The sequence below is a fragment of the Roseateles albus genome (assembly GCF_028595345.1).
GTDB classification, from domain to species: Bacteria; Pseudomonadota; Gammaproteobacteria; order Burkholderiales; family Burkholderiaceae_C; genus Paucibacter_A; species Paucibacter_A albus.
The window spans coordinates 55,863-170,417 of sequence record NZ_JAQQXT010000008.1 but is presented as its reverse complement, the minus strand read 5'-3'; the positions used below and the strand labels follow the sequence as shown (position 1 = coordinate 170,417).

110 protein-coding genes and 2 pseudogenes (2 of these 112 running past the window's edge) are annotated in these 114,555 nt (G+C 59.8%); 34 read left to right on the top strand and 78 right to left on the bottom strand.

The features are described 5' to 3' along the window. On the top strand, positions 1-699 hold the final stretch of the coding sequence (locus PRZ03_RS14420; RefSeq protein ID WP_273600943.1) for a hypothetical protein. Its footprint begins 705 nt before the window's first position; only the last 699 of its 1,404 coding nucleotides appear in the window; its start codon lies beyond the left edge, outside the window; the stop codon is at positions 697-699. A gap of 7 nt (positions 700-706) precedes the next feature. On the opposite strand, the gene PRZ03_RS14415 is transcribed toward PRZ03_RS14420, so the two are convergent. From PRZ03_RS14415 to PRZ03_RS14405, 3 genes are read right to left on the bottom strand one after another with little or no spacing between them, the layout of a single operon-like run. After that, positions 707-1,987 carry a TRAP transporter large permease gene (locus PRZ03_RS14415; protein ID WP_263531640.1) on the bottom strand — a complete coding sequence of 427 codons (1,281 nt, stop codon included), beginning with the start codon at positions 1,985-1,987 and terminating at the stop codon, positions 707-709. After that, entirely contained in the window at positions 1,984-2,547 is a 564-nt protein-coding gene (locus tag PRZ03_RS14410) for a TRAP transporter small permease (protein WP_273600942.1), read from the bottom strand. Before PRZ03_RS14410 ends, PRZ03_RS14415 begins: the two co-directional genes overlap by 4 nt. 33 nt (positions 2,548-2,580) lie before the next feature. Beyond that, positions 2,581-3,618 carry a TRAP transporter substrate-binding protein gene (locus tag PRZ03_RS14405; RefSeq protein WP_263531638.1) on the bottom strand — a complete coding sequence of 346 codons (1,038 nt, stop codon included), beginning with the start codon at positions 3,616-3,618 and terminating at the stop codon, positions 2,581-2,583. A 151-nt stretch (positions 3,619-3,769) separates the two neighbouring features. On the opposite strand from PRZ03_RS14405, the gene PRZ03_RS14400 reads away from it, so the two are divergent. Both PRZ03_RS14400 and PRZ03_RS14395 read left to right on the top strand, forming a co-directional pair. Beyond that, a complete protein-coding gene (locus PRZ03_RS14400) occupies positions 3,770-5,779 on the top strand; it encodes a two-component system sensor histidine kinase NtrB (RefSeq protein ID WP_273600941.1) in 2,010 nt (669 codons plus the stop codon). Continuing rightward, a complete protein-coding gene (locus PRZ03_RS14395) occupies positions 5,772-6,383 on the top strand; it encodes a response regulator transcription factor (protein ID WP_273600940.1) in 612 nt (203 codons plus the stop codon). Before PRZ03_RS14400 ends, PRZ03_RS14395 begins: the two co-directional genes overlap by 8 nt. An 11-nt stretch (positions 6,384-6,394) precedes the next feature. Here PRZ03_RS14395 and nagZ read toward each other — a convergent pair whose 3' ends face one another. The 20 genes from nagZ to PRZ03_RS14295 form a co-directional block, all read right to left on the bottom strand. Then, positions 6,395-7,477, bottom strand: coding sequence for a beta-N-acetylhexosaminidase (gene nagZ / locus PRZ03_RS14390; RefSeq protein WP_273600939.1), 1,083 nt, complete (start codon positions 7,475-7,477; stop codon positions 6,395-6,397). Positions 7,478-7,480: 3 nt separating this feature from the next. Continuing rightward, entirely contained in the window at positions 7,481-7,876 is a 396-nt protein-coding gene (acpS, locus tag PRZ03_RS14385) for a holo-ACP synthase (protein ID WP_273600938.1), read from the bottom strand. Beyond that, entirely contained in the window at positions 7,873-8,397 is a 525-nt protein-coding gene (locus PRZ03_RS14380) for a GNAT family N-acetyltransferase (RefSeq protein WP_273600937.1), read from the bottom strand. Before PRZ03_RS14380 ends, acpS begins: the two co-directional genes overlap by 4 nt. Before the next feature lie 40 nt (positions 8,398-8,437). Beyond that, on the bottom strand, positions 8,438-9,229 hold the full coding sequence (locus tag PRZ03_RS14375; protein ID WP_263531632.1) for a pyridoxine 5'-phosphate synthase: 792 nt from the start codon (positions 9,227-9,229) through the stop codon (positions 8,438-8,440). A gap of 16 nt (positions 9,230-9,245) precedes the next feature. Next, the gene (gene recO / locus PRZ03_RS14370) at positions 9,246-10,034 is read right to left on the bottom strand and encodes a DNA repair protein RecO (RefSeq protein WP_409993968.1); all 789 of its coding nucleotides are present in this window, start codon (positions 10,032-10,034) and stop codon (positions 9,246-9,248) included. A gap of 35 nt (positions 10,035-10,069) precedes the next feature. After that, positions 10,070-11,038, bottom strand: coding sequence for a GTPase Era (gene era, locus PRZ03_RS14365; protein WP_273600934.1), 969 nt, complete (start codon positions 11,036-11,038; stop codon positions 10,070-10,072). 28 nt (positions 11,039-11,066) lie between these two features. Beyond that, the gene (rnc, locus tag PRZ03_RS14360) at positions 11,067-11,771 is read right to left on the bottom strand and encodes a ribonuclease III (protein WP_273600933.1); all 705 of its coding nucleotides are present in this window, start codon (positions 11,769-11,771) and stop codon (positions 11,067-11,069) included. 17 nt (positions 11,772-11,788) lie between these two features. After that, the gene (locus PRZ03_RS14355) at positions 11,789-12,202 is read right to left on the bottom strand and encodes a DUF4845 domain-containing protein (RefSeq protein ID WP_338109611.1); all 414 of its coding nucleotides are present in this window, start codon (positions 12,200-12,202) and stop codon (positions 11,789-11,791) included. Positions 12,203-12,240: 38 nt separating this feature from the next. Then, positions 12,241-13,215, bottom strand: coding sequence for a signal peptidase I (gene lepB / locus PRZ03_RS14350; RefSeq protein ID WP_263531628.1), 975 nt, complete (start codon positions 13,213-13,215; stop codon positions 12,241-12,243). 25 nt (positions 13,216-13,240) lie between these two features. After that, the gene (gene lepA / locus PRZ03_RS14345) at positions 13,241-15,049 is read right to left on the bottom strand and encodes a translation elongation factor 4 (protein WP_273600931.1); all 1,809 of its coding nucleotides are present in this window, start codon (positions 15,047-15,049) and stop codon (positions 13,241-13,243) included. Positions 15,050-15,635: 586 nt separating this feature from the next. Then, a complete protein-coding gene (locus PRZ03_RS14340) occupies positions 15,636-17,123 on the bottom strand; it encodes a Do family serine endopeptidase (protein ID WP_273600930.1) in 1,488 nt (495 codons plus the stop codon). A 95-nt stretch (positions 17,124-17,218) separates the two neighbouring features. Beyond that, entirely contained in the window at positions 17,219-17,680 is a 462-nt protein-coding gene (locus tag PRZ03_RS14335; protein ID WP_273600929.1) for a hypothetical protein, read from the bottom strand. A 78-nt stretch (positions 17,681-17,758) separates the two neighbouring features. Further along, positions 17,759-19,003, bottom strand: a complete 1,245-nt coding sequence (gene fabF / locus PRZ03_RS14330) for a beta-ketoacyl-ACP synthase II (RefSeq protein WP_263531623.1) — start codon at positions 19,001-19,003, stop codon at positions 17,759-17,761. A gap of 48 nt (positions 19,004-19,051) precedes the next feature. Then, complete coding sequence (gene acpP, locus PRZ03_RS14325) at positions 19,052-19,291, bottom strand: acyl carrier protein (RefSeq protein WP_263531622.1); 240 nt, start codon at positions 19,289-19,291, stop codon at positions 19,052-19,054. Between the two features lie 154 nt (positions 19,292-19,445). Further along, positions 19,446-20,195, bottom strand: a complete 750-nt coding sequence (fabG, locus tag PRZ03_RS14320; protein WP_273600927.1) for a 3-oxoacyl-ACP reductase FabG — start codon at positions 20,193-20,195, stop codon at positions 19,446-19,448. 9 nt (positions 20,196-20,204) lie between these two features. After that, the gene (fabD, locus tag PRZ03_RS14315) at positions 20,205-21,146 is read right to left on the bottom strand and encodes an ACP S-malonyltransferase (RefSeq protein WP_273600926.1); all 942 of its coding nucleotides are present in this window, start codon (positions 21,144-21,146) and stop codon (positions 20,205-20,207) included. Between the two features lie 32 nt (positions 21,147-21,178). Next, positions 21,179-22,156: a beta-ketoacyl-ACP synthase III gene (locus PRZ03_RS14310; protein ID WP_273601034.1), complete on the bottom strand. Its 978-nt coding sequence runs from the start codon at positions 22,154-22,156 to the stop codon at positions 21,179-21,181. A gap of 50 nt (positions 22,157-22,206) precedes the next feature. Next, entirely contained in the window at positions 22,207-23,301 is a 1,095-nt protein-coding gene (gene plsX, locus PRZ03_RS14305) for a phosphate acyltransferase PlsX (RefSeq protein ID WP_409993967.1), read from the bottom strand. Between the two features lie 224 nt (positions 23,302-23,525). Then, positions 23,526-23,711 carry a 50S ribosomal protein L32 gene (gene rpmF, locus PRZ03_RS14300; RefSeq protein WP_263531618.1) on the bottom strand — a complete coding sequence of 62 codons (186 nt, stop codon included), beginning with the start codon at positions 23,709-23,711 and terminating at the stop codon, positions 23,526-23,528. 371 nt (positions 23,712-24,082) lie between these two features. After that, the gene (locus PRZ03_RS14295) at positions 24,083-24,649 is read right to left on the bottom strand and encodes a YceD family protein (RefSeq protein ID WP_273600925.1); all 567 of its coding nucleotides are present in this window, start codon (positions 24,647-24,649) and stop codon (positions 24,083-24,085) included. A gap of 68 nt (positions 24,650-24,717) precedes the next feature. On the opposite strand from PRZ03_RS14295, the gene PRZ03_RS14290 reads away from it, so the two are divergent. Then, positions 24,718-25,341, top strand: coding sequence for a Maf family nucleotide pyrophosphatase (locus PRZ03_RS14290; protein WP_273600924.1), 624 nt, complete (start codon positions 24,718-24,720; stop codon positions 25,339-25,341). Next, the gene (locus PRZ03_RS14285; RefSeq protein WP_273600923.1) at positions 25,338-26,105 is read left to right on the top strand and encodes an SAM-dependent methyltransferase; all 768 of its coding nucleotides are present in this window, start codon (positions 25,338-25,340) and stop codon (positions 26,103-26,105) included. Before PRZ03_RS14290 ends, PRZ03_RS14285 begins: the two co-directional genes overlap by 4 nt. 30 nt (positions 26,106-26,135) lie before the next feature. Here PRZ03_RS14285 and PRZ03_RS14280 read toward each other — a convergent pair whose 3' ends face one another. Both PRZ03_RS14280 and PRZ03_RS14275 read right to left on the bottom strand, forming a co-directional pair. Beyond that, complete coding sequence (locus PRZ03_RS14280) at positions 26,136-27,626, bottom strand: DEAD/DEAH box helicase (RefSeq protein ID WP_273600922.1); 1,491 nt, start codon at positions 27,624-27,626, stop codon at positions 26,136-26,138. A gap of 27 nt (positions 27,627-27,653) precedes the next feature. After that, positions 27,654-28,805, bottom strand: coding sequence for an MraY family glycosyltransferase (locus PRZ03_RS14275; protein WP_273600921.1), 1,152 nt, complete (start codon positions 28,803-28,805; stop codon positions 27,654-27,656). A gap of 235 nt (positions 28,806-29,040) precedes the next feature. On the opposite strand from PRZ03_RS14275, the gene PRZ03_RS14270 reads away from it, so the two are divergent. The 12 genes from PRZ03_RS14270 (at position 29,041) to PRZ03_RS23970 (ending at position 46,708) form a co-directional block, all read left to right on the top strand. After that, positions 29,041-30,279, top strand: coding sequence for a polysaccharide biosynthesis/export family protein (locus PRZ03_RS14270; RefSeq protein WP_273600920.1), 1,239 nt, complete (start codon positions 29,041-29,043; stop codon positions 30,277-30,279). Between the two features lie 28 nt (positions 30,280-30,307). Next, the gene (locus PRZ03_RS14265; protein ID WP_273600919.1) at positions 30,308-30,919 is read left to right on the top strand and encodes a DUF4214 domain-containing protein; all 612 of its coding nucleotides are present in this window, start codon (positions 30,308-30,310) and stop codon (positions 30,917-30,919) included. A gap of 11 nt (positions 30,920-30,930) precedes the next feature. Further along, a complete protein-coding gene (locus PRZ03_RS14260; protein WP_273600918.1) occupies positions 30,931-34,992 on the top strand; it encodes a glycosyltransferase in 4,062 nt (1,353 codons plus the stop codon). Between the two features lie 266 nt (positions 34,993-35,258). Beyond that, positions 35,259-37,661, top strand: a complete 2,403-nt coding sequence (locus PRZ03_RS14255) for a hypothetical protein (protein WP_273600917.1) — start codon at positions 35,259-35,261, stop codon at positions 37,659-37,661. A gap of 53 nt (positions 37,662-37,714) precedes the next feature. Continuing rightward, a complete protein-coding gene (locus PRZ03_RS14250) occupies positions 37,715-40,054 on the top strand; it encodes a glycosyltransferase family 32 protein (protein ID WP_273600916.1) in 2,340 nt (779 codons plus the stop codon). Between the two features lie 44 nt (positions 40,055-40,098). Beyond that, entirely contained in the window at positions 40,099-40,890 is a 792-nt protein-coding gene (gene rfbF, locus PRZ03_RS14245) for a glucose-1-phosphate cytidylyltransferase (protein WP_273600915.1), read from the top strand. A 17-nt stretch (positions 40,891-40,907) separates the two neighbouring features. Continuing rightward, a complete protein-coding gene (gene rfbG / locus PRZ03_RS14240; protein ID WP_273600914.1) occupies positions 40,908-42,014 on the top strand; it encodes a CDP-glucose 4,6-dehydratase in 1,107 nt (368 codons plus the stop codon). A gap of 10 nt (positions 42,015-42,024) precedes the next feature. After that, the gene (locus PRZ03_RS14235) at positions 42,025-42,453 is read left to right on the top strand and encodes a dTDP-4-dehydrorhamnose 3,5-epimerase (protein ID WP_273600913.1); all 429 of its coding nucleotides are present in this window, start codon (positions 42,025-42,027) and stop codon (positions 42,451-42,453) included. Further along, entirely contained in the window at positions 42,450-43,316 is an 867-nt protein-coding gene (locus tag PRZ03_RS14230; RefSeq protein ID WP_273600912.1) for an SDR family oxidoreductase, read from the top strand. Before PRZ03_RS14235 ends, PRZ03_RS14230 begins: the two co-directional genes overlap by 4 nt. 196 nt (positions 43,317-43,512) lie before the next feature. After that, the gene (gene gmd / locus PRZ03_RS14225; RefSeq protein ID WP_273600911.1) at positions 43,513-44,547 is read left to right on the top strand and encodes a GDP-mannose 4,6-dehydratase; all 1,035 of its coding nucleotides are present in this window, start codon (positions 43,513-43,515) and stop codon (positions 44,545-44,547) included. A gap of 17 nt (positions 44,548-44,564) precedes the next feature. After that, positions 44,565-45,509, top strand: a complete 945-nt coding sequence (locus PRZ03_RS14220) for a GDP-mannose 4,6-dehydratase (RefSeq protein WP_273600910.1) — start codon at positions 44,565-44,567, stop codon at positions 45,507-45,509. Continuing rightward, positions 45,506-46,708 carry a class I SAM-dependent methyltransferase gene (locus PRZ03_RS23970; protein WP_273600909.1) on the top strand — a complete coding sequence of 401 codons (1,203 nt, stop codon included), beginning with the start codon at positions 45,506-45,508 and terminating at the stop codon, positions 46,706-46,708. The genes PRZ03_RS14220 and PRZ03_RS23970 overlap by 4 nt, the downstream gene beginning before the upstream one ends. Positions 46,709-46,721: 13 nt before the next feature. Here PRZ03_RS23970 and PRZ03_RS14210 read toward each other — a convergent pair whose 3' ends face one another. The 7 genes from PRZ03_RS14210 to PRZ03_RS14180 all read right to left on the bottom strand — a co-directional run bounded on the left by PRZ03_RS14210 (position 46,722) and on the right by PRZ03_RS14180 (position 54,050). Next, the gene (locus PRZ03_RS14210; protein WP_273600908.1) at positions 46,722-47,696 is read right to left on the bottom strand and encodes a class I SAM-dependent methyltransferase; all 975 of its coding nucleotides are present in this window, start codon (positions 47,694-47,696) and stop codon (positions 46,722-46,724) included. Beyond that, a complete protein-coding gene (locus PRZ03_RS14205; protein WP_273600907.1) occupies positions 47,693-49,183 on the bottom strand; it encodes a glycosyltransferase family 4 protein in 1,491 nt (496 codons plus the stop codon). Before PRZ03_RS14205 ends, PRZ03_RS14210 begins: the two co-directional genes overlap by 4 nt. A gap of 7 nt (positions 49,184-49,190) precedes the next feature. Beyond that, positions 49,191-49,868: an ABC transporter ATP-binding protein gene (locus tag PRZ03_RS14200; protein ID WP_273600906.1), complete on the bottom strand. Its 678-nt coding sequence runs from the start codon at positions 49,866-49,868 to the stop codon at positions 49,191-49,193. Next, positions 49,865-50,650, bottom strand: coding sequence for an ABC transporter permease (locus PRZ03_RS14195; protein WP_273600905.1), 786 nt, complete (start codon positions 50,648-50,650; stop codon positions 49,865-49,867). Before PRZ03_RS14195 ends, PRZ03_RS14200 begins: the two co-directional genes overlap by 4 nt. 20 nt (positions 50,651-50,670) lie before the next feature. Further along, positions 50,671-51,774 carry a hypothetical protein gene (locus PRZ03_RS14190; protein WP_273600904.1) on the bottom strand — a complete coding sequence of 368 codons (1,104 nt, stop codon included), beginning with the start codon at positions 51,772-51,774 and terminating at the stop codon, positions 50,671-50,673. A gap of 69 nt (positions 51,775-51,843) precedes the next feature. Next, a complete protein-coding gene (locus tag PRZ03_RS14185; RefSeq protein ID WP_273600903.1) occupies positions 51,844-52,947 on the bottom strand; it encodes a glycosyltransferase in 1,104 nt (367 codons plus the stop codon). Positions 52,948-52,958: 11 nt separating this feature from the next. Then, entirely contained in the window at positions 52,959-54,050 is a 1,092-nt protein-coding gene (locus tag PRZ03_RS14180) for a glycosyltransferase family 4 protein (protein ID WP_273600902.1), read from the bottom strand. A 287-nt stretch (positions 54,051-54,337) separates the two neighbouring features. On the opposite strand from PRZ03_RS14180, the pseudogene PRZ03_RS14175 reads away from it, so the two are divergent. Further along, positions 54,338-54,649 (top strand): annotated as a pseudogene (locus PRZ03_RS14175) (integrase core domain-containing protein); the annotation flags it as partial. Positions 54,650-54,690: 41 nt separating this feature from the next. Here the strand turns inward: PRZ03_RS14175 and PRZ03_RS14170 are convergent. The 12 genes and pseudogenes from PRZ03_RS14170 to PRZ03_RS14115 form a co-directional block, all read right to left on the bottom strand. After that, a pseudogene (locus tag PRZ03_RS14170) lies at positions 54,691-54,940 on the bottom strand (IS1634 family transposase); the annotation flags it as partial. 27 nt (positions 54,941-54,967) lie between these two features. Beyond that, positions 54,968-56,848 (bottom strand): polysaccharide biosynthesis protein, encoded by a 1,881-nt coding sequence (locus tag PRZ03_RS14165; RefSeq protein ID WP_273600901.1) that lies wholly within the window; start codon positions 56,846-56,848, stop codon positions 54,968-54,970. A 40-nt stretch (positions 56,849-56,888) separates the two neighbouring features. Beyond that, the gene (locus tag PRZ03_RS14160) at positions 56,889-57,485 is read right to left on the bottom strand and encodes a sugar transferase (RefSeq protein ID WP_409993965.1); all 597 of its coding nucleotides are present in this window, start codon (positions 57,483-57,485) and stop codon (positions 56,889-56,891) included. Between the two features lie 5 nt (positions 57,486-57,490). Then, on the bottom strand, positions 57,491-58,651 hold the full coding sequence (locus PRZ03_RS14155; RefSeq protein WP_273600899.1) for a DegT/DnrJ/EryC1/StrS family aminotransferase: 1,161 nt from the start codon (positions 58,649-58,651) through the stop codon (positions 57,491-57,493). Next, a complete protein-coding gene (locus tag PRZ03_RS14150; protein ID WP_273600898.1) occupies positions 58,648-59,358 on the bottom strand; it encodes a class I SAM-dependent methyltransferase in 711 nt (236 codons plus the stop codon). Before PRZ03_RS14150 ends, PRZ03_RS14155 begins: the two co-directional genes overlap by 4 nt. 6 nt (positions 59,359-59,364) lie before the next feature. Continuing rightward, positions 59,365-60,603: a glycosyltransferase family 4 protein gene (locus tag PRZ03_RS14145; RefSeq protein WP_273600897.1), complete on the bottom strand. Its 1,239-nt coding sequence runs from the start codon at positions 60,601-60,603 to the stop codon at positions 59,365-59,367. Beyond that, positions 60,600-61,727, bottom strand: a complete 1,128-nt coding sequence (locus tag PRZ03_RS14140) for a glycosyltransferase (protein ID WP_273600896.1) — start codon at positions 61,725-61,727, stop codon at positions 60,600-60,602. Before PRZ03_RS14140 ends, PRZ03_RS14145 begins: the two co-directional genes overlap by 4 nt. Next, on the bottom strand, positions 61,724-62,311 hold the full coding sequence (locus PRZ03_RS14135) for an acyltransferase (RefSeq protein ID WP_273600895.1): 588 nt from the start codon (positions 62,309-62,311) through the stop codon (positions 61,724-61,726). The genes PRZ03_RS14140 and PRZ03_RS14135 overlap by 4 nt, the downstream gene beginning before the upstream one ends. Then, entirely contained in the window at positions 62,298-63,542 is a 1,245-nt protein-coding gene (locus PRZ03_RS14130; protein ID WP_273600894.1) for a lipopolysaccharide biosynthesis protein, read from the bottom strand. The genes PRZ03_RS14135 and PRZ03_RS14130 overlap by 14 nt, the downstream gene beginning before the upstream one ends. Before the next feature lie 15 nt (positions 63,543-63,557). Next, positions 63,558-64,652 carry a DegT/DnrJ/EryC1/StrS family aminotransferase gene (locus PRZ03_RS14125; RefSeq protein WP_273601033.1) on the bottom strand — a complete coding sequence of 365 codons (1,095 nt, stop codon included), beginning with the start codon at positions 64,650-64,652 and terminating at the stop codon, positions 63,558-63,560. A gap of 2 nt (positions 64,653-64,654) precedes the next feature. Further along, a complete protein-coding gene (locus tag PRZ03_RS14120; protein WP_273600893.1) occupies positions 64,655-65,248 on the bottom strand; it encodes an acyltransferase in 594 nt (197 codons plus the stop codon). A gap of 2 nt (positions 65,249-65,250) precedes the next feature. Continuing rightward, the gene (locus tag PRZ03_RS14115; RefSeq protein ID WP_273600892.1) at positions 65,251-66,309 is read right to left on the bottom strand and encodes a Gfo/Idh/MocA family protein; all 1,059 of its coding nucleotides are present in this window, start codon (positions 66,307-66,309) and stop codon (positions 65,251-65,253) included. 106 nt (positions 66,310-66,415) lie between these two features. On the opposite strand from PRZ03_RS14115, the gene lysS reads away from it, so the two are divergent. Beyond that, positions 66,416-67,939, top strand: coding sequence for a lysine--tRNA ligase (gene lysS / locus PRZ03_RS14110; protein ID WP_273600891.1), 1,524 nt, complete (start codon positions 66,416-66,418; stop codon positions 67,937-67,939). A 133-nt stretch (positions 67,940-68,072) separates the two neighbouring features. Here lysS and PRZ03_RS14105 read toward each other — a convergent pair whose 3' ends face one another. The 6 genes from PRZ03_RS14105 to PRZ03_RS14080 all read right to left on the bottom strand — a co-directional run bounded on the left by PRZ03_RS14105 (position 68,073) and on the right by PRZ03_RS14080 (position 74,232). Then, positions 68,073-68,867 carry an enoyl-CoA hydratase gene (locus PRZ03_RS14105; protein WP_273600890.1) on the bottom strand — a complete coding sequence of 265 codons (795 nt, stop codon included), beginning with the start codon at positions 68,865-68,867 and terminating at the stop codon, positions 68,073-68,075. Positions 68,868-68,913: 46 nt separating this feature from the next. Beyond that, positions 68,914-70,062 (bottom strand): DUF3108 domain-containing protein, encoded by a 1,149-nt coding sequence (locus PRZ03_RS14100; protein WP_273600889.1) that lies wholly within the window; start codon positions 70,060-70,062, stop codon positions 68,914-68,916. After that, on the bottom strand, positions 70,047-71,819 hold the full coding sequence (locus PRZ03_RS14095) for a M61 family metallopeptidase (RefSeq protein ID WP_273600888.1): 1,773 nt from the start codon (positions 71,817-71,819) through the stop codon (positions 70,047-70,049). Before PRZ03_RS14095 ends, PRZ03_RS14100 begins: the two co-directional genes overlap by 16 nt. A gap of 8 nt (positions 71,820-71,827) precedes the next feature. Next, positions 71,828-72,289: a DUF3429 domain-containing protein gene (locus tag PRZ03_RS14090; protein WP_263534040.1), complete on the bottom strand. Its 462-nt coding sequence runs from the start codon at positions 72,287-72,289 to the stop codon at positions 71,828-71,830. A 73-nt stretch (positions 72,290-72,362) separates the two neighbouring features. Next, positions 72,363-73,091, bottom strand: a complete 729-nt coding sequence (locus PRZ03_RS14085; RefSeq protein WP_273600887.1) for a DsbC family protein — start codon at positions 73,089-73,091, stop codon at positions 72,363-72,365. 28 nt (positions 73,092-73,119) lie between these two features. Next, positions 73,120-74,232, bottom strand: a complete 1,113-nt coding sequence (locus tag PRZ03_RS14080; protein WP_273600886.1) for an FAD-dependent monooxygenase — start codon at positions 74,230-74,232, stop codon at positions 73,120-73,122. 143 nt (positions 74,233-74,375) lie between these two features. On the opposite strand from PRZ03_RS14080, the gene ychF reads away from it, so the two are divergent. Together ychF and PRZ03_RS14070 are read left to right on the top strand one after the other, a co-directional pair. Further along, positions 74,376-75,467, top strand: coding sequence for a redox-regulated ATPase YchF (ychF, locus tag PRZ03_RS14075; RefSeq protein ID WP_263534037.1), 1,092 nt, complete (start codon positions 74,376-74,378; stop codon positions 75,465-75,467). Positions 75,468-75,651: 184 nt separating this feature from the next. Beyond that, positions 75,652-76,158 carry a chemotaxis protein CheW gene (locus tag PRZ03_RS14070; protein ID WP_263534036.1) on the top strand — a complete coding sequence of 169 codons (507 nt, stop codon included), beginning with the start codon at positions 75,652-75,654 and terminating at the stop codon, positions 76,156-76,158. Between the two features lie 14 nt (positions 76,159-76,172). On the opposite strand, the gene kdgR is transcribed toward PRZ03_RS14070, so the two are convergent. Continuing rightward, a complete protein-coding gene (gene kdgR, locus PRZ03_RS14065) occupies positions 76,173-76,991 on the bottom strand; it encodes a DNA-binding transcriptional regulator KdgR (RefSeq protein ID WP_273600885.1) in 819 nt (272 codons plus the stop codon). Positions 76,992-77,476: 485 nt separating this feature from the next. Here kdgR and rpoH point away from each other — a divergent pair, with 485 nt between their 5' ends. Further along, positions 77,477-78,409, top strand: coding sequence for an RNA polymerase sigma factor RpoH (gene rpoH / locus PRZ03_RS14060; RefSeq protein ID WP_263533992.1), 933 nt, complete (start codon positions 77,477-77,479; stop codon positions 78,407-78,409). 77 nt (positions 78,410-78,486) lie between these two features. On the opposite strand, the gene PRZ03_RS14055 is transcribed toward rpoH, so the two are convergent. The 5 genes from PRZ03_RS14055 to PRZ03_RS14035 are packed head-to-tail and all read right to left on the bottom strand — an operon-like array spanning position 78,487 to position 82,625. Beyond that, positions 78,487-79,116 carry an SCO family protein gene (locus tag PRZ03_RS14055; protein ID WP_273600884.1) on the bottom strand — a complete coding sequence of 210 codons (630 nt, stop codon included), beginning with the start codon at positions 79,114-79,116 and terminating at the stop codon, positions 78,487-78,489. Positions 79,117-79,119: 3 nt separating this feature from the next. Further along, on the bottom strand, positions 79,120-80,040 hold the full coding sequence (gene cyoE / locus PRZ03_RS14050) for a heme o synthase (protein ID WP_263533990.1): 921 nt from the start codon (positions 80,038-80,040) through the stop codon (positions 79,120-79,122). 30 nt (positions 80,041-80,070) lie between these two features. Further along, on the bottom strand, positions 80,071-81,192 hold the full coding sequence (locus PRZ03_RS14045) for a COX15/CtaA family protein (RefSeq protein ID WP_273600883.1): 1,122 nt from the start codon (positions 81,190-81,192) through the stop codon (positions 80,071-80,073). A gap of 4 nt (positions 81,193-81,196) precedes the next feature. Then, positions 81,197-81,844, bottom strand: coding sequence for an SCO family protein (locus PRZ03_RS14040; RefSeq protein ID WP_273600882.1), 648 nt, complete (start codon positions 81,842-81,844; stop codon positions 81,197-81,199). A gap of 34 nt (positions 81,845-81,878) precedes the next feature. Further along, positions 81,879-82,625, bottom strand: coding sequence for an SURF1 family protein (locus PRZ03_RS14035; protein WP_273600881.1), 747 nt, complete (start codon positions 82,623-82,625; stop codon positions 81,879-81,881). 30 nt (positions 82,626-82,655) lie between these two features. On the opposite strand from PRZ03_RS14035, the gene PRZ03_RS14030 reads away from it, so the two are divergent. Then, entirely contained in the window at positions 82,656-82,883 is a 228-nt protein-coding gene (locus tag PRZ03_RS14030) for a DUF2909 domain-containing protein (protein WP_273600880.1), read from the top strand. A gap of 75 nt (positions 82,884-82,958) precedes the next feature. Here the strand turns inward: PRZ03_RS14030 and PRZ03_RS14025 are convergent, their stop codons facing one another. From PRZ03_RS14025 to PRZ03_RS13995, 7 genes are all read right to left on the bottom strand, one after another. Beyond that, complete coding sequence (locus tag PRZ03_RS14025) at positions 82,959-83,843, bottom strand: cytochrome c oxidase subunit 3 (RefSeq protein WP_273600879.1); 885 nt, start codon at positions 83,841-83,843, stop codon at positions 82,959-82,961. 60 nt (positions 83,844-83,903) lie between these two features. Beyond that, a complete protein-coding gene (locus PRZ03_RS14020) occupies positions 83,904-84,143 on the bottom strand; it encodes a DUF2970 domain-containing protein (protein WP_263533984.1) in 240 nt (79 codons plus the stop codon). After that, the gene (locus tag PRZ03_RS14015; RefSeq protein ID WP_409993964.1) at positions 84,140-84,772 is read right to left on the bottom strand and encodes a cytochrome c oxidase assembly protein; all 633 of its coding nucleotides are present in this window, start codon (positions 84,770-84,772) and stop codon (positions 84,140-84,142) included. Before PRZ03_RS14015 ends, PRZ03_RS14020 begins: the two co-directional genes overlap by 4 nt. Before the next feature lie 18 nt (positions 84,773-84,790). After that, on the bottom strand, positions 84,791-84,907 hold the full coding sequence (locus tag PRZ03_RS14010; protein WP_263533982.1) for a cytochrome oxidase small assembly protein: 117 nt from the start codon (positions 84,905-84,907) through the stop codon (positions 84,791-84,793). A 5-nt stretch (positions 84,908-84,912) separates the two neighbouring features. Then, complete coding sequence (gene ctaD / locus PRZ03_RS14005; RefSeq protein ID WP_263533981.1) at positions 84,913-86,535, bottom strand: cytochrome c oxidase subunit I; 1,623 nt, start codon at positions 86,533-86,535, stop codon at positions 84,913-84,915. A 38-nt stretch (positions 86,536-86,573) separates the two neighbouring features. Beyond that, complete coding sequence (gene coxB / locus PRZ03_RS14000) at positions 86,574-87,767, bottom strand: cytochrome c oxidase subunit II (protein WP_409993963.1); 1,194 nt, start codon at positions 87,765-87,767, stop codon at positions 86,574-86,576. Between the two features lie 169 nt (positions 87,768-87,936). Then, a complete protein-coding gene (locus PRZ03_RS13995) occupies positions 87,937-88,857 on the bottom strand; it encodes a class I SAM-dependent methyltransferase (protein ID WP_273600877.1) in 921 nt (306 codons plus the stop codon). A 21-nt stretch (positions 88,858-88,878) separates the two neighbouring features. Between PRZ03_RS13995 and PRZ03_RS13990 the strand changes: the two genes are divergently transcribed. Both PRZ03_RS13990 and trmL read left to right on the top strand, forming a co-directional pair. Continuing rightward, positions 88,879-89,634 carry a ComF family protein gene (locus tag PRZ03_RS13990; protein WP_273600876.1) on the top strand — a complete coding sequence of 252 codons (756 nt, stop codon included), beginning with the start codon at positions 88,879-88,881 and terminating at the stop codon, positions 89,632-89,634. A 33-nt stretch (positions 89,635-89,667) separates the two neighbouring features. Beyond that, entirely contained in the window at positions 89,668-90,138 is a 471-nt protein-coding gene (trmL, locus tag PRZ03_RS13985; RefSeq protein ID WP_263533978.1) for a tRNA (uridine(34)/cytosine(34)/5-carboxymethylaminomethyluridine(34)-2'-O)-methyltransferase TrmL, read from the top strand. A gap of 23 nt (positions 90,139-90,161) precedes the next feature. Here the strand turns inward: trmL and PRZ03_RS13980 are convergent, their stop codons facing one another. From PRZ03_RS13980 to PRZ03_RS13950, 7 genes are all read right to left on the bottom strand, one after another. Continuing rightward, positions 90,162-91,184: an NAD(P)H-dependent glycerol-3-phosphate dehydrogenase gene (locus PRZ03_RS13980; RefSeq protein WP_273600875.1), complete on the bottom strand. Its 1,023-nt coding sequence runs from the start codon at positions 91,182-91,184 to the stop codon at positions 90,162-90,164. Positions 91,185-91,257: 73 nt separating this feature from the next. Beyond that, the gene (secB, locus tag PRZ03_RS13975) at positions 91,258-91,728 is read right to left on the bottom strand and encodes a protein-export chaperone SecB (protein ID WP_263533976.1); all 471 of its coding nucleotides are present in this window, start codon (positions 91,726-91,728) and stop codon (positions 91,258-91,260) included. Positions 91,729-91,836: 108 nt separating this feature from the next. Beyond that, a complete protein-coding gene (grxC, locus tag PRZ03_RS13970; protein WP_263533975.1) occupies positions 91,837-92,097 on the bottom strand; it encodes a glutaredoxin 3 in 261 nt (86 codons plus the stop codon). A 2-nt stretch (positions 92,098-92,099) separates the two neighbouring features. Continuing rightward, a complete protein-coding gene (locus PRZ03_RS13965; RefSeq protein ID WP_273600874.1) occupies positions 92,100-92,510 on the bottom strand; it encodes a rhodanese-like domain-containing protein in 411 nt (136 codons plus the stop codon). Positions 92,511-92,636: 126 nt separating this feature from the next. Continuing rightward, a complete protein-coding gene (locus tag PRZ03_RS13960) occupies positions 92,637-94,148 on the bottom strand; it encodes a methyl-accepting chemotaxis protein (protein WP_273600873.1) in 1,512 nt (503 codons plus the stop codon). 60 nt (positions 94,149-94,208) lie between these two features. Continuing rightward, on the bottom strand, positions 94,209-94,643 hold the full coding sequence (locus PRZ03_RS13955; RefSeq protein ID WP_273600872.1) for a type 2 periplasmic-binding domain-containing protein: 435 nt from the start codon (positions 94,641-94,643) through the stop codon (positions 94,209-94,211). A gap of 13 nt (positions 94,644-94,656) precedes the next feature. Next, positions 94,657-95,904, bottom strand: a complete 1,248-nt coding sequence (locus PRZ03_RS13950; protein WP_273600871.1) for a porin family protein — start codon at positions 95,902-95,904, stop codon at positions 94,657-94,659. A gap of 198 nt (positions 95,905-96,102) precedes the next feature. On the opposite strand from PRZ03_RS13950, the gene gpmA reads away from it, so the two are divergent. Beyond that, positions 96,103-96,846, top strand: coding sequence for a 2,3-diphosphoglycerate-dependent phosphoglycerate mutase (gene gpmA, locus PRZ03_RS13945; protein WP_263533971.1), 744 nt, complete (start codon positions 96,103-96,105; stop codon positions 96,844-96,846). 58 nt (positions 96,847-96,904) lie between these two features. On the opposite strand, the gene PRZ03_RS13940 is transcribed toward gpmA, so the two are convergent. After that, positions 96,905-97,792, bottom strand: a complete 888-nt coding sequence (locus PRZ03_RS13940) for a ribose-phosphate diphosphokinase (protein WP_273600870.1) — start codon at positions 97,790-97,792, stop codon at positions 96,905-96,907. 12 nt (positions 97,793-97,804) lie between these two features. Continuing rightward, a complete protein-coding gene (locus tag PRZ03_RS13935) occupies positions 97,805-99,376 on the bottom strand; it encodes a thymidine phosphorylase family protein (RefSeq protein WP_273600869.1) in 1,572 nt (523 codons plus the stop codon). A 93-nt stretch (positions 99,377-99,469) separates the two neighbouring features. Between PRZ03_RS13935 and PRZ03_RS13930 the strand changes: the two genes are divergently transcribed. The 4 genes from PRZ03_RS13930 to PRZ03_RS13915 all read left to right on the top strand — a co-directional run bounded on the left by PRZ03_RS13930 (position 99,470) and on the right by PRZ03_RS13915 (position 105,121). Continuing rightward, complete coding sequence (locus tag PRZ03_RS13930) at positions 99,470-100,765, top strand: cyclic nucleotide-binding domain-containing protein (RefSeq protein WP_273600868.1); 1,296 nt, start codon at positions 99,470-99,472, stop codon at positions 100,763-100,765. Between the two features lie 132 nt (positions 100,766-100,897). Then, entirely contained in the window at positions 100,898-101,113 is a 216-nt protein-coding gene (locus tag PRZ03_RS13925) for a hypothetical protein (RefSeq protein ID WP_273600867.1), read from the top strand. Between the two features lie 149 nt (positions 101,114-101,262). Continuing rightward, positions 101,263-103,116 carry a patatin-like phospholipase family protein gene (locus PRZ03_RS13920; RefSeq protein WP_273600866.1) on the top strand — a complete coding sequence of 618 codons (1,854 nt, stop codon included), beginning with the start codon at positions 101,263-101,265 and terminating at the stop codon, positions 103,114-103,116. 22 nt (positions 103,117-103,138) lie between these two features. Further along, positions 103,139-105,121, top strand: coding sequence for a bifunctional acetyl-CoA hydrolase/transferase family protein/GNAT family N-acetyltransferase (locus PRZ03_RS13915; protein ID WP_273600865.1), 1,983 nt, complete (start codon positions 103,139-103,141; stop codon positions 105,119-105,121). Positions 105,122-105,164: 43 nt separating this feature from the next. Here PRZ03_RS13915 and PRZ03_RS13910 read toward each other — a convergent pair whose 3' ends face one another. From PRZ03_RS13910 to PRZ03_RS13895, 4 genes are all read right to left on the bottom strand, one after another. Further along, a complete protein-coding gene (locus tag PRZ03_RS13910; RefSeq protein WP_263533964.1) occupies positions 105,165-105,572 on the bottom strand; it encodes an ATP-binding protein in 408 nt (135 codons plus the stop codon). Positions 105,573-105,586: 14 nt separating this feature from the next. After that, positions 105,587-105,928: an STAS domain-containing protein gene (locus PRZ03_RS13905; protein WP_263533963.1), complete on the bottom strand. Its 342-nt coding sequence runs from the start codon at positions 105,926-105,928 to the stop codon at positions 105,587-105,589. A 99-nt stretch (positions 105,929-106,027) separates the two neighbouring features. Next, positions 106,028-107,305, bottom strand: coding sequence for a PP2C family protein-serine/threonine phosphatase (locus tag PRZ03_RS13900; protein WP_273600864.1), 1,278 nt, complete (start codon positions 107,303-107,305; stop codon positions 106,028-106,030). A gap of 7 nt (positions 107,306-107,312) precedes the next feature. Further along, positions 107,313-107,795, bottom strand: coding sequence for a hypothetical protein (locus PRZ03_RS13895; protein ID WP_273600863.1), 483 nt, complete (start codon positions 107,793-107,795; stop codon positions 107,313-107,315). 267 nt (positions 107,796-108,062) lie between these two features. On the opposite strand from PRZ03_RS13895, the gene PRZ03_RS13890 reads away from it, so the two are divergent. From PRZ03_RS13890 to PRZ03_RS13875, 4 genes are all read left to right on the top strand, one after another. Then, positions 108,063-108,800, top strand: a complete 738-nt coding sequence (locus PRZ03_RS13890; protein WP_263533960.1) for a Crp/Fnr family transcriptional regulator — start codon at positions 108,063-108,065, stop codon at positions 108,798-108,800. 52 nt (positions 108,801-108,852) lie between these two features. Continuing rightward, complete coding sequence (locus PRZ03_RS13885) at positions 108,853-110,016, top strand: GGDEF domain-containing protein (protein WP_273600862.1); 1,164 nt, start codon at positions 108,853-108,855, stop codon at positions 110,014-110,016. Positions 110,017-110,174: 158 nt separating this feature from the next. Beyond that, positions 110,175-110,648, top strand: coding sequence for a rhodanese-like domain-containing protein (locus PRZ03_RS13880; protein ID WP_273600861.1), 474 nt, complete (start codon positions 110,175-110,177; stop codon positions 110,646-110,648). A 53-nt stretch (positions 110,649-110,701) separates the two neighbouring features. Then, positions 110,702-112,741 (top strand): putative bifunctional diguanylate cyclase/phosphodiesterase, encoded by a 2,040-nt coding sequence (locus tag PRZ03_RS13875; protein WP_273600860.1) that lies wholly within the window; start codon positions 110,702-110,704, stop codon positions 112,739-112,741. Positions 112,742-112,782: 41 nt separating this feature from the next. On the opposite strand, the gene PRZ03_RS13870 is transcribed toward PRZ03_RS13875, so the two are convergent. Both PRZ03_RS13870 and PRZ03_RS13865 read right to left on the bottom strand, forming a co-directional pair. Continuing rightward, positions 112,783-114,390: an oleate hydratase gene (locus PRZ03_RS13870; protein WP_273600859.1), complete on the bottom strand. Its 1,608-nt coding sequence runs from the start codon at positions 114,388-114,390 to the stop codon at positions 112,783-112,785. 157 nt (positions 114,391-114,547) lie between these two features. Beyond that, on the bottom strand, positions 114,548-114,555 hold the 3' end of the coding sequence (locus tag PRZ03_RS13865; protein ID WP_273600858.1) for a Crp/Fnr family transcriptional regulator. It continues 565 nt past the right edge of the window; 8 of the gene's 573 nt are visible here — the last part of the coding sequence; its start codon lies beyond the right edge, outside the window; the stop codon is at positions 114,548-114,550.

The following is a 114,555-nucleotide window of genomic DNA, read 5'->3' as shown; positions in this document are numbered from 1 at the left end:
CAGCTGGACAGGGCAAGCAGCTACTGGTTGATGCTGTTGGTGCTGATGATGACAACCATGACCCCATTGCTGGCCGGGTCCGGCGCGGGCAACTTGCTGCTGGCTGACTGGGGCCAGCCTTTGGGCTTTGCACATCTTGCCCGCTTGCTCTTCATGACCGCGTGGCTGTCTAGCTCACTGCGCTCGCGTGATCTGCATTGGCGCCGGCTGCTGGCCCCGCCGGGCCACTTCCGCAGCGGGCTGGCCCTGCGTCTGGCGGCGGACAACTGGCTGCCCATGGCCGCCTTGGTGATGCTGCTCTCACTGCTGGGCGTGGCCGGCCAGGTGCTGATCTTCAAACGCAGCCTGGACTCGGCCTTGTTCAGCAACCTGACGGTCGCGCTGCCCTGGTTGTGCGACCTCAGCCTGGCACTGATGCTGGCCTTGCTGCTGCGGGGCAGATTGACGCAGGGCTGGATCGCCGGCGGCCTGTTCGGAGTGGCCATCGGCCTGGGCGGCTTGCTGTGGGTTTTGCTGGGTGCCTCGTTTTGGCAAGGCTCGACAGGCTGGCTAAGCCGGGGCTGGCTCAGCTCGCTACTGGAACTGGCCGTCGCCGCCTTGCTGCTGCGCTGGGCCCAGGCGGTCTGGGCCCGCAAGGATCTGCATGAATTGATGAGATCCTCCCTAACCCGCCGGAAGACGGGCTGGGAAGACTACTGATGTGCCCTTACTTCATCAACAGATGCGGCAGCCACAGCGAGATGGCCGGCACATAGGTGACCACGCCGAGGAAGATCAGCATTGTCAGCAACCACGGCCACACCGCCACCGTCAACTCCGAGATACCCATCTTGGTGATGCCCGAGGCCACATACAGGTTCAGCCCCACCGGTGGGTGGCACATGCCGACCTCCATATTGACGATGATCAGGATGCCGAAGTGCACCGGGTCAATGCCTAACTTGATGGCCACCGGGAACAAGATAGGCGCCAGGATCAGGATGATAGAGCTGGGCTCCATCACATTGCCGGCCAAAAGCAGCAAGATATTGACGACCAGCAAGAAGGCAACCGGACCAAAGCCCTGGCCGATCAGCCAGTCGGCCATCGCCTGCGGGATGTTTTCGCTGGTCATCAAGAAGCTGAACAGCACCGCATTGGTGATGATGTAGAGCAGCATCGCGCTCATGCTGGCCGAGTCGAGCAAGACCTTGGCAACACGCTTGAGCGGCAAGTCCTTGTAGATGAACACGGCCACGATGAAGGCATAGACCGCTGCCATCGCCGCCGCTTCGGTCGGCGTGAAGATGCCGCTGTAGATGCCGCCCATCACGACGACGATCAGCAGCAGGCCCCAGACGCTTTCACGGAAGGCCGCCCAGCGCTCACCCCAAGTTGCTTTGTCCAAGCGCGGGTAATTGTTCTTGCGCGCGATGAACCAGGTCGTCGCACCCAAGGCCGTGGCCAGCATCAGGCCCGGCACCACACCGGCGATGAACATCGCGCCCACCGAGGTGCTGGTTGAGACCGAATACATCACCATCGCGATCGAGGGCGGAATCAAGATGCCCAGCGAACCCGAAGTGGTGATGATGCCGGCGCCAAAGCGCTTGGGGAAGCCCTGCTTGACCATGGCCGGCAGGATCACCGAGCCGATCGCCACCACCGTGGCAGGTGATGAGCCCGACACTGCCGCAAACAGCGCGCAAGCCGCCACACCAGCAAGACCAAGCCCGCCATGCCAATGGCCGATCATGGACGAGGCGAAGCGGATCATCCGCCGCGCCACGCCGCCGTGGGTGAGGAAGTTGCCGGCCAGGATGAAGAAGGGGATCGCCATGATCTCGAACTTCTCGATGCCGGTGAACAGCTTCAAGGCAACCGACTGGATCGGCACATCGGTGAGCGTGAACAAAAAGGTCAGCACCGTCAGGCCGAGCGAAATGCTGATCGGCATGCCGGTCAGCATCAGCACGATCAAGAGGACAAAGATGATGGCGGCGTTCATGCTTTTGCACCCACTTCTGTTTCTGTCTCAAGGCCTTCGACATGACCGTGGTCATGGTGCGGCAATTCACCCGTTTTGCTATAGCTCCAGGCCACTTGCAAGAAGCGATAGCACATCAGCGATGAGCCCAGAGGCACACACAGATACACCCACCACATCGGGATCTCCAGATCGGCGGAGGTCTGATCGGTCTGCGCGATATGCCAGACAAAATTGCCGCCCAGCGCCGCCACCGTGCCGGTGAACAAGGCGCCGGCCAGCAAGCCGAACAAGACCAGATATTGCTGCGGCTTGCCGCTTAACTTGCGCAGCACCACGTCCACGCCAACGTGGATGCCGGTGCGCACCCCGTAAGCGGCGCCGAACTTAGCCATCCACACAAACATGAAGATGCAGAGCTCTTGCGCCCAGCTGAGGTTGATCTGCACCGTGTAGTCCTGGATCACCGGGATACCGGAGACATAACGGTGTACGACGGCGACAAAGATGACCAAGGTGGCCGCGCCGATGAGGAAGGCAATCAGCCACTCCTCCAAATGATTGAGCAGGCGATTGATCATCGTTGCATGCCTCTGGTTCTCTTTTTTCTATGCTTACTTCGGTGCGACGAAACCTGCCGCCTTGTAAACCGCTGCAATCGTGGCCTTGCCGACGCGCGATTCCATCTCCTTGTGCACCGGCATCAAGGCCTTCTTCCACTCATTCGATTCGGCATCGGTCAGGGTGTAGATCGTGGTCTTGCCACTGGCCTTGATCTTGTCGAGCGCCACAGCGTTCTCGGTCTGGGCGATTGCATTCGCGTAGATGGAGGCGTCCTTCATCGCCACCTCAAGCATGCCGCGCACATCAGCCGGCAGACCGTCCCAGAACTTCTTGTTGACGATCACCGCATAGGCCAGATGGCCATGGTTGGATATGGAGATGTGCTTTTGCACTTCGAAAATACGCTGGGTATAGAAGTTAGACGGTACGCCTTCGGTGCCGTCCACCACGCCCGACTGCAGCGCCTGATACAGCTCGCTGAAGGCCATCACTTGCGGGATCGCGCCGAGCGCGCGCATCTGCGCGTCCAGCACCTTGCTGGACTGGATACGCATCTTCAAGCCTTTGAAATCGGCCACCGCATGCAGCGGCTTGTTGGCGCTCATGATGTGGAAGCCGTTGTCCCAATAGGCCAAGCCCTTGATGCCCTTGGGCTCCAGCTTGCTGAACAAATCAGCTCCCACGGGGCCATCGGTGACGGCGCGGAAGGCGGCCGTGTCCTTGAAGATGAAGGGCAGATCGAAGACCTCGAAGTCCTTCACGCCCAGCGGACCGAACTTGGCCAGCGAAGGTGCAAGCATCTGCACCGATCCCAGTTGCAAGGCTTCGAGCTCTTCCTTGTCCTTGTAGAGCTGGCTGTTCGGGTAAAGCTCGACCTTGACCTTGCCGGCGCTGCGCTGCTCGACCAGCTCCTTGAAGCGCTGCGCGCCCTTGCCCTTGGGGGTGTCGGGGGCCACCACATGGCTGAACTTGATCACGATGGGAGTCTGCGCCTGCGCCCAAACGGGCAGAGCCACGGTCAAGGCGGTCAGCGTGCTCAGCAGCAAGCGGCGGGCGAAGAAGGGGGTTTGAACTTGGGGCTTATTCATTTCGGTCTCCAAAGCATGGCACTGATGAAATTGGGATTGGCCACTGTGCGCAGATTGTGAAAGCTCAGGCGCCGGCCGGGTAGTTGTGGAGTTCCACATTTAAGCGCCTCGCTCAGCCCGCAGCACAGAGCTGGCACTTAGACTTTGCGTCATGCCCAGCCAACAAGCCCCTGCCGCCGCAAGCCCATCAGATATCAGCAAACGCTCGCTGATGCGCGCTTGGCTATGGGCGCTGCCCTTGCTGCTATCGCTGGGCTTTGTGCTGGGCGTGCTGGTTTGGGCGCGCAATAACGAAGCAGAAGAGCGGGCCTTGCAGCGCCAGACCATGATCTCAGATGCGCTCAGCACCGAGGCCCAGTTGCGCGCCAAGCTCGATGACGAGCTCGGCCATCTGCGCGAATTGGCCGCCAGGCTGCAGGGTCACAAGCCCAGCGCAGAGAGCCTGGCGGCCCAGCCCGAGCTGAATGCAGGTCTGCGCCGGCTCTGGCTATCGGTGACTTGGTTAGACCTGCGCAACCGCGTCCAGGCGCAGCTGCCGGCAGCTGCCGAAGGCCAGCGGCCGATTGAGGAGGATGGGCTGTCCTTGCACCTGACGGCCCCGGTGGGCAAAGATGGTGCCGAAGGCATGCTGGTAGTGCGTTATTCACCGGCCCTGCTGCTCAAGCGCGGCGTGCCATGGTGGCTGAGCCACAAATACGATATTCAGATGGTGGACAGTGCTGACCAAGTGATTGCCTCCAGTACCGAGGGCAGCGTGCGCTTGGCCCAAGGGCCGCGCCCCAGCTACCGCGTCAGCTTCCCGGGCCCCTTGCGCGCCAGCCCGCTGAGCGAGACAACGCTCAGTGACGCCGCCTTGGAGCTGACGCTGCGTGATCCGCCAAGCATCTCGACGCGGCCGCTGGCCTTGGTCTTGACCGCCGGCTTCTTGCCGCTGATTGCAGGGGCCAGCTGGCTGCTGCGCCGCCAAGTGCGGCAGATCACCAGGACCGAAGCCGCCTGGCGTACCGAAGCCGCTTGGCGCCGAGCCATGGAGGACTCGGCCCTGGTCGGCCTGCGTGCGCGTGATGCGGATGGCCGACTGCTCTATGTCAACCGGACCTTTTGCGACATGGTGGGATTCAGCGCGGAGAGCCTGTTGGGCCTGCGCCCGCCCATGCCTTATTGGCCACCCGATGCCCTAGAAGAACTGACGGCCCGCAACAGACTGAATCTGGCAGGCCATGCCCCCCGCGAAGGCTTCGAGGCGCGCTGGCGGCATGCCGATGGGCGCACGCTGGAGGTCAAGGTGTTCGAGTCGCCGCTGGTCGATGCGGCGGGCAAGCAGATCGGCTGGATGGGCTCCATCATCGACATCACCAATGCCAAGCGGCTTGAAGAAGGCGAGCGCCGCCAGGTCGAAGCCATGAGCCACAACGCCCGGCTGACCATGCTGGGTGAAGTAGCGTCCACGCTGGCGCATGAGTTGAATCAGCCCCTGACGGCGATTGCCAGCTACAACGCAGGCATCACCAACTCGCTCGCCAAGCTCGGCATCGACGACGAGGCGGTACTCGGTGCGCTGCAACGTCTCGGACAACAAGCGGCCCAGGCCGGTCGCATCGTGCAGCGGATCAGACAATTCTTGACCCGGCGCGAGCCGCAGCGCGAGGCTTGCGACCTGCAGCAGGTGATCACCGACGCGGTGGCCCTGCTGGGCCGCGAGCTCAGGCGCACCCAGGTGCAGGTGGAACTGCAGTTAGCTGAAAGCTTGCCGCCCCTGTTTGCCGACGCCGTGTTGATCGAGCAGGTCGTCATCAACCTGGTGCGCAACGCAGCCGACGCGCTGCAGGCCAAGGCGCAAGACCGGCGCATCATCGTTTGCTGCGGCCGCTCGGACGTTTCTTCTTCGGCTCCGCAGACCGAATACTTGCGTGTTGATGTGAGCGACAACGGCCCAGGGCTCGCCGGGCGCGACGCCCAGACCTTGTTCGCACCTTTTTACTCGACCAAACGCGAGGGCATGGGCATGGGCCTGGCGATTTGCCGCTCCATCATCGAGGCCCACCAAGGCCTGCTCGAGGCCGGCGAATCAAGCAGCGGAGGCGCGCGCTTCTCATTCAGCCTCCCCTTGCATGAACAGGCCCGCGACGCCCTCAACAGCGGAGAATCCAACCATGACTAAGCCCCATATCTATTTGGTTGATGACGACCCAGCGGTGCGCGACGCCTTGGCCTTCTTGCTCGCCTCACGCGGCCTGCAGGTGCTCAGCTTCGATGGCGGCCCGGCCTTGTTGGCGAGCTTGGATGCCAAGAGCCCAGCCGCACCACATGGGGTCTTTTTGCTGGACGTACGGATGGAGCCGATGTCCGGCACCAAGCTGCATGACGAATTGCTCGCGCGGGGCCTGCGCAACCCGGTGCTTTTCTTGACCGGCCATGGCGACATCCCCATGGTGGTGGAGGCGCTCAAAAAAGGTGCGTTCGACTTCCTCGAAAAGCCCTATAGCGACAACGCGCTGGCCGACCGCCTGGAGCAGGCCCTCGCAGTCGATGCGGCAATGCGCGTCGAAGGCGCGCATGCCGGCGAGCGCCATGCCCGCCTGGCCAGCCTGACCGAGCGCGAACGCGAGGTGATGGGCCGGGTCGCAGCCGGCAGACTCAACAAGGTGATCGCCGATGAGCTGAATGTCTCGGTGCGCACCATCGAGGTCCACCGCGCCCGCGTGTTTGCCAAGTTAGGCGTGCGCTCGGCGGCCGAGGTGGCGACCTTGCTGGCGCAGGGCTGAGGTTTGCGGCTTTAGCTGAGGCTCACCAAGGCCTGGTGATAGGCCGGCTCATGCATCAATTCGTCCCAGGTCAGCGGCGCAGTTTGTGGCAGCAGGCCTGCGCGCCGGGCTTCGCTCTCAGCGCTAGGCAACCAGCTTCCTGAAGCCTGTGCCTGGCCCAGGTCGGCCAGCACTTCATCCAAGGCACTGCCCTCGTCGACGCCGGATTGGTTGCACAGCAAGACCATGTCACAGCCGGCCTGCAAGGCGGCCAGCGCGGCTTGCGTGAAGCCGATGGACTGGCCGTCCAGCACACGGGCGCCGGCCATGCCGAGATCGTCGCTGAAGATCGCGCCGCCAAAACCCAATCGTTCACGCAGAATCTCCTGCAACCAGCGCTCGCTGAAACCGGCCGGCCTGGCATCGACCTTGGGGTAGATCACATGCGCCGGCATCACCGCGCCCATGCTCATGACCAGCCATTCAAACGGTTTCACATCCTCGGCCATGATGGCCTTGAGGCTACGCTTGTCGACCGGCACGTCCACATGGGAGTCGGCCTTGACGAAACCATGGCCGGGAAAATGCTTGGCGCAGGCCTGCATGCCGGCCAGCAAGAGGCCATGCATCAAGCTCTTGGCCAGCAGCGCGACCACGCGCGGGTCGCGATGGAAGCTGCGGTCGCCGATCACCGAACTGGCGCCATAGTCGAGGTCAAGCACCGGCGCAAACGAGAAATCCACGCCGCAGGCGCGCAGTTCGCTGGCCAGCACATAACCGGCTGCAGTTGCGGCAGCGGTGGCGCGCATCGCGTCTTCCATCCACAACTCGCCCAAGGAACGCATCGACGGTAGATGGGTGAAGCCGTCGGTCTGGAAACGCTGGACGCGGCCACCTTCATGGTCAACCGCAATCAAGACGTCGGGGCGGATCGCCTTGATCTGCGCCGTCAACGATGTCAGCTGGGCGCGACTTTCGAAGTTGTGCGCAAACAGGATCAGGCCGCCGACCAACGGATGCTTGAGCCGGCGCCTGTCGTCGCTGTCCAGCGCCAGCCCAGCGATATCGAGCACCAGCGGTGCGTGGATGGATGAGGCCTTGTCGGCTGTCGTCATTTTTTAGTCCTTGCTTTCAACAATTACAAAAGTGCTGGCGTAGTCGGTCTCGTCACTGACCGAAACATGGGCTTTAAGCCCCTTGCTCTCAAACCAGCGCGCTAACTCGCCATGCAAACGGATCTCGGGCTTGCCGCTGGCGGCGTTGACAATCTCGCAGTCGAGCCAAGTCATCGGCATGCGCATGCCTGTACCGATCGCCTTGGAGAAGGCCTCCTTGGCCGAGAAACGGGTGGCCAGATAGCTGACACCGCGGGCGGCCACCTTGGCACTGCGAGCGCGGAACACCACCAACTCCTGCGGGCCCAAAACCTTCTCCGCGAAGCGCTCGCCGCGCCGCGCCAAGGTGTCGCGGATGCGGCGGACGTCGCAGATGTCGGTACCAATGCCGTAAATCATTCCAAACGCTCCAGGGCAGGCCAGCCCAGCACCTCGTTGCGGTGCTGCTCGCCTCCCAACTCGAACCAGGTTTCGCCCCAATAGGCTGCACCTTCGCGGCGATAAAAACGCAGCGCATCTTCATTGCCGACCCAGGCACTCAGCCACAAGGGCTGCTCGGGCCACTCTTGCCGGCATTGACGCAGCAGGCGAGCACCCAAGCCCTGGCCCTGGCTGCGCGGCGAGACATAAAGCCGCTTCAATTCAACCGCCGGGCCACCCGCATCAACAGGGCAAGGCGAGGCATCATCGAGCTGAGCCCAGGTCAACAAGGTATCGCCCCGCTCCACCAGCCAATGGCGGCCAAGGTCCAAGGCTTGGCGCAATGCTTGCTCGTCGAATTCCCGCCTCAGATAGTCCGCCACATCGCCGTTGACGCCGTCAATGGCATAGCGGTCCAGCCAGACCCAGCGCGCCAGCGCGGCGATGCGCAAGGCATCTTCGGGCCGGGCGCGGCGCATCAAAACTTCAGCAGTCGTCACCGCTCAATGCTCCGCTCAATGTTCCGCTCAAAAGCGCCGCTCACAGCGCTGCATAGGCGCGCTGGATGCAGCGCTGATAGTCGCGCACCGTCTCCGTATAGCCAAGCTCCAAGGCATCAGCCACCAGCGCATGGCCGATCGAGACCTCTTGCACACCGGGCACGGCGCGCAGAAAAGCCGTCAGGTTGTCGCGGTTCAAATCATGTCCGGCGTTCAGTCCCAGGCCGAGTGCGAGCGCGGCTTCAGCGGTGCGCGTGAAGCCGGCCAAAACCTCGGCCTGACGCTCGCTGCCAAAAGCGCTGGCGTAGGTCTCCGTGTAGAGCTCGACCCGCTCGGCGCCAAGTTCGGCTACATAGGCCATGGCCTCGGGCAATGGGTCCATGAACAAGCTGACCCGCACACCGCAGGCACTAGCCTCCGCGACCAAGGGGCGCAGACGATCCATATCTGCCGGGAATTGCCAGCCATGGTCGGACGTGAATTGGTCCTCGCTATCGGGCACAAAGGTCACTTGATGGGGCCGCAGTTCACGGACAAAGTCCATCAGATTCTGGGTCGGGTTGCCCTCGATATTGAACTCGGCTTGAGGCCAGGCCTTCATCAGCGCCGCCAACTCATGCACGTCCTGCGTGCGGATATGGCGCGCATCGGGGCGCGGGTGCACGGTGATGCCTTGCGCACCGGCCAACAGACAAGCCTCGGCCGCACGCAGCACGCTGGGGATGCCCAGATGCCGGGTATTGCGCAGCAGCGCGACCTTGTTGACATTGACCGACAAGGCGCAGCGCGCGCTGTGCGTGCGGGAGGACTCGGGAGCGACAAGTGGGTTCATGGGGCTAATCTATCTATCAATCAAGAAGTTTTTGCAAGTCCTGCATGACCTGGCGGGTGCGCAGCGGCCGCTGCCCGAGATGATAGTGAAGCAGGCCACGCAAGGTCGTTCGCAGGGCCGGCAGCACAGGGCTACAGGCCTGCTGCAGGGCCGCCATGCTGCCATGCAAGAGGGCTGCTTGCAGCTGCACCAAGGCCAAGCCACTGAAAGCCGGCGCATCAGCCTGCGGCGGCAGCACCCCAGCTTCGGCATTCAACATATATTGCCGGTCCAAATCCAGCGGCTGCTGTGTCAGGGTCGACAAACTCAGATCAGGCAGCAGGCCAATTTCCCGCAATAGTCGCAGCTCAAACGCTCGCAGCGCCGCCTGTGACTGAGCGTCTTCATTGGCGTGCAAAGCCGGCAGCGTGGCGGCATAAGCATCAAACAAAGCGGTATGCGGATCCTGGCGCGCCAGCAGCTTGAGCAGCAACTCATTCAGGTAGTAGCCAGAAAACAGCGCCGCGCCGGCCGGCATGGTGGAGCCACCCGCCCATTCGGCGCCGCGCAGTGTGACCACCTCAGGCCCTGGCGCGTCACCGATGCCTTCTGCCGATTTGACCGGTTTGGACAGGCTGACCTGGATGCGCTGAAACGGCAGCAGCACCGCACGCATTTGCGAATAAGGCCGCTTCGCCCCCTTGGCGACCACGGCAATGCGGCCCTGCTCGCGCGTAAACAGATCGAGGATCAGGCTGGACTCGCTCCAGTCGTAATGGTGCAGCACAAAAGCCTGCTGGATCGCGGGTGCGCGCGCGCCGCGAATTGCCATAGCCTTGAATCTCGATCGAAGCTTAGAACTTACTCGTAGCCGTAGGTGCGCACGCGCTCTTCGGTGTCGGCCCAGCCCGAACGGACCTTGACCCATAACTCCAGGAACACGCGGCCCTGCATCAAATGCTCAAGCTCTTGACGCGCTTCGGAGCCGATGCGCTTGAGGCGCTCGCCGCCCGAGCCAATGATCATGCCCTTGTGCGCGTCGCGCTCGACCACGATGGAGGCCGATATGCGGCGCAGCTCGCCCTCGTCTTCCCATTTATCGATGACAACAGTGGACGTATAGGGCAGCTCATCGCCGGTCAGGCGGAACAGCTTTTCGCGGATGATTTCGCTGGCCAGGAACTTCTCCGAGCGGTCGGTCAGTGCATCTTCCTCATAGAACCAGCCCTGCTCGGGCAGATAAGGTTTGAGGATCTTGAACAGCCGTGTGACGTCGGACTCTTTCTTGGCCGACAAAGGCACGAACTCGGCAAAGTTGCGGCGCTCGGCCATGCTCTTGAGCCACGGCGCCAGCTCGGCCCGGCGCTGCACAGCGTCGAGTTTGTTGGCGATCATCACGACCGGCTTGTCTTCGGGCAAGAGCGACAACACCTTGGCGTCATCGAGGCCAAAGCGCCCTGCTTCCAGCACATACAGCACCAGATCGACGTCACCCAGCACGCTGTGCACAGTGCGGTTCAGCGTGCGATTGAGCGCTGCGTTATGTTTCATCTGGAAGCCAGGCGTGTCGACAAAGACAAACTGGGCTTCTTCGATGGTGCGCACGCCGGTGATGCGATGGCGCGTGGTTTGAGCCTTGTCAGACGTGATGCTGACTTTTTGGCCCACCAAGGCATTCAGCAGCGTCGACTTGCCGACATTGGGCCGGCCGACGATGGCGATCAGACCGCATCGCTTTGGGATAGCCGGGTCCAGCGTTGAAACATCAGGGCCGGCTGGCAGCTCAGCCACCGGGGTTTCATCGGTCGGTTGGCGGGTGTTTTCGTTCATGGTGTGGGCGGTGGTGAGACCGGCTCCTTCAGTCGCGCAAGCCAGCGTTTGGTTTGTCGCGGGCAATCAATTCGTCGAGTAAGCGACGGGCGGCGTTCTGTTCGGCAATGCGCCGCGAACGACCCTCGCCGCGCTTGGAAATCTTCAGGGCAGGCACCGCGCATTCGATCTCGAAGGTCTGCGCATGAGCTTGGCCGCGGGTTTCGGTAATGGTATAGCTCGGCACCGCCATTCGGCGCGCTTGCAACCATTCTTGCAAGGCTGTTTTTGCATCTTTGGCCCAGTTATCCATCACCGAACCATCAATCAACTCGCCCAACAGGCGGCGCACCACCTCATGCGCTGGCGCGTAGCCTGCATCCAGGAACACCGCGCCGATCAAGGCCTCGGTGGCGTCAGCCAAGATAGAGGGCCGCTGCGCGCCGCCGCCCTTGGCTTCGCCTTCACTGATGCGCAGCACCTTGGGCAACTCCAAGCTGAGTGCCAAACGGTGCAAGCTCTCCTCACGGACCAAGTGGGCGCGCACGCGGGTCAAATCGCCTTCGTCTGATGCGCCAAAGCGCTCATACAGCAAGGCGGACACCGCCAAGCTGAGCACGGCGTCACCCAAGAATTCGAGACGCTCGTTGTGATCGGCACTGAAACTGCGGTGCGTGACTGCCCGAGTCAGAAGCTCGGGCTGCTTGAAACTGTAGCCGAGCCTTTGCTGCAGGGAAGCAAGCTGCGGACTCATGAAAACAAGCCTCGCATTTAGCGCGAGCGCCCTTCGTACTTGATCAACAAGTACACCGGGCCGCCCAGCTCGATCTGCTTGTCGTAAGCAAAGCTGATTTGCAATTTGTCGTTTTCTTTGCTGATCACCAGATCTTTGGAGTTGATGCTGGTGATCGAATACTCGACTTGCTGAGCCTTATCAAAGTCGGCCCGTACCGCCGGCACCGTGGCCGGGTTGGAGGCCGCGATGCGGTCCACCGTTCTTTGAATGGTGTAGAACTCAAGCACGGTCGGAAACACGCGTGCGCCCACCACACCGACAAAGGCCAGCAGCACGCCCCAGAACAAGAGGCCCAGCAGGCTGACGCCGCGCTGTCCATGGCATTGCCCACGCATTTGCCCACTCAGCTTCAAGTTATGCCGGGCCCTGACAAATCCGGTCTGACGCATGGCTTGCTTCCTCAGATGATGGTGTTGGCAAATCAAGTTCAATTGAAGGCGCCAATGCGCTTGAGGTTACCGAAATTCATCCAAACAAAAAAGGCCTTGCCGACAATGTTTTCGTCGGGCACAAAACCCCAGAAGCGTGAATCGCCGGAATTGTCACGGTTATCACCGACCAAGTAGTAATGGCCGGCCGGGATCTTGCAGCTCACACCTTCCGGGCTGTACTTGCAATTCTCCTGGAAGGGGAAGGGGCCGCCGGCTCGGTTGGGGCTGAACAGCGGCGAGCGCTGCGGATCCACCAGCAACTGATGCTCTTTCTCGCCCAGCTTCTCGGTAAAACGCGGCCGATAGGTCATCGAACTTTCGTCATAAAAGTCGCCTTGCGCCTGCACCGGCACCAACTCGCCGTTCACATACAGGCGTTGATTCAAATAACTGACCTGATCACCGGGCAGTCCGACCACGCGCTTGATGTAGTCGATGCTGGTGTCACCGGGCCAGCGGAATACCATCACGTCACCCCGCTTGACGTCATTGTTAGCGATGATCTTTTTATTGATCACCGGCAAACGAATGCCGTAATGGAACTTGTTGACCAGAATCAAATCACCCACCAGCAGCGTAGGCACCATCGAGCCGGACGGAATCTTGAAGGGCTCAAACAAGAAGGAGCGCAGCAAAAAGACCACCAAAATCACCGGGAACAAGCCCGCCGTCCAGTCCAACCACCAGGGCTGCCGCAGAATTTCCTGACGGGCTACTTCGACGTCACCGTCAACCCGTTTGATGCCTTGGGCGGCCAGGGTCTGGCGGCGCTGAGCGTCGGCTTCCAGCAATTGCGCCGCCGCGCGGGCCCGCTTGGGCTCGAAGTGAAAACGCTCGGCCAGCCAAAAGCACAGCGTGACCATCGTCAGCACGAACAGCAAGAAGGAAAAGTTACCGCTCCAGAAGCCGGTGTACCAGCCTCCCAGATAGGCGGCGAGCAAGGCGTAAAGAATTCCGGTCAGAGCACTCATCAATGGTCTACTTGGGTTCGTTCGATTAATCGTCAACTTGCAGAATGGCCAGGAACGCTTCCTGCGGCACCTCGACGGAGCCGATTTGCTTCATGCGCTTCTTGCCGGCCTTTTGCTTCTCGAGCAGCTTGCGCTTACGCGACACGTCACCGCCATAGCATTTTGCCAGCACGTTCTTGCGCATCGCCTTGATGTTCTCGCGCGCAATGATGTTGGAGCCGATCGCCGCCTGAATGATCACGTCATACATCTGGCGTGGAATATGCTCACGCATCTTGGCCGCCACACCGCGACCACGGAACTGGCTCTGCACCCGGTGCACGATGATGGACAGCGCATCGACCCGGTCGCCGTTGATCAAGATATCCACCTTGACCACATCGGACGCGCGGTACTCTTTGAACTCATAGTCCATCGAGGCATAGCCGCGTGACACGCTCTTCAATTTATCGAAGAAATCCAGCACGATCTCAGCCAGCGGCATCTCATAGGTCAGCATCACCTGACGGCCGTGATAGGCCATATTCAGCTGATTGCCGCGCTTTTGATTGGCCAGCGTCATCACCGGGCCGACATAGTCTTGTGGCATGTAGAGATGCACGGTCACGATGGGCTCGCGGATCTCCTGGATCTGGCCCAGCTCGGGCATCTTGGATGGGTTTTCGACCGAGATCACCGTCCCGTCATTCAGCATCACTTCGTACACAACGCTAGGCGCCGTGGTGATCAGGTCTTGATCGAATTCACGCTCCAGGCGCTCCTGCACGATTTCCATGTGCAGCAGGCCCAAGAAGCCGCAGCGGAAGCCAAAGCCCAGCGCCTGCGACACCTCGGGCTCATAGCGCAGCGAGGAGTCATTGAGCTTGAGCTTCTCCAGCGCGTCGCGGAGCTGGTCGTACTCGCTCGCCTCGGTCGGGTACAGACCGGCAAACACCTGTGGCTGAATTTCCTTGAAACCCGGCAAGGCCTGCTCGGCCGGGCCCAGATTGTTCGGCAACTTCTTGTCGACCGTGATGGTGTCACCGACCTTGGCTGCCTGCAACTCTTTGATGCCGGCGATGACGAAACCCACTTCACCCGCATTCAACTGCTCACGCGGCTCGGACTTGGGCGAGAACACGCCCAGGTTGTCAGCCGGGTAGACCGCATTCGAGGCCATCATGCGGATGCGCTCGCCCTTCTTGAGCGTGCCGTCAACGACGCGCACCAACATCACCACGCCGACATAGGCGTCATACCAAGAGTCGATGATCATCGCGCGCAGCGGCGCTTCAACCACACCCTTGGGCGGCGGCATGCGGGCAATCACGGCTTCGATGATTTCATCAATGCCCATGCCTGTTTTGGCGCTGCAAGGAATCGCGTCGGTGGCGTCAATGCCGATGACGTCTTCAATTTCTTCTTTGGCGTTTTCCGGATCCGCATTGGGCAGATCCATCTTGTTGAGCACGGGCACGACCTCGACACCCAACTCCAGTGCGGTGTAGCAGTTCGCAACCGTCTGTGCCTCAACACCCTGGCTGGCATCGACCACCAAAAGCGCGCCTTCGCAGGCCGACAGCGAGCGACTCACCTCGTAGGAGAAGTCCACATGGCCGGGTGTGTCGATCAGATTCAGGTTGTAGACCTTGCCGTCCTTGGCCTTGTATTGCAGCGCAGCGGTCTGCGCCTTGATGGTGATGCCGCGCTCACGCTCGATGTCCATCGAGTCCAGCACTTGCGCCTCCATCTCACGATCGGCGAGCCCTCCGCAACGCTGAATGATGCGATCCGCCAGCGTGCTCTTGCCGTGGTCGATGTGGGCGATGATGGAGAAATTGCGGATGTGATTCATTGCTTTAATCGGAAGCAGAGCTCGCTGAGGCTACAAGGGCTTAGCCCTTGCATGGAAGGCTCATATCGCGCAGCGATGTGAAGCCGCGTCAGCGGCGTGCCGGACATAAAAAAAAGGCACGTCGAAATGGTGACGCGCCTTCCAACAAAACGTTTGGCAACTGCATGCTGGGCATCCATTGTAGCGAAAAGGCTCGAATTGGACACCCGGCTAAGGCCAGATAGGGGGTCGTTGCGGCTCACCAACAATGAGTTACCAACAAGTTATACACAGAATGATCACAAGAAAATCCTGTGATCTTGTGGATAACTTTCGCACCTCAAACACCTATCCGGCGTTGCCTAACGCCAGCAAGGCAAATAATGCCTCGCAATCGCGCATTCTATCCGACCGCGTCAACAATGACACCAGGCCAAGGCCAGTCAAACAAGCGAAGCGCCAGAATTTACTCAATTCTGGCGGCATCTGCGAGTTGATCAATGCGCTCCAGCCAAGGCAAAAGACTTCACGATGCGGAAAGACCCGCAGGGCTAGTCAGCCATAGCCGGCGCGTTGCACCAAGGCGCCTTGGCCTTTGAACTAGCGATCAGCGCGCAGGGCGCAGTAAAACAAAGCTGACCACGTCATCGCGGCGCACCAGCAGATTGATCAGCTTGGCCTTTTCCGCCTTGCTCATCAGGGTCTGGAATTGCTTGACGCTGCTCACTTCGGTGTTGTCCACGGCCAAAATCAAGTCCCCTTCTCGCAAACCGGCGCGAGCCGCAACGCCGCTGGCCGCATCAACCCGCACGCCGGCGCGCAGCTTCAAGTCCCGCCTTTGGGCCTCACTCAAGTCAGAGACCTGCAAGCCAAGCGCCGCCACCGCACCCACAGCCGGCTTGGGCTCGACCTCACCGGCGCGGGCCTTGGAGTCGTCGGGCATCTCACCCACGGTGAGGTTCAGCTCCTTCATTGCACCGCGCCTGAATACCTGCACCACCGCCTTGCTACCCGGCTTCAAGCCACCCACGATGCGACGCAGATCGCTTGCTTTTTCAACCACCTTGCCGTCGAACTTGGTGATCACGTCGCCGCCTTCAATGCCGGCCTTGTCCGCCGCGCCGCCCGCCGTAACGCTGCGAATCAAGGCACCGGAGGCCTTGCCCAGCCCAATCGACTCGGCCACTTCCTTGCTCAAATCATCGGGTGCCACGCCGATATAGCCGCGCACCACCCGGCCGCTGCCGCGCAGCTGATCGGACACTCGAACCGCCTCATCGATCGGGATGGCGAAAGAGATGCCCATGAAACCGCCGGACTGGCTGTAGATCTGCGAGTTGATCCCAACCACCTCGCCGCGCATATTCAGCAGTGGGCCGCCCGAGTTGCCCGGGTTGATGGCCACATCGGTCTGGATCAAGGGCAAAAAGTCACCGGTATCGCGCGCCTTGGCACTGACGATGCCAGCGGTGACGGTGTTATCGAAGCCAAAGGGTGAGCCGATCGCCATCACCCATTCGCCGACCTTCAAGCGGCCCACATCTCCGATCTTCACTGCCGGCAAACCGCTGGCCTCAATCTTCAAAACCGCCACATCGGAGCGGCGATCGGCGCCCACCACTTTGGCCTTGAATTCACGCTTATCAGTGAGCGTGACCCAGACTTCATCGGCGCCAGTCACCACATGGGCGTTGGTCATCACATAGCCGTCGGCACTCAGGATGAAGCCGGAGCCGACACCGCGGCGCTGAGGTGCCTGATCTTCATCGGCATTGCCGTCGCTGCCCCTGTCGCCGCGCGGCGGCGCCCGGCGCTGCCCCGGCACCGGGATGCCGAAGCGGCGCAAAAATTCCTGCATTTGTTCATCGATCTCGGACATGCCGTTAGCGGCATTCCCAGCAGCACGTGCACGCTCCGAAGTACGGATATTGACTACCGCCGGGCCCACACGTTCAACCAACTCGGTGAAGTCCGGCAAGTCCCTTGCCTGCGCATGACTCTGCCCGGGAAGCAGACTCAAACTCAGTGACAGCGCGACAGCAGACAGAATCAGACGCGAGAGGCGCAGTGGACGATAAGCAGACTGAAATTTCATGACTTGACTCAAAGTGCTAACTGTTGAATTGATGAATGCGCCAACCATGATGGCAGCGCAGACGCAGCATAGCGAAAGTCATGGGCGGCTCCAAGTTAGCCCGGGCTTTGGCGCGCGCTGTAAAGCACGGCTCGCAGCGCCCCCCATTGCGGGCCCTGGGTTGATCGCGTCAAAGGCAGATAGGTGGGCTCGGACCACCCATTGGGGCGGCGGTCGACGCGCAGAAGCAAGGCAAAGCCTAGATCGAAAACCACCGTCAGATGCACCGGTGCCGGCTCATCAGGGCTTGGGCTGAAGGATTCCGAGCCGCGCGATCGTTCGTACAAGTGCCACTGCTGCCCATCCCAGCGCAGCATCCGCGGCGCAATTGCTGTGCAGCGCCAAGCAAGCAAAGCGCCCAAGGGCGACAGCACCAGCAAAGGCCAAAACGCCGGGAAATGCGCCGCCAAAGCCAGGGTCAGCGACAAGACGGCAAGCGAACCAGTCACCGCCATCAGACTCTGCAGCGCTGGCAGCGGCTGCGTCTGCAGTTGGAAGGGCGCAGCGGAGCGTTTCAAGGCCAAGCCCTCCTGGCTTCGAGCAACCCAGACTCTCAGCGCCGGCAACAGCAGTTGCTGCAGCCCGTCAGGCAAACGTCAGATGCGCTTGAAGATCAAGGTGCCGTTGGTACCGCCAAAGCCAAAATTATTCTTGGCAGCGTATTCCATATTCATCGGCCGCGCTTCGTTCGCACAGTAATCAAGATCGCACGCGGGATCTTGATTGAAGATATTGATGGTCGGAGGTGCCACCTGGTTCTTCAAGGCCAGCACCGTGAAGACCGACTCGATGCCACCGGCACCGCCGAGCAGATGCCCAGTCATCGATTTTGTTGAGCTGATCACCAGATTGCTGGCGTCAGCACCAAATGCCAGCTTGATGGCATTGGTTTCGTTCAAGTCACCCAGCGGCGTCGAGGTGCCGTGGGCGTTCATGTATTGAATTTGATCGGTATTCAAACCGGCATTGCGCAGCGCCGCGCGCATCGAGCGCTTGGGACCGTCAACACTTGGGGCGGTCATGTGATAGGCGTCAGAGCCCATGCCGAAACCAACCAGCTCGGCGTAAATCTTGGCGCCGCGCTTTTTGGCATGCTCGTACTCTTCGAGCACCAACACGCCGGCGCCCTCACCCAGCACAAAGCCATCGCGGTCTTTGTCCCATGGGCGGGAAGCGGTCTTTGGATCCTCGTTGCGCGTCGACAGAGCGCGCGCCGAGGCAAAGCCTCCGAGGCCCAAAGGCGAAATGGTGGCCTCGGAACCACCGGCCACCATCACATCCACGTCACCGTATTCAATCATCCGGCCCGCCTCGCCAATGGCGTGCAAACCAGTGGTGCACGCTGTCACGATGGCCAAGTTGGGGCCGGTAAAGCCGTACTTGATCGAGACATGGCCCGAGATCATATTGATGATCGAGGCCGGCACAAAAAACGGTGAGACCCGACGCGGGCCGCGCGTCATCAGTTCGCCGTGGGTGGCTTCGATCATCGGCAAGCCGCCGATACCCGAACCCACCAACACGCCGATGCGCTCGGCCTGCTCTTCGGTCAACTGATCCCCGGTCGGCAAGCCGGCATCCTGCACCGCTTGGATGGACGCAGCCATACCGTAGTGGATGAAGGTATCCATCGCGCGCGCATCTTTGGCCGAAATGTATTCGGTCACATCGAAGCCCTTGACCTCGCCTGCAATATGGCAGGAGAAGCCCGAGGCATCGAAATGTGTGATGCGGTCAATACCGGACTGACCGGCCAGGATATTGCTCCAGGCCTCAGCTACCGTGTTACCCACGGGGCTGATCAGACCAAGTCCAGTAATGACAACGCGACGACGGCTCATGCGATTAGGGGATTAGTTAGTGACTGCCAGACAAGCTCAAGGGCTTGTTCAGGCCTTTTGGTGCGTGACGGCGTAATCAATCGCCAGCTGAACGCTGGTGATCTTTTCGGCTTCTTCATCGGGGATTTCGATGCCGAACTCGTCTTCGAGAGCCATCACCAATTCCACGGTGTCGAGGGAATCTGCGCCCAGATCAGCCACGAAAGCCTTCTCATTGGTCACATCGGCTTCAGGCACGCCGAGTTGCTCGGCGATGATTTTTTTGACACGTGCTTCGATATCGCTCATGACTCCTCCAGGAGGGGGTTTGTTGGGAACAGCCCGGGATTCTAAGGCCTCTAGTGTGACTCGCCTAAAACTTGGCATTTCTTCACGCTAGAGAACCCTCACCGGCCGGGCAAATCCGGTGGGCGAAAGCGGGATGCTCTCGCCTCAATTCAAATCAACTCATGTACATGCCACCGTTGACATGCAATTCGGTACCCGTAATGTAGGCTGCCTTGGGTGATGCCAGGAAGGCAACCGCCTCGGCGATTTCCCGGGGTTCACCCAAGCGGCCGACCGGGATTTGCGCCAGCAAGGCGGCTTTTTGGGCCTCAGGCAAGACTTCGGTCATATCGGTCGCGATGAAGCCAGGCGCTACGCAATTGACGGTGATGCCGCGGCTTCCCAGTTCGCGCGCCAGCGCGCGCGTCATGCCGGCCACGCCGGCCTTGGCGGCCGCGTAGTTGGCTTGGCCCGCGTTACCCGATGCACCGACCACCGAAGTGATGCTGATGATGCGGCCGAAACGCTGCTTCATCATGGTACGCATCACCGCGCGGCTCATGCGGAAAACGGCCTTCAGATTGGTATCGAGCACCGCATCCCAGTCCTCGTCCTTCATGCGCATGGACAAGGTGTCCCGCGTAATTCCGGCGTTATTGACCAAGACCTGAAGGCCGCCATGGGCTTTGACAATGCCGTCAACAGCAGCTTCCACCGCCGCCGCGTCATTGACATCCAAGACCAAGCCGCGACCACCAAGAGGCGTCAGCGCCTCGCCAATCGCTGCTGCGCCGGCTTCGCTGGTGGCCGTGCCGATGACCACAAAGCCCTGCTCGGCCAGAGTCATTGCAATCGAGCGGCCAATGCCGCGGCTCGCGCCAGTCACCAGGGCGACCTGGCCTTTTTCAGAGGTAATTTCAGTCATGTCTTTCTTTCAGCCCAGCAAGGCGCGTGCTTCGGCCAGCGTGGCCGCGTCCAGCACCGAAGCGCCGATGAGTTCACTGTCAATTCGCTTGACCATGCCGGCCAAAACCTTGCCTGGGCCGCATTCGATGATGTGCGTCAAACCCTGCGCCTTCAAGGCCTGCACCAGTTCGACCCAGCGCACTGCACCAAAAGCCTGGCGGTACAGCGCATCACGCAGGCCGTCGGCATCAGCCACCATGGCCACGTCCACGTTGTTGATGACAGGGAACTGCAGAGGCGCGAATTGGGTGGTTGCCAGCTTGGCCTTCAAGGCCTCGGCCGCTGGCCGCATCAGGCTGGAATGGAACGGGGCCGACACGGACAAGAGCAAGGCGCGCTTGGCTCCGGCTGCTTTGAGCAGCTCACAGGCCTTGTCCACGCCGGCCTTGGTGCCTGCAATCACGGTCTGCTTAGGGTCATTGAAGTTGGCTGCCTCTACCGCCTCGCCTGTCGCCAGGGCAGCTGCCGCGCAACCTTCACGTACCGCCTGCGCATCCAGCCCCAAAATAGCAGCCATCGCACCAACACCGACTGGCACCGCCTCTTGCATGGCCTGCGCCCGAAACCGCACCAGGGGCAAGGCCTCGCTCAGGCTCAAGGCACCGGCTGCCACCAAGGCGCTGTACTCGCCCAATGAATGGCCTGCGGCAAAAGCCGGCTGCAAACCCGTTTCGGCAATCCAAGCTCGGTAGCAAGCAATCGCTGCGGTCAACATCACCGGTTGCGTGTTGGTGGTCAGGTCGAGCTGCTCTTTCGGGCCGGCATGAATCAACGCACCGATATCCTGACCCAAGGCCGACGAGGCCTCGGCCAGCGTGCGCACCACCTCTGGGTGATCACCCCAAGCATCCAACATGCCCACCGCTTGCGAGCCTTGGCCGGGAAAAACAAATGCGAATTTTGCCGTCATATTTTTGATTCAGTAAGAGTCAGATCGCGCGCTTAGAAGTCCAGCAGCACGGCGCCCCAGGTGAAGCCGCCACCCACGCCTTCCAGCATGACCGTCTCACCGGCCTTGATCTTGCCAGCACGCACCGCCGCATCAAGTGCCAAGGGGATGGACGCCGCCGAGGTATTGCCATGCTGATCAACGGTCACGATCAGCTTGTCCAAGGGCAATTTCAACTTCTTGGTGGTGCTGTGCATGATGCGGATATTGGCTTGATGCGGGATCAGCCAATCCACATCGGACGCCTGGCGGCCGGCTTTCTCAAGCACGCCGCGCGCGACTTTCTCCAGCACACCGACCGCCAGCTTGAACACCGCTTGGCCGTCCATCTTCAGCAGCGGATCGCCCAAAACCTTGCCGCCGACAACCGTACCCGGGACACAAAGGATGCCGGCATGGCTGCCGTCGGCGTGCAACTCACAGGCCAGAATGCCAGGCACCTCGCTGGCACCTAGCACCACGGCACCGGCGCCATCGCCGAACAAGACACAGGTGGTGCGGTCTTTGAAATCAAGAATGCGCGAAAACACTTCTGCGCCGATCACCAAGGCCTTGGATGCCGCACCGGTGCGAATCATCGAGTCGGCCACCGTCAGCGCATAGACAAAACCGGAGCACACCGCTTGCACGTCAAACGCCGCCGCACCTGCCACGCCTAATTTGGCCTGCAGCAAGCAGGCGGTGGACGGAAAAATCATGTCGGGCGTAGAAGTCGCGACGATGATCAGGTCAATCTCACTGGCGTCCACGCCGGCAGCAGCCAAGGCCGCTTGGGCCGCAGGCAGCGCCAGGTCGCTGGCCGTGACACCAGCGTCAGCGAAATGACGCGCGCGGATGCCGGTGCGCTCAACAATCCACTCATCTGAAGTCTCGATGCCGTCTTTAGCCAGTTGCTCGACCAAGTCGGCATTGCTCAGGCGTTTTGGCGGCAGGTAGCTGCCGGTGCCTAGGATGCGTGCATAACGAGGAATGCCAGCAGCAGGGCGGGAAGCAGATGGTTGGACGGTCTGGGTACTTGATGTCATGCAGCTTGTACGACTTGGGTCGCCTTGTCTTCGGAATCTACAGTGCCGACGGTTACACCTTCGGTCGCTGAAGGCGCAGCCTGCAAGGCTGCGATGATGCGATCGTGCACCCGGTCGAGTAGGCGATTGCGGGCGGCATCATACGCCCGGTTCAGGGCCGTCCCGAAGGCCAACTGATCGGCCGCGCCATGGCTCTTGAACACCAGGCCGCGCAGCCCCAAGAGTGCTGCACCGTTGAAGCGGCGATGATCAACCCGCGACTTGAAGCGCTTCAGCACCGGCATCGCCAGCACAGCTGCGGCCTTCGTCAGCCAACTGCGCCCAAATTCCTGCCGAATGATGGAAATGATCATCGTCGCCAAGCCCTCGGCGGTCTTCAAGGCCACATTGCCGACAAAGCCATCGCAGACCACCAAGTCCACCTCGCCGGTAAAAATATCTTTGCCTTCGACATTACCGATGAAGTTCAGCTGACCGCTGGCGCCGGCCTGCCGCAGCAATTCACCCGCACGCTTGATCGTCTCACTGCCCTTGATGACTTCTTCACCAATATTCAGCAAACCAACCTTGGGCTCTTCCTTGCCATCCACCGCCGACACCAGGGCGCTGCCCATCAATGCAAACTGCAGCAGATGCTCGGCCGTGCAGTCGACATTCGCCCCCAGGTCCAACATGGTGGTGTAGCCGCCGGTTTGAGTCGGCATCACCGAGGCGATCGCCGGCCGGTCGATGCCGTCCAGCGTCTTCAACAAATAACGTGAGACCGCCATCAGCGCACCCGTATTGCCGGCCGACACACAGGCATCGGCCAGTGGCGGCGCACCATCAACCGACTTCAGCTGATTGATGGCCACCCGCATCGACGAATCCTTCTTGCGCCGCAAGGCCACCTCGACGGTGTCATCCATTTGCACAACCTCGGACGCCGCCACGATGCGGCAACGCGGCCAGCTTGCAGCCTCCTTCAAGGCCTCGGGCAAGCCCACCAAGAGCAATTCGGCATGCGGGTGAAGGGCCAAGAAGGCCTTGGCCGCCGGCAAGGTGACCGAGGGGCCGTGATCGCCACCCATGCAGTCGATCGCCAAGCGCACAACATCGAGTGGCGCGGCCGACTGAGCGACAGGCTTGCTTGGCAGACTTGGGTCGAGTGTTGACATCAAAACGGGCCGAGGAGTGAGTTCGGCAATATATGCAAATCAAATTGCGCTACAAAAACACAAAAACCCGGCACTGCAACAAGGCACAGGCCGGGGATTTGTGAGCCATAGCAGATCAAAGCAACGCACCGCTCGAGAGCCGTGCGCAAGCAGAAATCTTAGGAGGCGTCAGCCTTGGTCTTCAGGACCTTGCGGCCACGATAGAAGCCGGTTGGGCTGATGTGGTGACGCAGATGCACTTCACCCGTTGTAGGCTCAATGCCTGTGCCTGGGGTGGCCAGGGCAGTATGCGAGTTGTGCATGCCGCGCTTGGATGGGGACTTTTTGTTTTGCTGAACTGCCATGAAATTCTCCTAAGGCTCCGGTGATTGAGAGCACGCCCGGCAATGAACGGCTGATGTTCATCACTGATCTTGCGGCCCTGACTCCCCGGGAGCCGCGTTGTTTTGCTAAGTAGTTTTGCTATGTACTCAAGCGTCACGAGCTTCTGCGCACCATGCGCCAGCTGCCTGCAAATACTGACGCTGACTTTGGGCTCGCATTTTTGCTGAGCTTTTTGCCATCCGCCAATCCCTGCGACATGCCATCTTGATTCTCGAACCGGGGAAAGCCCGCGATTGTAGCATGCGCAGACGGTTTTTCAAAGCGTCTGCGCAAGGAAACCGCTTGCACTATTGACTCCAGTGCACTGTAGGCCTAGCCGAACGCCAAGGAGCTACTGGGCCGGCCCCTGCTTCTTCAGCGCCGCAAGCGCGGCAAAGGGATGAGGGCGCTCCGCACCCTGCTCGGCCTCGGTCAGCGGCTGATCAAGCGGCAGGGTGAGCGGTTCGGGGCATTGCTCATGGCGCGGCACCAAGGGGAGCGACAAGAGCAGTTCATCCTCAATCAGCTCGAACAAATCGAAGCTGCGCGACAAGACCAAGACATCCTCTTCGGTCTCGGCATCAATGGCCGCTGCCGCCGCCTCATCGTGAACAAAGTGGAACCAGCGGTCAAACTCGACATGCTCCTTCACCGGCCGCAAGCAGCGCTGGCAAGTCATCTGAGTTTCGGCCGAGGCCTCAAGATGCAGCCAGACCTGAGCCTGCGCACCGCGCGGCTCACGCCGCTCGCCGGTGACCGACCATTTGACCGTCGGCCACGCCGTAGCGGGCGCCTCTGCAGCCGCCGCGTCGGCCAATCGCGTCAAGCCACCCGCAGGCAACTCGCCACTCAATTGCCCAGCGTCGCGGGCAAACGCCGCAACATCCAATCGTTCAGGGAAAAACAAATGCTCTTTCATCCCTGAAGTGTAGAGGCCGACGCGATCAAGCTGCGCGCACTGACCAACGGCAATGCGAAAATCACGCCATGAATGACACCCTCCCCCACCGAAGCCTGATCCTCGGCTCCAGCTCACGCTATCGACGCGAACTGCTGGAGCGCCTGCGTTTGCCCTTTGAAGTCTTTGCCCCCGACCTGGACGAGTCCCCGCTGCCGGCCGAAACCCCGCTGCAGTTGGCGACCCGACTGGCCATGGCCAAAGCGCAGGCGGTGGCCAAGCTTTACCCTCACGCCATCGTCATCGGGTCCGACCAAGTCGCCGAACTCCATGGCCGCGCCATGGGCAAGCCAGGCGATCATCAGCGCGCAGTCGAGCAGCTCACGGCAATGAGGGGCCAGGAGGTGGTGTTCCACACGGCTGTGGCCGTGGTTTGCGCCGAGACAGGTTTCCACGCCGGCGATGTCGCGCCAGTGCGCGTCAAGTTCAGAAATTTGAGCTTCGCAGAAATAGAAAATTATCTGCACGCCGAACAACCCTATGACTGCGCCGGCAGCGCCAAGTCCGAGGGCCTGGGCATTGCCTTGCTCGCCGCGATTGAGTCGGATGACCCAACGGCCTTGATAGGCCTACCCTTGATTCGCACAACACAATTGCTGCGCCAGGCCGGGCTGGACCCTTTGCTTGCGCTTAAGAACGGAGCAAACGCATGAAAAAAGGCCGCCTCTATCTGGTCCCGAATACCTTGGACTTCGGCGTCGAAGCCGCTGCCGTCGATCTGCAACAAGTGTTGCCAATGCACATCATCCAGACCGCCGCGCGGCTGGAATATTGGGCTGCCGAGAGCGCAAAAACGACGCGCGCCTTCCTGAAGCGCGTGGACGCCTTGGTGCCGCTGACCCAGCCCCTGCAAAACCTACAGATCACCGAGTTGCCGCGCCCACCCAAGGGCCGCATGGCCGACGCCGCACAGCAAAACCAGGCTTGGTACGCCCTGCTCGCGCCAGCCTTGGCAGGCCACGACCTGGGCCTAATCTCTGAAGCTGGCCTGCCCGCCGTGGCTGACCCCGGCGCCTTGCTGGTCGCAGCTGCCCATGAGGCGGATATCGAAGTCATCCCCTTGAGTGGGCCCAGCGCTTTGTTAATGGCCTTGTCGGCCAGCGGCTTGAACGGACAGAGCTTCGCCTTCGTCGGCTATCTGCCGGTCGAAGCGCCTGCACGCGCCGCGCGAATCCGCGAGCTCGAGGCCTTGTCCGCTCGCCAGCAACAGACTCAGCTGATGATTGAGACGCCCTATCGAAACTCGGCCTTGCTGCTGGCTTTGCTGAGTACGTTGAAACCGCACACCAAATTGTCGATCAGCTGCGGCCTCAGCCTAGAACAGGGCTGGACGCGCAGCGCGACGGTGGAGCAATGGCGCAGTTCGGGCGAGTCATTGCCGGACAAGATTCCGGCGGTATTTGCGCTGCTCGGCTAAAGCGAGTTCAGCGCAGTCCTGAGTTCCGGCTCAGGACTCGACCGCGCTCTCAGCAGGCTTGGCACCAAACAGCGCAGCGACCTTGCGCTTAGGCCTGATATTCGCAGACAAGCCGCGCGGCGCCACGGTGGCGGCACCTTTGTCCCAAGACGGCAGCTCTGCACTTGCGCTGGCCTCGTAAGGCTTGTCAAAGAAGGCATCGCGCGGTGGGGTCGGGGCCCGATAGCTTGAGCGCTGAGCGGCAACAGGCGCAGTCGCATCCCCGGCCGGGCGGGCATCCCACTCGCGTGGCGCACGCTGGGGCCGCTCCGACCTCTCGGGCCGAGCACCCGGCCGCGTGTCTTCCAACTCGATCGGCGACAACTCGATCGTGCGCTTGAGCAATTTCTCAAGGTCCGCCATCAAGCGCGCGTCCGAACGCGTCACCAAGGTCACCGCCACACCCGAAGCACCGGCGCGACCGGTTCGCCCAATGCGGTGAACGTAGTCCTCCGCATTGAAGGGCACATCAAAATTGAATACCGCCGGCAGGTCGGCGATGTCCAAGCCACGCGCCGCCACATCCGTCGCCACCAAAATGTCCACCTCGCCGGCCTTGAAGGCTTCGAGTGACTTCAAGCGCTCGTCCTGAGATTTGTCGCCGTGCAGCGCCGAAGTGCGCAAGCCATCGCGCTCGAAGGAGCGCGCCAAGCGAGCCGCACCGAGCTTCGAGTTGACAAACACAATTGCCTGCTTGATGCCGCGCTGACGCAAGGTCTGGGTCACGGCCAAGCGCTTTTCATCGTCGGTGACGCTGTAGAACACCTGCTCGACATTCGTGGCCGTCGCGTTCGGGCGCGCCACTTCGACCAACAAGGGGTCTTGCAAATAACTTTGCGCCAGGCGCTTGATCTCGGGCGAGAACGTCGCCGAGAAAAGGAGGGTCTGGCGCGCTTTCGGCAGAAAACTCAAGATACGCTGTAGATCGGGCAGGAAGCCGATGTCCAGCATGCGGTCAGCCTCGTCCAGCACCACGTACTCAACCTGATTCAGCACGCAGTTTTTGGCCTCGATATGGTCAAGCAAGCGGCCCGGCGTGGCGATCAAAACCTCGACGCCGCCCTTCAGGATGGCCGTCTGCGGCTTCATATCGATACCGCCAAACACCACGGTCACCCGCAGATTGGTGTGCTTCGCGTAGGCCTTGATATTGTTGGCGACCTGGTCGGCCAACTCACGCGTTGGCGCCAGCACCAGCGCACGCACTGGGTGCCGCGCAGGCGAGGCGCTGGCATTCTCATGCTTCAACATTCGCTGCAGCAAGGGGATAGAAAACGCAGCCGTCTTGCCGGTGCCGGTCTGAGCCGCACCCATCACATCGCGCCCTTCCAAAACGATGGGGATCGCCTTGGCCTGAATGGGCGTCATCAGGGCGTATCCTGAGTCGGCAACGGCGCGCAAAAGCTTGGCGTCGAGGGACAGCGTGTCGAAACGCGCCGGAGTGGATTCGGGAGCGGCTGGCGTGTTTTGGGTTTCGGTCATCCTGAGATTATCCGCTATGCGCGGTATTCACTCGGGTTTATCCGCAGCCTTGACGACAACAGGCGGCACTTTGCCCCCCATCACATCGCCGCGAAACACCATCCACCGCGGCGTCCTGAAGCGGACGATGCGCCAATAAAGACCCACATAAGTGACGCCAAACAACAGCATGCATGCGAGCAACATTGGCGTCGAATCCCAAAACAGCAAGGCTGGCGCCAAGGAGGAAACGCACAGGGTCCACAAGTATGGCGCCGTCATCGAATTGCGCCGAGTCATCGCACGCGCATCCCGCGCGCCAAAAGTCCATCGCATTATTCGTCGATAGATAAGCGAGTGCAAATGAATGCCATCCGGCTGTCCAGCCGATACGGCGCGCAAGACACGCCTGCGGTACATCGAGAACACGGTTTCAAACACTGGATAAATACAGACCATCAGCGCAAACAGCGGTGACACCTCGGAGTGCCTTGAGATCAACAAGACACCCACTTCAGCCAGAAAGAAGCCGAGAAAATAGGAGCCACCATCGCCAAGGAAGAGGCGGCCCGCAGGGTAGTTCCAAACAAAAAACCCCATGATGGCGCCTACGCCGGCGAGCGAAATCAAGACGAGTTCGGTGTCCCCCACCTGATGTGCCACATAGGCGAAGGCCAGCAACATGAGGCCGACGCACATGGACGACAAGCCATTGAAGCCATCAATGATATTGACCGCATTGGCGACACCCGCCACGGTAAAAACGGTCGCGGCAAAGGCCCCCAGTGAAGTGCTCAAAAGCCAATCCAAACCTGGAATGTCCGCTCTGGAAATCTGCGCCTGGAGCAGGACGATGGCCAATACCGCCGACACGCCGGCGGCGACCAAACGCCAAACAGGCTTGACATTCTTTGTGCAGTCCTCTGTCAGACCAACCAAGAACGCCGGCAAAGCGCTGAACATCAGCAGAATTCCTGCCGATGGTTGTCTCAATCCCAAATGCAACCATGGGTAGACAACCGCGCACAGCACGCCTGCAAACAAGGCTACGCCGCCGATTCGAGGTACAGCGATGACATGAAATTTCTGCGGCCCGAACAAATCCGAGTCGCGCCCTTGATACCCCCAGTCCCGCGAGGCCCGAATGATAAGAGCACTAAAAAGGAAAGAAACGAGAAAGGAAAGCAGTAGATGGGTCATTAGGGTGCTAGTGTACGCAGTCTCCCTAATGAAGCCGAACCGTAGGCGTAGCAAACGGCGCACGCAAATCCCTACGAACAAAAATCTGGTGCGACGCAGGCGGGTCGACAGCACGCCGCGCTGATCAACACGTCCTGAGCGCCGCCTAAACTTCAGTTCAGGCTGCTTCCTGGGTGGAGATAGCGGCCGTACAGGCGCATACCTCGCTGTACAAGGCCCACCACCCAACGGAGGGATGTGGCAATTGGTTAAACTACCGCTCCATCGCCGGATCCTCCGGCGTACCCAACTGATTCAGCACACCTACGTGTACTCAAGCCTCCACACCTCCCAGCGAACGCTTTCCCTCGCCACTTGCGCGCTTCTGTTAAGTGCATGCGCCCAGTTTCCAACCATCGGCCCAAGCCACAAAGAAGTTGAGGAGGCGACCTCAGCGCCAGCAGCGGCTGGCGTTATCCAACTCGTCAACGTCGATGAAGCCGTGGCGCGGAAACTGCTCGACGGTAAGAAGTCACGCTTGTTCTCCGAGGCTCTGGGCGACATTCGTTTGCCACAACTGATTGGTCCGGGCGATAGCATCGAAGTCAACATCTGGGAAGCACCGCCAGCCACCTTGTTTGGCGGCGGTGGCATTGATGTTCGCGCCCCAAGCTCCAGTCGAGCAACCACTCTTCCAGAACAGGTGGTCAATCGCGAGGGCTTGATTTCCGTGCCGTTCGCAGGGCGAATCCAGGCGAGCGGAAAATCGGCCCAATCGCTCGAAGCCGATATCGCACAGCGACTCAAAGGCAAGGCAAACCAGCCGGAAGTGCTTGTCCGCATTGTGCGCAACGCATCGTCCACCGCCACCGTGGTCGGCGAAGTCCAGAACAGCCTGCGCCTGCCCCTGACGCCCAGCGGTGAGCGAGTGCTCGACGCCATTGCTGCCGCCGGCGGCGTCAAACAGGCCGTCAGCAAGGTGACCGTCCAGCTGACTCGCGAACGTCAGTTTCACAGCCTGCCGTTGGATACCATCATTCGCGACCCGGCACAAAACGTGCTGCTGCGGCCCGGCGATGTTGTGACGGCCAGCTATCAGCCCTTGTCCTTCACTGCACTCGGTGCCACTGGCAAAAACGAGGAAATTGCATTTGAGACACAGGGCATCAGTTTGGCCCAAGCTCTGGCCCGGGCTGGTGGTCTGATCGATTCACGCTCAGATGCTCAGGCAGTTTTCATATTCCGCTTTGAGCCCGTAGCGGCACTAGACTGGCCCCGCCAGCCTGTGGCGAGCACTCCAGACGGCATGGTGCCGGTTGTCTACCGCATGAACGTCAAGGATCCAAGCAGCTTCTTTGCCATGCAGAGTTTTCCCATCAGTAACAAGGACATTTTGTATGTCAGCAACGCCCCCATTGCAGAATTTCAGAAGTTCTTGAACGTGGTCTTCTCTATCACATATCCCGTGTTGAACACAATTCAGCTCACCAAGTAGCAATCACAGAATCCAAGCAGCATCCGACATGAGCGAGCAAGCAAGCAAAACAAGGGCTGGAGGACGCGTCAACTCGGTGAGCGCCCTGCTCGCGCTGGAGGACGAGAACTTTGTCAGAGCCGCCTACCTCAGCGTGTTGGGACGAGAAGTTGATGCCGATGGCCTGTCCAACTACCTCAGCCAGATCCGCACAGGTGCCGAGCGTGGCGCACTGACTGTTGAACTTGCCCTCTCCCAAGAAGGGCGGCAACACAGCGCGAACGTCGAAGGCCTTGCGGAGTTGGTGGCACGCGTGCGCCCTCACCCAATGCCAGCTTGGAAACGTGCCCTGCGTCGACTGCTGATGCGACCTGACGTTTCGATGGTTGAGCAGTTGGAACGCCAGTTGCGCGCCACCGACAATCGGCTCTACCGCATCAGCCAGAACCTAGAGACTCTGCTGGCTGCCAACCATGCAGAGATCGTCGCGCTGCGCCATGACGTGGCTCAATTGCCGCTGCGCACCGACCAAGCTTCGGCTACAGAAAGCCCACCGAGCGCTGCGCCCGGCATTCACATCCGGATCCTACCGGCGCAAGCCGAGCGCATCTATCAAGACCTGCGTCGAGCCCAGTCCCGCCGCGCCGGCATCCAGACCTGACTCAAAGCCGCATGCGAATACTGATCGACCTGCAAGGCTGCCAGAACGGCAGCAAGAACCGCGGCATTGGCCGCTACTCCCTTTCCCTGACCAAAGCCTTGCTGAAGCACTGCGGCGAGCATGAGTTCTATGTGCTGCTGAACGAGATGTTCGTAGAGGAGACTCGGTCGCTGAGGAAACTGCTGGGTGAGCTCCTGCCGCCCGAACGCATCATCGGCTTTGAGGCCATCGGCCCCGTCGATGAAATGCGACCCGAAAACGCCTGGCGCCGCAAGGCCGCTTGCGTGCTGCGTGAAGCACTGATTGCCGATCTGGCACCCGACGCATTGCTGATCAGCAGCATGGTCGAGGGGGCGATGGACGCCACCGTGACGTCGGTCGGATGGATTCCGGGCCCGACGGTCGTCGCCTCCGTGCTCTACGACTTGATTCCCCTGCATGATCCTGAACGCTATATCGGTTGGGAGCCGGCAGCCCGCTGGTACTACGACAAGATGGATTCTCTTCGGCGAGCCGACTGCTTGCTGGCCATTTCGGAGTCTGCTGCGGCCGAAGCGGTCGAACTGCTTGGCGTACCGCCCTCTTGCGTCACGACAATCTCCACTGCTGCAGACGAGATATTCGTCGACGCGCAGGTGTCGGCGTTTGTCATGACGGCATGTCGAGAAAAATTTGCGCTGAGTCGTCCTTACTTGATGCATTCGGGCAATGTCGAGCCTCGTAAAAACTTCGAAGGCCTGATCCAGGCCTTCAGTGCCCTACCCTTATCCCTGCGCAAGCAATATCAACTGGTGCTGGCAGGCAAGGTCAGCCCTGCCGACCTGGAGAAGCTGCAAGGCTTGGCCCAGAAACTTGGATTAAAGCAAGGTTGTCTCGTGGTCACCGGGCACGTCAGCGACGAGGAGTTGATGGCTCTCTACGCGGGTTGCCACCTGTTCGTTTTTCCATCGCTACACGAAGGATTCGGACTGCCGGCACTGGAGGCTATGCATTTCGGCGTACCGACGATCGGCTCGAACACCACCAGCATTCCCGAAGTCATTGGGCGTGCAGATGCCACGTTCGACCCCCACAGCGTCGCCGCCATCACTGCAGCTATTCAACGCTGCCTCAGTGACTCGGCGTTCTATGCGTCTCTGAAAGCCCATGCACTGGAGCAGTCAAGGCGTTTCAGTTGGGATGACTGCGCGACCCGCACCCTGCGAGCACTTGAGCTGACGGCCGCCAAGCGGGCGGCCGAACCATTAGCAGGTCTCGATTCAAACGCCCGCCGCGCACTGATCCTCAATGCACTGATCAGCCCGGAACGCGATACCGCCCCAAGCGAGCAAGAATTGCGCGGCGTTGCCCACTGCCTTGCCAGCAATCTCGACACAGTCGCCAGGTTGACTGCATCGGCGAACTGGGGGGGAAAACTATCCTGGCGGGTCGAAGGACCGTTCGACAGCACCTATAGCTTAGCCTTGCTCAACCGCGAGACGGCGCGTGCACTTAAGGCGCTCGGGCATACGGTTGCGCTGCACTCCACCGAAGGCCCTGGAGATTTCCCGGCCAACCCCCACTTCCTGGCCGCCAATCAAGATCTGGCCACCATGCATGCCCGTCTGGACAGCATGCCGCAGTCGGCCACTCACGTGACGAGCCGCAATCTGTACCCTCCTCGCGTTTCCGACATGGGCTCGCCGCTCAATCTATTGCACCACTATGCGTGGGAGGAGAGCGGGTTCCCGGCCGAGTGGGTGCAGAACTTCAACCAGCATTTGCAAGGCCTGACATGCTTGTCCGAGCATGTGCAGAAGGTGCTCATCGACAACGGCGTGAGCGTCCCCATGGTGACCTCGGGCTGCGGCGTCGATCACTGGGAGCGCGTCGTGGCAACCAGCAACGTCAGCTTCCCAGGCAAGCGATTTCGCGTGCTGCACGTTTCATCGTGCTTCCCGCGCAAGGGCGCAGATGCATTGCTTAAAGCCTTTGGTGCTGTGTTTTCCCAGGCAGACGATGTTTCACTGATCATCAAGACCTTCGCAAATCCGCACAACGACATTCACCAGCAGTTGGCTGCGTGCCGCGCAGCCAACCCGCAGTACCCTGACGTCCATGTGATCGAGGGTGATCTGTCGGACAACGATCTGAAAGCGCTCTACCAGCAGTGCCACGTACTGGCGGCCCCCAGTCGGGCCGAAGGCTTCGGCCTCCCTATGGCCGAGGCCATGTTGAGCGGACTGCCCGTCATCACAACGGCATGGAGTGGGCAGTTGGACTTCTGCTCAGAGGAGAACTCCTGGCTGGTGGACTACACATTTACGCCCGCGCAGACTCATTTCAACGTGCATGGCTCGGTCTGGGCTGAACCCGATCACGATTCCCTGTGCGATGCGCTTCGCCGAGCGCAGGCCTCATCCGCAGCTGAGCGCAGCAGGCGTGCTCAACACGGCCGCGATGTACTGCTGCGCCATTTCAAATGGACAGACGTTACGGCAAGAGCCGTCAACGCCACCCGGCAATGGGCGCAAGGTCAGGCAGGGCTCGGCCAGCCTCGCACCGGCTGGGTGACCACCTGGAACACCAAATGCGGCATCGCCTCGTATGCCCGACACATCCTCGAAGCCTCGGATCAAGCGGTCACCATCCTCGCGCCTATCCAGGACGGCAGAGTCCGCACTGACGAAGACTTCGTTCATCGCTGCTGGGCGTCTGAAAAACAGAACAACAGGTTCGAATTGTTGGACGCCGCCATCACGGAGCACGACCTGAATACCCTGGTGGTGCAGTTCAACTACGGCTTCTTCAATCTAGAGCAGTTTGCAGGGTTCCTGCACAGGCAGGTTGATGCGGGCCGAACGGTCATCGTCATGATGCATTCGACCGGTGACCCGGTCGCGCTGGCCGAATGGGATATCAACTGGCGCCTCGTTACAGCGGCCGACGCACTGCGGCGCTGCGCACGCGTGCTGGTGCATGCCACATCCGATTTGAACCGCTTGAAGCGGCTCGGGCTTGTCGACAATGTTGCGCTGTTTCCGCATCCGCTGTGGCGAGTGGGTCATGGGCAATTGCAGACTGCAAAGGAAATTGCACCCTCGGCAGGCTTAACCTTGCCACTGATTGCCACTTTTGGCTATTGCCTGCCGCACAAAGGCCTGCCTGAAGTGCTGGACGCGATCAAGGTGCTTCACAAGCAAGGCAATCCGGTCAGGCTACGCATGCTCAATGCCGAGTATCCAGATCCGGTGTCAATCCAACTGGTGAAGCAACTGCGCCGCCGTATCGCAGACAGCGGGTTGCAGGATTTTGTCGAGTTGCGCAGCGAGTACCTGTCAGATGACGAGGCTGCGACCTTGATGATCGAGGCCGATCTGCTCGTCTTTGCCTACCAGGACACGGGCGAGTCCGCCAGCGGCGCGGTGCGCCATGGCTTGGCCACAGCCCGGCCGGTGGCCGTAACGCCGATCCAGATTTTTGACGATCTCGGCGATGCGGTGCATCGTTTCCCAGGCAGGAGCCCCGAAGACATCGCGCAAGGGATCAGTGCCGCACTGAAGACCGCGAATGAATCCCAAATGGTTCAACGAGCAAAGCGCTGGCGTGCTGCGCATGACGTCAGCCCCCTTGCCGCGCGACTGGTGGCGATGCAGCATGCGCTGCTGCGCCCGGATGCAGTGCGCAACTACCATTTCGCTGGGTCAAGTCGCATGCTTCGATCTGCAGTTGGCAAACCCTGCGGTAGCAAACTCTATAGCAGCAAGGTACAGGGCTACCTGTTATTCGGCCCTTACTTGCAGTTGCCTGCAGGGACGTATGTCGTCGAACTTGGCTGGAACTATTTGTTATGCAACAAGTCTGACTGCTATGTCGAGATTACCGTAAACAATGGCACTAAGGTGCTTTCTCGCGAAGATTTCATCTCGATGGAAATGGAAGACGAACTCACAAAGATACCCTTCGCACTAACGAATCCTTGTGGGGATCTGGAAGTCCGCATGTATATCGGCGACCTAACCAAGGCGACTCTTAACCATCTGACGATCAGGCCAGAAGAAATCAAGATGCAACCGACTAAAGTACCGAGCTGACCTGGCAAAGAATTCACACGAAGACCAGCGCGACCTAGCCAACAAGAAAGTAATGCAATCGGACTTGCCTTAAAACTTACAAAATATTGAACTAAAAAAAATAACAAAAAATTCATCAGTTCACAGCGTTAAAAATTTGCCTCACCGCTCCAACCACAACTACAAAGTGTCAAGCGAAAATGCGAGTACTCTTTTTCCTCGAGCCAGCAATATTCCGTAGTCAGCCAGTCGGGGTCACCGCCCATTTCATGTGGGTCGAGTGCTTCATGCGTGCCACGGAAGCCTCGGGCGGAGTATTTTCGCTAGCCGCGAATTCAGATGTGTGCCGAGAATGGGAACTACAAAATTTAAGCGCTTCAGGCACAACAGTTACTTTCAAATTAAATCCGTTTGAGCTACTGTCGAAGCATGGCTTTCAACGCACAAATTACGCTGAGTCATTATTCAATAAACCTGACGAGGATGATCCATTTTTTATAGCGCTCGTTCAGATTCGCCAGCAATTTAAACCCGATCTCGTAATAATGACCGCTCAAAATGCAATTGCAAAGTTTGCATTTGATGAAGTTAAGCAGCTATTCATAGAACAAGCTCCATTACCACGACTGGGTCATCTCCTCCGTACGTCAATTGACCCAGAAGGGCACCAACAGTACGCTACGCTGGAATGTTACTCGGCGCAAATACGGGCATTGGCACTGACGCCAAAGATCCGACGCGAAGCGACTCAACTCTTAGAGGCAGTTCGAGCTGAAACGCGTCGCGCTGACCCCCGCTGTGCGCCAGCACAAGCCGCGCTGCATGATCTACGAAAACATGGGCGGATTGCACTACTTGTGACCCAACCGATGGACGCCGTAACCTACGAGGGCGCATACAAGAAAATAGAGATGGAGAACCTAATCTATTCATGGGCCAGTTCACTGCCTCCCGGATGGATCGGAGTCCCAACATATCACGCTGGCGAGCGTCTTAGCACCGAAATGGAGCGATCACTAAGCGCCGCAACGGACCGCCTGAAGTTTTTGCCAGACCAATTCTCTCAAGGCCTTACAGAGCCGCTGCTCGATGTAGCAGACGGCATGGTGACTATTTCCTCAACAAGCGCAATGACGGGATTGCTATTTGGCAAACTAGTCGTAGTTACCGGAAAGTCACCTTTTTCCGCTTGGTGTGAAAATGACCCCACTCGGCTGAACGAAGTAAAACCCCTAACAACTGAAGAAGCTGTTTCCACATTCTGCTTTCTTACAAATAGATTCTCGTATCGGCATGACATGCTAATGGCACAGCCTCAGCGTTTTTCTAAATTATTGAAGCTATTCTTAACAACACAGAGCCCGGCGAAATGGCTACTAGATATCAAGGATTGGGACATAAAAAAAGCGTCAAGCCTGTTTGAATTTCGCGCCTGCGACTCGCTGAATGGATTAGGTGGAGCGCCGTGCGAACGAAGAGATCTCCGGCAGCAGCTGGCTGCATTGACTTCCGAATTCAATTCAGTCAAGTCAGAGTGGCACGCAACAATTGAGATTCGTAATCGACTCGACATCGAACGCAACACCGCGATTTGCGAACGTGACAGCATTCACTCAGAATGGGCAAGTGCCGTTAATGATCGAGATCGGCTGCTGAATGAGTTGAATCTTGCCAAAATGACAATTGAGGACTTTGAAAAAAAGATTACTACCAGCGTAGCCGATCGTGATAAAGCCCTCAATGAATCGATGATTTCTCAGGTTCGCCTGACTTCACTGATCTCTGAAAATGCAGCGCTCCTTACAGATGCAAAAAATTTAAAGCACCAGGCAAGGTTAGAGCAGGAAGAAATGGCTGAGTGCGGAGCACAGCTCGCGCAAGTTTCTCTACATAGAGACGCCCTCATAGAGCAGCTTTACCTGCAAAAATCAGAAAATAATCTACTGAATGAACGAGTAATTTTAGCCGAAGAATCCAAATTAGCCGAACGCAAGCAACTTGAAGACCGACTGGTCAATGAGTTAAACATTGCCAAAATCACGCTAAGTGATACTCAACGCTTGTTAGAGGTTGCCAGAAATCAACTAACTGAGGCCACGCACCAAGCACAATTAGAAAAAGACGAGTTGACAAGGAACTCGAAACAAGTTGCGCAGCACAGAGACACCCTCCACGACCAAATTAGCCAGCTACAATCTGAAAACATTTTACTGAACGAACGAGCAAGTCTAGCCGAAGAATTTTACATAGCGGAACTAAGAGCTAGCAAAGATAGAATTGAATATCAACTCAAGCAGATTGACATAGCTGAGCAGCAAGCCAATAGATTCAATGAAACAAACTCAATTCTGACGGAAAAACTGGCCGTAATCGAAAGAAAGTACAAGTGCGCTCAATCGAAATGGATGAATATGATCGCAACATATGGGGTCGCAATAAGTAAATTATTACTGACAACATCTGAGCGCGACGCAGTACGCAAACGACTCGCCGTGACCAGCCTGGCCTTAGAGGAATTAAAAGAATCCTCAGATGCATATGCAAATGAAGTGCGCGCAGCCAGATTAGAGACCGCGACTATTGAAAATAGATTAACCGAACTTCAGAACAAGTATGATGCTTGCATTACATTAGCAAAAGAAAATACCAGACAGAAGTTCAGCAGACTCTTTAAATTTCATAAAAACTAGAAATTTACAAGAAAATATACTACACCCCATACCAACAAAAGAAAGTGCCGCCCATGTCTCATAAAAATCCGAAAATTCTCCATAGAATCTACTTCGACAACTTTGCCCCATTTCATGACCCGTTTGAGCATTATCTAGAATCTTGGTCCCGGGAAATGCCTGACTATAAAATCATGAAGTGGAACATGAGCAACCTTAATGTTCATGAAAATGCTTGGACGAGCACGGCATTTTCGGCAAATGCGCCAGTATTCCTTTCCGAATATTTTCGCTGGAAAGTTCTAAGCGAATATGGAGGCGTTTATCTAGACGCTGACTGCGAGATATTGAATGGAAAAATTTTACATAACCTGATTGAGGATCTTTACTCTTCTACAGAATATGACGATTTCTTTGGCGTTGAAGAGAAAACGAATGGACACCCCACGGCACAAACTGTAGGTGCAAAAAAAGGATCAGAGCTAGTCCTGTTCATGAAGGCGCTTTATGAACAGAATTTACCCGAGTTGTGGGAGTGGCGTGAGCGTCGTGGACTTATTGGGCCTCAACTGATGTCTTTATTTTTTCTAAATAAAGGAATTAATATAAAGGATGATGGCTTCTTCAAAAATATTGAAGAACCGACAGTTTCTTTCCGGTCTAAAGTTTACCCTCAGACTTATTTTTCGCCGAAATTTACACTTCTCGGTGAATCTCTCGATTATCAGACTGCAAAAACTTGTGTTTATCACATGTTCGCCAATTCAAATGTCGACTTCTCCGGAAAACGACAGCTCCATAAAGCACGGGAAAAGGCTCAGACCTTTGATGAATATAGAGCAGCCATTGAAACTTCATTGAAATTTCCGCGTCGATTTGACGCTTCTTGGTTGAGCACCAACGCTGGTCGGCAAACTGAAGACGGCATTCAAGTTGAAGGTGTAAACGGCGTCGTCGTTCACGGACCCTATGCCACGCTACCGGCCGACCAGTATGTGGCAAAACTGCATTTCACCAGTTCAGCGACATCCGGAATGGCCGAAATGCGCGTAACTTCAGATCTTGGAAAAAATGTATTGGCCATTAAACGCACCTTGCTTCCACTGACAGGCGAGCAAACAATTGTTTCACCGATGTTCAACACAGATGTGTCGACTGATAACATTGAAGTGGTTTTATCCATTAACGGGGTCAGCAACATAACAGTTAAAGATGTTGAGTTTGACATTTGGAAGCATCAAAATAGTGGAGCGTCACCAGCAGGGTCGCTAAAAATCCTGCACCGCATCTACTTTGGCTTCGATGGGAAGCCCGATCAATTTAAAAGGTATCTAGAGACTTGGGCGGAACATCTTCCAGACTACAAGATAATGCACTGGGACGCCTCAAACCTCCCAATGGATATTAATCCATACGTCAGAAAGCTATATGAGGAAAAGGATCATGCCTTCCTAACTGATTATTTTAGATGGTTCGTCTTGCGAGAATACGGCGGCACTTATTTAGATGCCGACGTCGAACTTGTAAATGGTGAAATATTTAATCAACTCATTGAGGAGCTAGAATCCTCGACTGACCATGAAGCATTCATCGGGATCGATGAAATGAATGGCGGCTGGTATACAGCACATTCAATGGCATCTAAGCCAATGAGTGATCTAAGCCAGTTCATGTGTAATGTCTATGAAAATTTCGGTAGCTTCGTAGCTTGGCGCAAAAAGGGCTTTTACTTTTGGGCGCCCCAACTAGTTGGTCTGTTTTTTACCAACCGCGGCCACCACAAAGACGGCATGGGAACAACCCCTCGACTAACTACACCTACCGTTGTCGCTGGCGTTAAAATCTACCCTCAAGATTGGTTCTCGCCTCTCGCACCAAGTGCGGTTACAACTGAGCCATTCACGTTAAACGCACACACAAAGAACACATGTCTTTGCCACCACTTCGCATGTTCATGGCATGACGCTGGATCCAAGTACCTAGAATACTCCCAGAAATCCGGCGGGCAAGCCAACGTGCTTCTTGCCGACATCGCGGCGCGAGTAGATACAAAAAGAAAGTTCTCTGCGACCGAACTTTCCACGAGCGTTGGCAAACGATTCGATGGTGGAATCGTCACGAATAGTACGTCGGGTTATCTTACCTACGGTCCGTATATCAACATGAGCGCAGGCAACCACTTGGTGGAGTTCTCCCTTCGAAATATCATGAACATTGGAGATGCGACTTTGGACATTGTTTCAAACATGGGTGAAACAATTTTACTGGAAAAGACGAAAATTTCATCGTTAGAAGATGGTGTGTTTTCGAGGTCTGTTAGCCTGAAGGGTCCCGAGAATGCAGTAGAATTTCGCATACACATTGACGAGCTTTCGGATTTTTCAATATATGAGTTGAATATTCAGAAAATTTAACAAGTCGCCCATCAAATACCCTACAATAAACTTCGAAATAGTGCATGAAAATCATATCTGAAACACCAGTGGTTATCCTTGCCGGCGGATTGGGAACCCGCTTACGAGAAGAAACCGAGACTAAACCCAAGCCAATGGTGGAAATTGGAGGGAAGCCTATTCTCTGGCATATAATGAAGCACTATGCTTCATTTGGTACGCGGGAATTCGTCATTTGTCTGGGCTATAAAGGCGAGCTTATAAAGGAATTTTTTTTGCGGTATCGCGCAAACCAAGGCAGCATCACGACCGATCTCTCGAGTGGCGAAGTCAAGTCCCATAATGATCAACCTCGCGAGCCGTGGACGGTTCATTTACTGGAAACCGGTGAGAAAAGTATGACAGGCGGCCGCATAAAGCAAGCTGCGGCATTTCTGAAGGGTCGGCGCTTTATGGCTACGTATGGCGACGGTGTATGCGATGTTAATATCGATGAGTTGATGCGTTTTCACATTGATCAAGGGCGTCAAGCAACGATCACTGCCGCTAGGCCTCCCGCTCGGTTTGGTGGGCTAACATTTGACGGTGGGAAAGTAACAGAATTCGCAGAAAAGAATCAGATCAACGAGGGGTGGATCAACGGTGGATTCATGGTGCTGGAACCAGAAGTTGCAGAGTTGCTCCGCTCAGATGAGGAAGTTCTTGAACGCTACCCGCTTGAAACTTTGACGGCTCGCAATCAATTAAGCGGGTTTCAGCACAGCGGATTCTGGCAATGCATGGATACAGTACGCGACGTCACTTATTTGCGTGAACTCTGGGATGCGGGGTCGCCACCGTGGAAAACTTGGAAATGACATCTTTAAAGAATCCAATGAATATTTTCAAAAATACATATTCCGGGAAAAAAGTTCTTGTAACTGGACATACTGGGTTCAAGGGTAGTTGGCTCATTACGTGGCTCAACCTATTGGGTGCCGAAGTTTGTGGCTACTCAATTGGCATACCAACGAGTCCATCCCTGTTTGAAGATGCCGTTCTCGCAGGCAGCATCAGACATGAAGTAGGCGACGTGCGGGATAGAGCGCAACTTCATGCAGTCATGCAGGATTTCAAGCCAGATTTTGTATTTCATCTTGCAGCCCAGGCAATAGTTTCAACTTCATATGCCGAACCATTCGAAACGTTTGATACAAATGTAATGGGTACGGCTGGAGTTCTGGACTGTCTCCGCAAGGTGGACTGGCCTTGCGTAGCAGTTATCATTACGAGCGACAAGGCTTACGATAATGTCGAATGGCCGTGGGGTTACAGAGAAACTGATCGGCTTGGCGGCAAAGATATATATAGCGGATCCAAAGGGGCGGCAGAGTTAGTCTTTAGCTCATACTACCACTCATTCTTCCGATCAATCAATACGAACGTGAGAATGGCGACCGCTCGCGCAGGAAATGTGATTGGCGGCGGCGACTGGGCCAAAGACAGAATCATTGCTGATTGTGTGCGTGCGTGGCAAACTAATGATGCAGTACAAATCCGCAGTCCAGCGGCAACTAGACCATGGCAACACGTCCTGGAACCGCTAAGCGGCTATCTCGCGCTGGGAGCCCAATTAGCACTTGATGCCGGTCTACACGGGGAAAGTTTCAATTTTGGACCGAAGGCAGAACAAAACGCGAAGGTTGTTGAACTTTTGGCAGCGTTAGCTGAGGTCTGGGGATTTGATGATCCATCAACCAGTTTCGATGTGGTTGGAAACTCCCCGTTCTACGAAGCCAGTCTGCTCAAATTGAATGTAGACAAGGCTTTACTACAATTGCAGTGGGAACCCAATTTATCTTACTCCGAATGTATGTCGATGACAGGCGTTTGGTATCGAGAGGTTGTCAAGAATTCAGCCAACGCTTTGACAATGACGAAGACACAAATCATGGAATACCAGAAAATCGCGACAGATCGACTGCGTAGTTGGACTGTTTAGGAGAGAGGGAATGCTCGGAGTCACCACCACCAAGTTGCGCCGTATCCAGACAGTCGGCGGGGATGTACTTCACGGGATGAAGAACATCGATGCCGGTTTTGATGGGTTCGGCGAAGTCTATTTTTCGTTTATAAAACCCCAGCAAGTGAAGGGGTGGAAGCGCCACGAGAAAATGACTTTAAATTTTGTAGTGCCGGTAGGGGAGATACAGGTATGCGTCTGCGACGAAAAATCTGGGGACTCCAGTAGTTTCGTTCTTGGCCCAAGGACCGATGAGCTTTATAATAGGCTAACAATACGTCCTGGACTTTGGGTTGCGTTTGGCGGGTTAGGAAGCACCGAGAGTTTGTTGGTTAATATTGCAAGCATTCCCCATGACCCTACAGAAGCAACCAATGTTCCTCTAGATTCATTTTCTTGGTCTTGGCCCAAAGCATGACTCAACGAATTGCACTTTGTGGCTCGGGCGGATTATTGGGCAGTGAATTCCGATCGGCCCTATCAAAGGATCTTCGGGGTTTCATGCAACTGCCGAGAGCATGCATCGAAGATGCCGATGTTGAGGTAATCACGGCAATACTGCGCGAAGCGAAGATATCCATCGTAATCAACTGCATTGCGCACACAAATCTAGAGGCCGCAGAAGTTGATCCTTCTTTGGATAAGTTTGTAAACTCAACCATACCAGGTGCACTCGCAAAGGCCTGCAGCAGCCTCAATATTCTCCTTGTTCATTTTTCAAGCACAGGGTGCTATGGTCACTGGAAAGATGATCCATACATTGAATCTGATCAGTTGGTGCCCCCTACGCAGCATCACTTGGCCAAGTACCGGGGAGAAATGCTAGTTAGGAGTAGTGGTTGCAGACACTTGATCATCAGAACTGGATGGCTGTTTGGAGGCTCAATTGATCAACCCAAGAATTTTGTCTGGAAGAGAATACTCGAAGCGAGTCAGTCAACTGATATCATCAGCGACAATTCGCAGCGAGGTTGTCCCACCTATGTTGGTGACGTTGTCGCTCAATCATTGGCCATGCTTAGTGAGGAAATTTCTGGGACTTTTAATGTCGTCGCTCATGGTTCGGCGAGTCGATATGAATATGTAGCGGCAATTATTAGCTTTGCTGGACTATCGTGTAAAGTCAAGCCGGGCCCGGGATTCAAGCGACAAGCCCCTGTATCCATGAATGAGATGGCAGTTAATTTTGAACTACAGCAACAGGGTATGGACTTGATGACTCATTGGCGTACGCCTTTGCGCCGATACATTCTAGGGCTACCGCTTTCTTTAGTACAATAGGGGTTGGCCTCTCCAAATTGGCAAAAATTGCCAAAATTATTCGAGATAATTTTAGTTCTCAAACGATCATTTTTTCCTCCTACGGCAGCACAGCAAAAGTAGATCGCTTGAACTCGGCTCTTTACTTTGCCTTTTTTTGGCAACCAGCGCGGCTTGGACTGCAAAAATTCAACGATTTTTTTTGAAAAATTACTCTATGAAGACGGCAATTGTCACGGGTGTTACAGGTCAAGACGGCGCCTACCTCACCGAACTGTTGCTCTCCAAGGGCTACACGGTCTACGGCACTTATCGCCGCACCAGTTCCGTCCACTTCTGGCGCATAGAAGAACTGGATATTGTCAACCACCCCAATCTGCACATGGTCGAGTTCGATCTGACCGACCTGAGTACCTGCATCCGCTTGTTGCAGGCGTCCGGAGCCACCGAGATTTACAACTTGGCCGCGCAGAGCTTTGTGGGAGTCTCGTTCGAGCAGCCCATCACTACGGCCGAGATTACTGGCGTAGGCGCTGTGAACTTGCTGGAAGCCATCCGTATCGTCAATCCGAAGGTGCGCTTCTATCAGGCCAGCACTTCAGAAATGTTTGGCAAGGTGCAGGCGATTCCGCAGATCGAAAGTACCCCCTTCTACCCGCGCAGCCCCTATGGCGTGGCCAAGCTTTATGCCCATTGGATGACGATCAACTACCGCGAGAGTTACGGCATCTTTGGCTCCAGCGGCATTCTGTTCAACCACGAGTCGCCGCTGCGAGGCCGCGAGTTCGTGACCCGCAAGATCACCGACAGCATTGCCAAGATCAAGCTGGGCAAGCTGGATGTGCTGGAACTTGGCAATATCGACGCCAAGCGCGATTGGGGCTTTGCAAAGGACTATGTGGAAGGCATGTGGCGCATGTTACAGGCCGACCAGCCCGACACCTATGTGCTGGCCACCAACCGCATGGAGACCGTGCGCGACTTCGTCACCATGGCTGCCAAGGCTGCAAGTATGACCTTGGAATTCCGCGGCACGGCCGAAAATGAAACGGCCGTCGACACCGCGACTGGCAAGACGGTGGTGCGCGTCAACCCGCGCTTCTATCGCCCCGCAGAAGTGGAGTTGCTGATCGGCAACCCTGAGAAGGCCAAGAGCGAACTGGGCTGGGAACCAAAGACCACGCTGGAAGAACTGTGCGCCATGATGGTGGCGGCCGACCTGCGCCGCAACGAAATCGGTTTCTCGTTCTGAAGCGGGCAACAACGCCTATGTCTCGCATCCTCGTCACCGGAGTCAACGGCTTCACTGGGCGCTATCTGGCGCCCGAGTTAGTGGCCCAAGGGCATGAAGTTCATGGTCTGGTGCATCAGTTGCACGGGGCCGACGAGCCGTTGACCCGGGGCGTGCATCAGTTGCATGGATGCAATTTACTTGATGACGCCTCGATCTCCAGACTCATCCAAGAACTCAAGCCGGACAAGGTGGTCCATCTTGCAGCCATTGCCTTTGTTGGCCACGGTGATGTCGATGCGATCTACCGGACCAACATCGTAGGGACCCGCAATTTGCTACAGGCCTTGGCCCGTGCAAGCGCGGCGCCGACGGCGGTACTCCTGGCCAGCAGCGCGAACGTCTACGGCAATGCCACGGCCGGCGTGATCGATGAATCGACCACGCCGGCACCCGCCAACGACTACGCGGTCAGCAAACTTGCAATGGAGTACATGGCAGCCACCTGGCAGTCGCAATTGCCCATCACGGTGGCGCGGCCGTTCAACTACACCGGCGTGGGGCAGGCCGAGAATTTCCTGCTGCCGAAAATCGTCGCCCATTTTTCCAAGCGGGCGCCGGTGCTGGAGTTGGGTAATTTGGACGTGGAGCGCGATTTCTCAGATGTGCGCACCCTCACGCAGTGCTACAGCCGTTTGTTGAGCACGCCCTGCGCTGGGCAGGTTCTCAATGTCTGCTCAGGGCATGGCCAGTCCCTGACAGTGATTCTGGCGCTGGCTGCCGAGATCGCCGGCTACATGCCGGAGATTCGTGTCAACCCGGCCTTTGTGCGAGCCAACGAAGTGCACAAGTTGGTCGGTAGTTGTTCACGGCTAGAGCAGGTCATCGGACCCATCGATGCAATTCCCATCAAGAAGACGCTGGCCTGGATGATTGCAGCGGCAACGTCTCCTTCAGCGAACGGAGCAGGATCTCTAAAGTGAATTTTTCTGGTTATGTTTCGGCGGCCACATCAGTGAACAAGGTGGCAGCCGGTCGGAACTTTTCCGTGCAGGTTCGAGTTCACAACCGCTCCGGCCAGTCATGGCCGTCAGACACATTGCACCCACTGAATGCCTCTTACCACTGGGATAGCGCCACTACCGGCACGACGGCCGTTCATGACGGCCGTCGCAGCCCCCTGACACCGGCTACCGTCGAGAACGATGGGTATGCGGATTCTGAGCTTGTCGTCAGCGCCCCCAAACTGGCCGGGCGCTATCGCCTGGTAGTGACAGTTGTTGCAGAAGGTTGGGCCTGGCTGGAGCAGCACGGGCTGACACCCGCCGTGCTGGAAATCGAAGTCGCCATCGCACAATCAGCCGTTCTGACACGGAAGGGCACAGACATCGAGTGGGAGCGCTGGGGGTCGGATGACCCCTATTTCGGCGTCCTGACCTCCCCCCAGTTTCGCCAGCAAACGATGACCAACGAAGCAAGGGCCGTTTTCTTCGCCAGTGGCCATGCCCATGTGAAGCAAGTTCTGAATACCTGCAGAGCGCATCTGGCAACTGATTTCGTTCCCAATAAGGTGCTGGACTTCGGCTGCGGGGTGGGGCGGCTGGTCATCCCGTTCGCCAGCGTTGCGCATGAGGTGGTCGGGGTGGACATCTCACCCTCCATGCTGGCGGAAGCTGCGCGCAACTGCCATGAACAGTCCGCATTCAATGTGGAGCTGCTTCCTTCAGACGACACATTGTCAGCGCTGGATGGCGACTTCGATCTGGTCCATAGCAGCATCGTGTTGCAGCATATTGAAGTGAGCCGAGGCAGGATCCTGTTCGAGCAATTGGTGCAACGCATCCGCCCGGGAGGCTTGGGCGCGATCCAAATCACCTATGGCTGGGATGTTTATGCCGACAGCTTTGGTCAGCAGCCGGCGATACCGCCGGTGCCTTCGCCCACGAGATTGCAATTGCTCAAGGCTGAAATCAGGTCGCATTTGCCGAGGAAGACAAGATCCTTTGCCACAGTTGCGTCGGCTGTCGCCACAGATCCTGAGATGCAGATGAATTTCTACAATCTCAGCGAGCTGATGTTCCTTTTACAACGGGCAGGCATATCGCGGGTTTACAGCGAACTTACTGATCACGGCGGTGCATTGGGCATCTTCCTGTACTTCCAGAAACCGCCGAATGGTTAGCGCCCGCTGAAATTCAGCCGTTCTCGTTGGCTCGCGTGAAAACGTACAGCAGCCCGAAAAGCGAAGGTTCGCATTCGATTCTCTTCCCTTCAAAGCCGTAGCGGGCGAAGAGTTCGTAGAGAAAGGGCTCGGAGAAGCCCAGTTCCATCCATTGCTGCTGCCGAACGACGGCCGCAACCTCGCTGTGCAGGCGCACGCCCCACGGATAAGGCACAGCGGCATTTTCCTGTTCGACGATGGGCTCGCCGCCCAGAATGATGCGCCCACCCGGTGCTAACAGGCAATCCAGTCGCTGGACCAACTGGGAAAAGTCCAGGCAGTGGTGGAAGCTCTCGTAGAACCAGATCAGCTTGTAGCGCTGCTCGGGGCGTGGCCGATAGCCAAACTGCGCATGGAAAGCGGTCAGTGGGACGTTAAAGAAGTCGGCCTGCTCCTGCACGAAACGGCAAAAGGTAGGTGAGATATCAACAGTGTCGACATTCACACCCAGACGTGCCAAGGCCAGCGCCGTTTGAGCAAAGCCCGCCCCGTACTCCAGTGCCCAATCACCAAATGCCAGCCCGCAATACTTTAGCAGCATGCCCGAAGCAATCCAATGATCCGACGCGCTGGCAACAGCGAGCGGGTCCCGCCGGACGTAGAAACCAGGCTGGCGGATCGGGTCAACTGTGCCCCAGTCCGCCTCCTTCTCATGCAGTTCGGGGTTATAGGGGAGGTCAGTACCGGCGATCAAGGCCCACAGCTTAAGTTGCTGCTGCATATAGGCTTCGCCCCACGGATCTAGGCCCAACTGGAACCATTCAGGCAAACGCATATGCGCATGCGCGTACGGACCCCACTCGAGGCTCATCGAACCCTGCTCGTAATAAGCCCGCCGCACGGTTTCGATATCTGCGGCGTCGAACGTAGACGACGCGAGCTGATTCGATCCACTCACGCGACGACGTACGCGGCTCGCGAGCTCACGCAGGAACTTCAATCCGATCATTGCTCGCCGCAGACGCGGTGCAGGAAGTCCTGCCACTGAGGCAGAACGACAGCAGGCCGGTACTGGGCCGTAACCTCGCCGCCTGCAGATCTCAGTTCGGCACGACGCGCCGCGCTCTCCGGGCCCATCAGCCGATCCAGAACGGCTGCCATCTCCTGCGGCGAGTAGGCACTGAAATACTCGGCCCCAGCACCGTAGACGTCCTTGTGCACCTGAATATCCGACGCGGCCACCACGCCACCGCTGCACATCGCCTCCACGCCGGAGAAGTCGAAGCCCTCGCCGAAACTGGGGCACACAGTGACCTGCGCATGGCGATACAAGAGGCGCAAGTCTTGCGGCGGCACGTCGTGCAGCAGATGGAGGCCGCCACGCCGCAGCCAAGGGGTAAAGCGCCTCAAGATGGCCTCGTGATCCCAGCCCATCGAACCTACGCAGATCAAGTTCAGTTGACTGTAGCCCTGCGTGCGCAACAACTCCCAGGCATCGAGCAGCGCTTGATGATTCTTGCGGGGCTCCACCGTGCACACCATCAGCAAGTAGGGCAAGGCACCATCTTGCAAATCGCCATCGCTCACATCGGCACCACCTTCATGGGGCGCTTGACGATTTTTGCGACTCCAGATAATTTCTGGCACGCGGGAGGGTGGGCCCTGCTCGGGAACGTAGTGATGCGACACCATATTCGGAATCGTGACCGCTCGGTCTTCCAATTCCGGCATAACCGACAGCAAATCGCGCCGAGTGGCTTCCGACACACAGGCAAACCAAGCGCCGTCGGCGGCATTGCGTTTGAGCGCGTGGAAATGCATGGCGCGGTGATAGCCCCGATCCTTGATGGTATGGGGCATCAGCAGCGGAATGGCGTCGTGGTAACGCACGATCATGCGAGTACCGCGACTGACCCGACCTGGGTAGGGCGTCTCGGCAATCATCACGTCGATGCTGCGGGTATCCAAACGCGGATAGACCGCGTGACCCAGGGCTGCCGAGGCAACGCCTACGGCGTTCATGCTGGACCATGGCCAGCGCATGACTCTGAACTCGCGGCTTGTCACGGTGGCAAAATCTTCGACGGGCAATGACTTCGCGAACATCGCTCGCCAGACGAAGTCCTTAAAGTGCGCGGGATCGAATCTGCTCAAGGCGATCTTGCGCCCGATCAAGGCAGCCGCCCCAGCTGCCAGCGGGCCGACAATGCGTAGCAAGCGCTTGCGCCAATGCTCAAACCGATGCGAGGCCGGCCCTTGCTGCAGCGAAACCACAACACGCGATAGCCGATCGATCTCTGCCGCAGAGTCTACGGGTGAACTTTGCTTAAGCTTTGCCGTCGCTAGCCCTGCATCAAGAACAAGATTGCCACTCTGCAGCAGGCCTAGGACATCGACATCGTCCATGCCGGCAAGGCCGCGGAACAACAAGCGCGCCTCCTGCGGAATACCGCTATGGCCGTCCAGAGCAGGACGCATTTCGAGCAGAATTTTCAAACGCACCTCAATCAAACAGCGGCCCTGGCGGGGGAACGTGCTGGTTTTCGTAAAATTCAAAGGCCTCGTCGACGGTCGGGAACTCATACAAGCGACCAAGATGCAATACCGCCGCCCTCTCGCAGTAGGCCCGGATGATATTGGGGTCGTGCGAGACGAGGATGAAAGAACGGTCTTTGCGCTTCTGAAACAGCTCCACATGGCAGCGGTCACCAAAGCGCGCGTCGCCGACCGACAATCCTTCATCAATCAGGAAACAATCGAATTCGATGGCCATCGAGAGCGCAAAGGCCAGCCGCATGGTCATGCCAACCGAATAATTCAGCACCGGCTCGCGCAGATAGATGCCCAACTCGGTGAACTCCTCGACAAAAGGCACCAGCGGCTTCCAGTCAACGCCATAAACGCGGCAAACAAATTTCAGGTTATCCAGGCCAGTCAAGTGAGTTTGAAAGGCGCCCGTAAAGGCCAGTGGCCAGCTGACGCTCATGTCACGGTGAATGCGCCCGGAAGTTGGATTTTCAGCGCCACTGAGTAGTCGCACCAGCGTGCTCTTGCCCGCGCCATTGCGCCCTAATATTCCGATATGACGCCCGCGCTCCAGCGTTAGATTGACGTGACTCAGAATATGACGTGGCCCCAAGCGGGTGTGATAGTCCTTGCAGACATTGTCAAGCCGAATCATCGCGACCCCACCCTTTTACCGGCGTCCCGCACCAGGAAGAGGCCAAGCAAAGTCAGCACCAAATTAATCGTGGCCATATAGGCCATGTCATGATGCGTACGCACCGTCGCCCCAAAATATCCCTCCCTCACTAATTCCACACCGTGCACCATGGGGAGTATGAGAACCACCTTCTGCAGGGACGCAGGCAGCCAATCCACCATGAAAGCGGCACCCGATAGCGGAAAGAGCAGGTAGGACGCCGGATGCCAAAGTCTGTCGACAATCTCGCTATATGCCGTCCCCGCGCCAATAACCATGGCCAGTGCTGCGCCGAACCATGCAAGCATCAACCAGCCTGCCACGACCAAGAGAGGGTCCTCTGGCGGAGCAATCCATCCAATAGCCGAGAAGAAGGTTGCAAGGATGATGAAAGAAGCCGTTGCGCCTGCCATTTCCAGACTCACACGAGTCACGAAGACATCAATGACACGCACATTTCGGTGGTACAACAAGCTGGCATTACTCTGAATGCCGCTGTTACATCGATTGACAGCATTGCGCCACAACAGCACCGACGAGTAACCGGTGATCGCAAACGCAACGATCGGTAGGCTCGATCCGTGGTTCATGCCGGCTGATGTCCACAAAGCAGTAACGCCAAGGGTGAACATCATCGGCTCGGCAATCAGCCATAAAACGCCCAAATTCTCGCGTCCGAAGCGGGTAATGACCTCGCGCATCATCAACGCCCATATGACACGCCTTTGGATGCGCAGCGAATCCATCAATGACTTGTACATCAGCAATTGCCTTGTGCCACTCAAGCCGTGTGCTCGCGAATGCTTGCGATTACGAGGCGGACGACGCCCCACAAGATCAAGCCTAGGATGAACACCGTCAAGATGGACCGCAATCTGCGCGGCTCGGCGGACTTGTCGGGCTCGTTGGGCTGAACCAAACGCTCAAGATACAGCTGTTTGCGCGAGGCTTCGCTGCGAGCGGCGTCTAAGGCCACCAGCGCACCAGCGAGTTGCCGATCAGCGAAAGTCTTCTCCAGTACGAACCGGTCATAAGCGGGTGACTTGGCACTCAGCGCTCCATTGCCACCCAATACAGTGGCGCTCTCGACGGAAAGCGCCTTGCGCAAGGCATCGACGCGACTTTCTAGGGAAGCAATCTGAGGGTTGCTGGGCGACACCTTGCGAACCTGCGCCAGTTGTGACTCAGCGTTAAGTAATTCCTCACGCAGACGGGCTACGCTTTGCAACTGAATCATGCTCTGGCGATCGGGGTCGAAAACCGAACGATCGGCCCGGTATGAAGATAGGGCCGCCGCCGCAGTCTTGGAGCGCTCCTCTGCAACTTGCACCTCCTGTTCGGCCACTCGGATTAAATCCTGCCGGCTGCGCAGGTTCATCGTATTGACCAAGCGCTCACCCATCTCCAGTAATTGCTCGTTGATCCGCTTGGCATCTTCACCCGAAAAAGCCCGAACGCGCAGCACGCTGATGGATGAGGCGGTGTCATATTCGACATCGACATGGCGAAGATAATATTTATGCAAGGCCTCAAAACTGGTATCCCAGCGCTCAAAACCTGGAAATCGGCTGATAAAATCAATATGCGGCCTAGTATAACCAGCACGAAAATTCAACTTACCATCAAGTTCACCTAAGGCATCCCGCGAGCGGATGTAATCGTGAACAGAATAGGTGTCATCTTGCGACCTAGAGAACGAGGATCCTTGCAGTAAGGCACCCAGCCCGGACTGCGCTTGCCGCTGTGGATTGCGCACCACGAATCTTGATTCCGATATATAAACATCAGATGCAATCAGTCCATAATAGATTATAGCAACGACGGTCGGAACAATAACTGTGAGCACAAATATGACGTCAAAACGACGACGAAAGCGGCTTGCCAATGTAGAGCGTGACAAAATATTTTACCCAATTTAAATCATTGATAAAAGTCTACGGAACACTCACGACCTTCAGGTCAACTGTCCGTATAGTTCGATTGTTTTGGCGGTCATTCTTTTTGAATCAAATTCCTGTTCGTAGCGCTTGCGCCCGCCCGCACCAAGAGCGGCCCGCATCTCTACATCATCGAGAAGGCTGCGCAACGCTGCCGCCAGCGGGCGACTTTCTCCAGCGCAGACATTGAGCCCAGTCACGCCATGCTGGTTCACCCAGGGCACGCCTGAACCCGCAATGTCCGTTGCCACGACTGGCTTTCCCATCACCATAGCCTCGAGCATCGCCACACCATAGGCTTCGGCGCGGACCGTCGATGAAAAACAAAAAACATCGCAGGCGGCAAAGTAACTCGGTAATTCATTGTCGGGGATATGCCCGACAAACTGTACCTTGGCAGTAAGCCCCTGCTGGCGGGCTATGGATTTAAAAGTTTCCAGCATCTCCCCCACCCCGCCTATGACGACCACACAATCATCAGGCAACTGGCTTGCAGCTTCGACGAGGATGTCAAATCCCTTGTAGTAAGTCATGCGCCCAAGCGCAAATACCATGCGGCGCTCACCATATCTTCGCCGGAGCGTCTGCACCAAGTCGGCGCTTGCGGCGGGGCGATTGTCGCTGATGCCTATCGGGATCACACAGACCTTGTTGCGCCAGGGTTGCAACGGTTCCGATGCATCCATATAAGGCGGGCTCGTCGCTATCACCGCATCCGCGCGGTGCAACAACCATCGTTGCAGCGGCTCATAGACCACCAAGGAGCGCCTCTGCCGAATCACGTCGCTGTGCCAGTGCACAACAACACGGCATTTCGGGCGAGCCAGCCACACAGCTAGTGCCGCCATCGGATCTGGCATGTGAACATGCAAAATATCCGCGCGCCGACCCATTTCCGCCACCAAGCTTGGCATCACTACGGACATCGAAGTGGAGAGGAACATGCCCACGGAGCCCGCCCGCACCACGTCGTAGTCACCAGGAAAATGCTCCCGCACAGTCAACCAACTTTGGTTGGAACACAGTACGTCTGCGCGCATGCCGTTTGAATTCAAGCCTTCAACAAGCTCCCAGGCAACAGACTCGATGCCACCGAGCACCGGAGGATAGAACTTGCTCAACTGCAGAATTCTCACGGCGCCGCTCCGCTGAGTTTGATCCCTGCGCGCAGACGCTCTCCCGCACTTGCCCATGTCCACATCCGCGCCCGAGCAAAACCGCGCTGCCTCAACTCCTGCCTGAACAAAGGTTCGTCGATTAGCCGCTGTAAAGCGGCGGCTATCGACTCGATGTCCAGAGGGTCGCAATACAGGACGGCATCAGCACATACCTCGGGTAAAGATGCCGCGCGAGCCGCGATGACCGGGCATCCTAGTGCCATCGCCTCCAGCGGAGGCAGCCCGAACCCCTCATAAATGGACGGAAACACAAATCCCAGGGCCCCACGATACAGAGCAACCAAGGCCTCATCACTCACAGCACCCAGAGTCAGCATACCGGGCTCTTCATCAATGTCGTCGCCTGAAAAAACCCTGGAATTGCCACCGCCCACAAGGACGAATTTGATAGCCGACGGCCTCAGGGCCGCAAAAGCAAGCGCAAGTCGCTGCATGTTTTTTGTTGGATTTTGGCTTGCTACCGCGAGAAAATATTGATTAGGAGTCAGCCCTGAATTTGCCAGGATATTCTCGTCCGCCTGAACCACTGAAAGATGTTCACTGCCAAGCCCAAGCACAACAAACGTTGAATCAGGCACACCTAGCGCCAAGGAAAGGCGATCCCTCGAGAAATTCGAGACCGTGAATAGACCCTGCGCCCGCGCAACCAGACGCCTGAACAGCCAACGGTACCAAGACAAAAAAATCTGGGCATAGGCATCTGGCTGGTCAAAAATCGCGGCGTCGTGCATTACGCAATACTGCTTGCGCGCTAGTGCGGGTGCTGCGCCGGCCAGATTCAAAAGACTCCCAGTACGAGCGGCAAAAGGCAGTATCAGTTGCTCCCATAGAGTAAGTGACAGCCAACGGGGGCCGATCACCCGTACCGTAATGTTCTGCAAATTTGCAAAGCCTCCGCTTGGGGGGCAAAGCAGTTCAGCAGGGGCCTCCAGCGTTTGATCAAGCTCCCGAACCAATTGTTCGGCGACCCGCTGAACACCTGTCATGCGCTGGGCCGTGAACTTCCCGTTGATGAACAGGCATTGCTTTCTTTTTATGGCGGCCATTCAACAAAGCAGAAAAATTACCAACGATGAGCTAAGGACGCGCAGTTGAACCGCCCAAAAACAAGCTAGCCCTGTCCGACTGACTCGAGCCGACAGGCCAGGAACGCAAAACTAGGATTATGCCAAACGTTTGTGTCAGGCCATGGACTGCCGCTGAGCAATAAGCTAGGTGATGGCCGGCACGCTAGGCGATCGCATTACGGCTCGCCCAGTCAAACTCTGCATCCAGCCAGCAGGGCGTCCCATAAACACCTCCATGAGTGAAGGTGTTTATGGGACGCCCTGCTAAATCCGCTCAATACGTTTCCATTCGGTACAGCGAGCGCCTCGCCGAAGCCGGCATTGAACCGTCGGTGGGAAACAAGGGGGATAGCTACGACAACGCAATGGCCGAGACAATCAACGGGCTCTATAAGGCCGAATTGATTCATCGCCGGGGGCAATGGAAAACCAAGGAATCCGTCGAGCTGGCGCCCCTTGCATGGGTGGCTTGGTTCAACCACCAACGCCTGCTCGGACCCAGCGGCTACATCCCTCCTGCAGAAGCTGAGGCAAGCGATCACCGGCAATTCGCCAATCAGGCTGCGGCAGTAGCCTGACTTACACCAACTGGCCTCCTCGGAATCCGGGGCGATTGAACTTGCAGCTTACCCAACTCTTCCATGTTGGCGGTGCTCAAGAGCCCCCGGCCAGTAATCAGCACCACAGGTTTGAGCGGGCAGCGCTCCAACAGGCCGCGAATAACGGGCAACAGGGCTTTGGCCTCTGCCGTACTGCCGGGTGAACTTCATGCGGGTTGGGCAGGCCTTCGGCGGTCTGCACCGAAAGAACATGAATTGGCGCTCCGCCAAACCGGATCTGGCCCAGCCATAGGCGCGCACATCATCTTCGAAGTCTGTCTGCCCTGGGAACATCACTCAGTGCTTCGAACTGAACGCCGCCCCCAACAACTCCCGCAGCACTTTGCGCACCGCCTTATCATCTGCCTGCCCAAGCGCGCTCGCCCCATTCAGCAGCCACCCCATCACCTCGGCACGCTGCCGGCTGTCATCCAAACGAGCTAACGCCAATCCAGCGCAGCTCGTCGGCAGCGTGGCGTCGCTATCCGCCAGCAATTCCTCGAACAACTTCTCGCCCGGCCGCAGGCCGCTGAACTCGATTTGGATCTCGTCTTGGCCGCGCCCGGACAGGCGGATCATGTCACGCGCCAAATCAACAATCCGCACAGGCTCGCCCATGTCCAGCACCAGTACCTGCCCGCTTTCGCCGATGACGGCTGCTTGCACGACCAAGCGTGCTGCCTCGGGGATGGTCATGAAGTAACGAGTAATGTCGGGGTGGGTTACGGTGACCGGGCCACCTTTGGCGATCTGCTGCTTAAACTTGGGGATCACGCTGCCGCTGCTCCCCAATACATTGCCGAAACGCACGGCCATGAATTTGGTGGCGTGGCCCTGCTTTTTTGATTCAGCAGCCATATGGCTGATCACCAATTCCGCCGCCCGTTTGCTAGCACCCATGACACTGGTGGGGTTGACCGCCTTGTCGGTGCTGATCAAAACGAAACGCTCGACGCCACTTTCGGCCGCAGCAAGAGCTGCGTGATAGGTGCCCAGGGTGTTGTTGCGCAAGCAGACCCAGGCGTTGTCGACTTCCATCAAGGGCACATGTTTGTAGGCGGCGGCATGAAAAACGATTTGTGGCTTGTGTTTGCCGAAGGTGCAACGCAGATGCTCCAGGTCCTTGACGTCGCCGACCAAGCGCAGCAGAGGAATGTGCGGGAACTTCTCCGTCAACTCTTGTTCGATCAGATACAGCGCCACTTCGCTCAGCTCGTAAAGTACCAGCAGGCGCGGCCCATAACGCGCCACTTGCCGACACAGCTCGCTGCCAATGCTGCCGCCGGCACCGGTGATTAGCACTACCTTGCCGTTGATGCATTCGCTGATGCCGCCCTCGTCCAGTTGCACCGGCGCACGGCCCAGCAAATCCTCGGGCTCGATGTCGCGTAACTGATCGACCTTGCGGCCCGTCTGCAGTTCCTCCAGATTAGGTACGGTCAACACATGCAGACCGGTCTGCCCGGCCAGATCCAAGGCTCGGCGCCGTTGCTCCGTCGCTGCCGAAGGCATTGCCACGATCAGATGCGTAATGCCGTGCAAAGGCGCGAAGCGCGTGACCTCCTCCAAACGCCCCAGCACGGGGATGCCGGCGACACGGGAATCTTGCTTGGCCGGGTCATCGTCGAGCCAGCCCACCACGACCCAGCCCTGGTGCTGTATGCCCGCCACCGCCAAGCGCCCAGCCTGACCAGCCCCCAGCACCAGTGCCCGGTGCGTTTCGACCGAGCTGCCGCTGATGCGCCCGCGCATATGCTCGTACAGCATGCGGTAACCCAAGCGCATCATCGCCAGCGCAATCAGACAAAAGAGCGGATGCAAGGCCAGCACGGCGCGCGGAACACCGCTCAAATGAGCCATCAGCACCATCGTTGCGCCCAGCGTGCCGGCAATCGCGCAGGCCGCCGCTAAGCGCTTGACCTCTCCGAAGCCGCTGAAGCGCCACATGCCCTTGGGTACGCGCAGCAGCCACAACACCAGCACATAGAGGCCGACCAAAGCGAGCATGACCCATTCGTCGTAGCTAGGCCGAGCCGACATCCAACGCTCGAAACCGAGCCGAAACAAATAGGTCGCCTGCCAGGCCAGCGCCACAAGGGCAGCGTCCAGCAACAGGGAGAGCGCCTCGCGGTAGGGTCGAATGCGGGTTAAAAAACCGTCGAGTGAGAGCCAGAACATAGTGGGGTGGATTGTCGGCGCAAACTCAGCTCCGCTCATCTCAACTTAGGATTGCCTTGACCGTGCGCAGCAACAACGTCAAGTCACCAATGAAGCTGCGCGTTTGCACATAGCGCGCCGCCAGGGCCAGCTTGGCCGGCATGACCTGCTCGACGTAGCAGGCTTCAGGGTCGGCGGCTTCGGCGAGCAAGCGACTCTCATCACGATATTCAATCGAAGCCAGATCGGTGATGCCAGGCCGCACTGACAGCACCAACTCGGCGATGTCCGCCGGATACAAGGCCACATAACGCGGCACCTCGGGGCGCGGCCCGACCAGGCTCATCGCACCGCGAAAGACATCCCAGAGTTGCGGCAACTCATCCAGCTTGCTGCGGCGCAAGACCTGACCGGCGCGGGTGACACGAGGATCGGCGCCAATGGTGATTTGCGGACCCAAGCTGGGTGCATCCGGCCGCATGGTGCGGAATTTGTGGATAGAAAACATCCGGCCTCGCCGCCCTACCCGCTCTTGCCTGAACAGCACCGGGCCGGGCGAGTCCAGCTTGATCCACAGCGCAATAGCCAGCAGCAGCGGCGCCAGCAACACAAGGCCAAGCGCAGACAGCAAAACATCGACAAGCCGTTTAGCCCACATCGGCATCAGCCTGCTATCGCGCGAACCGCCGCAATCACGCGCTGCACATCTGCGTCCGTCATGGCGGTGTAGAGCGGGATGCTCAACATCCGCTCAAACGCTTTTTGCGAATGCGGGAACTGCTCAGGGCCCAGTTCATAACGCTCACGCCAATAAGGGTGCAGGTGCAGCGGGATGTAGTGCACGCTGCAGCCAATACCGGCGGCGTACATGCGCTCGATAAAGACGTCACGCTCGATCTCCAACTCATCGCTCAAGCGCAAGACGTACAAATGCCAGGAATGCACATCGCCATCGGGCGCCTCCGGCGGCAAGATCAGGGGCAGATCGACAAACGCTGCGTTGTAGGCTTGCGCAATCGCTTCGCGCCGAGCTTGAAAGGCTGGTAGCCGCTTGAGTTGATGAATCCCCAGCGCCGCCGCGATATCGGTCATGTTGTACTTGAAACCGGGCGCCACGATCTCGTAATACCAGCTCGGCGTCTTGGCGGTGAAGCGGTCAAACGCATCCCGGTTCATGCCGTGCAAGCGCATCACCCGCGCGCGCTTGGCCAGCTCCGCATTGCGCGTCACCAGCATGCCGCCCTCGCCTGTCGTCATGGTCTTGTTGGCGTAAAAGCTGAACACCGTCGCGTCGCTGCCCAAGGTGCCGATCAGCTCTTTTTCCAGCGTGGTGGGCAGCGCATGGGCGGCGTCTTCGACCACCCGCAGGCCATGTTTGCGGGCGATGTCGAGGATGGCGATCATGTCCACCGCCAGGCCGGAGTAGTGGACCGGGATGATGCATTTGGTCCGCGGGGTGATCGCAGCTTCGACCAGCTTGGGGTCGATATTGAGTGTGGTCGGATCGATGTCGACCAAGACCACGTCGGCGCCGAGGTAACGCACCACTTCGGCGGTGGCGGTGAAAGTATGAGTGGTGGTGATGACTTCATCGCCAGGGCCGATGCCACAGGCCTCCAGCGCCAAATGCAGGCCAGCGGTGGCCGAGTTGACGGCAATGCACTCGATCTGCGGCTCACCCAAGAAGGCTGCAAATTCCTGCTCGAAGCGCTTGGCCTTGGGGCCGGTGGTGACCCAGCCGGAGCGCAAGGTGTCGACCACCTCATTAATTTCGTCCTCACCAATCTCAGGCAAGGCGAACGGCAAAAACGGCAAATCACTCATGGTTTCTCGATCACGGCCAGCACATGCGTGCGCAGCCAGGGAATGCTGTTGAACAGGGTATAGGCGCTCGGATGCAGGCGGCAAACGAGGCGGGCCAAGGGCGGCGCCAGGGTCAGGCGCTGCCACTTGATGCGTGCCTCGGGGAACAGCTCACGCACGCGCTTCAGCGGCACACCGCGCACATCCGGGTTGCGCGGATTGTCGACGATGAAGTCATACCAAAGCACCGCCCCGCCAGGTTTGAGCCAATGCCACATGGCCTGGGCCAGGGCCGCCTGCACGGTGTCGCTCAAGATGGAAGAGAACACCGTGGATTGCAAGACCAGGTCTTGGCTGGCCGGCGCGATCTCGGCTTGCGAGGCATCGCCTAAGCTCAGGCGCAGGGCCTCGGGCAATACCGTGCAGGCCGCCGCATGGCGCTCGGGCAGCAACTCCACCCCTTGCAGATGCTCGGGTCTGAAGCCAAAGCGCAGCATTTCTTGCAAATTGCCACCGGCGCCGCAACCGACCTCGGCCAAGTGCCAATCCGCCGGCGTCCCCGGTCTTTGCGCCAAAACGCGCAGCAAGGCCCGCTGCCGCTCTTGCCACATCTGCCAGACTTCCGGCCGCAAGAGGCTGTAGCGGTCGATGGGCACTGCGCCCGCGCGGCGCTGGTAGCGCTCGGCAATGGCCTCAAGTTCTTGCTCTTGGTCTTTGCGCGGGTTCATGCGCGCTCAGTTCAAGGCGTCGATGAAGCGCTGGGCCAGCACCGGATATGTGTGGTTCGCCAGCACGAAAGCCCGCCCTTTTTGACCCATGGCCGTGCGCTCGGCCGGGCTGCACTGCGCCAGGCGCAACACGCCCTCGGCGACAGCCACCGGGTCTTCCGGTGCGACCGTCAAACCCGCACCCGCTTCGGCCACCGGGTCATTGCCGGCCTCCACCGAGTGCAGCACCGCGCGGCCCGCCATCATGTAGTCCATCAGCTTGTTCGGGGCGATGCCGAAGCGGTAGATGGGCGTGCGCTGCCAGCCGATATAGGCGATGTCGAACTGGCCCAAGAGCGCCGGGATCTGCCCCTTGGGTATGGCGTCAAACAAGCTCACATGGCTCAGGCCCTCGCTGCGCACTCGCTCGGCAAGACGAGCTTTTTCATGCCCACCTCCGACCATCACGATGGCAATTTTTTGCCCCTCTGGGCTGGCTTGCAGGAGCTTGGCAGCATCCAAGAGCACGTCCAGCGCGTTGGGCAGGCCATGCGAGCCGGCGTAACCCAGCACCAGCCGGCCGCCGGCGCGCTGCAGCGCGATATGGGTGGCGATCTCGGGGTTCAAGGCCTCGCTATGGCCGGCCTCCGCATCCATCCACTCGTCCAGCGCGATGCCGTTCGGCACGATGTGCAGCTTTTTCAAATCCAGCCCATGACCGGCCATATGCTCGTGCACCTTGGGCAGCATGGACACCACTACATGCGCGTCACGGTAAGCCTCAACCTCGGCCTGCTGGCACACCAGTGCAAACGGATGAATGGGCGACATACCGCTCAATTCGATCGGAGACAGTGGCCACAAATCATGCACCTCGTAGACCAGCTTGGCGCGGGCCAGTTGAGCGATGCGGCGGGCCGGCCAGATGTCCATCGGGTAGGTGCTGGACGCAATCACCACATCGGGTTGGAAGTTTTCGGCCAGCGCATCGGCATCACTCCAGACCTGGCGGCAAAAGGAAAAGATGTTGCGCGCCCGCCCTAAACCATTGCCCGCATAGGGGGGCGTTGAGTACCAGACATAGGGGACACCGTCTATGGTCTGGCCGCCAGGCTGCGGCTGCGTGCTTCGCACATGTGATTGAGAGGCAGCCAGAATCAGCACTTGATGTCCGGCGCGGCGCCATTCGCGCGCCATGTAAAAGGGCCGAAACTCCATGCCGTGCTCGGGTGAGCCGGCGTAATGATTGATCAGCAGCAGCTTCAATTGGGGCTATCCAGTTCTCTCAGTCGATTCAAAAATCTTTGCACTGCGGGCGCAAACAAGCCATGTTGAGCGACCCAGGTGCGGTTGGCAGCACCCATGTCCTGCGCTTGGTTCTCCAGCGCCAGCACTTGCGCCGGCAAGCCGGGAAAACCAGGCATGGCACCCGCATCCACGATCAAGCCCCGCCCAGAGCCTTCACCCAGCAACTCATGATTAGCAGGCAGATCGGACAAGAGCGGCACGCAAGCATGCGCCATCGCCTCCAGCACCGACACCGACACCGAATCACTCTGCGGCAGGCTCAAGTACCAGCGCGCGCGGGCGTAGTGAAGGGCCTGCGCCTTGGCATCCAGGCGGCCAACAAACTGCACCTGCTCCGCGACGCCTAGTTTTCGCGTTAGCGCTTCCAACTCAGCGCGCAGCGAGCCATCATTGGCTACCACCAGCTTGGCCTCGGGGATTTGCGCCGCCAACGCTGCAAAAGCCTGAAGCACCAGTTGCGGGCGGTAAATCGGCTCCAGGCCTCGGTTGGCAAAAAACAGCCAGGGCTGCTTGGGCACATTGGCTTTGGGCATGGCGTCCAGGCCAAACGGAAAGGTCATCACCTCGCCCGCGCCCAGCTCCTGCATGCGCGCCGTCATATGGTGCGAGTCCGAGGTACAGAGCGAACTGGCCTTGAGCACCTGCGTCGTGAGCCAGCGGTAGCCCCAACCCAAATTCGGCGTCACCAAGATGTCGCTGCCCCAGGCCGAGCTGATGATGCGCGCCCGCAAGCGCCAGCCGCGCCGCGCCGCCCAGGCCAGCGTGCCATGCGAGGTCAGGTAATGCGCATGCAAAAAGTCGGCGTCGACGCGTTTGAGCCAAGCGCCCAGGCCAGGCAGATGCATGAAGAGGCCGAGGTTGCCGCCGCCATGGTCGGGCTTGGTCTGCATGGCGTAGCGCCGCGCCGCTGGCAGCAAGGCCTCGAACTCGGGCGTGAAGCCGCGCGACGATGCGGCCCAAAGCTCAACCCCCGGCGACTGCGCCAGCGCGCGCGCCCACTTCAGCAAATGGGGGCTTTCGCCGTCGCCGATCAAGACGAGCTTGATGGGCTGCGCGGCTTGTGTGGGTTTCAAGTTCTTCAAACCGGCAACTCCCCGGCCCAGGCTTGATAGTGCGGCGCCAACTCAGGGTGAGCTGCCAGTAGCTTGGCATCGGCCACGCGCACATCGCCCACCTGGCGCGCCGGCTGGCCAGCCATGATGGCAAAGTCCGGCACCTCGCCGCGCACCTGCGCATAGGCGCAGATCACCACGCCCTTGCCGATCACCGCGCCGGCTTCGATCAGGCTGTGTGGCCCGATAAAGCTGTAGGCACCGATGTGAACAGGCGCCTTGATGAAACCGGGGCGCTCGCCCGAATGATTCACATACTGGCGGCCTAGCAGGCGAATCGAGCGGTGCGAGCTGTGGGTGGTGATGCTGACGAAATTGGTGATCTGCACGCCTTCGTCGATCTGCACCCCTCCCGTCGCCTCGATGAAATTGAACTGGCCGATGAAGACATGGTCGGCCAAGCTGAGGCCCTCTTCCCCCTCAATGCAGGTGCTGGGCGCGATGCGGCTGTTCGGCAAGAGTCGGCCATCGGCTGCGCGCTCGCCAAACACGGTGCGAAAGCCAGTAGCCCGCAACAAGCGGCGGCGCCATTGGTTGAAGCTAGACCGGAGCATGAGGGTGAACATCAGGAAAATTCTGCCAATGAGCCAAGGCCCAGAAAAAATAGCCGAAGTACGCCAGCATAGCGGCCGACACACCCCAGGCCGCGCCGATCAAGCCGCCCAGGGCCAAGCCGCCCGCCAGCCCCAGCACAAACAAGACTTGCCCAAGCAAGGCCAAACGCAGACCCCAAGCCTGCGCCCGCCAAGCCATCATCGCCACCGACAGCGGCGAGGCGACAAAGTGCAGCGAGATATAGGGCGCCAAGGCCCGCGCCACTTCGCCGGCCGGCTGCCAAGCCTGGCCAAACAGCGTCGCGAAGATCCATGGCCCGCCCAGCAACAGCGCCAGCACCAAGGGCGCCGACAGCAGCAACAAGACCGCCATGGTCCGGCGCACCAGTTGCAGCGCCTCGGGCCCGTCCACCGCAGCCACCAAACGCGGGTACAAAACCTGGGACAACGCGCCGCCAATCAAGCTGGCCGGCGCTTTGCAGTAGCGCAGCGCCAGCGCCCAAAAGCCCGCCGCTGCGTCGCCGGCCCAAGCCGCGATCAGCAGCATGGCCAAGCTGTCTTGCAAGGCGCCGGCAAAGGCATGCGGTGTATTGAACAGCGGGAAGTCGCGGTGCTTGGCGGCCATCTCCCGCACAGCCTGGCGCGGCACGCGCCACAGGCTCGCCCAGCCGCCCAGCGGAGCGGGTCGGGCCAGCAAGGCCGCCGTGGCCAAAGCCGCCAGCACCGGGCCCAGCAACAGGCCCAGCACGCCTAGGCTGGCCAGCCCAAAACCCAGTTGCAGCAGCGCGCCGCCGCCGTACTGCAAGACACGCGAGCCGGCCAGCAAGTGAAAGCGCTGCGCGCGCGTGACCCAAAGGGTCAGCCACTGCGTGGCGGCAGCGGCCAGCACCGCGAACGGCATCAACCAGCCCAGGGTCAGGTCTTGCCAGGCCCACAAGATCAAGCCAACAACGGCGCTGACCGCCGTCATCACCAACAGCACGCGGGCGCAGAGCGCCATCAGCACGGCGGCGCGCCCAGCGTCAGCCTCCAGCGGCAGCGCAAACTCGTAGCGTGCACAACCCACCACCGCCACATTGCTGGCCAAGGCCCATAAAAACGAAAACTGGCCGAACTCGGCCGGCGTGTAGATGCGCGTCAGCCAAGGCCCGAGAAGCAGCGGCAAGGCCTGCGCCAGCGCGCCGCCGGTCAGCAGAGTCAGGGTCGCCCGCAGCAAGCCCTTGTTAGCCATCAGAGGGACGACTCATCAAACGCGCAAGGCGCTCGCCAAGGCCGCCACCACGCTCTCTTGCTGTGCCTCGCTCAAGTCGGGGCTCATGGGCAGGCTCAACACCCGCTCCGCAGCCCGCTCGGCATGAGGGAAGCTCTTGCCCTGACCGTATTGCGCATAGGCCGGTTGCCGATGCATAGGCTTGGGGTAGTGAATCGCGGTCGGTATGCCTGCTGCGTTGAGTGCTTGCTGCACCGCTGCGCGCTGATCCACTTGCAGCGTGAACTGGGCCCAGACGCAGTCGCGGTCGGCGCGCAGACCCAAGCCTTGCAGAGGCAAGTCATGCATCAATTGTCGGTAGCGCGCACCCAAGGCACGGCGCTGCGCCAGTTCCCAGTCAAAGCGCTCCAGCTTGGCCAGCACGATCGCGCATTGCAGCGTGTCCATGCGCCCACCCACGCCCAGCCGGGTATGGGTGTAGCGCTGGCTTTGTCCATGCACACGGATCTCGCGCGCGGCTTGGGCCAGCTGGTCGTCATCGGTAAACAGGGCGCCGCCGTCGCCATAGCAGCCCAAAGGCTTGCTGGGGAAAAAGCTGGTGGCGCCGAAAGTGCTGAGCGCACAGCTCTTCTTGCCCTTGTAGCTCGCGCCAAAACTCTGTGCGGCGTCCTCGATCACGGCCAGGCCATGATGGGCAGCGACCGCGTTGATCTCGTCCATATCGCAGACCTGGCCGTACAGGCTAACCGGCATGACGGCGCGTGTTTTGCTCGTTACGGCCGCCTCGATCTGGCGAGAGTCGATATTGCAGCTGTCCGGCTCAATATCCACAAAGACCGGCACCGCCCCCAGCAAGACGATCACCTCGGCGGTGGCGGCAAAGGTAAACGGCGTGGTGATGACCTCGTCACCGGGCTTCAGGTCCAGCGCCATCAAGGCAATCAACAGCGCCTCGGTGCCGCTGGACACCGTGATGCAGTGCTTGGCGCCGGTGTAGGCGGCCAGCGCAGCTTCGAGCTCCTTGACCTCGGGGCCCATGATGTATTGGCCATGGTCGAGCACGGCTTGGATGCGCGCGTCGATGCGGGGCTTGAGGGCCGTGTACTGAGACTTCAGGTCGATAAAGGGCAGACTCACAGCGATCCCTCTTTCACGAGTGCGCAAACTCCGCCATCGAGGCGATCCAGGCGGTATTGGTCACCGGTATGCTGGCATTCGGCAAAACCCTTGGCGTCGAAAGATAACTTCTCGCCATAGCGGCTCATCCAGCCTATGCGCTTGGCTGGCACACCGACCACGAGTGCAAAATCAGGCACATCTTTTTGCACCACAGCGCCTGCGCCAACAAAGGCATAAGCGCCTATGGTGTGGCCACACACAATGGTGCAATTGGCACCCAGCGTTGCGCCTTTTTTTACCAAGGTGCGGCGATATTCGCTCTTGCGCGCCACCGCCGCGCGCGGGTTGTAGACATTGGTGAACACCATGCTGGGGCCGCAAAACACATCGTCCTCCAGCGTCACCGCGTCATAGACCGAGACATTGTTCTGCACGCGCACGTTGTTGCCGATCTGCACGTCATTGCCGACGTAGACGCCCTGGCCCAAGGCGCAGCGCTCGCCGATGCGCGCGCCGGCGCTGATATGGGCGAAGTGCCAGACCTTGCTGCCTTCGCCGAGCTGCGCGCCGTCGTCGACGATGGCAGATTCATGCTTCCAATAGTTCATCGTTAAAACACCAGCGGCAAGCCTACGCGAACACCGTCGCGCGCCGAGCGGTAGGCGGCTATCAAAATTTCCAGCGAACGCAGGCCTTCGTAACCATCGACTTGGGCGTTGGCCTCGCCACGCAAGGTCTTGATGACGTTGTCGTAATAGAGCGGGTGGCCAAAACCATAGACACTGCCAGATTCATAGTTGGCGCTGAGGGCAAGCGCATCTTCGGGCCTGGAGTCGGCAAACTGCCAATGCTCGATCTTGTTGACCGCCGTGCCGCCAATCTTGACCGTGCCTGTTTCACCCAAAATGGTGATCGACCCTTCCAGATTCTGCGGATAGGTCAACATGGTCACATTGATCGAGGCCAGGCCGCCGTGGCGCAGTCGCACGCTCATCACGCCCGTGTCCTCGGCCTCGATATCACGATCCAAGGTGGCGGTGTAGGCATGTACGCTGTCGACCGGGCCTACTAACCAGTCGAGCAGATCGACATAGTGGCTGGCCTGGTTCATGAAGGCGCCGCCGTCCAAGTCCCAGCGACCACGCCAGGGCGAGGCGTCGTAATAAGACTGTGGGCGGGTCCAGAACACGTTCACCGTGCTCAAGAAAATCCGGCCGAAGCGGCCTTGCTGGATCGCCTCGCGCACCTTTTGCACGGTGGCGTTGAGTCGGTTTTGTTTGACCACGAACAACTTCACGCCCGCGTCGCGGCAGGCCCGCACCATCGCAATGCCTTCTTCGAGCTTGGTCGCCATCGGTTTCTCGCTCAGCACATGGCGGCCGGCCGCGGCGATGACACAAGCCTGCTGCGGGTGCAAGCCGCTGGGTGTGGCGAGCACGACGATGTCAGCGTCGGAATAGGCCAGCAGCGCCTCCAGCGATTCGAAACCGGCCGCGCCGGTCAAGGCGACGGCTGCAGCCAGCGCCTCGGGCTTGCTGTCGCAAACCGCCACCAACTGGGCATTGGCGCCATGGGCCGCGATCGCCTCGATATGGTTTTTTGAAATGCGCCCGCATCCCACCAGGGCGAAGCGGATGGGTCGGTCGATGATGGGCAAGCTGGGGCGCATGGCGAGCCGCGAAGGCAGAAATAGAGGGAAGCGCCAGATTCTACGGGGGGCGCTTCGGCGGCCCGTCTAAAATCAACGGAAATTCAACCAGTTGACGCCCCCCCAGATGACCCAGCACACCCCCGCCGCACCGCACCACGCTCCTGTCGCCGTCGACGAGAACCAGCTCATCACCGAGCGCCGCGAGAAGCTCGCCGCCCTGCGCGCCGTCAACCCGGTCCCCTTCCCCAACGACTTCAAACCCCAGCACCGCGCGCTGCCGCTGAGCCAGCGCTATGGCAATCTGGAGAACGAAGAGCTGGAGCCGCAAGCCGTGGCCGTGTCGGTGGCCGGCCGTTTGATGCTCAAGCGGGTGATGGGCAAGGCCAGCTTCGGTACCCTGCAAGACGCCACCGGCCGCCTGCAGCTCTTCATCACCAAGGACGGCATCGGTGAAGACAACTATGCGGCCTTCAAGCATCTGGATCTGGGCGATATCGTCGGCGCCGAAGGCACTTTGTTCCGCACCAAGACCGGCGAGCTGTCGGTACGTGTCACCAATTTGCGCCTGCTGACCAAGAGCCTGCGGCCACTGCCCGACAAGTTCCACGGCATGTCGGACCAGGAGCAAAAGTACCGCCAACGCTATGTCGACCTGATCACCGACGAGGCCGCTCGTGCGCGTTTTGTGGCCCGCTCCAAGGCTGTGTCTTCAATTCGCAGCTATATGGTCGAGCATGACTTCCTTGAAGTCGAGACGCCGATGCTGCACCCGATCCCCGGCGGCGCCAACGCCAAGCCCTTCATCACCCATCACAACGCGCTGGATCAGGAAATGTTCTTGCGCATCGCGCCCGAGCTGTATCTGAAGCGACTGTTGGTGGGCGGCTTCGAGCGCGTGTTCGAGATCAACCGCAACTTCCGCAACGAAGGCATTTCGGTTCGTCATAACCCTGAATTCACGATGATGGAGTTCTACGCGGCCTACTGGACGCACCATGATTTGATGAATTTTACGGAAGAAGTCTTGCGCCACGCCGCCCGTGCGGCTACCGGTTCTGCAGCGATCACCTATGCGGGCAAGCCGGTTGATCTGGACAAGCCTTTCGCGCGCCTGTCGGTGCGTAACTCCCTGGTTGAGCATGCCGGCCTGACACCTGACGAAGCCGACAATGCGCTGGTTTTGCGCGAGCGCCTGGCCGCCTTGGGCGAAGAAGCGCCCAAGCATTGGAATCTGCCCGAACTGCAATTCGGCATGTTCGAAGCGGTGGTGGAAGAAAAACTCTGGCACCCGACCTTCATCATCGACTACCCCGTCGAAGTGTCACCGCTGGCCCGTGCCTCGGACGCCAACCCGACGATCACCGACCGCTTCGAGCTCTTCATCACCGGCCGCGAGTACGCCAACGGCTTCTCCGAGCTGAATGATGCCGAAGACCAGGCGGCGCGCTTCCAGGCGCAGGTCTCGAACAAGGATGCCGGCGACGAAGAGGCAATGTTCTATGACGCTGACTTCATCCGCGCCTTGGAATACGGCATGCCACCGGCCGGTGGCTGCGGCATCGGGATTGATAGGCTGATGATGTTGATCACCGATTCACCATCGATTCGGGATGTTATTTTGTTCCCGGCCTTGCGTCGCGAGGGCTGACAGACTGAGGGCTCAAATCGAAAAGGGAGGCGCAGAGCCTCCCTTTTTTCGAGCAAACAGCTTCAGCCAACTCGCTTGTACCGCAACAAGGCCCTCGCCAGCGACGAAGTCCTTCCGCAGTCCCCGCGCGGGCTTAACGCTTGCCGTGCCGGAAAGCCGGTGCGCGCTTGTTCAGGAAGGCGTCCATGCCTTCGCGCTGGTCGTCGGTGCCGAACACCGCGTGGAAGACGCGGCGCTCGGAAGTCACGCCTTCCTTGAGGCCGCTCTCGAAACTGCGGTTGACCAGTTCCTTGATCAGTTGCAGTGCCGGGGCGCTGAAGCCATTGATCTGCTCAGCGGCGGCCAGGGTTTCTTCCATCAGCTGGGCCGCAGGCACCACGCGTGACACCAAACCGCTGCGCTCGGCTTCCGTCGCGTCCATCATGCGGGCGGTCAGCAACAGGTCCATGGCCTTGGCCTTGCCCACGGCGCGCGGCAAGCGCTGCGTGCCGCCGGCACCAGGCGTGACGCCCAGCTTGACCTCGGGCTGACCGAATTTGGCGGTGTCGGCGGCGATGATGAAGTCGCACATCATCGCCAGCTCGCAACCGCCGCCCAATGCAAAGCCGGCCACGGCCGCGATCACCGGCTTTTTGACGCGCAGGATGTGCTCCCAGTTGCGCGTGATCATGTCGGTACGCACCGCGCTTTGGAAGTCATGCTGAGCCAGCGTCGGGATGTCGGCGCCGGCCGCGAATGCACGCTCGGAGCCGGTCAGCACGATGCAGCCGATGCCGTCGTCCGCATCGAAAGCCAGCAGCGCTTCGCCCAGTTCATCGAACAGGGGGTCGCTCAAGGCATTCAAGGCCTTGGGGCGGTTCAGCGTGATCAGGCCGGTCTTGCGGGCGCCTTCGCCGCGCACTTCGGTGATGATGCATTCATAGCTCATGGGAGTTCCTTGGAGTGAATTGGGGCTAACTATAGGGGGCAGCGAATCAAGGCGCGCCTTGCTGGGGCGGCGCATTCAACATCAGGTCGATATAGGTCTGCTCGTCTTGACGAATGCGCAGGCGCACCGGCAGGTACTGCAGCGAAGGGGCGATCCAGACCTCGGCCGACAGGTCGCCGCCGCCCGCCGCTTTCGAGGGCTTCAAATGCCAGGTCTGCAGCCTACCCATGGGCGTTTGCAGCTCCTCTTCGCCGAGTATTTCGTAGCGCCACAGGTATTGGCGCTTGGGCAACACCAAGGGGATATCGATGACATGGCCGGCGCGCAGCGGCTCGGCGCCGGTCAGGAACAGCCGGGTCAGCTGCACGAATTGGCTGGCAGCGTCCTGCACCCCGGCCGGCACCGGCTCGCGGCTGCCGTTGGGCATGGTCACGGCGTCGCCATGGAAGTGCAGCGTCGAGCGCCGGCGTTGACTGAACATCACCCTTGTGTCTTCGTCGTAACGCTGCGGCGCAACGCCGGCCGGTGTCAGCCGCCCATCGCTGCTCATGCGGCGGGAAATCAGCGGCGCAAAACTGGGGCCGACCGCAACATCCAGGTGCATCTGGTAGCGCGGGCCCTGCTTTATCCACTCGACTTGGGCGTTACCGTGCACCTCGCCCCGGTAGTTACCGCTGAGCCGGTAGCTGAGCAAGGTGGAGGGCGGCCATTCAGGGCCGGGCAGATTTTCTTCAGTGCCCGCGGCACTGGCGGCCGGCTCGGCGGCTGCGGGAGGCGCCTGGGCCAATGCGGCGGCAGACGGGTCTGCGGCGGCCACAGCGGGCTCGCTGGAAGCCGGCGTAGGCACAGGCGCGGACGCTTCTTGGGCCACAGATTCAGGCAAAAGCTCGGTGGGCGCAGCCGCTTCAAGCGGCGGCTTGGGAGCAGATGACCTTGCTGCCGGCCTGGGCTTGGGTTTGGGCGCAGCTGGCGCCACCCGCGCAGGGGGCTTTGCTGCCTTCAGCTCCCGCGTGTAGGCCACCACCAAGCGAGCCGGCATCGGCGCGGCGGCCTCGCTCCAGCCTTGATGCAGCCGGTGTACAGCCTCTCCCAACCAGAGATGCGCCAGCAGCACCGGCAGCAGCAGAATAGCCAGCCATCGAAGCCGCCTTGCGCTCGATGGATTTGCTGGCCTGCTGCTCAGCCCGCCAGCCATGCCTTGCGCAGGCTGCTAACGCGTGCCGACGGCTTCTCGGCAAGACTCAGGATGACGGGGGCATCGCTGTCTGCCGCAGGCAGCCTGACCGGCAAGGTCAGCAAGCGCTGATCGCGCGACACCAGCAAGCTCAGGTCCAACGTCCCCGAGCCCAGCATCAGCGCGGCGTCCTCAAGCCGGCGAATGCGCCAGCCATTGCAGGCCAGCAGCTCATCCCCCGCGCTCAAGCCACCGGCCAGCGCGGCAGAGCCGGCCAAGACCTGCTTGACAGACAGGCTCGCAGCCGACTCATTGACCCGCAGGCCCAGCTTTTGGGCCAGCGTCGGCTTGTCGCTGCGCAATTGCACGCCAAGCCTCTCAAACAGCTGCGGCAGCGGCAAATCGTCGCTGCCATGCACCCATGCGCGGAACTGCTCGGCCAGAGCCTTGCCGCCCAACTCCGCGATCAAGGCCAGCACATCGGCCTCGCAGATGGCGCCTCTTGCCCCGGTCGCTAGCCCGGCGCCGCTGCGCACCCACAGCTGGCGCATCAACTCATCCAGGCTGCTGGGCGCCGGCTCGGCACTGCGCAAACTCAAATCCAGCGCCAGCGCGGCCAGAGCACCCTTGGTGTAGTAGCTGATGGTGCTGTTGGGCGAGTTTTCGTCCTGGCGGTAGTACTTGACCCAGGCGTCAAAGCTGGATTGCGCCAGGCTTTGGACCTTGCGCCCCGGTGTGGCCAGCACCGAGTTATAGAGGCTGGTCAGCAGTTTCAAATAGCGCGCCTCGTCGATCAGACCGCAACGCACCAGCATCAGCTCGTCGTAATAGCTGGTGAAGCCCTCGAAAAACCACAACAGCTCGGTGTAGTTCTCTTGCGCGTAGTCCAGCTGCGCAAAGTTGTCGGGCTTGAGCTGTTTGACGTTCCAGCTGTGGAAGTACTCATGGCTGATCAGCCCCAGCAGGCGAACATAACCTTCGCTCAGCTCGGTCTGCCCCAGGTGCGGCAAATCACGGCGCGGCGCGATCAAGGCGGTGCTGGCTCGGTGCTCCAGGCCGCCGTAGCCTTCTTCCACCGCGTTCAAAAAGAAGATGTAGTGACCAAACGGTGCGCGGCCCTGCTGATCGCCCGCTTCGCCATGCCAGAAGGCCAGCTGCGCCTCGCAGATGCGCTGCGCGTCTGCCAGCAAACGCTCGCCATCAAACACCGGCAAAGCGCCGCTCACGACAATCTTGTGCGGCACGCCGGCGGCGCTGAATTGCCCCTGCCAAAACCGCCCCAGCTCGAAGGGGTGGTCCACCAGTTCGTCGTAATTGGCCGCTTGGTAGCTGCCGCCCGCGCAATGCTGCATCGCCGTGGCGATCTGCCAGCCTTCGGGCAGGTGGCCGAATTCGATGCTATGGCTTCCCTGCTCGCGGCCATGCGCGCGCAGGCACAAACCGGTGCCATTGAAAAAGCCCCGGTCGGCATCCAAAAACGCTGCCCTCACCGAGTTGTCAAAAGCATAGACCTGGTAGCGCAGGGTCAAGGGCTCGGCCCCGCTGCAGCTCGCCTGCCAGTTGGCCTTGTCCATTTGCACCAAGTCCACCGGGCGGCCCGCTTGCGTTGCCCTCAGGCCACTCAGATGACGCGCGAACTCTCGCAGCAAATAGCTGCCGGGAATCCAGGCCGGCAGGCTGAAGCGCTGCAGCGCTGCGGGCGCATCCAGCGTCAGCGTGACCGAGTAAACATGGGTTTTAGGGTCGGCCAGTTCGACCAGGTAGCGCACGGCACTCATCGCTTCGTTCAACTTCCTGCCGCGGCCAAAAAGCAGCACAGCGCCGCCACCGCACTGAGGCGAAAGCGCAGGGTCAACCAAGCCGCCGCGCCCAGCGCTGGGTAGAGCCGGCGATCAACCAGGTAGCAAACGATCAACATCACGCCGTGCAAAACCAGGCCCGCATAAGCCGGCATCACCAGCGCCACCCAGGCCCCCAGCGAGGGCAGGACACCCCAGACAAAGGGCTGCACGCCGGGCTCGACTTGCCTGAAGCCCAGGCCCCAATAAATGCCGCCCAAAAAAGACAGGATCAGCGCGGCATAGGCCGACAAGGAAAAACTGATCCAGGCGTGGGCTTCGGCATTGCGCCCTCCCACCAGCCAGACCAAAATCGCGCCGAAGACAAAGGGCAGCAAGCCCAGGTGCCCCAATCTGAGTGCCAGGGGGTTCAGTGGCAAGGGCGCGAGCGCATTGGCGGCAACAGGCATGCAGTCAGACTCCGGAAGCGGATGACGATGTGGTGAACAAAAGGACTTGACGGGCTACGGGGTCACGCCAGGGTCAGGACTTGCCCACCGCCTGCAAGCGCTTTTCCAACTGCTCGGCGCTCAAAGCACCCGGAGCACGGCTGCCGTCTTCAAAGATGATGGCCGGCGTTCCGCTGACATGGCTGCGCTTGGACAGGGCAAGATTGCGCTCGATCGCGCTGTCGTCACAAGCACCCATAGGCTTGGCCGGCGCCTTGCCGTCCAACATCCAGGCGCGCCAAGTTGCGGTGCTGTCCTTGGCGCACCAGACCGAACGCGCCTTCTCGGGTGAATCACCGCCCAGGATTGGAATCAAAAAGGTGTAGACCGTCAGGTCTTTGACATCTTGCAAAGAGCGCTCGAAGCGCTTGCAATAACCACAGTTCGGGTCGGAGAAAATCGCAATGCGGCGCTTGCCGTCGCCTGTCTTCCAGACCACGGCGTCTTTCAAAGGCAGGCTGGCAAAGTCAACCGTTTGCAGCTTGATGACGCGCTCTTCGGTCAAGTTTTTGCGCGTGCGCAAGTCGATCAGCTCGCCTTCAATCAAATAAGTGCCCGTCGCATCGGTATAGCGAATCTCGTTGCCGATGCGGATTTCCCACAGCCCCGGCATCGGACTTTGTTTGACTTCGTCCACCTTGGGCAAACTGGCCAGGCGCTCGGCCAAATTCTTGCGGATGACGGCCTCATTGGCCTGCGCCAGCAAAGGCATGGCCAGCAAGAGCGCGGCGGTGATGGAGGTCGTAGCTTTCAGCATCTTCATGGTGTGAGGATTTAGGCAAAAGTAAACATCAAAGACCCAGAGCGCGCGTGGTCAACCAACGCTTCAAGGGTGGAACAGAATTCAGCGCATTCAAGCCCTTGTTGCGCAACTCGCGCAAGGGCATCGCCTCGCTGGCAAAAACTTTCAGCAGACCATCGGTCAACTCGCCCATGGCCCAATTGGGGGCCATGCGGGCGCGTGCAAAGCGGCGCAGCAGGCGCTCGTCACCGACCGAGCGCCAAGCCTCCTTGGTGGCCAAAACGGCAGCCAAAGCGGCCACATCGGCCAAACCCAGGTTGAGGCCTTGGCCGGCCAAGGGATGGACCAGGTGCGCCGCATCGCCCAGCAACACCCAGCCCGGGCCTTGCACCGGCTCGGCCTGGGCCCGCGCCAGGGGCCATGAGGAGCGGCCCGTGGCCAGCGTCAAGATCCCGGCTTCACCACCACTGGCGGCATTCATGGCCGCCTCGAACTCGGCATCGGGCTCAGCCAGCAAGTCAAGCGCCTGCTGCTCGGGCAAGGACCACACCAGGCCGTAGGAGCAGCCTGCGCTGGGTTTTTCAATCGGCAACAGGGCCAAGACATCGGGTGACCTGAACCACTGCCGTGCGACGCCTTGGTGAGGCAGGTTCGAGCTCAGGCGGGCGGCAATGGCGCGGTGGCCATAGGCGTGGGCCTCAAAGCGCACGCCCAGCTCTGCACGCTGCTGGGAATCGCGCCCCTCGCACAGCGCGGTCAAATCGGCGGGCACCGGCGCATCGACGATCTTCACATGGGGAGAAAAGCGCAAGGCCGTGGCGAGCTGCTGCTCCAGGGCGCCCGCGTCAACGATGAACGCCAGCTCAGCAACACCTTGCTGCCAGGCCGAAAACTCCAGCAGCGCGCCGGCTTGGTCGCCGCTGACCTTGATGTCGTAGACCGGGCTGATCGCGTCAAGAGGCAATGAATCCCAGACCTTGAGTTCGCGCAACAAACGCACCGAGGCGGCGTTCAAGGCATAGCTGCGCACATCTTCTCGCTGCGCCAAGCTGGCCTCGGCGCTGCCCAGCAAGGCCACACGCAGGCCCTGCGCGCCCAGGGCCAACGCCAAGCTGCGCCCGACACAACCCGAGCCACGAACCAAGACCTCATATTTTTGCATTCGGGCATTGTAGGCAAGGCGCTGGAAGGCGTTGGGTCAGGGCCCCTGAACAGGATGCAGAACAAGGCTTAGAACAGGTCATTTAGCCGGAGCGTCTAAAATCCCGCCTTTGCGTCTCCCGCACCACACCCAGAAAGCCTTCCATGAGCCTCAAATGCGGCATCGTGGGCCTGCCCAATGTTGGCAAGTCCACTCTTTTCAATGCGCTGACCAAGGCCGGCATCGCCGCCGAGAACTACCCCTTCTGCACGATTGAGCCCAATGTCGGCGTGGTCGAGTTGCCGGACGAGCGCCTCGCCGCCCTGGCCGAAATCGTCAAGCCCGAACGCATCTTGCCCGCCGTGGTGGAGTTTGTGGACATCGCCGGCTTGGTGGCTGGCGCCTCCAAGGGTGAAGGCCTGGGCAACAAGTTTCTGTCGCACATCCGCGAAACCGACGCCATCGTCAACGTGGTGCGCTGCTTCGAGGACGGCAACGTCATTCATGTCAGCGGCAAGGTCGACCCGATCTCCGACATCGAGGTGATTCAGACCGAACTCTGCCTAGCCGATATGGGCACGGTCGAGAAAAGCCTGCACCGCTACAACAAGGTGGCCCGCGCCGGTGACAAGGACGCGATCGCCCTGGTCAAGGTGCTGGAGAAATGCGAGGCCGCGTTGAACGAAGCCAAGCCGGTGCGCGGCATTGACTTCAGCAAGGAAGAGCTGGTGCTGCTCAAGCCCCTGTGTCTGATCACGGCCAAGCCGGCCATGTTCGTCGCCAATGTGTCGGAAGACGGTTTCGAGAACAACCCCTTCCTCGACCGCTTGACCGAGTACGCGAAGGCGCAAAGCGCGCCGGTGGTGGCGATTTGCGCCAAGACCGAAGCCGAGTTGTCGGAAATGTCGGACGAAGACAGGACCATGTTCCTGGCCGAAATGGGCCAGGACGAACCAGGTCTGAACCGCCTGATTCGCGCCGGCTTCAGCCTGCTGGGCCTGCAGACCTACTTCACGGCCGGCGTCAAGGAAGTGCGCGCCTGGACCATCCACAAAGGCGACACCGGCCCGCAAGCCGCCGGCGTGATCCACACCGACTTCGAACGCGGCTATATCCGCGCCCAAACCATCGCCTATGAAGACTTCATCACCTACAAGGGTGAACAAGGCGCCAAGGATGCCGGCAAGATGCGCGCCGAAGGCAAGGAATATGTGGTCAAGGACGGCGACGTGCTGAACTTCTTGTTCAACGTCTAAGGCTGCAACAGCTCAGAAGCCCCGCTGAATTGAAACTCAAGCGGGGCTTTTTTTCGCCCATCGTTTGAAAAAGCCAGTCGCCGGGGCTTGATCCCAGGATTCAACGGCCAGCTTCGGCGCAAAATACCTGCACCCTTCGGCCCTTTTCGCAAAAACTCCGTAACCTTGCTAGCCCGTCCAATCCATGAGCACTACCGCACTGGTTTCTTCCTCCGGCTCCAACGCCGTCTATGCCGCAGACCAGGCCCGGCCTGATTCCAAGCAATTTCTGACCTTTCATGTCGGCGCCGAGGAATACGGCCTCGACATCTTGCGGGTACAAGAAATCCGCTCCTATGAGCCGCCGACCCGGGTTGCCAACGCCCCGCACTTCGTCAAGGGCGTCGTCAATCTGCGTGGCGTGATCGTGCCTATCGTCGACCTGCGTTTGCGCTTGGGGCAAAGCGGCGAGTACAACGCCTTCACCGTGGTGATCGTGCTGAACGTTTGCCAGCGCGTGGTCGGCATCGTGGTGGACGCCGTCTCCGACGTGCTGGAGCTCAATGTCGAGCAGATCAAGGCGCGCCCCGAAGTCGCCGCCGCGCTCGACGCGCGCTTCATCACCGGTCTGGGCAAGATAGGCGAGAGGATGCTGATCCTGCTCGATATCGAGGCCATGGTGTCCAGCCCCGATTTCGGCTTGATGGACTGAGACGCAGCGCAGTTTCAGGTCGATGCGGCCTTCACCGCATCGAGCGGGAATTTTGTGCATCCCAGCTTGGCGGAAATGTCCCGGCTGGCTGCAGTGAGCATGGCAATGATTTCCGGCGCTTTCTCTTCGTCATAGCGAAATGTCGGAAAGGAAACGCTCATGCCGGCAATCGGCTGGTTCAGCCGGTCAAAAATCGGGATGCCCAGGCAGCGGATATGTTCATCGAACTCCTCCCTGTCCTCGCCATACCCTTGCGCCTTGCAGCGCTCCAGTTCGACCAAAAAGGCTTGCCGGTCGACGATGGTTTTGTCGCGAAAACGCTTGAACTCGGCGCCATCCAGGATGCGGTCGCGCCGCTCGGGATGCTCCCAAGCCATCAGCACCTTGCCGATGGCGGTGTTGTGCAGCGGCGCGCGCCGCCCTACTTTGGAATACATGCCCAGCGTGTGGCGTGAATCGATCTTGTGCACATAGATGATCTCGCTGTCGATCAAAGTGCCCAAGTGAACCGTCTCGCCGGTCTTGTCGGCCAGCATCTGCATATGGTGCTTGGCCAGATCCACCAGATCCGGGTACTGCAAGGCCTTGGCGCCCAGCTCGAAAGCCCGCATGGTCAGGCCATAGCGCTCGCTGTCGGCTTGTTGATGCACATAGCCCAGCGTCATCATGGTCTGCAAGAAACGGTAGACCGTCGCCTTGGGCATGGCCAAGCGCACCGACAGATCCGAAATGCCGGTCTCGCTGCGCTCTGACAAGGCCTGCAAGATCGCAAAAACCTTCAGTACCGCCGCAACCGATTCCGGTTGCTTGGCATCGTTTGACTCATCGTCCATTTGTTCCAAATGCCTTGGTAAAGCGTTTCAATTGATTTGAATTATCTCTGAACGGTTGCCCGCCCCCATGAGGGCTTGCACCGAGCGGGTGCAAGCCGACCAAAACTCAGGGTAGTGATTGATTGCGGTACTCCAACAGGCGATTGGCCTGCTCACCGCTGCTAGCGAACGGCCGCCGCGAGGTTGACGGGCCCCAGGGCGCAATATGAGGCCCGAGCTGGCTGTCGCGCACCAGCGCTTGGCCGTTCGGCGACTGGCCCGCAAGTTCAGGCAGTGAGAGTCCCTTTTTTGTGTAGCCGGCGTTCCAAACTGAATGCAAAAGGCTCGAAACTCAGTGAGGGTCGATACTAAGTTAGTGATTGCACTCGCTGAGTCCTTGGTTTTTAGATGACCGTCTTCCGAAGTCTCCTCATCTTTGGCACTCCTCGCGATGGAGTGCTAATATTGCTCCTGTCGACCTCACAAGGTTTGCTTTGAGAAAGAAGATGATGACGATGTCTAACCCCTCTGCTCTGACGGTACGCGACCCATGGTCGCTGGTGCCTTCGCTCGGCAATCTGGATGCCTACATCTCCGCCATCAACCGCCTCCCCCTGCTGAGCGCGGAAGAAGAAGGCGCAGCTGCTCGCCGTCTGCGCGATACGGGTGATCTTGAGGCCGCCGGTAAGTTGGTTTTGTCCCATTTGCGGCTGGTAGTTTCTATTTCACGCCAGTACATGGGCTACGGCCTGCCGCAAGGCGATTTGATCCAGGAAGGCAATGTCGGCCTGATGAAGGCCGTCAAGCGCTACGACCCTGATCAAGGCGTGCGCTTGGTCAGCTATGCGATGCATTGGATCAAGGCCGAGATCCACGAATATGTGCTGCGCAACTGGCGCATGGTGAAGGTCGCCACCACCAAGGCGCAGCGCAAGCTGTTCTTCAATCTGCGCTCGATGAAGCACAGCATGAAGGAAGACCAGTCGGATGACATGAGCCACCGCAACAGCCTGACCGAGGCACAGCTGGATCATGTCGCGACGACGCTGAATGTGAAGCGCGAAGAAGTGCTGGAGATGGAAACCCGCATGTCGGGCGGCGATGTGGCGCTGGAACCGCAGACCGACGACCATGGGGACGGGAGCGAAAGCTATGCGCCAATCGCCTATCTGGCCGATGAAAGCCAAGAGCCGACTCGCGTACTGGAAACACAGGCCCGCAATACTTTGGCCAGCGACGGTATCAATCAGGCCCTGGAGGCACTGGATGAACGCAGCCGGCGCATCGTTCAGGAACGCTGGTTGAACGTCAACGACGACAACACTGGCGGCATGACGCTGCACGAACTGGCCGCCGAGTACGGCGTCAGCGCCGAGCGGATCCGCCAGATCGAAGTGGCGGCGATGAAGAAAATGCGCAAGGCCTTGACGCCGGCTTGATCAGGCCAGCAGCCTGTCGAACAAAAGCCCCAGCGCGCAAGCGACTGGGGCTTTTTGTTGAGCAGCATGCGCTGAAGCTAGTTCTTTTCCGCCAACAACAGTTTGATGTCATTGGCCAGCGCCGATGCGCCTGAACCGTAGCGTGAGAACACGCGCACCCGGCCCTGGGTGTCAAAGATGAAACTGGCGGCGGTGTGGTCCATGGTGTAGCTCTCTGGCGTCTTTCCGGCCACCTTGGCGAAGTAGACCTTGAACTCTTTGGCTACCGCCTTGGTTTGTTCATCGCTGCCGCGCAGGGCAATAAAGCTGGGGTCAAAGCTTGCCACATAGGCTTTGAGCAAGGCCGCGCTGTCTCGCTCGGGATCAATGGTCACAAAGATGCCCTGCACCCTTTCGCCGTCCGCACCCAGCGAGCGCTTGACCTCGGCCAGCTCAGCCAAGGTCGTCGGGCACACGTCGGGGCACTGGGTATAGCCAAAGAACACCACCGGAATCTTGCCCTTGAACTCGGCCAAGCTGCGGCTGCGGCCGTCCTGGTCGCTCATATTGAGGCTGCGGGCGTATTCGGCGCCGGTCAGATCAACACCTTGAAAGCTCGGCTTTGCTTTGCTGCCAAAGCCAAGTTGGTCGCAAGCCGTCAAGCCCAGACTGATCGTCAGCAAGGCCGCTAGGCCTAAGTTGCGGCTGATGCCGATAACTTTCTTCATGGTTCAACTCGTCCAGGGCAGCAGGTAGTGGTCGACCAGCAGCGCCGCAAACAAGAGCGACAAATGCCAGAGCGAAAAGCGGAAAGTAGCGCGCGCCAACTCGTCGGAATACTCGCGCCACAGCCTCCAGGCATAACTGCAAAAGCCCAGGCCCAAGCCAATCGCGCTGAGCAAATAGATCCAGCCGCTCATGCCGGTCAAAAAGGGCAAAAGCGTCGCGGCAAACAACACCCAGGTGTAGAGAAAGATCTGCAAGCGGGTGTACTCAGCACCATGGGTGACGGGCAGCATGGGCAAGCCGGCTTTGCGGTATTCCTCGGTTCGGTAAAGCGCCAGGGCCCAAAAATGCGGTGGCGTCCAAAGGAAAATAATCAAACACAAAAGCATCGCCTCGGGCCCGACATCGCCACGCAAAGCGGCCCAACCCAAGACCGGCGGCATCGCGCCTGAAGCGCCGCCAATGACGATGTTTTGCGGCGTCATCGGTTTCAGAATAACGGTGTAAATCACCGCGTAGCCGATGAAGGTGGCGAAGGTCAGCCACATGGTCAGCGGGTTGACCCAAAACCACAAAATGGCCATGCCCAAACCACACAGAACAGCCGAAAAAATCAGCGCCTGAAGGCGGCTGAGCTCGCCCCTGGCCGTGGCCCGCCACGCGGTGCGCTTCATCTTGGAGTCAATCTGCTGCTCAACCAAGCAGTTGAATGCAGCGGCGGCGCCGGCCACCAACCAAATGCCGACGGTGGCTGCCCCGACCTTGACCCATTCGCTCGCGGAGGGCAGACCGGGGATAGCCAGCGCCATGCCGATGACCGCGCAAAACACGATCAGCTGAACGACCCTTGGTTTGGTCAATTGATAGTATTGCTGCCAGCTTGAGCTAGGCGGCGGCGAAGCAGCGAGGGGGGGTGATGAAGCCATAGGGACGAAGAATACGGTGGAATAGGAAATTCAGAGCCGAACTTGACGGACTTCGCAAAGCCGCGCCAACAATGTGGTCAACAAGATCAAAAGGGCCGCTGCACCGGCGGTATGGGCCAAAGCGGCCAGCAGTGGCCAATCCAGCACCACATTGGATACGCCGCTTAAAACCTGCCAAGCGGCGACCAGCAATAGGCGACGCGCCCATTGCCCAGCCTCAGTCTGGCCACTGCGCCAAAGCCGCCAAGCCAAGAGCAGCAGCGCGGTGAACAAAATCAAGGCACCCAATCGGTGAGTCCAGTGGATGGCAGTCAAGGCGGCGAAGGGCAGCCAACCTCCGTCGGCGCCCACACCCAACTCACGCCAAATCGTAAAGCCATGGCGGAAATCCAGCTCCGGCAACCATTGACCGCCCTGGCACTGAGGAAACTCGGAGCAAGCCAAGACCGCGTAATTGGTGCTGACCCAGCCGCCCAGGGCGACTTGCAGTAAGCTCAGCACGAGCACGACCGCCACAGCCCACCTGAGGCCGCGGCCAAGCGCCAAGGGCTTGGGCTGATAGCCCTGCGCTTGCCAGGCGAGCAACATCAGCAGCCCCATGCCCCCGAGCAAATGCAAGGTCACGATGGCCGGGAAGAGCTTCATCGTCACCGTCAAAGCGCCAAAAGCCCCCTGCATGCAAACCCAGATCAGGGTCAGCGTGGCCCACCAGGGCGACACCGCGCCGGCCTGCCCTTGGCTAGCCCGCGCATATCGCCAACTCATCACGCACAGCACGAGGATCAACACGCCGACGCCGCTGGCAAGGTAACGATGGACCATCTCGACCCAGGCCTTGCCATGCGTGACCGGGCCTGTAGGCATGGCGGTTTGGGCGGCCAAGATTTCGTCCCTTGCTCCCAGCGGCGAAGCGCTGCCGTAGCAGCCCGGCCAATCGGGGCAACCCAGGCCGGAATCGGTCAGCCGCGTGAAAGCGCCAAACACCACCAAATCAAAGGTCAGAAACAGGGTCAGCAAAGTCAGGGCTCGCAGCCTCGCCTGCGGCCCGGCACCTGCCGACCGCAGACGCAGCCAAAGCAAGGGGCCGGCAGCCAACAAGGCGCCTAGCCCCGCCAGTTGCCACAAGGGGGTGAAGTCAAACGACGCTGTCATGGCCTCAACGCCCGGCTTTGTCCCAACCTGCATTGGCCTTGAGTAGCCGATTCAAGTCCGCTTTGACCTTTGCCGGGTCCGGCGTCTGCGGCGACCTCAGCATCCAGCGGCCCATTGGATCAATCACAAACAGATGGTCCCGCAACGCCGTGCCTGCGGCCGGCTTCAGCCATGCCTCCAACTCGGCCTTGGACGCCCGCAGCACCGTCACAGCCACGCCTTGCTGGGCCAGCGCCTTTTGCAAGGCCGGCTTCAGTGCAATGTCATCAGAGAGCAGCAAGAGCTTGTCGACCTTGTCACGCTCCTTACCCAGCATCTCACGCAATTGACGCTGCATGAACAACTGCTTCTCGCAGGCGTCGTCGCAGTCACCGCTCTGCACCAGGGTGAGCAACCATTGCCCTTTCAAAGAATCGGCAGCAACAGCTTTGCCGTCCAAATCACGCAGACTGAGCTTGGCCGGCAGGTCGACGGTCGGCTGGATCAAATCGCCATAGGCTTGGCCGCGCGGCTGAATCACATAGAAGGTGAAGTAGGAAGCCAAGACGGGCGCGGCGCAGGCGGCCACCACCAGCAACATGCGCAAGCGCCCACCACGGGTCCGCTCTTGCGCAGCCATTTGCTGAGGGTCGGGCAAACCATGGACGGTCATACCGAGGGGCTCATCAACAAGCTCAACATGCCCCTTAGGGCTGCTTGCGGGGACGGATTGTTTGAAACCAGACATAGAGACCCAGAATTAAGGCAGACAGCAAAAACCATTGAAACGCATAACCGTAGTGCTTGTGCACGCCCGCGTCGGGCGCCTGCCAGCTACGAAGAAGTCCATCAGGCGCCGGCTGCTCGCCCACTTGCGCCTCGGCGAGTTGCAGGACGGTGACCGGCAAGAGCGGTCGACCGAGCTCTTGCTCGAACGCCGGCAGATCTAGATTTTGCCGGATCAGGCCAAGAGGTGCGCCCGAAAACTCATAGACCTTGGAAGGCGCGGCAATCAAACGCCCGCTGACGCTGACAAGGCCAGATGGCGTCGGTACGTTTTGCAGCTGACTACGATTGCTCGCATCGCGGGGAGACCAGCCGCGCTGCACCAAAACCAACGCGGACTGCCCCTCCAGTTGCAAAGGCGTCACCACAAAAAAGCCCGTGCGCCCGTCCATTGGTCGGTTGTCCAAGAAGACGGTTCGTTCATTCAACCACCTGCCCCGCAACGACACTCGCCTGTGCAACTGCTGTGTCAAACCATCCGGCATCTGGCTCAATGCAGTCAGCTCGGCGGTTTGCAGCGGCGGCTTCTCGCCAAGCGCCAGTACAGCGGCCTGCAGAGCCTCCTTCTGTCGGGCCCGGTCCAATTGCCAAAAGCCCAGCCTGGCGGTCAAGGCCGCCGACGACAAGCTGATGAGCAAGAGCAGAACAGCCCGTGAATTCAGCTTCATCAGACCCGCGCCGACAGATAATCAGCAGCCATGAAAACCATATTTCTTTTCGCCTTCATCGGCATACTGGGCGCGCTCGGCGCTGCCGGTCTGTTCATGCTCAAAAACAACAGCGGCGCCGACAAAAGCCAACGCAGGCCCAAGATGGCGCGCGCTTTGGCGTTGCGGGTTGGCCTGTCCGTGGCGCTGTTTGTGTTCATTTTGTTCAGCTATTGGATGGGCTGGATTGAACCCACCGGTTTGCCGCTACGGCCTTGATAAGTTTGCCTTGGACCACAAAAAAGCGCCGCATTTTGCGGCGCTTTTTGCAGGGCAAGCCTAATCGGCTTTGGCTTACATCCAGTAAACGATAACGTAGAGACCCAACCAAACCACGTCAACAAAGTGCCAATACCAAGCCGCACCTTCGAATCCGAAATGGCGGTCCTTGGTGAAGTGGCCTTTTTGCAGGCGCAATGTGATGAACAGCAGCATCAACATGCCCACAAAGACATGGAAGCCGTGGAAACCGGTCAACATGAAGAAGGTGGAGCCGTAGATGCCGGAAGTCAGCTTCAGGTTCAGGTCTGCATAGGCGTGCGCATATTCGTAACCTTGAACGCCCAGGAAAGTCACGCCCAACAAAACCGTGATCCACATAAAGCCGATCGTCTTGGCACGGTTACCGGCGATCAAGGCGTGGTGTGCGATCGTCAGGGTAAGGCCCGAAGTCAGCAGCAATGCCGTGTTAATGGTCGGCAGTGGCCAAGGGCCCATGGTGCTGAAGGGCTCTACGGTGCCAGCAGGTGCAGCGGTTGCACCGGCTGCGACGCTGGGCCACAGAGCTTTGAAGTCTGGCCACAGCAGCGAATTTTCCAAGCTGCCCAGGTTAGGAACGGCATGCACCCGGGCCCAATACAAGGCACCGAAGAAAGCCGCGAAGAACATCACCTCGGAGAAGATGAACCAACCCATGCTCCAACGGTAGGAAAGGTCGATCCGGTCGCTGTATTGACCACTTTCGCTTTCGCGAATCGCTTCGCCGAACCATTGCGTCAACACGAATGCAAACCACAGCAGGCCAAAGCCCAGCGAATAGGCGCCCCACTGATGGCCATTCACCCATTGCCCCGCTCCGAGGGCAACAAAAAACAGGCCAATCGCACCCATCACTGGATGCCTTGACGGGCCTGGAACGAAGTAATAAGGGGCCTTGCCCGTGGTGGTCGCTGCCGACATAACTCTTCTCCTCGAACTAAATTCAGTCCTGATTACAGTCCTGATGACGCTTGATCGAATCTAGGCACCGGCGATACCGCTGCCAATGACCCACTGGACCAGCACCACCAACACCAACACGAATAAAACCGCACCCAAGATGCCGGCGATGATGACATGCACCGGGTTCAGTTGGGCTACATCTTTCTCATAATCGGCGCCGCGCCGCACGCCGAAAAACGACCAGGCCACCGCTCTCATCGTCTGCAAAAACGACAGGGGCCGCGCCACAGCCTGCTTCAAATCTTCGCCGGCCTTCATGAGGCCGAGCCCTTCAATCCTTGCACCGCCGGCTGCATCGCCGCCGTTTTCTTGACGCCCTTGCCCGCCACCTCAAAAAAGGTATAGGACAAAGTGATGGTCTTCACGTCTTTGGGCAGCTTGGGGTCAATCACAAACACCACCGGCCACTTCTTCGATTCACCCGGCTGTAGGGTGTACTCGTTGAAGCAAAAGCACTCCAATTTATTGAAGTGCGCGGTGGCTTGCTTTGGGGCATAGCTCGGTATTGCCTGCGCCGACATCGTCTTGTTCTGCACATTGCGGAACTCATACATCACCGTCGTCAACTCACCCGGATGCACCGTCAGGTACTTGGTCGCGGGACTGAACTCCCACGGTCCGCGCGAATTGGCGTCAAACTCGATCACGATGCTGCGGCTGTAATCGATCTGAGTGTTCTTGACGTCCTCGGCGCGCACCGCGTGCGTGCGCTCCGCCAAGGACAGCACATTGATGCCGAGCGCCGTGCATATCGCGCGGTACAGCGGCACCAAGGCGTAGCCAAAGCCGAACATCAAGGCCGTCACCACGACAAGCTTGCCGACCAAGTGCAGGTTGTCCCTGCGCAAGGCGGCGGCGAATCTCCAGGTATCGGGCTTCATGCTCATTGACTCAATAAAGCCGGCTTAGAAACCGAACAGCATGATCTTGCTGACAAAACCCACGCCGAACACGATCGCAACGCTGAGCAGAATCAGCGCCAAGCGCCGATTGCTCTTTTGTTGTTCAGGGGTAACTGCCATGGTGCTCAGCCAATGATCTTGGTGGCCGCGGCGTTCAGCTTGGGCGGCACTTCAAAGGTGTGGAACGGCGCCGGCGAAGGCACTTCCCACTCCAGGCCTTCTGCGCCTTCCCATGGTTGCTGCGGAGCTTTTTCGCCCTTGCCGCGCATCATCGGAATGACCACAAACAAGAAGAACCAGACCTGCATCAGACCGAAGCCGAAGGCGCCCACCGATGCAATCGCGTTGAAATCAGCGAACTGCAATGCGTAGTCGGCGTAGCGACGTGGCATGCCGGCCAGACCCAAGAAGTGCATAGGGAAGAAGGTGATGTTGAACGTGACCAGCGAGCCCCAGAAGTGGAACTTGCCTTTCCACTCGGGATACATCACACCGGTCCACTTCGGACCCCAGTAGTAGTAGCCAGCGAACATACCGAACAGCGAACCGGCCACCAGCACATAGTGGAAATGGGCCACCACGTAGTAGGTGTCCTGCACCTGAATGTCGATCGGCGCCATCGCCAGGATCAGACCGGTGAAGCCGCCCATCGTGAACACGAAGATAAAGCCCACAGCCCACAGCATTGGTGACTCGAAAGTCATCGAACCACGCCACATCGTCGCCAGCCAGTTGAAGATCTTCACACCCGTCGGCACCGCGATCAGCATGGTGGCGTACATGAAGAACAACTGACCCGTCACCGGCATGCCGGTGGCGAACATATGGTGAGCCCAGACGATAAAGGACAGGATCGCGATCGAAGCCGTCGCATACACCATCGAGGCATAGCCGAACAAGCGCTTACGAGCAAAGGCAGGCACGATCTGGCTGATGATGCCGAAGGCCGGCAAGATCATGATGTAGACCTCGGGGTGGCCGAAGAACCAGAAGATGTGCTGATACATCACCGGGTCGCCGCCGCCGGCGGGGTTGAAGAAGGAGGTGCCGAAATGGCGGTCGGTCAGCGTCATCGTGATCGCGCCGGCCAATACAGGCATCACGGCGATCAACAGGTAGGCCGTGATCAGCCAGGTCCAGCAGAACATCGGCATCTTCATCAGCGTCATGCCAGGAGCGCGCATGTTCAGAATCGTCACGACGATATTGATCGAACCCATGATCGACGACGCACCCATGATGTGCATGGCGAAGATGCCCGCGTCCATCGATGGGCCCATTTGCAGGGTCAGCGGTGCATACAGCGTCCAGCCAGCGGCGGGCGCGCCGCCAGGCATGAAGAACGAGCCCACCAGCAACAAGGCGGCAGGAATCAACAGCCAGAAGCTGAAGTTATTCATCCGTGCAAAGGCCATGTCGCCGGCGCCGATTTGCAGTGGAATCATCCAGTTAGCAAAACCGACGAAGGCCGGCATGATGGCGCCGAACACCATGATCAGGCCGTGCATGGTGGTGAACTGGTTGAACAGCTCAGGATTGAAGAACTGCAGACCCGGCTGGAACAGCTCGGCGCGGATACACAAGGCCAAGACGCCGCCGATCATCAGCATGGTGAACGAGAACAGCAGGTACAGGGTACCGATGTCTTTGTGATTGGTGGCGAACACCCAGCGACGCCAGCCCGATGGGGCATGGTGATCGTGGTGGTCATGAACGTCGTGACCGTGATGGTCAAGCACTGCACTCATGTTGTTTCCTTTTTCGATGCTTGTTGACGTTCAGACGCTTACTTGCGCGCTGCCAGGACTTCGGCCGGCTGCACCACTTGACCGGTTTGATTCGACCAGTGGTTCTTGGTGAAGGTGATCACAGCCGCCAGATCGGTATCGCTGAGTTGCTTCCATGAGGGCATGGTGTTCTGGTTCTGGCCGTTCAGCAGCACGGAGATCTGCTTGAGTTTCTCGTCGCTCAGCACCACGGCAGCACCGTCCAAAGGCTTGATCGGGCCCGCGCCCTTGCCGTCGGCCTTGTGGCAGGCGGCGCAATTGGTGTTGTATACCTTTTCGCCGCGCGCCAACAAGGCGGGCAACTCCCAAACCTTGCTCGGATCATCGGCCTTGGCGGACATGATCTTCTTCTGCTCGGTCACCCACTGTGTGTACGCCTCGGCGGAAACCACCTTCACATGGATGGGCATATAGGCATGCTCTTTGCCGCACAACTCGGCGCACTGACCGTAGAAGTCGCCTTCTTTTTCGGCCTTGAACCAGGTGTCGCGCACAAAGCCAGGAATCGCATCTTGCTTGACGCCGAAGGCCGGCACCATCCAGGCGTGAATCACGTCGTTTGCGGTGGTGATGATGCGGATCTTTTTATTGACCGGCACCACCAGCGGATGATCAACGCGGAACAAATAGTCATCGCCCGATGGCTTGCCGGAATCCGACATTTCCCGCTGGCCAGCATCCAAGGCCGAGATGAAGCCGATGCCTTCGCCCTCACCCTTCAGGTAGTCATAACCCCATTCCCACTGGTAACCGGTGGCTTTGATGGTCACATCGGCATTGGTGGTGTCCTTCATGGCCACCACCACCTTGGTAGCAGGCAGCGCCATCAAGATCACGATCACAAAAGGAACGATGGTCCAGGCGATCTCAACCGCCACGCTCTCATGGAAGTTGGCGGACACCGCGCCCTTGGACTTGCGGTGCTTGAAGATCGAATAAAACATCACGCCGAAAACGGCGACAAAGATCAACAAGCAGATGACCATCATGAAGTTGTGCAACCACATCTGGTCGGTCGCAATCTTGGTCACCGGCGGGTGCAGATTGAGCTGATTGACGGCCGGGCCGCCCGGCAGATCGTTCACCGCCAAGGCCACTTGCGTCGCCAGCGTTGCACCGGCCGCAAGTGCCAATTGCCCCACTTGCCCCAAGCGGCGCGCGGCCTGATGCACTCGTGCGTTCATCATTTTCATGGTCGTCACTCTTGTTTCTAATTCAATTCTGGGAAGCCGCAGGAATCAGCTCGCATTTGCGCCAGCTCAAGCCTTACGGCAAGTCCTGACCCTAGACTACGGGGTCAAATGTTGACTAATTAAATAGTTTAGCCTACCGCCATCACCTCTCTGTGGTCTTTGCGGCACTTCATGCCCCCGATCGGCGCACCATCGCCCGCATTTCTTCGAGTGAGAGGCTGCTTTCAGCGCTGACACGCAGCCTGGGCTTGGGCTTGAATGCATGCCCATAGACCAGCTCAAGACTGAGCTTCAGGCGCCCATCTCCGCTCCGCAAGCTCTCGAGTTCGGCCAACAATTTTTGCCGCCAAGCGCGCCCCCGGCTACCCTGGAAGCGTGCCGGCGCGAGATTGCCGCCCAGCGCACGCAGATCGCGCAGCAAGGCTTCGCCATCGGCCCAGGTCAAGGTGATGCGTTCCTGATCCATCACCGGGTCAGCAAAGCCGGCCGCCACCATGGCGTCACCGACATCGTGCATATCCCACCAATCCGGCGCGGTTTTGCCCCAGCCCATGCGCGCGAAAATAGCGCGCAATTCCACCAAGCTGTCCGGCCCCAGGCAAGAAAACATCACGAAACCGTCCACCGCCAAGGCCGTTGACCAGGCCTTCAAGGCGGCCGGCAAATCGGGGCTGGCATGCAAACACATATTGGCCCAGACCAAGTCCGCGCGTCCGGCCTCGACGGCTTCGGGGGCCAGCACCACGGCTTGCGAGCCTGCGGGCAAGAGTTGCCACCAAGCACGCTTGTTGGCGGCCGAGCTGCGCGCGCGCAGATCCGGCGTTACCTCCACCCACTGCTGCTCGGCCTTGGGATAGGCGTCGCTCAGCAGTTGCCCCGTTGCCCCCAAAAAGGCCGACCACTGCAATACCCGCTTGGGCTGCAACTTGATGATGGGGAGCCGCTCTGCCATCCGCGTGGCCACATCAAGATGCAGCCAAGGCGGCGCCTCGGCTTGGGCTAAACGACGGGCATGACGCGCAAGAGCAAGAGCATCCAGCTCTCGTGGGCCAGCGTTTTCGTACTTAGGGGGGGGAGGCGAAGCAGACATTGGGGGCAGTATATTGAAGCCATGTCTGAGCGCAGCCTCGCACCTCATAGACCCAGCTCGGTAGAGCGGGTACTGATGCGTTGCTCAGGTCAATGTGCGGTGTGCCGCGCTTGGTGCAAGCAGCATGTCTGTGGCGATTGCTTGATGCGTTATGCACGGCCGGCGCCACGCTGCTGGACCTGCGCCGCTCGCTTGGCCCCGGCATTGACGGGCCGGCGCGAAGCCAAGTGTGGCGCCTGCTTGCGTGAGCCTCCTCCCCTGGATCGCACGATCGCAGCGCTGGACTATGGCTTTCCTTGGGACGGCTTGCTGCAGCACTACAAATTTCACCAAGCGCTCGAACTGCGCGAAACCCTGCTGGAACGCCTCAACCAGGCGCTCAGCATTGCCGAGGCTGAAGCGCCCGATTGGCTGCTGCCTGTGCCCTTGACACAGGCCCGCCAGCGTGAGCGCGGCTATAACCAGAGCTACGAGCTGGCCCGCGCGCTGGCTAGGCAGCGCAAGCTGAATTGCGAGCCCGAGTTGCTATTGCGGGTGCGCCATACCGAGCAACAAGCGCAGCTGCCCCTGCATGAGCGCGCCACCAATGTGCAGCGCGCTTTTGCGGTCAAACCCACGCGTGCGGCAGAATTGCGCGGCAGCCATGTGGTCTTGCTCGATGATGTGATGACCAGCGGGGCCACGTTGTATGAGATCGCTCGCGTACTCAGACGGGCCGGCGCCGTCAATGTGCAGGCCTGGGTGGTAGCCCGCACACCAGACGCCAGCATTGCCTGAATTTCTCTCCTCCAAGATTTTTTCGAAAAACTCATGTTCCATATCGTGCTGGTGCAACCAGAGATCCCGCCGAACACCGGCAACATCATTCGTCTGGCCGCCAACACAGGCTGCAGCTTGCACCTGATCGAGCCACTAGGTTTCCTGATGGAAGACCGCCTGCTGCAGCGCGCCGGGCTCGACTATCACGAGTACACCGCCGTGCACCGGCATGCCAGTTGGAGCGCCTTCCTCAGCAAGCAGCAGCCGCCCGCCGAGCGCATGTTTGCCTTCACGACCAAGGGCAGTCGGCCGTTCTCGGAGATACATTGGCAGGCCGGCGACTACTTTGTTTTCGGCTCAGAGACAGCTGGGCTGCCCGAGGCTGTACGCGAGCAATTCGACCTAGCGCAACGGGTGCGTCTGCCCATGCTGCCTGAGCAACGCAGCCTCAATTTGAGCAATAGCGTCGCGGTGGCGGTGTTCGAGGCCTGGCGGCAAAACGGCTACGCGGGCGGCGGCTGAAACCGCACAAGCAAGAGCCTTGCTCAATGCTCGGATTTGGCTTGCCGGCCCATCAGCAAGTCAACCGCTGCCACCGGGCTCAGCCGCCCTTCCAGCACAGCCACCACCGCTGCGGTGATCGGCATGTCCACGCCCTTGAGTTGCGCGCGCGCCAAAACCGTCGGCGCGCTGTAAACACCCTCCGCCACATGACCGAGATCGTGCAGGATCTGCGACAGCGGCAGGCCCTCGGCCAAGAGCAGGCCAACGCGGCGATTACGCGATAAATCGCCGGTCGCCGTCAACACCAGATCACCCATGCCGGACAAGCCCATGAAGGTTTCACTGCGGGCACCCAGCGCCAGCCCCAGGCGCAACATTTCGGCCAAGCCGCGCGTGATCAACGCTGCACGCGCATTGAGGCCGGGCGCATCCGCACTCACACCAATCCGCTCGGCCCGCAGGCGCAGGCCGTCGGCCGTGCCGACCGCGATCGCCATCACGTTTTTGACCGCGCCGCCGACCTCGACGCCGATCGGATCGGCCGAGGTATAGACACGCAAGCGTTCGCTGTGAAAAGCCTCAACGGCGGCAGCCGCAAGTTCAGCGTCTTCGCTCGCTGCCACCAGCGCTGTGGGTTGGCCGGCCGCGACCTCTTGGGCAAAGCTCGGGCCCGACAAAATCCCGACGCGCAAGCGCGGCTGCACCTCACGAGCAATCTCATGGCCGAGCAAGCCGGTACCAGCTTCGAAACCCTTGCACAACCAAAGCACGCGCGCGCCATCGGGCAAGGCGAGCAGCATGCTGCGCAGCGCCGCCATCGGCGTGGCCACCACGATCAAGCCATCCTCTTGCGTGGCATGCGCGATTGCAGCAACCAGATCGGACTCGATCTGCAGCGCCGGCGGCAAAACCGCCTCGGGCAGATATTGACTATTGCGGGCCGACGCACGCATCACGGCGACCGCCGCTGCGTCGCGCGCCCACAACTTCACCTGATGGCGGCCACTGGCCTGAATCGCCAAGGCCGTACCCCAGGCGCCAGCGCCCAAAACACTGATTTTCATAGGCTTGCTCGACAAAAAAATACGCGCCCCGGCTGCCTGAAGCAGCGTGGGGCGCGTTGCATGCGGGAACCGATCAGTTCAGCGTTGGCGAGGCAGCTGCTTCGCGCTGGGCCTGTTGAGCTTCAAACATGGCCTGGAAATTAACTTCCGTCAGCAACACAGGCGGGAAACCGGCGCGGGTGCAAACGTCCGACACGATAGCGCGCAGATAAGGGTAAATCATCTGTGGGCAGACGATGCCCAGGATGCCCTCGACCTGCTCTTGCGGCACATTGCGGATCTCGAAGATACCGGCTTGCTTGGCTTCGATCAGGAACAAAGTACGCTCGCCGACCTTGGTGGTTACGGTACCGGTCACGCAGACTTCGAACACGCCTTCGGCCACTGGCTCGGCGGACAAGGCCAGATTGATATCAACCTGAGGCTGAGTCTGCTCCAACAGGATCTGGGGCGCATTGGGCTGCTCCAGCGACAGATCCTTCAGATACATGCGCTGAATCTGGAACACGGGAGCGTTGCTGGGGATGTTGTTCTCTTCGGACATGATTGCTTTCAAATTTGAGTGAGACCCGCCAAGCATTGCTACGGGCAACGCCGGCAATTATCACCTAGCGTTTATGACGATTTGCTGGGGGCTTCCCCCCTCTTGAAATTAGCCCGCTTGCAACAAGGCCTGCAGGCCACCGCGCTGATCCAGCGCGATCAAATCGTCGCAGCCACCGACATGGGTGTCGCCAATAAAGATTTGCGGCACGGTGCGTCGGCCGGTCAGGGCCACCATCGCATCCCGCTCGGTCGGATTCAAATCGATCCGCACTTCAAGCACCTGCTCCACGCCGCGTTGCTTCAGCAAGGCCTTGGCCCGCACGCAATAAGGGCAGACTTGGGTCGTGTACATCTTGACTGTTTGCATATTCAGGCACTCTTCTCTATGGGCAGGTTGGCTTCGCGCCAGCCATTCATGCCACCGGCAAGTGCCTGTGCATTCTCATAGCCCAGCTTGCGCAGCGTCGCCACCGCGCGTTGTGACCTGGCGCCGCTCTTGCACAAGACCACCAAGGGCAAGGCCTTGTTGGACGGCAAAGACTTGTGACCTTCCAGCGCATCCAAAGGGATGTTGCGGGCACCGGCCACGTGAGCGGCGGCAAACTCGGCCGGCTCACACACATCAATCACCACCGCCTTTTCGCGGTTCATCAAGCGTACCGCCTCGGCCGGGGACAGCGCCTTGCCTTGGCTGCTATTGACCAAGGTCGGCCAAAGCAGCAAACCACCGGACGCCAAGGCGGCCAGAACCAAAATCCAGTTATCGAGCAGGAAGTTCAAAGGGGGAGTCCGGTTATTGGAGAGATATCGGGGCGCCACAAGGGCGAAAAACGATGATTATAGAAAAAGGCCCGCCGGCATGCCGGCGGGCCTCGGTTTTCAAACTTGAACGCTTGGGTTTGAAGCTCAGAGCTTGAAGGTCGCCACCGCTGTTTGCAGCGCCTGCGCCTGGCTCTCCAGACTGCTGGCTGCGGCCGCCGCTTGCTCCACCAAGGCCGCGTTTTGCTGAGTCATTTGATCGAGCTGCGTGATCGATTGATTGACCAGACCGATGCCCTGACTCTGCTCGCCAGTGGCCGCTGTCACCTCGCCGATGATGTCCGAAACCCGCTGCACGCTGGCGACAATTTCGTTCATCGTGCTGCCGGCGTCTTGCACCAAACGACTGCCGGTTTCCACCCGGTCGACGCTGGCGCCGATCAGCGCCTTGATTTCCTTGGCCGCCTCGGCCGAGCGCTGCGCCAGGGAGCGCACCTCGCTCGCCACCACCGCAAACCCGCGCCCCTGCTCACCGGCACGCGCGGCTTCCACCGCCGCATTCAGCGCCAAGATATTGGTCTGGAAAGCGATGCCGTCGATCACGCCAATGATGTCGCTGATCTTTTTGGAGCTGGTGTTGATCTCATCCATGGTGGTGACCACCTGGCTGACCACCTCGCCGCCCTTGCGCGCGACGGTAGCGGCCGAACCGGCCAGCTGGTTCGCCTGTGCAGCCGCCTCGGCGCTTTGACGCACGGTGTCGGTAAGCGTTTGCATATTGCTAGAGGTTTGCTCCAGCGATGTAGCCTGCTTCTCGGTCCGCATCGACAAATCATGGTTGCCGACCGCGATTTCACGCGACGCCACCGACATCGAATCGGTGCCCGAGCGCACATTCGCGACGATGCCTGCCAAGCCCTGAGACACGTCGCGCACCGCGGCCAGCAAGCTCTCACTGGCACCCGGCGCCACGGTGATCGACTGCGACAAATCGCCGGCAGCGATCAGCCGCATCACATCGCGCGCATATTCTGGCTCGCCGCCCAGCTGGCGCCAGACGCTGCCGATGACCAAGAAAGAGCCCACACCCAGTGCAGCCACCACAACCAAGCCACTCACCAAGATGGCCGCCAAGCTGGACGACACGCCCGCATCGGCGGTCTTCAAGCCATTGTCAAAACCATCGCTGGCTTCGCGCCTGGCCTTGGCCACGTCGGCCTCGAAGACTTTCAGCGCGGCCTGCATCTTCGGGATGGCGCCGGCTTGATCGCCTTGCTTGATGCCCAAGAACAACTGGGCGGTGTCAACGGAGGCGGCAAAGTAGGCCTCAAACGAGGCCTTGAGCTTGCCCGCCGTGTCGGCCTTGCCGTCAATCTTGGCAATCGCATCGAGCAATTTGCGAATCGTCGCGGCGCGCTCATTGGCCTCGTCCAAGCGCTTTTTCTCACCCTCGGCCACCGCGCTCTGAATCGTCGCGCCCAGGGCATCCATTTGGGCGCCGAGCTGAGAGGTCGCATCCACAAAGGGGTAGTGCACCTGCTCGACCGCACTGATGGCCGAGGAAGTGCGCGCCGAGAAGGCCCACACGACCGCGATGCCGACCGCAAAAATCAAGGCCGCAAACACTGGCAGGAGCCAGATTCTTGTTCTCACATTCATTCGCTTCTCCAATGGCGGCGTGCCAACCCGGGTCGGCACGCCTGGGCCTGAGATCAACAATCAGTCTACGCTCAAGACCACCTTAACGCTGCCGTCCACTGCTGACTTTTCGATGTATCCGATCGCATCCGCATTCGCCGCGACAAACTTTTTCACATCGGCAGCCGTGGCCAGCTCCTTGGGCGGAGTGGCCTTGCCGGAAAACACCAGTCGCGACCAAGCCGCCTTGACCTGCGCCGCCTGCTTGCCGGTCACCTTGCTGTAGAACTGTTCGCGCGCCGCCGCCGATTCAGGCAAATCGGCCGCCATGGCCGCTGCGCCGCTGGGCAAGGTATTGCTCTTCCCCAAGAAAATCGCGCTGACCTGATCGGCCGTCATCGTCGCCGTGAGGCTTTTGGAGTTGACGATCACGGCCACTTGCGCTTGAGCCATGCCGGATAGGCACAGCGCCGAAACAAGAGCCAAGCCGCTGAAATATTGATAGTTGCTTTTCATGTCATCCTCCCGCTCAGAACACGAAGTCCACAGCGACGCTGTAGACATTGACCGTGTTCCTGCCGGCTATAAAGGCCTGCGATGGAGAGGAAAACAGGCCCGGCCCGTCCGCCTTGATTTGCTCGTACTGGCCCTTTACCGCGACATTGCGGTAAGCATCCCAGCGCACGCCGATCGCATTGGTTTTTTGCTGATTGCTCTGCGAGCGCAAGGTGCCATCCACCAGCGCCCTCAAGTCCTTGGTCAAACCAGGAATGGGCACGCCTGCTGGGATGGTGTTGTCGACATTGCTGGACTTTTGGCTCAGATCCGAGATCGTCACGTAAGGGGTGAACTTGCCCAGGCGATAGCCCAGCGTGGCATACCAGCCATCGGTGTCGGGCACGTAGGACTCGGTGCGACGCATCGTGTATTCAGCCATGACCAGCCAGTTGTCGCGGTCCAGCGTGACGCCGAAGCCGGTGAACGTGGCCTTTTTGTCGGTCGCATCCATCTGGTTGCCAGCCGCCGCAGCGCCGGGCACCGGCACCTTGCGCAAGATGCCCACCAGTTGCTTCAGCGAAGCGCTGTCAACCGTCAATTTGCTGTCCACATAGCCGGCCCGCAAGGTGATGCCGCCATCCAGCTCCAGCGACGCGTTGAAGCCCAGCATGCTGTCCATCGTGACGTCAACACCTTCGAAGACGGCTTTGGATTTGCCGGCATAGGCCTGCAAATTCAGCGTGGCGGAACCAATATTGGTTTGATAGCTGACATCGCCGCCATCAAAGTGGCTTACCGGCACCTGCCCGTACACATCTTGGGGCGGACGCAGCCAAGTATTGGCATAACCCACATCACGGAAGTCAGATACGGCAAAGAATGGTGCGCCCATGCGCCCCAAACGAACCGCCACCGAAGGGCTGAACTGCGCCTTGGCGAAGGCCCATTCCAGTTCGGGCTTGTAGCTGCCGTCGCCATTCTGTTTGGACAGGACTTGCATCGTCGCCGAGAACATTTTGTTCAGCTTGGCATTGACCTGCACACCGAGCTTGGTGTCCACGTCACCGCTCCAGGCCGTGGTCGCCCCGCGCGGTTGACCTGACACCACATAGCGAGCCTCGCTGGTGTCGGTGCCGACAGCGCCGACCGTGCCGAAGCCGGACAGCGAGAAAATCGAATCGGCAGCCGCAGGTTCTTGAGCTTGCGCTTGGGAATGGCCTACAAAGCCGGCCAGCGCCAGCACCACGGGCGATAAGCGCCCAACAGTCAGTCTCTTCATAAAGTCTCCTTCTTATTGAACATCCAGACCGCAACATGCCGAGCATGCACCGGCCACCAACGACATTGATCAGCTTATCGGCCAAACGTAACAACTATGTAACGTTTCTTTCGATTCAATCACTCGAAAAGCCGTGCTGCGCACACCGATAGAATCCGCAGCAGCCCAAATGGGCGGCCACTCTGAAGATCACATTCCATGTACAAACTCGTGCTCATTCGCCATGGCGAATCGACCTGGAACCTCGAAAATCGTTTCACCGGCTGGACCGATGTAGACCTGACCCCCACCGGCGTGGAGCAGGCCAAACAAGCCGGCCGCCTGCTCAAGGAAGCTGGGCTGGACTTCGACATCACCTACACCTCGATGCTCAAGCGTGCAGTTTGGACTCTTTGGCACTGTTTGGATCAAATGGATCGCACATGGTTGCCGGTTGTCCACAGTTGGCGCCTGAATGAGCGCCACTATGGGTCCCTGCAAGGCTTGAATAAAGCCGACATCGCCAAGCAATACGGCGACGAGCAGTTGCTGGTGTGGCGCCGTTCATACGACACGCCCCCTCCTGCCATGGAGCCAACCGATGTGCGCAGCGAGCGCAGCGATATCCGCTACGCCAAGATGAACCCGCTCGACATCCCACTGACCGAATGTCTGAAAGACACCGTCGAGCGCGTGATGCCGTTTTGGAACGATGCGGTGGCACCGGCGATCAAGCTGGGCAAGCGCGTCGTGATCGCTGCGCACGGCAACAGCATTCGCGCCCTGGTCAAGTATCTGGACAATATCGGCGACAACGATATCGTCGGCGTCAACATTCCCAACGGCATCCCGCTGGTCTATGAGCTGGACGCTGATCTGAAGCCGATCAAGAGCTACTACCTCGGCGACGCCGAAGCTGCTGCCAAGGCGGCCGCAGCCGTGGCCAGCCAGGGCAAGGCCTGAGTCCCGGGCGGCAAAGCGCAACAAAACGCAGCGGAGTCGCTGCGTTTTGCCGCCGGCGTTAGTTCAAACTACGCCAACCCTCGGCCAACAAGCCGGCCACCGAGACCGCATTGCTCGCATGGGCAACGGAATTGCTGCTCCAGACATGGCGCACGCCAGCCTCTTTCAGATGGCTCAGCGCATCGCCATTGAACAAGGCATGGGTCACAGCGACATCGACCGAGCTGGCGCCTCGCAGCAGCAACTGCTGGGCCGAGCCTATCAAGGTGCGGCCGGTTGAGGCCATATCGTCGAGCAAGACCACCGCGCGGTCGCTGACATCAACATCGGGCAAGACCAAGCTCACCTGATGGTCGCCCAAGCGAACCTTGTTGCCGATCGCATGCTGCAAGCCGCCCGCGCCGGCCGCTTCACTGACCCATTGCGCGGACTCTTCATCCGGCCCGATCAACAAAGCTCCCGGCACCTTTGCCGCCACCCATTGGCCCAGCAAGCGCGCTGCCGACAGCGTCACGCCGCAGCCGCCGGGCATCACCTCGTCAAGGCTGTTGATGCGGTGCAGATGCGGGTCAATGGTCAGCACATGGTCGAAGTGATGGGCCAAGAGCCTGGCGATGTGACGCTGGCTGACCGCCTCGCCGGGCGTAAATTCCATGTCTTGGCGCATATAAGCCAGGTAGGGCGAGAGCAGATCCAAGCGCTTTGCCCCCAACTCGCGCGCGGTCGGCGCCGCAATCATCAGCTCAACTAACTTGTCATTCGGCTGCTGCAGGCCGCGCAGCACCAGCACGGTTGCAGGCAGCGGCTTTGGCAGCACCAAGCGCATCTCGCCGTCTGGAAAACGGTGTCGGCTGATGAAACTCAGCGGCATACCTAAGGCCTCGGCCAACTCCAGCGCCAGCAGGCGCTCATCATCAAAGGCCAACAGCATTGCATTCGAAGTCATAAACAGGTCTTTTCAAAGAGAGAACATCGTGCCGCGGGCAAATTCATGCGGCAATTGGTCATCCGAACCCAGGCGGTAGGCCGAATCCTGTTCGGCATGCGCCTGCGCGAAGCGAAGATCGGCCTCGTACTGCGCATGAATACGGTAAAGCAGCTCACCGGCACGGACCGGATCGCCCAATTTCTTCACCAGTTGCAGGCCTGCGCCCGGCACTTGGGGCGCGCCAGCCAGGCCCGCGATGCGTGCAATGCGCAAGTTATCAATCGCCACCACAACCCCGTCACTGCTGGCCCGCAGCTCGGCGGTCAAGGCGCCCACCGCCGGCATTTCCGCGCGGCGCCCTTGAGCGTCGATGATGGCATTCATCTGCGCCAAGGCGCGGCCAGAATCAAGAATGTCGCGGGCGATGTTGTAGCCTTCGCCGCCACGCACATCGGGGTCGAATTCGATCATGCGGCCGGCCAGACGCAGCGCTTTTTGGCGCAAGTCCTGCGGCGCATCTGGCGCGCCCTGCAAGACCTGCATCACGTCGCGCGCCTCCAGCACCGGCCCGATGCCGCGCCCGATCGGCTGTCTGCCATCGCTGAGCACCACATCGAGCTGCAGACGCAGATGACCGGCCACATATTCAAACAGCTTTTTAAGCCGCTGCGCCTCGACCATGGAGCGCACCTTGGCGCTCGGGCCGACCGGAATATCCAAGACCAAATGGGTGGAGCCGGCGGCAATTTTCTTGGACAAGATCGACGCCACCATTTGGCCGGGAGAGTCAATCGCCAGCGGCCGCTCGACCGAAATCAAGATGTCATCGGCAGGCGACAAATCGGCCGTACCGCCCCAGGCCAGGCAGGCCCGCGTCGCCTTGACCACCTCCACCATGCGCTCGAAACTCAGCTCCACCGTGGCCAGCATCTCCATGGTGTCGGCGGTACCCGAAGGCGAAGTGATCGCGCGCGAGCTGGTCTTGGCACATAACATGCCATGCGCGCTGACGATGGGCACCACCAGCATCGAGGTTCGGTTGCCGGGGATGCCGCCTATGCAATGCTTGTCGACCACCGGGCCGGCGCCCACTTGCAGTTTCCAGTCGAGCTTGCGCCCCACCGCGATCATCGCTTCGGTCAGGTGCAAGACTTCCTCGCGGTCCAACTCGTACTGATTGGTCGCGACCACAAAAGCGGCCAACTCAATTTTTGAGTAACGCGCCTGCGCCACGTCACGAATGATGGCGAACAAGTCATCTTTGCTCAGCCGCTCGCCACCAATCTTGCGGCGCAACGCGGCAATCGAAGCCGGCGGCTCGGCATGTGCGATGCTGGCTGCGTGGCCCTGCGCCACGCCCAGTCGCGCAAACGCTTCCTCGCTAACGCCAAGCTCGCAGGCGCTGACGATTTGCGCGTCATCCACCACATTCAAGACCGCCAAGATCACCTGGCCATTGGCGTGAATCTCGACCTTGGACAGTGCCTGAAAGCCGGCCGCTCGCACCACCGGGCAATCGCGGTGCAGATAGGCGACGTTTTCACGCCATGTATCGATGCCGATGCGGCGGATGCTGAGCGAGATCTTGGGCGGACCATTCATGCGAGCACTGTAGCGGAGCCGCCGGCTTGGCCGGTTCAGCAAAGTCAAAGACTCATGTTATGTTGCCGCCTGCGCACCCATTTCTGCCCAGCCATGCACCTGATTCCCGAGCGTCGCGAGCCACCCAAGCATCCATTGGATGGCCTCTTGATGCAGCATTTGCCCAACTTGCTCGGCGAGGTTGACCCGCCCACACTGGCCTTGCTGCGCCAATCACTGCAATGGGTGGAATTGCCGGCCGGACAAACCTTGCTGCGCCAAGGTGAGCCCGGTGACGCCATGTATTTGTTGTTGCGCGGCCGACTGCGCACCTATATGGCCGACAGCAGCGGCGACAGGCCAGGCAGTGGCGAACAACGGATGGTGCGCGAAATCACCCGTGGCCAAGTGGTCGGCGAGATCAGTCTCTACACCAAGGAGCCACGCTCGGCGACCTTGGTGGCCGCCCGCGACTCGGTGCTGGTGCGTTTGGGCCAGGCTGAATTCGAGCATTTTCTGGCCAGCAACAAGCATGCCTCGCTGCTGCTGACGCGGCAAATCATTCAGCGCCTGCGCACCGAGAACTCAAGCGCACCGCATCAGCTCTCGGCCACCATTGCCTTGCTGCCGATCAGCGCCGACTTGGACTTGAGCGCGCTGGCCGCGGCCTTGGCCGAACAGCTGCGCCCCGGCGCCCGTGTCGCCACGATAGCGACGGCGCTCACGGATGCCGAGTTAGAAGAAATCGAGGCCAGCCATGACTATGTGCTGCTGCTGGCCGACGCGCACCCGAGCCGCTGGAGTGAGACTTGCGCACGCCATTGCGATGAACTGTTGCTGGTCGGCGACACCGCGCAGGTCCCCACGCTGCATCCGAATGAGCATGCCTTGATGCTGCGCCGCCCCGCCTCCAGTGGCGCCCATGAAACCCTGCTGCTCCTGCATGCCAAGGCGGCGGCACCATCGCGCGTCGTGCGGGCCTGGCTGGCCTGCCGGCCGGCGCGCTTTCATCTGGAGTTTCAGCGCGGTCTGGCCCGCGACGCGGCCAAGCTAGCCGAACGCATCAACCGCCACAGCCGCAGCCCCGGCAAGGCCGTCGCGGCGGCATGGCGTTTCGGGCCGGCTGACGACACCTCCCGCTTTGAGCTGCAGTTGCGCGAGCGCCGGCTGCTGGACAAAGGCGTCGAAGTCGCTCTTGGTGCGCGCGCCTTGGACTTGCTGCAACTGCTGCTGGAGCGGCCAGGTGGTTTGGTCACCAAGGGTGAAATGCTGGACCGGGTCTGGCCCGGCTTGGTCGTGGAAGAGAACAATATCTCGGTCCAGATCGCCACGCTGCGCCGCGCCCTGGGTCGTGAACTGATACGCACCGTGGCGGGGCATGGCTACCGTATCCAGGCACAGCCGTCCTAGGAGTTTGTAAGGGCGCCCCACCGGCCACCCTTGTTTCACAGAATTTTCAGAACCCTGCTCAGCTCTTGCCGCGATAGTGCGCCTAAGCGTCACCGAACAGACGCATGGCGAAGAGGGTCTGAGATGAACACCATGTTGAAACGCATTGCCGCATTGCTGGAGGGCCGCCATGTCCATATTGGTCTGCCCTTGAGCCAAGGCAAAGCGGCAAGGAGCGACACTAAATCGGTCGCCGCGCCGGGCACCGCGATCGGAGAGCAAGACTTCTGCGACACCGACATCTCCGTCGCCTGGCTTTGCGAAACAAGCAACAAGATCCGGATAGTCAAGCGCAGCAGCACACGCTGAGCCCGTTTTGGCGCGGCAACATGCTCCCAAGCTGGTGCAAGCACCCACGACCCAGGGAAAACCAGCAAACCCAGCGCCGCCATCGACGTGGCTTTCCTGTTACGTTCGACCCTTAGCCTTAGACCTGCATTTTCCTATCCGCGCTTGCCATGCCCGAAGCCTCTGCCGCACACCCACAACACCTAGAAGCACTACTGCGCCAGCACTTGGCCGCATTGCTGGGCGAGATCGAACCGCAAGCCATTGAGTTGCTGCTGCAACACCTGGAATGGGTGGAAGTATCCGCCGGCCAGGCCTTGATGAATCAAGGTGACGCCGGCGACGCCATGTATCTGCTGCTCAGCGGGCGTCTGCGCACCTATATCAGCAATGAATTTGGTGAGACCCGAGCGGTGCGCGAGATCGGCCGTGGCCAGATCGTCGGCGAGATGAGTCTGTTCACCGACGAGCCTCGTTCCGCCACCTTGGTGGCCATCCGCGACTCGGTGCTGGTGCGACTGGGCAAGGAGCGCTTCAAACAATTGCTGGCGATCAGCGGGCAGGTTTCGATCGCACTAACGCGGCAAATCATCGTCAGGCTGAAGACCGAAGGTACGCGCTCGCTGCCCGATAAGCCGGTCACGATTGGCGTACTGCCCGTCAGCGCTGGCCTTGATCACGCCAGTTTTGCCGCTCAGCTCGCCCAGCAGCTCGGCGGCTTCGGGCGCGTCGCCATGGTGTCCGCTGCGAGCATAGGACTCACCTTGGGCGACCCCGCCATCTGTGAGCGCCCGCGCGCCGACACCGAGGCCACTCGCCGCATCGCGGTCCATCTGGACCACATCGAATCCGACCATGATTTCGTCATCCTGATCGGCGACGACGGCCCCACACCCTGGACCGAGCGTTGCTGCAGGCATAGCGATGAATTGCTGCTGCTGGCCGATGCCGATCAGCCCGCGCAGCTGCACCTCATCGAAACCCAATGCTTGATCAGCCGCCCGCCGCGCACCGATGCGACCGAGATCTTGGTCTTGCTGCACCCCCAGGATCGCCTGTCTCCGCAGGGCACGCAGGCTTGGCTGGCTCGAAGGCCGTTGGCCGGCCATGTGCATATTCGCCCACAGCTGCCGCGCGATTTGACACGCTTGGCGCGCTTGGTCAGTCGCAACGGCGTTGGCCTGGTGCTGGCCGGCGGCGGCGCGCGCGGTCTGGCCCATATCGGCATCTACCGCGCGCTGACCGAACGCGGCATCGAGATCGACCTGGTGGGCGGCACCAGCATCGGCGCGGTGATGGCAGCCTTGGTCGGCACTGACCGTTCCATCGACGCGGTCACGCTCGCCGCTCAAAAGGCCTTTGCCACCAATCCAACCGGCGACTTCAATTGGTTGCCGATGATCTCCTTGATCCGCGGGCGGCGCCTGCGCCGCGTGGTGGCCGGCTCGATCACCGAGCTGACCGGTCACGACGCGCAAATCGAAGACTTGTGGAAGAACTTCTTTTGCATCGCGACCAACTACTCGCAAGCGCGCGAGCAGCTGCTGGCTCAGGGCTCGCTGCTGAAGTCCTTGCTGGCCAGCGTGGCGATTCCCGGCGCGCTGCCGCCCGTCGTGCTGGGCGGCGACCTGCTTTGCGACGGCGGCACCTTCAACAACTTACCCGCCGACGTAATGCGCGGCCGCTGGGGCATAGGCCGGGTCATTGGCGTGGACCTGGGCTCCAACAAACCGCGCCGCTTTGAATTCGACGAAGTGCCCGGCAGCCTGGCCCTCTTGCGCGACAGCCTGCGCCCGCGTTCCAAGCGCCGCTACAAACTGCCCGCGCTGTCGGCGCTGCTGATGAACGTCACCGTGCTCTACAGCACCTCCAGGCAGCGCGAGGTGCGTAAGTTGATCGATCTCTATTTCAACCCGCCCTTGCAGCGCATCGGCATGTTGCAGTGGAGTCGCTTCGACGAATTGGTCCAGCTTGGCTACCAACATGCCTGCGAAGTGCTGGACGCCCAAATACCTAAAAAATAGCTTGAAGCCGGAGTTGGTGCCCATGAACAAGCCGCTTGAATCCGCATCCCCAAACAACGGCGCCGCCGGCCTGTTGAACCGCTTGACGCAGGCCTGGAAGGGCCGCTTTGCGAGCGCCGAGGCCAAGCCTGATGATGATGGCAGTGGGCCGGCCGTGGATCCGCGCCTGGCCTTGTGTGCCGAGAAGATCTGCAGCGCACCAATGGCTGTCGCTCAAATCAAGCCCGGTGACCATGTTTTTGTGGGCACGGCTTGCGCAACGCCGCGCGCGTTGGTGGCCGCGCTGGAAGCGCTCTCGCCGGCCCCGCAAGATGTCGAGCTGCTGCACTTTCTGACCGACCAAGCCGTGCAACAAGGCGCCAATGGCCAGCCGCAAACCAAGTATCAGCACCGCTGCTTCTTCGTCGGCCAAGATTTGCGCAGCGCGGTCAAGCTGGGCCTGGCCGACTATGTACCGATCTCGATCGCGCGCGTGCCGCAGCTGATCGCGATCGGGCGTATTCCGCTCGACGTGGCGCTGATCCAGGTCTCCATGCCCGATGAATTCGGCTATGTGTCCTTGGGGGTCTCGGTCGACATCGCCCCGGCCGCCGTGGCCAAGGCCCGTTTGGTGATTGCCGAGGTGAACCCGCATATGCCGCGCAGCATGGGCGACTCGACCCTGCATGTGGGCGAGATCGATTGGCTGGTCCCGGTGGACACGCCGGTGATCGAGTACACCCACCCAGCCCAGCAGACCGAGGTGGTCGAGAAGATAGCGCGTTACATCAGCAGCATCATCGATGACGGCTCGACGCTGCAGATCGGTATGGGTCGCTTCAGCAACGAAGCACTCAAGTATTTGACCGACCGCCAAGACCTGGGCATCCATTCCGACGTCATCACCGACGCCATCATCCCGCTGCTGGAGCGCGGCATTCTGACCGGCCAGCGCAAAAGCAATCAGCGCGGCAAGATCGTCAGCAGCTTTGCGATGGGCACGCGTCGGCTCTACGATCTGATCGATCGCAACCCGATGTTTTCTTTCCAGCCCATCGAGGCCGTCTGCGATGCCTGGACGCTGGGCTCGCAGCACAAGCTGGTGTCGGTGACGCAGGCCTTTGCCGTGGACCTGACGGGCCAAGTCTGCGTCGACCAATATCAGGGCGACTTCTACAGCGGCGTGGCCGCTCAGGCCGAGTTCTTGCAAGGTGCATCGCGCTCGCCCGGCGGCAAGGCCATCATTTGCCTGGCCTCAACCGAGGAAGACGGCCTCAGCTCCCGCATCCGCCCCGCCCTGCTGGCCGGCGAAGGAGTGGCCATACCGCGCAGCGACGTGCATTACGTGATCACCGAATACGGCATCGCCTATCTGTTCGGCAAGTCGATCCGCGAGCGGGCGGTGGCGATGATTCAGATTGCTCACCCGAGCGCGCGCCCGGGGCTGTTCGAACAAGCCCAGGCGCTGGGCTATGTGTCGGGCGAGCAGAGCTTGCGTAATTTGCAGGCCTATGCCGTCGAAGAAGAGCGTCAGCTGCAGCTCAAGGACAAGCGCCCGGTCTTGCTGCGTCCGGCCTGCCCCAGCGACGGCGAAGGCATTCGTAGCCTCTTCCATCAACTGCCCGAACATGACATTTACACGCGGTTTTTCCGCCGTCTGCGTGGGCTGTCCAACCGCGATGTGCAACGCCTGTGCAATCTGAATTCACAAACCGAGGTCGGCCTGGTGGCTTGCGTCGGCACACGCGAGAACCCCAAGATCATTGCGCACGCGATGTATATGGTCGACCCCGGCACCAATTTGGCCGAGACCGCCTTCATGGTTCACCCCGACTGGCAAGGCCAAGGCCTGGGTGCCCTGCTTCAGCAACGCATGAGTGAACATGCCAAGGCGCGTGGCGTGCGGGGCTTCGTCGCCGAGGTCTTGGCCAATAACGAACACATGATCAAGCTGGCGCGCAGCCTGGCCGACAATGTGCAGGTCGAAAGCCTGGGCTCTTCGGTGAAAATCACCAGCTTGCTATAACTGCGCAATGAGCTGCGCAGTGAGCCGCGCAATGACGCGGCGCTCAGCGCCGGGCCAGCGCTATCGTCAAGCGATTGCGTCCCTCGGTCCGCGAATAGCTCACCGATAAAGCCCGCTTGCGAACCAGCATCAGCCCCAAACCGCCGGGCGCAGCCTCGGCAATCGACTGGGGCAAGACGGGCTCGGCGGCCTGGGTGGGATCAAAAGCCAGGCCCTCGTCTTCAAACCGAAGGTAGACCGCCTCGTCATCACACCAGGCGCTGAACTCGATCAGATGCAGGCCGGCGTCCTTGAACGCGTGTAAGGACGCGTTCATCAGACTCTCCTCCAGCACCAGTTCCAGGTTGAACAAGACCTTGGCATTCAGCGCCTGCGGGGCCAGATAGGCCAGCAAGGCCGACCGGGCAGTCTCAAGAGACTCCAGCTTGTTCGGCAGAGACAGGCTCAACATTTGAGCAGAGCAACTCAAGCCAGCAAAGAGTCAACCGCTTGCTGCTGGGTCGCCACCAAGGGAATGATCTGATCCACCGCCGCTTGCTCCAACACGTCTTGCACCAGTTCCTGGGCCCCGAACAAGACCATCTTGCCACCCTTGGCATGCAGAGCGCGGGCGCTGGAGATCAAGAGGCGAATGCCCATCGAAGCGATGAAGGGCACGCCGGCCAAATCCACCAAGGCATGTTGGCCGGCAGCGGCCGTCGAGGCGGTGAATCGAACGCCGATTTGATCAGCACCCGCAGCGTCCAGCCGGCCTTGCAAGCGCACACAATGCGTCGCCGCGTCAATTTCAGTAACTTCAAGTTCCATGCTCATTCCTTGTTAGCTCGGCCCAGGCCTTGGGCCTGAGCAGCTTGCACACGCCCGGTTGGCCGCTTGCCAGCGAGCCTAGCTCAAACACATGACAAATCAGTGACGAGGCGCTGCGGCGCGTTTCAAGAGCAGCATTGTGATGTCGTCTTCTTGCGGCGCGCCGCGAGCAAACTCCCTCACCGCGGCCAAGATCAGCGCCGACAGATGTTCTGCCGATGCGTCGCAATGCTGCGCCAGCAATCGCTCGACCCGCCCGCGCCCGAACTGCTCTGCATCAGGCGCCTCGTATTCGTAAATACCGTCGGTCAGCAGGCACAAGATATCGCCCGGCGCAAATTCGATCTGCACCGGCGGGCGCAAGTTCGTGATCGGCATCGCACCCATTGGGAAGCTGGTGGCTTTGTAGCTGACGCAAGCCCCTGTGGCCGCCTGAAAATGAAGAATAGGGCCCTGCCCGCCACTCAGGAAACGCAAACAATGTTTGTCCGTGTCCAGCAGGCCGATAAAGGCGGTGACAAAGCGGCTGTCCGCCAAGGTGGCGGCCAATTGATCATTGACCTTGCGAAACGCCGTCTCCAGGTCCGCCCCAAAAGAGAAGGCCATGCGCAACATGGCATGCATCTGCGTCACCGACAAGGCCGGCGCGATGCCGTGCCCGGTGGCATCGCCCAGGACCAAGAGCAGGCCTTGCTCGATCAAGGCAATGTCATAGGTATCGCCGCCGGTCAAGGAGGCCGGCAAAAAAGTGCCATGCATGTCGTAAGCGGGAATCTGCGGCAGCACCGCCGGCAGCGTCGACAGCTGCACCGCACGGGCCAGTTCCAACTCCTGACGCATGCGCTCGCCTTCCAGCATCGCTGCCGTCATGCGCACCCGGCTCAAGGCCATCGCACATTGGGCCGCCAGGGCCTGCGCCAAGCCCTCGTCTTCGGCCTCAAACACGCCGTCCATGCGGTTCAGTACCTGCATCACCCCCACCAATTGCCCGGCATGGTCAATCAGGGGCAGCGTCAAACTGCAGTGGGTGTGGAATCCCGAACGCTTGTCGACCTCGGGATTGAAGCGCGGGTCGGCGTAGCAGTCGGGGACATTGATCAAACAGCGGTCGCGCGCACAAGCACCGACCAGCCCCGCGCCCACGGGCAGGCGCACCTGGGACACGTCCTTTGAAACTTCGAGCACCAACTCCTCCGCCTCGCTGTCCAGCAGCCAGATAGAGCTGCGCTGGGCGTGCAGCACTTGGCGCGCCGCGGCTGCCACCGTTTGCAGCATGGTCGGCAAATCAAATGGCGCGGCGAGCGCGCGCGTCACCGCCAACAGCGCGCGCATCTCCTCCTGGGTCAGGGGCGGATGGCTGCTCGCTTGAGGGCTCATACCGCGCTCAGTGCAGGTCCGGCGAGAAAGCTTCTTGCAGCCGCCAGCCCTGCTGCCACAAGGCTTGCAGCGCCTGCTCCAAAACAGCATCGCGCAAGGCGTTTGGACTCTGGCCGGGCCGGGCCAAGACCACCGGACTCAGCCACTGCGGCGCGGCCTGGGCTTCGCTGGATGCAGACGCTCGCCACAGGGCCAAACGCCAGGCATGCTGGGTGCCGCAAGCCTGGGCCTCATCGGCCAGCAAGCCCAGCCAATCACCGCTGCGCACGCCATAGGCCGCGCGCACGATGCGGGCCGCCGAAGCACGCCTGGGCATCTGCGCGAGGGCTTCGCCCCAAGGGCTGATGAGATGACGCGAGGCCGATGCAACCTGGGCCGGCAATGCGGCGGGCTGGGTCGACTTAGGGTTGGAGTGCTGCACTGACTCTGAAGCGGCGAGTGAGGCGGCCCGGCGGGTCAGCCAACGATCAAAAGAAGCAAGACCTTGCATGATAAAAATGATAACTCCGAGTGCCCTGACACCGGCGTTTGCCGGCCCAGGGCATCTCGGAGCCGCAACGCTTTAGCCGTATTTGATAGCCCGCCCGCAAGTAGTTGGTAAATCGGCGGTGACACCGTTGGAACGATGTCGGGTGGGATTATAAACAACACAAAGCAACGCGACACGGTTGCGCCCGCCTTGGATAGCCTTGGGACATCTTGCAGTGCACAATTTGGGCACTAGGTCACAGTAACAGCCTGGGTAGCGAGCGCCATCTTGAACGAGTCGATTTCACAGCTGACTGAGTTTGCCCAAGCATGGCTCGGGGACGTCTTGGCTTCGCCACAACAAACACTCGCGCATTTGGCGGCGGCCATCGCCGTCGCCCTGGTGATGGCCGGCGCGCTGGCCCGAACCATGATGCCGCTGCGCTGGTTGGCTGCCGGCAGCAATGTCGGCTTGATGATTTATGGCGCCTTGCATCCGTCGCCGATCACTTTTTCCATCGCAGCCGTGCTGCTGCCGGTCAACCTTTACCGCGCGATTGAAGTCAGCAAGCTGACCCGCCGGGTCCACCGCGCGGAGGCCGACGCCCGTCAGGCCGGGCTGTGGCTCAAGCCCTATATGAAGGCCAAAAAGCTCAAGGCCGGCCAAACCCTGTTCAGCAAGGGCGACTTGGCCGAGCATCTGTTTTTATTGGTGGAAGGAGAGATGGAACTGGTCGAGTTGGGCAAGGTCTTGGAGCCCGGCCGCATTTTTGGCGAAATTGCACTTTTCTCCCCCGACCGCATTCGTACCAGCACCGTGCGCTGCGTCACGCCTTGCACCGTGCTGCGGATTCATGACAGCACCGTCCGGCAGCTCTATTACCAAGACCATGCCTTTGGTTTTCACCTGATCGACCTGCTGGCCAGCCGCCTCAGCGGCGATGTACAACGCGCGCAAGCGCAATTGCGCGAGGCCAAGCGTGAAAAGCTGGACCAAAGCCAAGCACACAGGCAAGACTCCAGCTAGGCAAGCAAGCGTTTGCCGCTACATTGGCTGCCGCCCATGACAAACCCAGTTGTTGAACATCGCCGCTAGCCACTTGGACATCCGAACCCTGTTTCTCGCCCAGACCTGTGCCATGGCGGCCATTGCCGCCATGCTCTGGGTCGCCCGCAGCCCGGCCGATGAAGGCAATGGGCTGAAGACTTGGATGTGGGCCGTGGGCTGCCAGGCCCTGGCCTACCTGCTGCTGGCCAATTTAAGCTGGTGGCCGATGCCGCTGTCGACCTTGCTCGGCAATGCGCTGGGTGCCCTCAGCGTGGCCTTGTTTTTTACCGCCATTCGGCAGTTCCTCGGCCTGCCCATCGCCATTCGAAGACTGGCCTTGATGTTCGTCCTGGTGACGGCCGCTGCAACCGTTGCCAGCGGCTTGACACCCAGCGAACATCGACTCATACCAACCATCTTCAACGGCTTTGTTTACGCCGGCCTGGAGTGGCTGAATGCGCTGGCGCTGTGGCGAAGCCCCAGGCCGGAGTTGCGTCGGGTGCAGCGCATCGTGGCCCTGCTCTACTTTGCCATGGCTCTGCTGCTGCCCGTACGCGCCGGTGTGTTGCTGCTCGACGCAATCAATGTGGGGCAGTTCAGCATCCCCGAGGCATGGAATCAACCGATTTACCTGTTCGGCTTCATCTACATCATCGCCACCAACCTCGGCTTCTTGCAAATGTGCAAGATGCGCGCCGAGGCCGAGGTACGCATGCAAGCGCTGACCGATGGCCTGACCGGATTGCCAAACCGCCGCGCGCTGGATGAAGCGATGGATGCGGCCTTGGGTGCAGCACAGCGACAAGAACAGCCCTTCGCGCTGCTGATGATCGACTTGGACTTCTTCAAAAGCATCAATGATCGCTTCGGCCATCACACCGGCGACCAAGTGCTCGCAACCTTCGCCACACGGCTTCGCGGCGGCCTGCGTTCCCAGGATCAGGCCTTTCGCTACGGCGGCGAAGAGTTCATTGCCTTGCTGCCCGATACCCGCGCAGACAGCGCCTTGGTTCTGGCCGAGCGCCTCAGGCAGCAAGTAGGCTCGGCGGCCGAGCCCTCAAAGCCGGCCATCAGCGCCAGCTTTGGAGTCGCCGTCTGGCAGCCGGGCGACGACGGTGACGCCATCTTCCAGCGCGCCGACCGGGCTCTTTATCAAGCCAAGGCTTTGGGCCGCGACCGAGTCGCGCTGGCCTGATTCCCAAGCCACCATCCCTAGCCCCACAAGGCTGCAGCGCAAGGATAGAGTCGCTATTTCGTCTCAAGCCGGCCACGCGCAAGCCGATATTGCTGCAATATTGGCCCGGGCTTGGTCAGCGCTTGGGCGCTGACTATGTTCCATTGCCGGAGTTCCCGATGCAAGATCGCAGACTTTTCGTGGGCTTGATGATCCAAGTGTTGACCGCTTCCTTGGTCACCAGTTTGCCGGCCCGAGCGCAAGACAAACCCCAGACGCCGACCCGCTTGGCTGGCGGCAAGGTGATCAGCCCGCAAGAGGCGCATGCGCTGATGAGTGGGGGCAAGGCCATTTGCATCGATACCCGCAGCCCCTTGAGCTACGCCAAGGGTCATATTCCAGGCGCGCGCTTGCTAGCCTACAAAGAGAAAAGCGAGTTTGCCGAGAATTTTGATGCGGCAGTCGACAGTTTCGACTTCGAAAAACTGCCGCCTGACAAGCGCACGCCACTACTCTTCTACAGCGATGGACCGACCGGCTGGAAGTCCTACAAAGCGGCCGTGCTTGCGCAGCGCCGAGGCTATGTGAATGTGCATTACCTGCGCAGCGGCTGGGCCGGCTGGGAAGCTGCCGGTCTGCCGAAAGAGGAATAGCCCCTCGGCAAAATCAATCCAAGCACCTCAACCTCCAATCAGCGATGGACACCTTGAGCACAAAGGGCCCCGCCCTCAGCAAGGACGAGACAGCAGCCCGCCCCAAGCGTCTGACGCTGCGCCAACGGGTGGTTTGGGGCGCTGCCGGCCTGGCCTTGCTGGCCTTGGTGATGCTGCTGCTGGCGCGCGCTGCTTTTGAGCGCATGGATGAGGCGCAGGCCCGCTCCAACGCCGCCCATCATCTGACGCTGGACGGCCAAAGGCTGCTGCGCTTGAGTGGCGAACTGCTGCTCTCACAAGGTGCCAAGAGCGCACGTGAAGCGCTTGCCCGGACCATGACACATGTGTCCGACGATCTGGCTGCCTTGCCGCAGAGTGACCCGGTGAGTGCCGAAGCCGCGCTCAAGTGGCCGCAGTTGAAGACCCATATCGACGACTTGCTGGCGCTGCGCCTGATTGATGCCCAGGACGACTCCACCTTGATAGCTTATGGCCGCCTGGCCAAGGATATGGAGGCCTTCAAGCCCATCTTGCTGGCCGCCCAGGACCGCGCCGAGCGAACAGCCAGTGACGAACTCAAGGCCGGCGAGCTCTGGTTGGTCGGTGGCCTGCTCGGCCTGACCGCGCTGACAGCTCTTGCGGGTATAGGCTTGGTGCGCTTGCTCGACCATCAACTCGGCGGCGACCCCGGCCTGGCCCGGCGCATCGCCAGATCCATCGCCAAGGGCGACCTGGACAGCCCGGTCCCGGTTTCGCCACAGCACCCCAAGAGCGTGCTGGCTGCGTTGGAGCATGTGCGGATGCGCCTGCTGGAGCGCCGGGCCATCGAAGCGCAGGTGCAGTACATGGCGCGCCACGATTCCTTGAGCGGCGCCTTCAACCGGGCCAGCTTCAATGAGCTGCTGAATATCGCCTTCGCCCAAGCGAGGCGTGGCAGCCAGGGCCTGGCGGTGCTCTACCTCGACCTCGATCATTTCAAGGCCGTTAACGACAGCCTCGGACACGCGCATGGCGACGAAGTCATCCGCATCACCGCCCAGCGCCTGCGCGAGCTGCTGCGTCTGGGTGATCACCTGGCACGCTTAGGGGGCGATGAATTCGCCGTCATCCTGCAGCAAATTGCGAGCCCGCAAGACCTGGAAGTGCTGGCCCAGCGCATCATCGATGCGCTGACCCAGCCGGTCATGCTGGCCGGCAAGGCGGCGCGCGTCGGCGCCAGCATAGGCATCGCCCAATACAGCGCCGAGGTGGTCGATTGCGAAGACTGGATGCACAAAGCCGACCTCGCCATGTACCGCGCCAAGACCCAAGGACGCGGCTGCTGGAGCCTCTATGACGAGCAGCTCGATGACAAGCTCAAAGGCCAGCGCGAGTTGATGAGCGATCTGCGCGCAGCCATAGGCAGCTCGCAGATGAGCCTGGATTACCAACCCATCTTTGCCCATGGCGGCGAGCACCTGCTCGGCTATGAAGCGCTGCTGCGTTGGGAGCACCCGCAGCTCGGCCCGCTGCTGCCGCTGGCCTTCATTGAACCGGCCGACGCCGCCGGCTTGATGGAAGCCTTGGGGGACTGGGTGTTGCAGCAGGCCTGCGCCGAAGCGATGCGCTGGCCCAGCCCGCTGACGGTGTCGGTCAATCTGGCCGCGAGCCAGCTCTTGCACGGCAAGCTGATCAAGAGCGTGACCGCAGCACTCAAGTCCAGCGGCCTGCCGGCGCTACGCTTGAACCTCGAAATCAACGAGGCCATCCTGCTGCCCCAACGCGAGGCCGTGGCCCGTACCTTGGAGGGCCTGAGCCACCTAGGCGCGGGCATCGTGATGGACGACTTCGGCTCCGGCCCGGCCAGCCTGTCCTATCTGTGGCGCGGCCAGTTTGACAAGCTCAAGATCGACCGCAGCCTGATTGAAGCGCTGGACACCGACCCCCATGCCCAGCAGGTGGTCGGCTCCATCATCGCGATGGCGCAAGCGCTGGGCCTGCAAGTCAGCGCAGCCGGCGTCGAGCGCAGCGGCCAGTTGGCTCAGCTGAATCAACTCGGCTGCAACGAGGTACAGGGATTCTTGCTGGGGCGGCCCGCGCCGATGAAGGCCTAGTGTGGCCTTGCCACCTGCGTCGGCGCGGTCCGCCGCAGACCCTATTTCAAGGCCTTCACCAAGGCCTCGAACTGCGTCTTCACCGACTTGTCATGCGGGATGATGGCCGGCACCGGACGGGCCACGTTCACCAACTCGTACACCGCCATTTGAGCGGCACGCACGGAATACTCGACAGTGAACACCACGTCGTCAGCGATCTCGACAAACTGGCTGATGAAGGCCAGGTTCTTCGAATTCTTGGGCACCGGCAAGGGCCGATCGCTGTGGGCCCGCGGCATGAACATGCTGGTGATGTAGGGCATGCGGCAGGGGATGCAGTTGGCCTGGGCCACCGCATCCAGATCAAAGCGCAGATGGCCGCAGAGCTCTCGCAGGATCTCCTCGCCGCTGCAGTCGGCCATCGGTTTGGCCACAAAGTTGCCGATCCGGTCGGGGAACAAGGCATAGCCCCAAAACACCTGCACCTCGGCCGGCTGATTGGCGAAATGCGGCTGGTGCGCCAGCACGATGGACATCAACCAGTTGGAGTCCTTGAAGGTCACCAGTCCGCCGGTGCCGGCCTCGTTGCCGCTGAAAGCCTGCATCTTGTCGAAGAACCGCGTGTCCTTCAGCGTCACCGTGAACGAAGCCCACATCGACTCGGCAATGCTGCTGTTGAAGGCGGCAGGGTTACCGAACTCGGGCCGCCCCTGGGCCAGCTTTTCCCAGAGCTGCCAGCCGCCGCTGTCGTGCTTGTTCAAGGCCGGCGGCGCGCTGTGCATGCTGCCTAGGCTGGACGCATCGGTCATCGAACCATTCTGGAAGAACACCAGATCCCCTTCCCTGACAACGATGCGCTCGGCCGCACCGGCGCGCTGGCACTCGATCGCAGTGACCACAAACTGGCCGTCTTGCTCGGTATGAATCAAATCGGTGACCTTGCAATCCGGTATGAAGCGCACGCCTTGCGCCTGCAACCAAGCCTGCAAGGGCCGCACCAGCGAGTCATATTGGTTGTACACCGTACGCTTGACACCGCCCAGCGTTTCAATGCGAGAGAACTCCAACATGAAGCGATGCAGATAACGCTTGAACTCAACGGCGCTGTGCCAGGGCTGGAAGGCGAAGGTGGTGGCCCACATAAACCAAAACTCGGTCTCAAAGAAGGCCGGCGACAACCAGTCGGTGATGGCCGAGCTGCCCAGCGCCTCCTCGCTGGCTTGGCTGAGCTTGAGCAGCTCAAGCCGGTCGCTCATCGAGAAACCCATAGCTTCCACCGGCATCTTGGCGCGCTGGCGGTTGACCAGGCGCGCCATTGAATGAGCTTGGTGCCTTTCATTGAAGGCCAGCGTTTCCTCGAACACGCTTTGCCCGGCATGCTCTAGCGAGGGGATGGTCTTGAAAAGATCCCAGGTGCATTCGTAGTTATCCGTGGTCAGCATGCGGCCGCCGCGCAGCGAATAGCCGCTTGCGGCGTCGCCGGCGCCATCCAGGCTGCCGCCCATCAAGGGCAGCGCCTCCAGGATGGTGATGTTGGCACCCGGCACCTGGGCGTCGCGGATCATGAAGGCGGCGGCGGCCATCGAGCCTATGCCGCCGCCCAGCAAATAAGCCTTGAGCTGGGTGCGATTGATACTGGAACTGGAACTGGAAACTGAGGTTTGCATGGCGAAAGCCTGACTGAAAAGAAAAGGGCCCGGCATCACCGCCCTGCACAAAATTCACAGGGAGGTGATGAAGAGCCCACAGCTTCGCCGGCTTCGTCTGCGCGTCAAATGATCTGAATCAATCGCGGGGTCGCGGCTTCTCCGCCCTTGATCTGCATCAAACCC

Bases quoted from the DNA above. Each gene is read 5' to 3' on its own strand.
- era (WP_273600934.1), bottom strand. From the start codon at position 11,038: ATGAACGAAAACACCCGCCAACCGACCGATGAAACCCCGGTGGCTGAG.
- acpS (WP_273600938.1), bottom strand. From the start codon at position 7,876: ATGATTTACGGCATTGGTACCGACATCTGCGACGTCCGCCGCATCCGC.
- fabG (WP_273600927.1), bottom strand. From the start codon at position 20,195: ATGACTGAAATTACCTCTGAAAAAGGCCAGGTCGCCCTGGTGACTGGC.
- PRZ03_RS14115 (WP_273600892.1), bottom strand. From the start codon at position 66,309: ATGCGCCCCAGCTTGCCCATCATCGACCGACCCATCCGCTTCGCCCTG.
- PRZ03_RS14230 (WP_273600912.1), top strand. From the start codon at position 42,450: ATGACTCAACGAATTGCACTTTGTGGCTCGGGCGGATTATTGGGCAGT.
- PRZ03_RS14265 (WP_273600919.1), top strand. From the start codon at position 30,308: ATGAGCGAGCAAGCAAGCAAAACAAGGGCTGGAGGACGCGTCAACTCG.
- PRZ03_RS14295 (WP_273600925.1), bottom strand. From the start codon at position 24,649: ATGAAAGAGCATTTGTTTTTCCCTGAACGATTGGATGTTGCGGCGTTT.
- PRZ03_RS14195 (WP_273600905.1), bottom strand. From the start codon at position 50,650: ATGTACAAGTCATTGATGGATTCGCTGCGCATCCAAAGGCGTGTCATA.
- PRZ03_RS14355 (WP_338109611.1), bottom strand. From the start codon at position 12,202: ATGCGTCAGACCGGATTTGTCAGGGCCCGGCATAACTTGAAGCTGAGT.
- PRZ03_RS14100 (WP_273600889.1), bottom strand. From the start codon at position 70,062: ATGGCTGGCGGGCTGAGCAGCAGGCCAGCAAATCCATCGAGCGCAAGG.
- rnc (WP_273600933.1), bottom strand. From the start codon at position 11,771: ATGAGTCCGCAGCTTGCTTCCCTGCAGCAAAGGCTCGGCTACAGTTTC.
- PRZ03_RS14290 (WP_273600924.1), top strand. From the start codon at position 24,718: ATGAATGACACCCTCCCCCACCGAAGCCTGATCCTCGGCTCCAGCTCA.
- PRZ03_RS14270 (WP_273600920.1), top strand. From the start codon at position 29,041: ATGTGGCAATTGGTTAAACTACCGCTCCATCGCCGGATCCTCCGGCGT.
- gmd (WP_273600911.1), top strand. From the start codon at position 43,513: ATGAAGACGGCAATTGTCACGGGTGTTACAGGTCAAGACGGCGCCTAC.
- PRZ03_RS14070 (WP_263534036.1), top strand. From the start codon at position 75,652: ATGAGCACTACCGCACTGGTTTCTTCCTCCGGCTCCAACGCCGTCTAT.
- PRZ03_RS14210 (WP_273600908.1), bottom strand. From the start codon at position 47,696: ATGATCGGATTGAAGTTCCTGCGTGAGCTCGCGAGCCGCGTACGTCGT.
- PRZ03_RS13960 (WP_273600873.1), bottom strand. From the start codon at position 94,148: ATGAATGTGAGAACAAGAATCTGGCTCCTGCCAGTGTTTGCGGCCTTG.
- PRZ03_RS14395 (WP_273600940.1), top strand. From the start codon at position 5,772: ATGACTAAGCCCCATATCTATTTGGTTGATGACGACCCAGCGGTGCGC.
- PRZ03_RS14260 (WP_273600918.1), top strand. From the start codon at position 30,931: ATGCGAATACTGATCGACCTGCAAGGCTGCCAGAACGGCAGCAAGAAC.
- PRZ03_RS14030 (WP_273600880.1), top strand. From the start codon at position 82,656: ATGAAAACCATATTTCTTTTCGCCTTCATCGGCATACTGGGCGCGCTC.
- PRZ03_RS14105 (WP_273600890.1), bottom strand. From the start codon at position 68,867: ATGAGCTATGAATGCATCATCACCGAAGTGCGCGGCGAAGGCGCCCGC.
- PRZ03_RS13955 (WP_273600872.1), bottom strand. From the start codon at position 94,643: ATGAAAAGCAACTATCAATATTTCAGCGGCTTGGCTCTTGTTTCGGCG.
- PRZ03_RS13930 (WP_273600868.1), top strand. From the start codon at position 99,470: ATGCACCTGATTCCCGAGCGTCGCGAGCCACCCAAGCATCCATTGGAT.
- lepA (WP_273600931.1), bottom strand. From the start codon at position 15,049: ATGAATCACATCCGCAATTTCTCCATCATCGCCCACATCGACCACGGC.
- rfbF (WP_273600915.1), top strand. From the start codon at position 40,099: ATGAAAATCATATCTGAAACACCAGTGGTTATCCTTGCCGGCGGATTG.
- PRZ03_RS14095 (WP_273600888.1), bottom strand. From the start codon at position 71,819: ATGAGTGCCGTGCGCTACCTGGTCGAACTGGCCGACCCTAAAACCCAT.
- PRZ03_RS14275 (WP_273600921.1), bottom strand. From the start codon at position 28,805: ATGACCCATCTACTGCTTTCCTTTCTCGTTTCTTTCCTTTTTAGTGCT.
- PRZ03_RS14015 (WP_409993964.1), bottom strand. From the start codon at position 84,772: ATGAGCATGAAGCCCGATACCTGGAGATTCGCCGCCGCCTTGCGCAGG.
- PRZ03_RS13940 (WP_273600870.1), bottom strand. From the start codon at position 97,792: ATGACTTCGAATGCAATGCTGTTGGCCTTTGATGATGAGCGCCTGCTG.
- PRZ03_RS14220 (WP_273600910.1), top strand. From the start codon at position 44,565: ATGTCTCGCATCCTCGTCACCGGAGTCAACGGCTTCACTGGGCGCTAT.
- PRZ03_RS14020 (WP_263533984.1), bottom strand. From the start codon at position 84,143: ATGAAGGCCGGCGAAGATTTGAAGCAGGCTGTGGCGCGGCCCCTGTCG.
- grxC (WP_263533975.1), bottom strand. From the start codon at position 92,097: ATGCAAACAGTCAAGATGTACACGACCCAAGTCTGCCCTTATTGCGTG.
- PRZ03_RS14010 (WP_263533982.1), bottom strand. From the start codon at position 84,907: ATGGCAGTTACCCCTGAACAACAAAAGAGCAATCGGCGCTTGGCGCTG.
- PRZ03_RS14130 (WP_273600894.1), bottom strand. From the start codon at position 63,542: ATGGCTAACAAGGGCTTGCTGCGGGCGACCCTGACTCTGCTGACCGGC.
- PRZ03_RS13995 (WP_273600877.1), bottom strand. From the start codon at position 88,857: ATGTCTGCTTCGCCTCCCCCCCCTAAGTACGAAAACGCTGGCCCACGA.
- PRZ03_RS13905 (WP_263533963.1), bottom strand. From the start codon at position 105,928: ATGGAACTTGAAGTTACTGAAATTGACGCGGCGACGCATTGTGTGCGC.
- PRZ03_RS13910 (WP_263533964.1), bottom strand. From the start codon at position 105,572: ATGTTGAGCCTGTCTCTGCCGAACAAGCTGGAGTCTCTTGAGACTGCC.
- PRZ03_RS14200 (WP_273600906.1), bottom strand. From the start codon at position 49,868: ATGATTCGGCTTGACAATGTCTGCAAGGACTATCACACCCGCTTGGGG.
- PRZ03_RS14155 (WP_273600899.1), bottom strand. From the start codon at position 58,651: ATGAGTGATTTGCCGTTTTTGCCGTTCGCCTTGCCTGAGATTGGTGAG.
- nagZ (WP_273600939.1), bottom strand. From the start codon at position 7,477: ATGACGACAGCCGACAAGGCCTCATCCATCCACGCACCGCTGGTGCTC.
- PRZ03_RS13870 (WP_273600859.1), bottom strand. From the start codon at position 114,390: ATGCAAACCTCAGTTTCCAGTTCCAGTTCCAGTATCAATCGCACCCAG.
- acpP (WP_263531622.1), bottom strand. From the start codon at position 19,291: ATGAGCGATATCGAAGCACGTGTCAAAAAAATCATCGCCGAGCAACTC.
- PRZ03_RS14415 (WP_263531640.1), bottom strand. From the start codon at position 1,987: ATGAACGCCGCCATCATCTTTGTCCTCTTGATCGTGCTGATGCTGACC.
- PRZ03_RS13915 (WP_273600865.1), top strand. From the start codon at position 103,139: ATGAACAAGCCGCTTGAATCCGCATCCCCAAACAACGGCGCCGCCGGC.
- PRZ03_RS14375 (WP_263531632.1), bottom strand. From the start codon at position 9,229: ATGAACCCACTTGTCGCTCCCGAGTCCTCCCGCACGCACAGCGCGCGC.
- kdgR (WP_273600885.1), bottom strand. From the start codon at position 76,991: ATGGACGATGAGTCAAACGATGCCAAGCAACCGGAATCGGTTGCGGCG.
- rpoH (WP_263533992.1), top strand. From the start codon at position 77,477: ATGATGACGATGTCTAACCCCTCTGCTCTGACGGTACGCGACCCATGG.
- PRZ03_RS13950 (WP_273600871.1), bottom strand. From the start codon at position 95,904: ATGAAGAGACTGACTGTTGGGCGCTTATCGCCCGTGGTGCTGGCGCTG.
- PRZ03_RS13935 (WP_273600869.1), bottom strand. From the start codon at position 99,376: ATGAATGGTCCGCCCAAGATCTCGCTCAGCATCCGCCGCATCGGCATC.
- PRZ03_RS13895 (WP_273600863.1), bottom strand. From the start codon at position 107,795: ATGCAAGGTCTTGCTTCTTTTGATCGTTGGCTGACCCGCCGGGCCGCC.
- PRZ03_RS14410 (WP_273600942.1), bottom strand. From the start codon at position 2,547: ATGATCAATCGCCTGCTCAATCATTTGGAGGAGTGGCTGATTGCCTTC.
- trmL (WP_263533978.1), top strand. From the start codon at position 89,668: ATGTTCCATATCGTGCTGGTGCAACCAGAGATCCCGCCGAACACCGGC.
- fabF (WP_263531623.1), bottom strand. From the start codon at position 19,003: ATGAGCCGTCGTCGCGTTGTCATTACTGGACTTGGTCTGATCAGCCCC.
- PRZ03_RS14250 (WP_273600916.1), top strand. From the start codon at position 37,715: ATGTCTCATAAAAATCCGAAAATTCTCCATAGAATCTACTTCGACAAC.
- PRZ03_RS14405 (WP_263531638.1), bottom strand. From the start codon at position 3,618: ATGAATAAGCCCCAAGTTCAAACCCCCTTCTTCGCCCGCCGCTTGCTG.
- PRZ03_RS14165 (WP_273600901.1), bottom strand. From the start codon at position 56,848: ATGTTCTGGCTCTCACTCGACGGTTTTTTAACCCGCATTCGACCCTAC.
- fabD (WP_273600926.1), bottom strand. From the start codon at position 21,146: ATGACGGCAAAATTCGCATTTGTTTTTCCCGGCCAAGGCTCGCAAGCG.
- PRZ03_RS14080 (WP_273600886.1), bottom strand. From the start codon at position 74,232: ATGCAAAAATATGAGGTCTTGGTTCGTGGCTCGGGTTGTGTCGGGCGC.
- PRZ03_RS13880 (WP_273600861.1), top strand. From the start codon at position 110,175: ATGCAAGATCGCAGACTTTTCGTGGGCTTGATGATCCAAGTGTTGACC.
- PRZ03_RS14255 (WP_273600917.1), top strand. From the start codon at position 35,259: ATGCGTGCCACGGAAGCCTCGGGCGGAGTATTTTCGCTAGCCGCGAAT.
- PRZ03_RS14085 (WP_273600887.1), bottom strand. From the start codon at position 73,091: ATGAAGATGCTGAAAGCTACGACCTCCATCACCGCCGCGCTCTTGCTG.
- rpmF (WP_263531618.1), bottom strand. From the start codon at position 23,711: ATGGCAGTTCAGCAAAACAAAAAGTCCCCATCCAAGCGCGGCATGCAC.
- PRZ03_RS14025 (WP_273600879.1), bottom strand. From the start codon at position 83,843: ATGTCGGCAGCGACCACCACGGGCAAGGCCCCTTATTACTTCGTTCCA.
- PRZ03_RS14285 (WP_273600923.1), top strand. From the start codon at position 25,338: ATGAAAAAAGGCCGCCTCTATCTGGTCCCGAATACCTTGGACTTCGGC.
- PRZ03_RS14400 (WP_273600941.1), top strand. From the start codon at position 3,770: ATGCCCAGCCAACAAGCCCCTGCCGCCGCAAGCCCATCAGATATCAGC.
- ctaD (WP_263533981.1), bottom strand. From the start codon at position 86,535: ATGAGTGCAGTGCTTGACCATCACGGTCACGACGTTCATGACCACCAC.
- PRZ03_RS14340 (WP_273600930.1), bottom strand. From the start codon at position 17,123: ATGAAATTTCAGTCTGCTTATCGTCCACTGCGCCTCTCGCGTCTGATT.
- PRZ03_RS13980 (WP_273600875.1), bottom strand. From the start codon at position 91,184: ATGAAAATCAGTGTTTTGGGCGCTGGCGCCTGGGGTACGGCCTTGGCG.
- PRZ03_RS14055 (WP_273600884.1), bottom strand. From the start codon at position 79,116: ATGAAGAAAGTTATCGGCATCAGCCGCAACTTAGGCCTAGCGGCCTTG.
- PRZ03_RS14150 (WP_273600898.1), bottom strand. From the start codon at position 59,358: ATGAACCCGCGCAAAGACCAAGAGCAAGAACTTGAGGCCATTGCCGAG.
- PRZ03_RS14090 (WP_263534040.1), bottom strand. From the start codon at position 72,289: ATGCCTGTTGCCGCCAATGCGCTCGCGCCCTTGCCACTGAACCCCCTG.
- PRZ03_RS13920 (WP_273600866.1), top strand. From the start codon at position 101,263: ATGCCCGAAGCCTCTGCCGCACACCCACAACACCTAGAAGCACTACTG.
- gpmA (WP_263533971.1), top strand. From the start codon at position 96,103: ATGTACAAACTCGTGCTCATTCGCCATGGCGAATCGACCTGGAACCTC.
- coxB (WP_409993963.1), bottom strand. From the start codon at position 87,767: ATGAAAATGATGAACGCACGAGTGCATCAGGCCGCGCGCCGCTTGGGG.
- lysS (WP_273600891.1), top strand. From the start codon at position 66,416: ATGACCCAGCACACCCCCGCCGCACCGCACCACGCTCCTGTCGCCGTC.
- PRZ03_RS14180 (WP_273600902.1), bottom strand. From the start codon at position 54,050: ATGGCCGCCATAAAAAGAAAGCAATGCCTGTTCATCAACGGGAAGTTC.
- PRZ03_RS14235 (WP_273600913.1), top strand. From the start codon at position 42,025: ATGCTCGGAGTCACCACCACCAAGTTGCGCCGTATCCAGACAGTCGGC.
- PRZ03_RS14160 (WP_409993965.1), bottom strand. From the start codon at position 57,485: ATGTGGGCTAAACGGCTTGTCGATGTTTTGCTGTCTGCGCTTGGCCTT.
- PRZ03_RS14035 (WP_273600881.1), bottom strand. From the start codon at position 82,625: ATGAAGCTGAATTCACGGGCTGTTCTGCTCTTGCTCATCAGCTTGTCG.
- secB (WP_263533976.1), bottom strand. From the start codon at position 91,728: ATGTCCGAAGAGAACAACATCCCCAGCAACGCTCCCGTGTTCCAGATT.
- PRZ03_RS14120 (WP_273600893.1), bottom strand. From the start codon at position 65,248: ATGAACTATTGGAAGCATGAATCTGCCATCGTCGACGACGGCGCGCAG.
- ychF (WP_263534037.1), top strand. From the start codon at position 74,376: ATGAGCCTCAAATGCGGCATCGTGGGCCTGCCCAATGTTGGCAAGTCC.
- PRZ03_RS14135 (WP_273600895.1), bottom strand. From the start codon at position 62,311: ATGCTCCGGTCTAGCTTCAACCAATGGCGCCGCCGCTTGTTGCGGGCT.
- PRZ03_RS14280 (WP_273600922.1), bottom strand. From the start codon at position 27,626: ATGACCGAAACCCAAAACACGCCAGCCGCTCCCGAATCCACTCCGGCG.
- PRZ03_RS13900 (WP_273600864.1), bottom strand. From the start codon at position 107,305: ATGAGCCCTCAAGCGAGCAGCCATCCGCCCCTGACCCAGGAGGAGATG.
- rfbG (WP_273600914.1), top strand. From the start codon at position 40,908: ATGAATATTTTCAAAAATACATATTCCGGGAAAAAAGTTCTTGTAACT.
- PRZ03_RS14040 (WP_273600882.1), bottom strand. From the start codon at position 81,844: ATGACCGTCCATGGTTTGCCCGACCCTCAGCAAATGGCTGCGCAAGAG.
- cyoE (WP_263533990.1), bottom strand. From the start codon at position 80,040: ATGGCTTCATCACCCCCCCTCGCTGCTTCGCCGCCGCCTAGCTCAAGC.
- lepB (WP_263531628.1), bottom strand. From the start codon at position 13,215: ATGAGTGCTCTGACCGGAATTCTTTACGCCTTGCTCGCCGCCTATCTG.
- PRZ03_RS13925 (WP_273600867.1), top strand. From the start codon at position 100,898: ATGTTGAAACGCATTGCCGCATTGCTGGAGGGCCGCCATGTCCATATT.
- PRZ03_RS13990 (WP_273600876.1), top strand. From the start codon at position 88,879: ATGTCTGAGCGCAGCCTCGCACCTCATAGACCCAGCTCGGTAGAGCGG.
- PRZ03_RS14045 (WP_273600883.1), bottom strand. From the start codon at position 81,192: ATGACAGCGTCGTTTGACTTCACCCCCTTGTGGCAACTGGCGGGGCTA.